At 61.9% G+C, this 98,974-nt stretch carries 86 protein-coding genes and 1 tRNA gene (1 of these 87 running past the window's edge); 42 read left to right on the top strand and 45 right to left on the bottom strand.

Features of this window, described 5'->3' with window-relative positions; translation table 11 throughout:
- The first annotated feature begins 277 nt into the window (after window positions 1–277).
- A complete protein-coding gene (locus tag B9A12_RS06765; RefSeq protein WP_342752485.1) occupies window positions 278–1,699 on the top strand; it encodes a sigma-54 interaction domain-containing protein in 1,422 nt (473 codons plus the stop codon).
- Window positions 1,700–1,922: 223 nt separating this feature from the next.
- Here the strand turns inward: B9A12_RS06765 and B9A12_RS06760 are convergent, their stop codons facing one another.
- From B9A12_RS06760 to B9A12_RS06735, 6 genes are all read right to left on the bottom strand, one after another.
- Window positions 1,923–2,849, bottom strand: coding sequence for an amidohydrolase family protein (locus tag B9A12_RS06760; RefSeq protein WP_084057135.1), 927 nt, complete (start codon window positions 2,847–2,849; stop codon window positions 1,923–1,925).
- 326 nt (window positions 2,850–3,175) lie between these two features.
- Window positions 3,176–4,135, bottom strand: a complete 960-nt coding sequence (hpsH, locus tag B9A12_RS06755; protein WP_084057119.1) for a (2S)-3-sulfopropanediol dehydratase activating enzyme — start codon at window positions 4,133–4,135, stop codon at window positions 3,176–3,178.
- 77 nt (window positions 4,136–4,212) lie between these two features.
- Window positions 4,213–6,702 (bottom strand): (2S)-3-sulfopropanediol dehydratase, encoded by a 2,490-nt coding sequence (hpsG, locus tag B9A12_RS06750; protein ID WP_084057118.1) that lies wholly within the window; start codon window positions 6,700–6,702, stop codon window positions 4,213–4,215.
- A gap of 286 nt (window positions 6,703–6,988) precedes the next feature.
- A complete protein-coding gene (locus B9A12_RS06745; protein WP_084057117.1) occupies window positions 6,989–8,314 on the bottom strand; it encodes a TRAP transporter large permease in 1,326 nt (441 codons plus the stop codon).
- A 12-nt stretch (window positions 8,315–8,326) separates the two neighbouring features.
- A complete protein-coding gene (locus B9A12_RS06740) occupies window positions 8,327–8,941 on the bottom strand; it encodes a TRAP transporter small permease subunit (RefSeq protein ID WP_084057116.1) in 615 nt (204 codons plus the stop codon).
- 92 nt (window positions 8,942–9,033) lie between these two features.
- A complete protein-coding gene (locus B9A12_RS06735; protein ID WP_084057115.1) occupies window positions 9,034–10,140 on the bottom strand; it encodes a TRAP transporter substrate-binding protein in 1,107 nt (368 codons plus the stop codon).
- A gap of 967 nt (window positions 10,141–11,107) precedes the next feature.
- Between B9A12_RS06735 and B9A12_RS06730 the strand changes: the two genes are divergently transcribed.
- The 10 genes from B9A12_RS06730 to eutJ all read left to right on the top strand — a co-directional run bounded on the left by B9A12_RS06730 (window position 11,108) and on the right by eutJ (window position 18,664).
- The gene (locus B9A12_RS06730; protein WP_170920404.1) at window positions 11,108–11,815 is read left to right on the top strand and encodes a cupin domain-containing protein; all 708 of its coding nucleotides are present in this window, start codon (window positions 11,108–11,110) and stop codon (window positions 11,813–11,815) included.
- A gap of 19 nt (window positions 11,816–11,834) precedes the next feature.
- On the top strand, window positions 11,835–12,884 hold the full coding sequence (locus tag B9A12_RS06725; RefSeq protein WP_084057134.1) for a phosphate acetyltransferase: 1,050 nt from the start codon (window positions 11,835–11,837) through the stop codon (window positions 12,882–12,884).
- A 52-nt stretch (window positions 12,885–12,936) separates the two neighbouring features.
- Entirely contained in the window at window positions 12,937–13,218 is a 282-nt protein-coding gene (gene eutM / locus B9A12_RS06720) for an ethanolamine utilization microcompartment protein EutM (RefSeq protein ID WP_084057113.1), read from the top strand.
- 205 nt (window positions 13,219–13,423) lie between these two features.
- A complete protein-coding gene (locus tag B9A12_RS06715; protein WP_084057112.1) occupies window positions 13,424–14,770 on the top strand; it encodes a 4Fe-4S dicluster domain-containing protein in 1,347 nt (448 codons plus the stop codon).
- The gene (locus B9A12_RS06710) at window positions 14,767–15,327 is read left to right on the top strand and encodes a BMC domain-containing protein (protein ID WP_084057111.1); all 561 of its coding nucleotides are present in this window, start codon (window positions 14,767–14,769) and stop codon (window positions 15,325–15,327) included. Before B9A12_RS06715 ends, B9A12_RS06710 begins: the two co-directional genes overlap by 4 nt.
- Before the next feature lie 38 nt (window positions 15,328–15,365).
- A complete protein-coding gene (locus tag B9A12_RS06705) occupies window positions 15,366–15,716 on the top strand; it encodes a BMC domain-containing protein (RefSeq protein WP_084057110.1) in 351 nt (116 codons plus the stop codon).
- A gap of 26 nt (window positions 15,717–15,742) precedes the next feature.
- Window positions 15,743–16,018, top strand: a complete 276-nt coding sequence (gene eutM, locus B9A12_RS06700; RefSeq protein WP_084057109.1) for an ethanolamine utilization microcompartment protein EutM — start codon at window positions 15,743–15,745, stop codon at window positions 16,016–16,018.
- 83 nt (window positions 16,019–16,101) lie between these two features.
- Complete coding sequence (locus B9A12_RS06695; RefSeq protein WP_084057108.1) at window positions 16,102–16,386, top strand: EutN/CcmL family microcompartment protein; 285 nt, start codon at window positions 16,102–16,104, stop codon at window positions 16,384–16,386.
- A gap of 27 nt (window positions 16,387–16,413) precedes the next feature.
- Window positions 16,414–17,844 carry an aldehyde dehydrogenase family protein gene (locus B9A12_RS06690; RefSeq protein WP_084057133.1) on the top strand — a complete coding sequence of 477 codons (1,431 nt, stop codon included), beginning with the start codon at window positions 16,414–16,416 and terminating at the stop codon, window positions 17,842–17,844.
- Between the two features lie 4 nt (window positions 17,845–17,848).
- Window positions 17,849–18,664 carry an ethanolamine utilization protein EutJ gene (gene eutJ / locus B9A12_RS06685; protein WP_084057107.1) on the top strand — a complete coding sequence of 272 codons (816 nt, stop codon included), beginning with the start codon at window positions 17,849–17,851 and terminating at the stop codon, window positions 18,662–18,664.
- 258 nt (window positions 18,665–18,922) lie between these two features.
- Here eutJ and B9A12_RS06680 read toward each other — a convergent pair whose 3' ends face one another.
- From B9A12_RS06680 to B9A12_RS06670, 3 genes are all read right to left on the bottom strand, one after another.
- A complete protein-coding gene (locus B9A12_RS06680; RefSeq protein ID WP_084057106.1) occupies window positions 18,923–19,963 on the bottom strand; it encodes an energy-coupling factor ABC transporter ATP-binding protein in 1,041 nt (346 codons plus the stop codon).
- 4 nt (window positions 19,964–19,967) lie between these two features.
- Window positions 19,968–20,657: an ABC transporter permease gene (locus B9A12_RS06675; RefSeq protein ID WP_084057105.1), complete on the bottom strand. Its 690-nt coding sequence runs from the start codon at window positions 20,655–20,657 to the stop codon at window positions 19,968–19,970.
- A gap of 105 nt (window positions 20,658–20,762) precedes the next feature.
- Window positions 20,763–21,602 carry an ABC transporter substrate-binding protein gene (locus tag B9A12_RS06670; RefSeq protein ID WP_084057104.1) on the bottom strand — a complete coding sequence of 280 codons (840 nt, stop codon included), beginning with the start codon at window positions 21,600–21,602 and terminating at the stop codon, window positions 20,763–20,765.
- A gap of 659 nt (window positions 21,603–22,261) precedes the next feature.
- Here B9A12_RS06670 and B9A12_RS06665 point away from each other — a divergent pair.
- Window positions 22,262–23,422: an aminotransferase class V-fold PLP-dependent enzyme gene (locus tag B9A12_RS06665; RefSeq protein ID WP_084057103.1), complete on the top strand. Its 1,161-nt coding sequence runs from the start codon at window positions 22,262–22,264 to the stop codon at window positions 23,420–23,422.
- 40 nt (window positions 23,423–23,462) lie between these two features.
- Here B9A12_RS06665 and B9A12_RS06660 read toward each other — a convergent pair whose 3' ends face one another.
- Window positions 23,463–23,834, bottom strand: a complete 372-nt coding sequence (locus B9A12_RS06660; RefSeq protein WP_084057102.1) for a PilZ domain-containing protein — start codon at window positions 23,832–23,834, stop codon at window positions 23,463–23,465.
- A gap of 331 nt (window positions 23,835–24,165) precedes the next feature.
- Here B9A12_RS06660 and glnH point away from each other — a divergent pair, with 331 nt between their 5' ends.
- The 3 genes from glnH to B9A12_RS06645 all read left to right on the top strand — a co-directional run bounded on the left by glnH (window position 24,166) and on the right by B9A12_RS06645 (window position 26,508).
- On the top strand, window positions 24,166–24,912 hold the full coding sequence (gene glnH / locus B9A12_RS06655; protein WP_084057101.1) for a glutamine ABC transporter substrate-binding protein GlnH: 747 nt from the start codon (window positions 24,166–24,168) through the stop codon (window positions 24,910–24,912).
- Window positions 24,913–25,103: 191 nt separating this feature from the next.
- Entirely contained in the window at window positions 25,104–25,775 is a 672-nt protein-coding gene (locus B9A12_RS06650) for an amino acid ABC transporter permease (RefSeq protein ID WP_084057100.1), read from the top strand.
- A gap of 4 nt (window positions 25,776–25,779) precedes the next feature.
- Window positions 25,780–26,508, top strand: a complete 729-nt coding sequence (locus B9A12_RS06645; RefSeq protein ID WP_084057099.1) for an amino acid ABC transporter ATP-binding protein — start codon at window positions 25,780–25,782, stop codon at window positions 26,506–26,508.
- Between the two features lie 153 nt (window positions 26,509–26,661).
- On the opposite strand, the gene B9A12_RS06640 is transcribed toward B9A12_RS06645, so the two are convergent.
- The 9 genes from B9A12_RS06640 to B9A12_RS06600 all read right to left on the bottom strand — a co-directional run bounded on the left by B9A12_RS06640 (window position 26,662) and on the right by B9A12_RS06600 (window position 37,675).
- Window positions 26,662–27,999, bottom strand: a complete 1,338-nt coding sequence (locus B9A12_RS06640; protein WP_084057098.1) for a M48 family metalloprotease — start codon at window positions 27,997–27,999, stop codon at window positions 26,662–26,664.
- Window positions 28,000–28,287: 288 nt separating this feature from the next.
- Window positions 28,288–29,370, bottom strand: a complete 1,083-nt coding sequence (locus B9A12_RS06635; RefSeq protein ID WP_084057097.1) for a formylglycine-generating enzyme family protein — start codon at window positions 29,368–29,370, stop codon at window positions 28,288–28,290.
- A 119-nt stretch (window positions 29,371–29,489) separates the two neighbouring features.
- A complete protein-coding gene (locus B9A12_RS06630) occupies window positions 29,490–30,719 on the bottom strand; it encodes an ABC transporter permease (RefSeq protein ID WP_084057096.1) in 1,230 nt (409 codons plus the stop codon).
- Window positions 30,720–30,742: 23 nt separating this feature from the next.
- Window positions 30,743–31,960 (bottom strand): ABC transporter permease, encoded by a 1,218-nt coding sequence (locus B9A12_RS06625; RefSeq protein ID WP_084057095.1) that lies wholly within the window; start codon window positions 31,958–31,960, stop codon window positions 30,743–30,745.
- The gene (locus B9A12_RS06620; RefSeq protein ID WP_084057094.1) at window positions 31,957–32,679 is read right to left on the bottom strand and encodes an ABC transporter ATP-binding protein; all 723 of its coding nucleotides are present in this window, start codon (window positions 32,677–32,679) and stop codon (window positions 31,957–31,959) included. Before B9A12_RS06620 ends, B9A12_RS06625 begins: the two co-directional genes overlap by 4 nt.
- A gap of 75 nt (window positions 32,680–32,754) precedes the next feature.
- Window positions 32,755–33,942, bottom strand: a complete 1,188-nt coding sequence (locus tag B9A12_RS06615; RefSeq protein ID WP_084057093.1) for an efflux RND transporter periplasmic adaptor subunit — start codon at window positions 33,940–33,942, stop codon at window positions 32,755–32,757.
- Window positions 33,939–35,246 carry a TolC family protein gene (locus B9A12_RS06610; RefSeq protein ID WP_084057092.1) on the bottom strand — a complete coding sequence of 436 codons (1,308 nt, stop codon included), beginning with the start codon at window positions 35,244–35,246 and terminating at the stop codon, window positions 33,939–33,941. The genes B9A12_RS06615 and B9A12_RS06610 overlap by 4 nt, the downstream gene beginning before the upstream one ends.
- 13 nt (window positions 35,247–35,259) lie before the next feature.
- Entirely contained in the window at window positions 35,260–36,564 is a 1,305-nt protein-coding gene (locus tag B9A12_RS06605; RefSeq protein ID WP_170920403.1) for a thiamine pyrophosphate-dependent enzyme, read from the bottom strand.
- Window positions 36,557–37,675, bottom strand: coding sequence for a pyruvate flavodoxin/ferredoxin oxidoreductase (locus tag B9A12_RS06600; RefSeq protein ID WP_084057090.1), 1,119 nt, complete (start codon window positions 37,673–37,675; stop codon window positions 36,557–36,559). Before B9A12_RS06600 ends, B9A12_RS06605 begins: the two co-directional genes overlap by 8 nt.
- Window positions 37,676–38,038: 363 nt before the next feature.
- Between B9A12_RS06600 and B9A12_RS06595 the strand changes: the two genes are divergently transcribed.
- From B9A12_RS06595 to B9A12_RS06560, 8 genes are all read left to right on the top strand, one after another.
- On the top strand, window positions 38,039–39,052 hold the full coding sequence (locus B9A12_RS06595; RefSeq protein WP_084057089.1) for an amino acid ABC transporter substrate-binding protein: 1,014 nt from the start codon (window positions 38,039–38,041) through the stop codon (window positions 39,050–39,052).
- A 461-nt stretch (window positions 39,053–39,513) separates the two neighbouring features.
- On the top strand, window positions 39,514–40,707 hold the full coding sequence (locus tag B9A12_RS06590; protein ID WP_425430179.1) for an amino acid ABC transporter permease: 1,194 nt from the start codon (window positions 39,514–39,516) through the stop codon (window positions 40,705–40,707).
- Window positions 40,708–40,738: 31 nt separating this feature from the next.
- Window positions 40,739–41,821, top strand: a complete 1,083-nt coding sequence (locus B9A12_RS06585; protein ID WP_084057087.1) for an amino acid ABC transporter permease — start codon at window positions 40,739–40,741, stop codon at window positions 41,819–41,821.
- Window positions 41,822–42,280: 459 nt separating this feature from the next.
- Window positions 42,281–43,051: an amino acid ABC transporter ATP-binding protein gene (locus B9A12_RS06580; protein WP_084057086.1), complete on the top strand. Its 771-nt coding sequence runs from the start codon at window positions 42,281–42,283 to the stop codon at window positions 43,049–43,051.
- 99 nt (window positions 43,052–43,150) lie between these two features.
- Window positions 43,151–44,074 (top strand): PfkB family carbohydrate kinase, encoded by a 924-nt coding sequence (locus B9A12_RS06575; protein ID WP_084057085.1) that lies wholly within the window; start codon window positions 43,151–43,153, stop codon window positions 44,072–44,074.
- A gap of 175 nt (window positions 44,075–44,249) precedes the next feature.
- Window positions 44,250–44,654, top strand: coding sequence for a hypothetical protein (locus tag B9A12_RS06570; protein WP_084057132.1), 405 nt, complete (start codon window positions 44,250–44,252; stop codon window positions 44,652–44,654).
- A gap of 25 nt (window positions 44,655–44,679) precedes the next feature.
- Window positions 44,680–45,720, top strand: a complete 1,041-nt coding sequence (locus tag B9A12_RS06565; protein ID WP_084057084.1) for a threonine aldolase family protein — start codon at window positions 44,680–44,682, stop codon at window positions 45,718–45,720.
- A gap of 187 nt (window positions 45,721–45,907) precedes the next feature.
- On the top strand, window positions 45,908–47,911 hold the full coding sequence (locus B9A12_RS06560) for an oxidoreductase (protein WP_084057131.1): 2,004 nt from the start codon (window positions 45,908–45,910) through the stop codon (window positions 47,909–47,911).
- A 99-nt stretch (window positions 47,912–48,010) separates the two neighbouring features.
- Here the strand turns inward: B9A12_RS06560 and B9A12_RS06555 are convergent, their stop codons facing one another.
- Entirely contained in the window at window positions 48,011–48,463 is a 453-nt protein-coding gene (locus B9A12_RS06555; protein WP_212636848.1) for a pyridoxamine 5'-phosphate oxidase family protein, read from the bottom strand.
- Window positions 48,464–48,503: 40 nt separating this feature from the next.
- A complete protein-coding gene (locus B9A12_RS06550; RefSeq protein WP_084057082.1) occupies window positions 48,504–50,333 on the bottom strand; it encodes an aldehyde ferredoxin oxidoreductase family protein in 1,830 nt (609 codons plus the stop codon).
- A gap of 129 nt (window positions 50,334–50,462) precedes the next feature.
- Between B9A12_RS06550 and B9A12_RS06545 the strand changes: the two genes are divergently transcribed.
- Together B9A12_RS06545 and B9A12_RS06540 are read left to right on the top strand one after the other, a co-directional pair.
- Window positions 50,463–50,696 carry a MoaD/ThiS family protein gene (locus tag B9A12_RS06545; protein WP_084057081.1) on the top strand — a complete coding sequence of 78 codons (234 nt, stop codon included), beginning with the start codon at window positions 50,463–50,465 and terminating at the stop codon, window positions 50,694–50,696.
- A gap of 628 nt (window positions 50,697–51,324) precedes the next feature.
- Window positions 51,325–52,236, top strand: a complete 912-nt coding sequence (locus B9A12_RS06540; RefSeq protein WP_170920402.1) for a uroporphyrinogen decarboxylase family protein — start codon at window positions 51,325–51,327, stop codon at window positions 52,234–52,236.
- A gap of 279 nt (window positions 52,237–52,515) precedes the next feature.
- On the opposite strand, the gene B9A12_RS06535 is transcribed toward B9A12_RS06540, so the two are convergent.
- Window positions 52,516–53,139, bottom strand: coding sequence for an HAD family hydrolase (locus B9A12_RS06535; RefSeq protein WP_170920401.1), 624 nt, complete (start codon window positions 53,137–53,139; stop codon window positions 52,516–52,518).
- A gap of 85 nt (window positions 53,140–53,224) precedes the next feature.
- On the opposite strand from B9A12_RS06535, the gene B9A12_RS06530 reads away from it, so the two are divergent.
- The 4 genes from B9A12_RS06530 (at window position 53,225) to B9A12_RS06515 (ending at window position 57,775) form a co-directional block, all read left to right on the top strand.
- Window positions 53,225–54,550 carry a CysS/YqeB C-terminal domain-containing protein gene (locus B9A12_RS06530; protein ID WP_170920400.1) on the top strand — a complete coding sequence of 442 codons (1,326 nt, stop codon included), beginning with the start codon at window positions 53,225–53,227 and terminating at the stop codon, window positions 54,548–54,550.
- A 111-nt stretch (window positions 54,551–54,661) separates the two neighbouring features.
- The gene (locus B9A12_RS06525) at window positions 54,662–55,690 is read left to right on the top strand and encodes a GNAT family N-acetyltransferase (protein WP_084057077.1); all 1,029 of its coding nucleotides are present in this window, start codon (window positions 54,662–54,664) and stop codon (window positions 55,688–55,690) included.
- A 26-nt stretch (window positions 55,691–55,716) separates the two neighbouring features.
- A complete protein-coding gene (locus tag B9A12_RS06520; RefSeq protein ID WP_170920399.1) occupies window positions 55,717–57,063 on the top strand; it encodes a glycosyltransferase in 1,347 nt (448 codons plus the stop codon).
- A 16-nt stretch (window positions 57,064–57,079) separates the two neighbouring features.
- The gene (locus B9A12_RS06515) at window positions 57,080–57,775 is read left to right on the top strand and encodes a PIG-L deacetylase family protein (protein ID WP_084057075.1); all 696 of its coding nucleotides are present in this window, start codon (window positions 57,080–57,082) and stop codon (window positions 57,773–57,775) included.
- Between the two features lie 34 nt (window positions 57,776–57,809).
- Here B9A12_RS06515 and B9A12_RS06510 read toward each other — a convergent pair whose 3' ends face one another.
- Together B9A12_RS06510 and B9A12_RS06505 are read right to left on the bottom strand one after the other, a co-directional pair.
- Window positions 57,810–58,451, bottom strand: coding sequence for an MBL fold metallo-hydrolase (locus B9A12_RS06510; RefSeq protein WP_084057074.1), 642 nt, complete (start codon window positions 58,449–58,451; stop codon window positions 57,810–57,812).
- 228 nt (window positions 58,452–58,679) lie between these two features.
- A complete protein-coding gene (locus B9A12_RS06505) occupies window positions 58,680–60,437 on the bottom strand; it encodes a proline--tRNA ligase (RefSeq protein ID WP_084057073.1) in 1,758 nt (585 codons plus the stop codon).
- A 197-nt stretch (window positions 60,438–60,634) separates the two neighbouring features.
- On the opposite strand from B9A12_RS06505, the gene B9A12_RS06500 reads away from it, so the two are divergent.
- Window positions 60,635–61,588, top strand: a complete 954-nt coding sequence (locus B9A12_RS06500; RefSeq protein ID WP_170920398.1) for a YkgJ family cysteine cluster protein — start codon at window positions 60,635–60,637, stop codon at window positions 61,586–61,588.
- Window positions 61,589–61,595: 7 nt separating this feature from the next.
- On the opposite strand, the gene B9A12_RS06495 is transcribed toward B9A12_RS06500, so the two are convergent.
- On the bottom strand, window positions 61,596–61,952 hold the full coding sequence (locus tag B9A12_RS06495) for a hypothetical protein (protein WP_084057071.1): 357 nt from the start codon (window positions 61,950–61,952) through the stop codon (window positions 61,596–61,598).
- Window positions 61,953–62,525: 573 nt separating this feature from the next.
- Between B9A12_RS06495 and B9A12_RS06490 the strand changes: the two genes are divergently transcribed.
- A complete protein-coding gene (locus tag B9A12_RS06490; RefSeq protein ID WP_170920397.1) occupies window positions 62,526–65,093 on the top strand; it encodes a CHASE4 domain-containing protein in 2,568 nt (855 codons plus the stop codon).
- A 53-nt stretch (window positions 65,094–65,146) separates the two neighbouring features.
- Here the strand turns inward: B9A12_RS06490 and B9A12_RS16655 are convergent, their stop codons facing one another.
- The 3 genes from B9A12_RS16655 to B9A12_RS06475 form a co-directional block, all read right to left on the bottom strand.
- On the bottom strand, window positions 65,147–66,097 hold the full coding sequence (locus tag B9A12_RS16655) for a hypothetical protein (protein ID WP_139796524.1): 951 nt from the start codon (window positions 66,095–66,097) through the stop codon (window positions 65,147–65,149).
- A 733-nt stretch (window positions 66,098–66,830) separates the two neighbouring features.
- On the bottom strand, window positions 66,831–67,328 hold the full coding sequence (locus tag B9A12_RS06480) for a Spy/CpxP family protein refolding chaperone (protein ID WP_170920396.1): 498 nt from the start codon (window positions 67,326–67,328) through the stop codon (window positions 66,831–66,833).
- A 39-nt stretch (window positions 67,329–67,367) separates the two neighbouring features.
- Window positions 67,368–67,811 carry a periplasmic heavy metal sensor gene (locus tag B9A12_RS06475; protein WP_084057067.1) on the bottom strand — a complete coding sequence of 148 codons (444 nt, stop codon included), beginning with the start codon at window positions 67,809–67,811 and terminating at the stop codon, window positions 67,368–67,370.
- 253 nt (window positions 67,812–68,064) lie between these two features.
- On the opposite strand from B9A12_RS06475, the gene B9A12_RS06470 reads away from it, so the two are divergent.
- The 10 genes from B9A12_RS06470 to B9A12_RS06425 all read left to right on the top strand — a co-directional run bounded on the left by B9A12_RS06470 (window position 68,065) and on the right by B9A12_RS06425 (window position 81,503).
- The gene (locus B9A12_RS06470; protein WP_084057066.1) at window positions 68,065–68,835 is read left to right on the top strand and encodes a response regulator; all 771 of its coding nucleotides are present in this window, start codon (window positions 68,065–68,067) and stop codon (window positions 68,833–68,835) included.
- The gene (locus B9A12_RS06465) at window positions 68,832–70,232 is read left to right on the top strand and encodes a sensor histidine kinase (RefSeq protein WP_084057065.1); all 1,401 of its coding nucleotides are present in this window, start codon (window positions 68,832–68,834) and stop codon (window positions 70,230–70,232) included. Before B9A12_RS06470 ends, B9A12_RS06465 begins: the two co-directional genes overlap by 4 nt.
- Before the next feature lie 134 nt (window positions 70,233–70,366).
- On the top strand, window positions 70,367–71,509 hold the full coding sequence (locus B9A12_RS06460) for an MFS transporter (RefSeq protein WP_084057064.1): 1,143 nt from the start codon (window positions 70,367–70,369) through the stop codon (window positions 71,507–71,509).
- Between the two features lie 246 nt (window positions 71,510–71,755).
- Window positions 71,756–72,571 carry a M55 family metallopeptidase gene (locus tag B9A12_RS06455; protein ID WP_170920395.1) on the top strand — a complete coding sequence of 272 codons (816 nt, stop codon included), beginning with the start codon at window positions 71,756–71,758 and terminating at the stop codon, window positions 72,569–72,571.
- A gap of 204 nt (window positions 72,572–72,775) precedes the next feature.
- Complete coding sequence (locus B9A12_RS06450; protein ID WP_084057062.1) at window positions 72,776–74,377, top strand: ATP-binding protein; 1,602 nt, start codon at window positions 72,776–72,778, stop codon at window positions 74,375–74,377.
- Entirely contained in the window at window positions 74,361–75,317 is a 957-nt protein-coding gene (locus tag B9A12_RS06445; RefSeq protein WP_084057061.1) for a metallophosphoesterase, read from the top strand. The genes B9A12_RS06450 and B9A12_RS06445 overlap by 17 nt, the downstream gene beginning before the upstream one ends.
- Entirely contained in the window at window positions 75,301–75,633 is a 333-nt protein-coding gene (locus tag B9A12_RS06440; RefSeq protein ID WP_084057060.1) for a hypothetical protein, read from the top strand. The genes B9A12_RS06445 and B9A12_RS06440 overlap by 17 nt, the downstream gene beginning before the upstream one ends.
- The gene (locus B9A12_RS06435) at window positions 75,633–76,340 is read left to right on the top strand and encodes a hypothetical protein (protein WP_139796522.1); all 708 of its coding nucleotides are present in this window, start codon (window positions 75,633–75,635) and stop codon (window positions 76,338–76,340) included. The genes B9A12_RS06440 and B9A12_RS06435 overlap by 1 nt, the downstream gene beginning before the upstream one ends.
- A gap of 102 nt (window positions 76,341–76,442) precedes the next feature.
- Window positions 76,443–79,208 carry a hybrid sensor histidine kinase/response regulator gene (locus B9A12_RS06430; RefSeq protein WP_084057059.1) on the top strand — a complete coding sequence of 922 codons (2,766 nt, stop codon included), beginning with the start codon at window positions 76,443–76,445 and terminating at the stop codon, window positions 79,206–79,208.
- Between the two features lie 327 nt (window positions 79,209–79,535).
- The gene (locus B9A12_RS06425) at window positions 79,536–81,503 is read left to right on the top strand and encodes a chemotaxis protein CheW (protein WP_084057058.1); all 1,968 of its coding nucleotides are present in this window, start codon (window positions 79,536–79,538) and stop codon (window positions 81,501–81,503) included.
- A gap of 60 nt (window positions 81,504–81,563) precedes the next feature.
- On the opposite strand, the gene B9A12_RS06420 is transcribed toward B9A12_RS06425, so the two are convergent.
- From B9A12_RS06420 to B9A12_RS06400, 5 genes are all read right to left on the bottom strand, one after another.
- Entirely contained in the window at window positions 81,564–82,343 is a 780-nt protein-coding gene (locus B9A12_RS06420) for an ABC transporter permease (protein ID WP_084057057.1), read from the bottom strand.
- A 1-nt stretch (window position 82,344) separates the two neighbouring features.
- On the bottom strand, window positions 82,345–83,019 hold the full coding sequence (locus B9A12_RS06415; protein ID WP_170920394.1) for an ABC transporter ATP-binding protein: 675 nt from the start codon (window positions 83,017–83,019) through the stop codon (window positions 82,345–82,347).
- A 497-nt stretch (window positions 83,020–83,516) separates the two neighbouring features.
- Window positions 83,517–83,750 (bottom strand): DsrE family protein, encoded by a 234-nt coding sequence (locus B9A12_RS06410; RefSeq protein ID WP_212636846.1) that lies wholly within the window; start codon window positions 83,748–83,750, stop codon window positions 83,517–83,519.
- A gap of 146 nt (window positions 83,751–83,896) precedes the next feature.
- Window positions 83,897–84,439: a hypothetical protein gene (locus B9A12_RS06405; protein WP_084057054.1), complete on the bottom strand. Its 543-nt coding sequence runs from the start codon at window positions 84,437–84,439 to the stop codon at window positions 83,897–83,899.
- Window positions 84,440–84,664: a transcriptional coactivator p15/PC4 family protein gene (locus B9A12_RS06400; RefSeq protein ID WP_084057053.1), complete on the bottom strand. Its 225-nt coding sequence runs from the start codon at window positions 84,662–84,664 to the stop codon at window positions 84,440–84,442.
- Between the two features lie 248 nt (window positions 84,665–84,912).
- Here B9A12_RS06400 and recJ point away from each other — a divergent pair, with 248 nt between their 5' ends.
- Window positions 84,913–86,598, top strand: coding sequence for a single-stranded-DNA-specific exonuclease RecJ (recJ, locus tag B9A12_RS06395; RefSeq protein WP_139796521.1), 1,686 nt, complete (start codon window positions 84,913–84,915; stop codon window positions 86,596–86,598).
- Window positions 86,599–86,648: 50 nt separating this feature from the next.
- Here recJ and B9A12_RS06390 read toward each other — a convergent pair whose 3' ends face one another.
- From B9A12_RS06390 to B9A12_RS06335, 12 genes are all read right to left on the bottom strand, one after another.
- The gene (locus tag B9A12_RS06390; RefSeq protein ID WP_084057051.1) at window positions 86,649–87,623 is read right to left on the bottom strand and encodes an RluA family pseudouridine synthase; all 975 of its coding nucleotides are present in this window, start codon (window positions 87,621–87,623) and stop codon (window positions 86,649–86,651) included.
- 330 nt (window positions 87,624–87,953) lie between these two features.
- On the bottom strand, window positions 87,954–88,988 hold the full coding sequence (locus B9A12_RS06385; RefSeq protein ID WP_084057050.1) for a PIN/TRAM domain-containing protein: 1,035 nt from the start codon (window positions 88,986–88,988) through the stop codon (window positions 87,954–87,956).
- A 149-nt stretch (window positions 88,989–89,137) separates the two neighbouring features.
- On the bottom strand, window positions 89,138–89,617 hold the full coding sequence (locus tag B9A12_RS06380) for a CarD family transcriptional regulator (protein ID WP_084057049.1): 480 nt from the start codon (window positions 89,615–89,617) through the stop codon (window positions 89,138–89,140).
- A gap of 256 nt (window positions 89,618–89,873) precedes the next feature.
- On the bottom strand, window positions 89,874–91,868 hold the full coding sequence (locus B9A12_RS06375; protein WP_212636845.1) for a sodium-translocating pyrophosphatase: 1,995 nt from the start codon (window positions 91,866–91,868) through the stop codon (window positions 89,874–89,876).
- A gap of 55 nt (window positions 91,869–91,923) precedes the next feature.
- Window positions 91,924–92,562 carry an aminoacyl-tRNA hydrolase gene (gene pth / locus B9A12_RS06370; protein ID WP_245802372.1) on the bottom strand — a complete coding sequence of 213 codons (639 nt, stop codon included), beginning with the start codon at window positions 92,560–92,562 and terminating at the stop codon, window positions 91,924–91,926.
- A gap of 11 nt (window positions 92,563–92,573) precedes the next feature.
- Window positions 92,574–93,215 (bottom strand): 50S ribosomal protein L25/general stress protein Ctc, encoded by a 642-nt coding sequence (locus B9A12_RS06365; protein ID WP_084057046.1) that lies wholly within the window; start codon window positions 93,213–93,215, stop codon window positions 92,574–92,576.
- Between the two features lie 44 nt (window positions 93,216–93,259).
- Complete coding sequence (locus tag B9A12_RS06360; protein WP_084057045.1) at window positions 93,260–94,195, bottom strand: ribose-phosphate diphosphokinase; 936 nt, start codon at window positions 94,193–94,195, stop codon at window positions 93,260–93,262.
- A 56-nt stretch (window positions 94,196–94,251) separates the two neighbouring features.
- Window positions 94,252–94,326 (bottom strand) — tRNA-Gln (locus B9A12_RS06355).
- Window positions 94,306–95,241, bottom strand: coding sequence for a 4-(cytidine 5'-diphospho)-2-C-methyl-D-erythritol kinase (gene ispE / locus B9A12_RS06350; RefSeq protein WP_084057044.1), 936 nt, complete (start codon window positions 95,239–95,241; stop codon window positions 94,306–94,308). Before ispE ends, B9A12_RS06355 begins: the two co-directional genes overlap by 21 nt.
- A gap of 72 nt (window positions 95,242–95,313) precedes the next feature.
- Complete coding sequence (locus B9A12_RS06345) at window positions 95,314–95,748, bottom strand: DUF1844 domain-containing protein (protein WP_084057043.1); 435 nt, start codon at window positions 95,746–95,748, stop codon at window positions 95,314–95,316.
- A 15-nt stretch (window positions 95,749–95,763) separates the two neighbouring features.
- The gene (gene serA, locus B9A12_RS06340) at window positions 95,764–97,347 is read right to left on the bottom strand and encodes a phosphoglycerate dehydrogenase (RefSeq protein ID WP_084057042.1); all 1,584 of its coding nucleotides are present in this window, start codon (window positions 97,345–97,347) and stop codon (window positions 95,764–95,766) included.
- A 443-nt stretch (window positions 97,348–97,790) separates the two neighbouring features.
- On the bottom strand, window positions 97,791–98,974 hold the 3' portion of the coding sequence (locus B9A12_RS06335) for a M48 family metallopeptidase (protein ID WP_084057041.1). 220 nt of this gene lie beyond the right edge of the window; 1,184 of the gene's 1,404 nt are visible here — the last part of the coding sequence; its start codon lies off the right edge, out of view — the gene reads right to left on this strand; the stop codon is at window positions 97,791–97,793.

The following is a 98,974-nucleotide window of genomic DNA, read 5'->3' as shown; positions in this document are numbered from 1 at the left end:
AACGCCCGCAGCGGCTTCAAAGTCACTCTTACCCAGGCACAGAAGCCCCAAGTAGGTCTTGACCACATCTGCGTGCGAGATCATTGGTCGCCCTGGAACTTGCTTTTCCAACTGCTCGCACAGGCTCGTGTACCCGTTGATCAGATTCCCCACAAGGGCCAAGCCTGCGTGTCCGCTTTAGAAGGCCTTCGAAGATTGTTCGATCTCAATTTTCTTCATGAGTGCACCTGCCGGGTGAAAATGTGACAGGAGGTCCTATAGCATAAATGAGATGTAAATTCAATGGGATATCCGCCACAAGATAGTCTTATGCATAGGTGCAATTTCACGGATTAAGGCTATTCTCAACCTCTTAAAAGATGGTGTCTACATCTCCACCTGCGAAGGGATCACCCTCTATGTCAACGATTCGTGGCGGCGCCTGACCGGCGTGTCTTCGGAGCGGGTACTGGGGCGCCGGGTTACGGACCTACTGGAGATGGGCGTCTTCGATGCCATCGTGAACCCGGATGTGGTGCGCACCGGCAAAAAGGTCACCCGGGTCCAGAATATCAACGGGCGAAGCGTTGTCCTGCAGGGGCATCCGGTCTTCGACGACAACGGGCAAGTGGAATTGGTGGTCACCTTCGTTCGAGACATCACCACCTTCCACAGGATGAAGGAGGAGATCGCCGCCCAGAAAAGCCTCATCCAGCAATATCAGAGGCAGGTTTCCAGTCTGAATCCCGAGGAGGTTTTTCTGGATGAGGGCATGGTAGCGGTCAGCCGGGAGTCCCTGGAAATGCTCCACCAGCTGGACAGCATCGCGCCCACCGAGGCCTCGGTGCTCATCCTGGGAGAGACTGGCGTGGGCAAGGACATCGTTGCGCGCAGGCTCCACCGGAAAAGCCATCGATCGACAAAGCCCTTCATCAAGGTGGACTGTACCACCATCCCTGAATCCCTGGTGGAATCGGAGCTGTTCGGCTACGAATCGGGAGCCTTCTCCGGAGCCAAGGCCAAGGGCAAGCGGGGTCTTTTCGAGGACGCCAACGGAGGCACCATCTTCTTGGACGAGATTGGGGAACTGAGTCCCCATCTGCAGAGCAAGTTGCTCCGGGTCCTCCAGGATCAGGAGATCATGCGCGTCGGCTCCACCAAGGCCATTCCCATCGATGTGCGCATCTTGGCCGCAACCAATCGGGACTTGGAAAAGAGCGTGGCCGAGGGTACCTTTCGGAGCGACCTCTATTACCGGTTGAAGGTGGTCGTGTTGCATGTGTTGCCGCTGCGAGAAAGAAAGGACGACATTCTGTCCCTGGTCAAAGTTTTTCTCCATCGGTTCAACGCCAAGTACGGCAAGCAGCTCCGGCTGACCGGCAAGGCTGAAAACGCTCTGTTCAAATACAGCTGGCCGGGAAACATCCGGGAGCTGGAAAACATGATCCACGGGCTGGTGCTCGCATCAAAAAAGCCCTTGATTTGCTGTGCCGATCTGCCGACCGAGGTGGGAGGCGACCAGGGATGCGTCGCCTTCTCCTCCGGTGACTTCCTTTCGGAAATCGGCTCCAGGCCCCTCAAGGAGATCATGCGGCGGCTGGAGCGGGCCGTCATCGAGGAAGCCCTGACGCTTTACGGGTCGGTTTCCAAGGCCGCCGAGGCGCTTCAGATCAACCGCACGACCATTTTTCGAAAGACCCGGAGAAACCACGACGGGTAGACGCTGTCCCCAGGCGGGTGACGGGCCCTTTCGGCCTGCTGCCACAGCTAGGGGCCTGCTCCACATGGTATCTCCTAGTCCCTAAGGGCATGGGCCGAGCCTTCCTTTGGGTTCATCCTAAAGAACAGTACTTTTGGTTCCAGTAGGAGCGGCCTTGGCCTCGATCCGCATCGTGCCGCTCAATCAGCTCCATGGGAAAGACATTTCCGGGCTGCCAAAATGCTTAGAACCGACCCAGGCGATGCATGACCTCTTTGACGATCTCACCGACCATGTCCTGGACCTGCGACGGATCTACGCCCGCTGAGGAACGTTCCGTGCTGAGTCCCAACAGCTTGGCGGCGTTTTCATACATGATCTTCCGGCGAACCTCTGGGGTGAACTGCAAAGACTCGTAGGTCTTGAGGGCTTGCCGAAAATCCACGAAGGGGTGCGCACTGGCGTACAGGATCTTGTCCCCGATCATGGTGTTGGCCGCCTGCACGTAGGCCTCCGCCTGGGGGGATCGTTCGTATTCGGATAGGTCGATATAGACATTGCGGTGCCTTTCGGCCACGATAATGGCCTCATTGACCCATGGATAACCCCCATGGCTGATGATGATCTTCAGTTCCGGGAAGTCGCGTGCCACGATGTCGATGTAGCGAGGCGCCACGTGGTCGATGATAGCGTTGGGGACCAAGGTCGCCGGTCCTGTGGTCAGGATGATGGGGACGTCCAGTTCGCAGCATTTGCTGTAGATGGGGTAATACTTGGCATCGTGCGGATAGATCTTGGCCAGATAGGGATCGATGGCGGCGCCGCGAAGCCCCAGGCGCTCCACCGCGTGAGACAGTTCGCGCACGGCTGCCATCCCTTTGTGGGGATCCAGCCCCACAAACCCGATAAACTTGTTTGGAAATTGGCGAACGAATTCCACCACGCTATCATTGTTGGACTTTCCCCCGTAGGTGGTCTCGCAGTCCCTGCCGGTGATCACCGCCCATTCCACATCGTGGGCATCCAGATCAGCCACCGCTTCCGGCACGGACTGGGGCTTCATTTGAGGGAAGTTAATGTATTGGCACAGCTCCTTGAACATGGCGCTGTTCTGAATGCCCGTCAGGGTTTCGGGCGTGTTGGGGCGAAATCGAAAATCGATGACCTTCATCTTGCGTCCTTTGTTGCCGATTTGTTTCAATGTCTCGGGGAGCGGTTTCCCCCGTCCCATGCCTTCACAAAGATTTCCATAAACCTGCCTTCTCTCCCGCATCAGGGAGATTGTCCGAGAGCGCCCAGGTGGCTCCTTTCTTACGCAGGCGGAAGGTTGAGACCACCAAGCGGACTTGCGCCGGCGGCCTAGCCGTGCCGCAGTAGGGGCGACTTCCGAACCCGCCCCTACTGGCTGTCTGAGAATTCAAAGAGCTTTACGGGGCCGGTGAAACTGCAACTGGTCAGAAAGCCACAATAAGGCGAACAGCCCTTGTGGGGCAGGCCCTAGGCCCCGGCGCACACTCCTTGGGCCGTCTCTTCAGCCCCGGTCAAGACCTGTCTGGCCAAGGCCCGCAATTGTCCCAGGCGTTCTTCGGGCAGGTTCTGTTCTGTCACGCCATAGGAACGTCCCAGGTACACATATTTGGGTGTTCCCATGCGGTGGTAGCCCAGGAGTTCGTAGCGCGTCCCGCCAAGGTCCTTGACGATTTGAGCGATGGATCGGATATCTTCCGGGGTATCGTTGATACCCGGGATGACGGGAGTGCGCACGGTGATGGGGAGATTGGGATACTCTCTTTTCAATCGCCTCAGGTTGTCCAGGATCACCTCGTTGCCTGCTCCGGTTGCCGCGCGGTGCTTTTCCGAATCGGCAAGTTTCACGTCGTAAAGGACATGATCCAGGTGTTGGGCAGCCTCCCGAATCACGTGCCAGGGAACCATCCCGCATGTTTCGATACAGGTATGGATGCGTCGGCGCTTGGACTCCCGGAGCAGCGCCAACGCGAAGTCCGACTGCACCAAAGGTTCTCCGCCACTCAGGGTCACTCCCCCGCCGGATCGCGAATAGAAGGCCTCGTCCTCTTCAACCCATCGGAGTGCCTGCTCGACGGTCGCTTTGTATCCGTATACGATCAGGGCCTTGTTGGGGCAGACTTGGGCGCAGGCATGACATTGTCTACAATTGTCTGCAATCCAATGCATCTTTCCGTCCTGGGCCACGCCCAGGGCCTGATTGGGGCACACAGAGTGACACCGCTGGCAGTGGTCTTCACCCAGGCATTTGTCCCGATTGAAAGCCAGTTCCGGCTCGAGTCGTTGGGATTCCGGGTTGCTGCACCACCGACACCTCAGGCTGCAGCCTTTCAGAAACAGGATGGTGCGGATTCCCGGACCATCGTGGACCGAGTATTTCTGGACGTTGAAAAGGATGCCCTGGGTCTTTCGATCCGTTTGCACACTCACCTTCTTTCCCTTCGTCGCATCGAGCTCGTGGAAGGCCCGGGGCCCCTTGGCGGGCCCCGGGCCTCGGGAGACGCCTCTTAGACCTGCGAATGACCTGTTCGGGCGATGAGATCGTCCTGAAGATCCTTGGAAAGATCGCAGAAGTAGGCACTGTAGCCGGCGATCCGAACGATCAGGTTTCGATAGCGTTCCGGATTCTTCTGGGCTGCCAGCAGGGTTTCCTTGTTGATGATGTTGAACTGGATGTGCCACAGGCGCAGGTCACACCAGGTCTTAATGAAGGAGACGAGCTTCTCGGTCCCCTCGTCATCCGCCACACAGCCGGGAGTGAACTTGATGTTGAGGAGGCGAGCCGCCCTTTCCCGGTAGTCGTAGTTCTTGGACATGAAGTTGGACATGAGAATGGCCGTAGGACCGTTCACGTCCGCTCCCTGGGAGGCGGAGGAGCCGTCGCTCAGCGGCGTGTAGGCCAACCGGCCATTGGGCGTGGCGCTCACGACCTTGCCGAAGGGAACGTGGCTGGTGAACGGCACATAGCGAAGGTCCAGATGCACGCCCACTTCCTTGGCGTACTTCTTGGTAAACTCCACCGACTGCCGGTCAATCTCCTTGGCGATTTCATCAGCGTAGGGGTCGTTATTTCCGTAGCTGGGACAATTGCGAAGCATGGCCCGCAGGTCTTCGCGCCCCTGGAAATTGGTGCGAAGGGCTTCCAGAAGCTCCGACATGCCCACCTTCTTTTCTTCAAAGACCAGCTTCTTGATGGTCGCCAGCGAATCGACCACCGTGCCGTACCCGATGCATTCGAAATAGCCCAGGTCGATCCCGCCTTCGATCTTGGGCTGATGCAGGTCGGTGCAATGTTCCATGCACAGGTCGTGCAAGGCGGATCCCAGCGGGGTGGCGAAATGGCGGGACCGCAGATCAATGATGATCTTTTGCTGAACGAAGGCGTGCTTAATCAGGTTGATCTGCTGGGCCAGATAGGCCTCCCAGAACTCATCCCAGGTGGCGAATCGTGTGGGTTCGGCAGTGGGCAGCCCGATCACTTCGTCGCCGTACTTAAGCATGCGTCCGCCGTAGAGGGCCATTTCCAAGGCGGCGGCATAGTTGATGTAGGCGCAGCCGCTGGTGTACGTGTCGCGGTTGGGCATACGAATCTCGGCGCAGCCGCTCACGGCGTAATCGTAGATCTCGTCGAAGGTAGCCCCTTTGGACAGGTGAAGGGGGATCACTTCTTCGTCGTTGATGAGCTTGGGGAATCCGGATCCTTGTTTGATGGTTTCCGCCACTTCCCAGAGGTACCTCTTGGGGGATCGGGCGTGAATCCGGGCCGCCAGATCCGGGTAGTGCAGTGGGAACTCCCTCTTGGAGCGGAGGAGCAGGTAGGTCAGGTCGTTGGTGGCGTCCCGACCGTCCGGTGTTTGGCCGCCGATGGTGACCGCTTCCCAGTGCGCATAGCCTTCGTTGAAGGCGCCGCCGGTGGGCGAAAGGTAAAGGTCGATAAACTGGGCCATGCCAACCCACATGCATTCGAATAGTTCAATGGCCTGTTCTTCGTCCAACACCCCGGCTTCCACGTCGGCCTTGTAGTAGGGGTACAGGTATTGATCCATGCGGCCGTTGGAGATGATGGTGCCGGTCTTTTGTTCCAAGCGGCTGAACATCTGGGTGAACCACTGGGACTGCATGGCTTCCCGGAAATTGCGAGCTGGATGCTCGGGGACGTGGCGGCAGATCTGGGCGATCTGTTCCAACTCGCTTTTCCTCGTGGGGTCGGTTTCACTCAGGGCCATCCGGGCCGCCTCCTCAGCGTGGCGATTGGCCCACAGGATGATAGCGTCGCACACCAGGATTATGGCTTCCAGGAAAGGCTTCTTTTGAACGTTGTCGTTGGGGCTGAACGGATCCAGAGCCGCCAGCTTTTCCTGTGCCTCTTTCTTAATCCCTCCAAAGCCGCGCTTAAGCACCTTCTCGTAATCGTGGACCCACTGAAGGGAAGAACGAAACGAGGATGTTTCATTGACGATGTAGCGTGATTCCAGGACGTTTTCCGGCTTGTAGGTCAGAGGAAGCGTCTCTTCGGGAAGTGCCTTGGCCAGGGCTTCGTGGTAGGTCTTGCCTTTCCAATACGGGGCGATCTCCTCCACGATGATCCGGGCATCTTCGGGATCCACGATGAACGGGGATACTTCCCGCTGGGACAACTGCTCAATGGCCACATCCAGGAAATCCCCGTCCAGCTCTGGATAGAGGATTCCATAGCGCCCTTGGGCGCCCGCCCGGCCAGCCAGCAGCTGATCCTCATCGATGTAGACCTCAATGTTCTTGGCGACGTGCATCAGGGCTTTGGCCCAGCGCAGCACCAGGGGCTGTCCTTCGGTTTCGCGCATGGACTCCGTGAAGAGTCGACCGCGCTGCACGTCCACCTTGGGGGTCAGGCCGCTGATGCGGTCCAGAATTCGATAGGCCCGGGCATGGGCGCTCTGATTGCGAAGATGGTTTTCCTTGCCGTCCAATTGGTCCTGAATGAACTGTTCTTGGGGCGATAGGCAACATTCGAACATGGTAGGCTCCTTTCGTGGATCAGGTTCAATGCGATCTCATGGCTTTTGGGACACCCAGTCGGCGGAGATGACTCACAGGGTTGCTTTGCTCCCATCTGTGCGGTCTTTTCCTGTCATGTCCCCTTCGGCGTGTAGTTTGGGCGCACCAGGAGTGTTGGGACTCCAAGTTCTCGCCTTTGGCGTTTGGGTCCCTGCCGGGCAGGTCCGCCTCACCTGTTCTTTCGATTTAGTGATGCAGCATCAGGCGTTGTGTCTAAACGGTTCCAGAGCGTGGTCCGCCGTGGTCCTACTTGCCGATGATGCTGGGAAGCCAGGTGACGATGCTCGGGAACATGAGGATCAGAGCGATCCCCACCGCCTGACAGGCAATGTATTGGAACATGCCGCGATAGATATCCGATAGCTGCCATTGGGGCAGACAGCCCTTGATGAAATAGCAGCTGAGCGCCACCGGAGGGGTTAGCCACGACGTCTGCAGGGTCACGGCATAAACGATGGCAAACCAGAGGGGGTCGATGCCCAGGGCCTTCACGGTGGGCATCATGATGGGCAAAACGATGAGCACGATGGGCACCCATTCCATGGCCCACCCCAGCAGGAAGACCAAACACATAATCAGGATAACCATTCCCATGGGCGGCAGGCTCATGCTGACCAGTTGGTTGGAGAGCCAACCCGCCCCTCCGAGCCGGGAAAAGACCGAACCGTAGAAGTTGGAGGCGGCGATCATGATCAGGATCATGGCCGACAGTTTGGCCGTGGAATACATGGCCTTTTTCAGGTTTTGCCAGCGGAATTTGCCGTAGCAGACCACCAGCAGAAGAGCGCCCAACGCGCCACAAGCCGATGCTTCAGTGGGGGTGGCCAGGCCAGCCAGAATGCTTCCCAGAGTGGCTCCGATAAGTAGAATGAGCGGTACCACGCCCTTCAACAGGTCCACGATCAGGGCGGGGATAGATTCCGCCCGCAGCTCCTTGTCCAGCGGCGGGCCGTATTCGGGCCAGAAAAAACACCGGATGAGGGAGTAGAGCACATAGATGCCCGACAGCAAGATCCCCGGGATGACGGCACCGGCAAAGAGGTCCGTAACAGGGACGCCCATCAGCGGCCCCATGACCACCAGCATAATGGACGGGGGAATGAGAATGCCCAGGGTGCCCCCCGCCGCCATGGCCCCCGCTCCCATGCGGATGTCATAGCGGCTTCGAGCAATGGCCGGTCCGGCCATCATGCACAGCAACGTGATGGAAGAGCCCACGATGCCGGTGGCCGCAGCGAAGATAGTGGCCGTGGTGATGATGGCCAAGTAGAGGGACCCCGGCACAGGGGCCAGCAGCTTTTGAATGGAATAAAAGAGGTTGTCCATCAGGCCGGCGCTCTCCAGGATGTAGCCCATGAAGAGAAAGAAGGGGATGGCGCCCAGCACCGGGTCGCTCATGACCTGATAGAACTGAATATTCATGAGATAAAACACCAGCTTGCCGATTCCCAGATATCCGAAGGCCAAGCCGATGAACATCATGGTAAAGGAGATGGGAAATCCGCTGACAAACGCGAGCAAAAGTCCCACCAGGGATAGCATCCCCAGCATTTCGTTGAAGGTCATTTCCATGGGTGATTCTCCCTAAATCTGCGCTTCACAGGTGGCGCCTTCATCAGACGGTGTTTCGCCGTGCGGGTCATTTTCCCAGTAGAAGACGCCGTGACGCCATGCGTAGTAGCTCTTGATGGTTTCCGACAGGCCCTGCAGGATCATCAGGAAGACGCTCAAAGGAATGGCGAACTTCAGGGGCCAGATGATGGGCATCCAAGGGCTGGAGACGATGGATTCGTTCTGCCTGAAAGATTTGTAAAAGTACTTCCAGCCGATCTCCAGGAACAACACGTGGGTGGGCAGATAGAGGAAGACATAGATGACGGTGTCCACCAGGCCCTTGGTCTTCGTGGACCAGCGGTTGTAGAGAAAATCGGTCCGGATGTGCATGCCGTCCTTGAGGCAGTAGGGAGAGGCAACCATGAAGTAGATCCCGTAGAGGATGAGTGCCAGGTCACCCGCCCAAATGGTAGGCGCATTGAAAAAGTACCTGGAAATCACCTCGTAGACCAAGATGCACATCATGGGCACTACAAGGGTTGAGGCTGCCTTGCCAGAGGCCACGCTGATGCGGTCCAGGATGTCCACCAGGCGCTGGGCCGCAGGGGCGGGGCCCCTCAGGGTTGTGGTCGATGTGTGAGACACGTGATCACCTTCTTGCTGTTAATGTTTTGCGGTCCCGGGGGTGGGGGCATGCCCCACCCCGTTTCCACTTCATCCGACGCCCGTGGTGCGCCCTACTTGACGGCACCGGCCTCCATGGCTGTCTTGCCCATCTTGTAGTAGGCTCCGTTCACCTGTACCTGGTAGGGCACTGTCAACTCGGCCCAATCTTCCAGGGAGGCGCGAACCTTTTGGAAGAAAGGATATTTTGCGGAGTACTTGTCCAAAATCTTGGTGGTGGCCTTCATATAAGCCTTGTAGTAGTCCTCCGGCGTTTCATGGAGTTGTACGCCCTTCTCATCCACCAGCTTTTTGATGGCCGCACTGTTCACGCTCACGTTCATATTGATCTGATCCGCCACAGCAGCCTTGATGGATTCCTGGATGACTACCTGGAGGCGCTCGGGAAGGCTCTCGTACCATTCCTTGTTGATGTATACATCGCCGATGGAATCCACCTGGTGCAGACCCTGGATGTAGTAGTGCTTCCATACGTCCGCCAAGCCGAGATAAAGGTCGTCGCCGGGGCTGATCCACTCGGCTGCATCGATCACCCCGCGCTGGGCGGCGGGCACGATCTCGCTACCGGGCATGGACACGACGGGCATGCCGATCTCGCGGAAAGTCTCGGAGGGAATTCCCGGAGGGGAGCGGAACTTCATCTTGGTCAGTTCTTCCATGGATTGGAACTTCTTGGGAAACCAGCCGAAGGGCTCCGGTCCCATGGGCATGCACAACCAAGCCACGATGTCGGCACCCAGGACTTTCTGGTAATACTCGTTCAACAGCTTATGGCCGTCACCTTCCCAGGCCCAGGAAAGGAGAGCCGTCTGGTCCAGGCCCTTGCCCAACCCGGCCGTGGGGGCGGCAAAAAGAAGACCTGCGGGGTTTTTGCCAGACCAGTAGTGGGTCCAGGCCTGGCCGCCATTGACAATGCCGTCACTCACCGCATCCAGGATTTCGAAGGCCTTCACGATGGCGCCGTCGGCGAAGACCTCCACCTTGATCTCTCCGCCGGAAAGTCGCTCAATACGCTGGCCCAGGCGCTCCATGGTCTTGAAGTACATGCTGGAGCTGGGGACTGCGGTCTGGATCTTGAGCTCGTATTGAGCCGCAGTCGCTACGCTGCATCCAATGAGAATCAAAAGACAGCTTGCCAAAGTCACTGCACGCCTAAACATTAGACATCCTCCTCTCAACCTTTTCACAGATTCCAAATTTTGAAACTCACTTCGGCCAACTTTTCTATCCAGCTGGCTGGGTGGACCCTTCAAATTGGCGCCATTTCAGCCAGCATCCTGCACGCGTCTTCGCCGCACAGGGCTTTTGGGAAGAGCAATACCCGTGCCAGTATGTCCGGGACGTCCGAACAAGAGGGCGGGACCATAGCAGATCTGAGGGGGAGAAGGGGCCTTTTTTTAAGGGCGTGGGAGGCATCCAGGGGGTTGGAGATGGCAGGCAAGCTCCTTTCGGATTTTGCAGGATGTGGAAATGTTTTTTCTCAGGCTGCAGGCCGACACCGGACTCTTCCTCAAATGGGGGAGTCCGAGGATGGGAGCCTTTGCCAAGATCTCCTGTTCGGCCCTGGGAGGGTGGCTTGCCGCCGTGGGACACTGCACCGGGTGCGGGGCTGCAACGGGACTGGCGATGAAGGATGCGAAAATGCAACGTCCTCCTGCCACGACACAGCTCCGGAAATGGCTTCTGCGATATGTGTCTGTGTGCACAAGCACAAACCAGCGATTCTGTTGGCGATTGCATGCCTGCAACGGCCAATCAAACGCACATGGTCAGCCCTTGCCTGTCCGTGTGCCCCAACGGGCCCGCCATCCCCGGTGAGCCTTCCTGGAAGAGCCGTTCCCACCACAAATCGGACCTGGCTTGGCGGCTCCGCGCGGCCCTTGCCTTGCGTTGGGCACCTTCCCATTCCGTGCGCCCATGCCAGCGGGCCAAGGCCGATGCGTCCTTGAAAGACGCCGTCTAGTCGAGTTTTGGCCCGCCATTTGCTTAGGCCAGGTGCGCCTAAGGCGCCGGTTGGATGTCTCGAGCAGGGATGCCTACCGGAGTCATGCCTACTGGAGGAATAGAAAAGCGCGCGGGTCTCAGGTGACCCGTTTCGGAACTGGTATCAGTGTGGGGAGGACATGGATGGGCAAGGAGCTGGTGACCGCCTCGGACGTCCAGGCGGCTTGGGATGCCGGAAAGACGCAGATTGTCGCACCGCGGGATCGATTCATTGTCACACCCGCCGCCCTGGAACTGGCGGAAATGCTTGAAATCGTCATCCTGGAAGAAGACTCCTCCGAAATGAAGCCCCCGGCTTGCCCACACGTTGTGGCCGAAAACGCTCCCCCGCCCGACGGCCCTTGGGAAGAACGTCAGGTAGTGGAAGAGGTGATCCGAAGGGTGTGTGGACGCATGGAAGGGGTTGTGGACCCGGAACGACTCAAAGAGGTGGTGACTCGACTTGTCATCTCGCAGAGAGAGGGTGCCGATTCATCCCCATCGCCCCAACAGGATGCCCGAACCGACAGTGTGGTCTTTGTGGAAGCATCCCAGGTCTTGGCCCATGAGGCCGAGGCCCCGGCCATCGGGGAAAAGGTCCTGGTCACAGGCGCCTTGGGCGGTGGGGAGCAAAAGCTGGCGGGTGCCTACATGGCCTGGGAACAGGCCTCCTTTCGCCGAACGGTGGAGGCCCCGGAAATCCAGGTGGTTCTGGAAGGAGAACTTCACCTCACCGTGGGAGGGCGGACTTACACGGGCAGGCCGGGGGACATGCTCTATCTTGCGGAAGGCGTGAAGGTCCTCTACAGCACACCATCCCGCGTCCGGCTGGCCTGCATCAACGCACTCTAAGAAGGGAATGCCGGACGCCATGACATCTTCCTCCGGACTTTCCAGCGTGTTTCGCTCCGCTATCGTCGACGAATACCGCCAACAGTGCATGCGTAATCCCGGCTTGGTGGCCTTGGCGGACTCTTTGGATCCCCGGGTCTGGGAAGCCGCTTCAAGACTTCAAGCGGAGGGACTGGCGCGCCCGGTGCTGGTTCAGTCTCCTTTTGCCCTGCGTGCCAAGATGCGTGCGGAAGGCTTTTTCCGAACGGCCTTCGCCGTAGTGGACCCTACCAGCCCGGCCTTATTTGCCCGAAACGTGGAAGACTTCCTGAAGATACGTCAGGCCAAGGGAAAAGACGTCACGGAAGAGCAGGCCGTCAAGGCCATGCGGTGTCCCTTGGCCGCCGCCGCCATGTTGGTGCGGCGACGGGAGGTGCACGTGGGCTTGGCGGGCAATCTGTCTGCCACTGCCGATGTGCTGCGGGCCGGATTGGCTGTCCTGGAAAGGAAACCGGGCATCCAGGCGGTGTCGAGCTTCTTTCTCATGATCTCGCCCGACGGTGAGCGCCGGTTCATTTTCTCGGACTGTGCGGTGGTTCCGGAACCCACGGCTCCTGTCCTGGCCGACATCGCCATGACCTCAGCCGAGCAGGCCAGACGGCTGCTCAAAGAAGAACCGCGCGTCGCGCTTCTGTCCTTTTCCACCAAGGGAAGCGCCAACCACTCCCGGGCCCAATTGGTCGCCGACGCCACCCGGCTTCTTCAGCAGCGGGCTCCGGACCTTCTAGCGGACGGAGAACTTCAGTTCGATGCGGCGTTGGTTCCCGACGTTGCCGCCCTTAAGGCTCCGGGCAGCCCACTTCAAGGGCGCGCCAACGTGCTCATCTTCCCTTCCTTGGAAGCGGGTAACATCGGCTACAAATTGGTACAGCGCCTGGGGGGGTACCGGGCTTTAGGTCCCTTTCTGCAAGGCTTTCAAGGCGGCTGGCATGACCTTTCCCGGGGTTGCAGCGCGGAAGACATTTACCAATTGGCCCTCATCGCCCTTTGTTTAGAACGGGGGGCGATGGTGACCAAGCACGCCGCGTAGGCGTGTACACCCATGAGTGAACATCCCATAACCTATCTTAAGGAGGCGGATCATGGATGCTTTGGGCATGATCGAAACCAAGGGGCTCACCGCCCTAATTGAGGCCGCGGATGCAATGGTCAAGGCGGCTCGAGTGAAACTGGTGGGCTACAAGGCCATTGGAGCCGGACTCGTGACGGCCATCGTACGCGGCGACGTGGCAGCCTGCAAGGCCGCCACGGACGCGGGAGCAGCCGCGGCTCAGCGTGTTGGGGAGGTGGTGGCGGTCCATGTCATTCCGCGGCCCCACGGTGATCTGGGCGAAGTGTTTCCCATCCAACTTCCCAAGAAATGAGAGCATCGTAAACGCCGGCGAAGGGACTGCCAGGCGGATTGAAAATCCATGGCACCTCACTATCGTGCGGATGGGAACGCGCCCAGGAGCGGGATGGGGCCCTTGCTTGGGCAAGGACGCTCCAAGAGGGGTTGGCGTAGCATTTCAATCCGGCCGGAGGCACTTCCGACCCGGCGTCTTGGAAGAGCTGAAATCGAGAGGCGGCATGAACAAGTCGCAACTACTGGAGTGGGTGCGCACGGCTGGTATTGTCGGTCAAGGCGGTGCTGGCTTTCCGGCTCATGTGAAGTACGACGTCGAAGTGGAAACGGTGATCGCCAATGGGTGCGAGTGCGAGCCACTGCTTCATTCGGACAAGCATCTGATGGAGGCTCGGGCCCAAGACTTGGTGCGCGGCCTGAGTGTTCTCAAAGCGGCCACCGGAGCCCGCCGTGCCGTGATCGCCATCAAAGGAAAATACGTGCGCGTTGCGGCGTGCCTCCAGCAGGCCGTGGCGGGCACGGACCTGGAATTGGCCTTTCTGGATGACTTCTACCCGGCCGGGGATGAACAGATCCTCATCTACGAGGTGACCGGTCGATCCGTTCCTCCGCTGGGTCTTCCCAAGGATGTGGGTGCCTTGGTCGCCAATGTGGGGACTTTGGTTTCCGTGGCCGACGCCCTGAATGGTAAGCCCGTGACTCATCGCCTGGTTACCGTCACCGGTGAGGTGGCTCGTCCGGCCATCTGGAACGTGCCATTGGGAACGTCCCTGGCGGATCTGGTCCAGGCCTGCGGTGGAGCCTCGGTGGAAGATCCCGTCTATATCCTGGGCGGGCCCATGATGGGACGGGTCGTGGACGACCCTCGGCAAGCGGCATCTACGGTCATCACCAAGACCATTGGAGGAGTGATCCTCATTCCTCGCGGCCATTATCTCCACCAAAGGGCCAGTTTGTCATTGGAGGTCATGGTCCGACGTGCTGCCACCGCGTGCATCCAGTGCCGCTATTGCACGGATTTATGCCCGCGGTTTCTCATCGGCCACGACTTTCAGACCCACAAAGTGATGCGGGCTTTGGGCGGGGGAGGTCCCGAGGCCATGCCGGGATCGCTTCAGGCCCTTCTATGCAGCGAATGCGGGCTGTGCGAACTCTTCAGCTGCCCCATGCATTTATCCCCGCGGCGTTTGAACGCAGCCCTCAAAGCGCGTTTTCGGGAAAACCGTGTGGGCTTCCCCGAGCCGAGGCAGGTAAAGCGATCCCAAGCGTCCCTGAGGGGCTACCGCAAGATCCCGGTGTCCCGACTGGCCATCAAATTGGATATCGCTCGGTACATGGACCTGCATCCCAAATTCCTGGGCGACGTGAAGCCTGCCCAGGTGCGGGTGCTCCTGCATCAGCACATCGGGGCTCCGGCCGTGGCGATGGTGAAGCCGGGCGATCGAGTCACCGCCGGGCAGCCCGTGGGAGCCGTGCCGCAAGGGGCTTTGGGTGCCTGTGTACACGCCCCCATATCGGGGGTGGTGGCCGCCGTGGACGACGCCGTTACCATCACGGGAGAAGCATCATGACGAAGGAACTGCAAGCCGTGGGCATGGTGGAATTCAACAGCATTGCCACCGGTATTGACGCATCCGACCACATGGTCAAAGCCGCTTCGGTCCAGATCCTGTTCATGAAGACAATCTGCCCCGGCAAATTCGTCGCCGCGATCCACGGCGATGTGGCGGCCGTTCAGGCCTCTGTGGAAGCCGGTATTCAGGCGGGAGCGGATACTGTGGTGGACCATTTCCTCATCCCCCGAATTCACCCGGCGGTGGTGGCCGCTCTCTCCTGCGCCGTGGAACTCCAAGACGGTCGAGGCGCCTTGGGGGTTCTGGAGACCTTCTCTGCAGCCTCCGCCGTGGCGGCTGCGGATCAGGCCGTCAAGGCCGCCGACGTTGATCTTTTGGAAGTGCGCATGGCCATGGGGCTGGGAGGCAAAGCCTACGTGCTGGTTCACGGGGAGGTGGCCGCTGTGGAGGCGTCGGTGGATGCGGGGGCTGCGGAAGTGGCTCGGAACGGTCTTCTGGTGCGCCGCACGGTGATCCCCAGCCTGGACCCGCAGGTCTTTCAGCATATCCTATGAGCCCTGGACGTAAAGACTTAGTGCCACAGGAGAAGAAGATGGCTGGTAAGGATTCACTGGGATTCGTGGAAACCATCGGTCTGGTGACAGCGGTGGAAGTGGCGGACGCCATGAGCAAGGCCGCTTCCGTTAGCATCCGGATGGTGGCCAACGCGGACGCGGGTTTGATCTCCGTCGTCTGCGAGGGAGATCTGGCCTCGTGCATGGCGGCCGTGGACGCGGGCAAAGCCGCAGGGGGCGCACTGGGTCAGGTGGTGGCCACCAATCTGATCGCACGCCCGGACAATAGCCTGGACGGTTATCTGTCCCAACAGGTGCCATGTATCGTGGAAAGGCGTTCGACGGCTCCTTCCAAAACGGGGAAGGAAAAATCAAAGAAAAACGAATAGGTGTTCCACGGAAAGGGAGTCGACATATGGATGCATTGGGAATGATCGAAACCAAGGGAATGACAGCGCTCATTGAGGCGGCCGATGCGATGACCAAGGCCGCTCGAGTGGACTTGGTGGGGTTCGAACGGGTCGGGGCCGGTTTGGTGACCGCCCTGGTTCGCGGCGACGTGGCCGCCTGCAAAGCTGCCGTGGATGCCGGCGTGGCTGCAGGCAAGCGCGTGGGTGAGGTGGTGGCGGCCCATGTGATCCCTCGTCCCCACGCCGACCTGGAAACCGTCTTTCCGATCCAGCGCCCTTAGCTCCACTGTCTTCTGTGGAGGTCGAAAGACCCGGTGTGCCCCCGATTGGGGAGTGCGGGACCCGAATGTGTGGAGATTGACAAATGGAATTGGGGAAGGTGGTGGGACAGGTGGTGTCCACGGTACGTGATGCCTCCATGCCGCACTTGACGCTTCTTTTGGTGGATGTGGTGGATGGACGGGGGCGCGTCCTGTACTCCGGCCAAGTGGCGGCGGACACTCTGGGGGCTGGAGAAGGCGAACTGGTCCTGCTGGCCCGGGGCTCCTCGGCCCGGAAGATCCTGGAAAAGCCGGTTCCGGTGGACTTGAGTGTGGTAGGCATTGTGGACCAGGTATCTTCCGAAGGCCGTTCGCTTTACCAAAAATAGTATGCGAGCATGTGAAGGAATATGATCATGGCGCTCCGACAGGAAGACATCGAGAACATTGTACAACAGGTGATCCAACAACTGACCGGGGAGGCCTCCTCCGCCCAGGCCCAATGCCCCAATGGGGTTCAAGGTGACTGGGGGGTATTCGAAAAGGTGGAAGACGCCGTGGCGGCTGCCCGGGACGCCTACCCGCGTATTGGCACGGTGGCCATGCGAGAACGGGTGGTGGCGGTCATTCGCCGGGCGGCGCGGGCCAACGCCCGTCGGTTGGCGGAGTTGGCCGTGGAAGAAACGGGCATGGGCCGCGTGGAGGACAAGGTCAAAAAGAATCTGCTGGTGGCCCAGCGGACCCCGGGGCCGGAAATCCTCCAGCCTAATGCTATCACGGGAGACGCCGGCCTCACCCTCATCGAAAACGCTCCGTGGGGAGTGATCGCTTCCGTGACGCCGTCCACCAACCCGGCGGCCACGGTCATCAACAACGCTATCAGCATGCTTTCGGGGGGCAACGCCGTGGTTTTCGCTCCGCATCCCTCGGCCAAGAGGGTGAGTCAAGAGACCATCCGCATGCTCAATCAGGCCATCCATGAGGAAACCGGGATCGAGAACCTCCTCACCTGTGTGCGGGAACCCAGCATCCAGTCGGCCCAGCAGCTCTTTACCTTTCCCGGTATCCACTTGCTGGTGGTTACAGGCGGCGAGGCCGTGGTGGAAGCGGCGCGGAAAACCACCAACAAGCGCCTCATTGCGGCCGGAGCGGGTAACCCCCCGGTGGTGGTGGACGAAACGGCCGACTTGGCGCGGGCGGCGCAAAGCATCTATGACGGCGCCTCTTTCGACAACAACATTATCTGCTGCGACGAGAAGGAAATCATCGCCGTGGATGCCATCGCCGATTCGCTCAAAGACGAACTGAAGGGATGCGGGGCGGTGGAGATTTCCCTGGATCAGGCCGAAGCCATCGCGCGGGCCGTTTTATTGGACTATCCCGGACCTAAGGCCCGCCCCAATCCCAAATGGGTCGGAAGAGATGCCCACAATCTGGCCGAGGCCGGCGGCTTTTCCGTGCCTCCGCAAACTCGGCTTCTCTTTGTGGATGTGGGCCGGGACCTGGACCACGTCTTTGCCCGCACGGAACAGATGATGCCCCTGCTGCCCCTTCTCCGGGCAAGAGACTTCGAGGAAGCCCTGGAATGGGCCATGATCCTGGAACGCGGCTTGAGCCACACGGTAGGGCTCCATTCACGCAACATCGATCGCATGGACGCCATGGCCACCCGAGTCAACACCAGTCTGTTCGTCAAGAACGGTCCGCACCTGGCGGGCCTGGGGGCCGGGGGGGAAGGCTGGACGTCCATGACCATCAGCACCCCAACCGGGGAAGGGGTTACCAATGCACGCACTTTTGTGCGGTTGCGCAGATGCACCCTGGTGGGCAGCTTCCGGATCGTGTGATGCCATGGGCAGAAGCTGGCAGGAGGTCAACACACTTCTGGTGGAGGCCGACCGGATCCTCAACTGTGAGGAGCCGATCCGATACGAAGGGCCCTTCCACGTGGGAGTGGACCTGGGAACGGCCGACGTGGTCCTGATGGTGGTGGATGACCACGCGCGGCCGCTGGCGGCATTTCTAGAGTGGGCTCAGGTGGTTCGTGACGGTGTGGTAGTGGATTTTGTGGGAGCGGTCGACATCGTACGGCGCCTGGTGGCCAAGGCCCAAGCCCGCCTTGGCGTGGAGATCACGCAAGCGTCCACGTCTTTTCCTCCGGGAACCGATCCCAGACTCTCCACCAACATCCTGGAAACGGCGGGCCTGGACGTGGTTCAAGTGGTGGACGAACCCAGCTGCGTGGGCGCCCTTCTGGACCTGGATCGGGCCGCGGTGGTGGACATCGGGGGAGGAACCACCGGCACGGCCATCCTAGGCCGCGGCGAAGTGGTCTTCAGCGATGACGAGCCCACCGGGGGCACCCACATCACTTTGGTGATCGCCGGTCGAACCGGATTGTCCTTTCAAGAGGCGGAAGAAAAGAAGCGGTCGCCGGACGATTGGAACATCCTGGATATGGCCCGGCCCACCCTCCAGCGCATCTGTGACATCGTGGGGGGACATATCGGGGGCCATGATGTGGAGGAGATCATCCTCTCGGGAGGCACCTGCTGTCTGGAAGGGATCGAGGCGGTTTTTACCAGCGAATTGGGCCTACCGGTCAAAGTGCCGAGTCGGCCTCTGCTGCTCACTCCTCTAGCCATCGCTTCTCTGCCTATGAATTGAATCAAACATCTATTGCGGTCGTGGGGCGATGAGCCCTTCTGGGGCAGTCGGCTCGAAGCGCGCCCGAAAAGGTCCAGGTTGCTCCCTGCTTGCGCGGTCGGCAGGGTGGGGCGGGCCCGTGGGGCCGGCCTGGCCAAGCGGCTGTCGGGGCGGATTCCGAACCCGCCCCTGCAAAGCTCAAGAAACATCACATGGCACAGTTGCATTGCATTTGTCAGAAAGGCCCAAAAGGCCAAGAGCTCATTGTCAGACAGCCTCCTAAACAAGCCATTGCACGTTTTCGGTCGGGAAGGTGATGGTGACCCGCTGACCGGGATAGAAGCGTTCCCGGTGGGACCCGCCGCAGGGGATCTTGGCGGTGAAAAGGCTGCGGCCCACAGCCACGGTGGCCAGAATGCGGCCGCTGGCCCGCTCCAGGGTGAGCCGGAGCAGGGTCCCCGCAACCCGGCAGGGCACATCCAATGGCGCCACCGGGGACGGCGCGCCTTCCGGTGCCAGGTTCAATTGGAGCTGGTCCGGCGCAATGAGGGCGATGGCATCGGGGCCGGGCGCCCCGGGCAGGACCAGCTCCTGGCCGTCTTCCAGAAGCTTGGCCCACAGATCGTCCGTGCGCCGTCTCCAGGGGCCCAGGAGGATGTTTTCCGCTCCTGATCCCACCAGGCGCCCTTTGAAAAGATGCAACATGGCGTCGCAGACCTCAAAGAGCCAGTGGCGATCGTGGCTGCTCACCACCACGGTGGTGCCCCATTGGCGCTGGGCCCGCAAGGCCGCTTCCCGGATCCTTTGCGCGCTTTCCATGTCGACACTGGCCGTGGGCTCGTCCAGAAGAAGCACCTTGGGCCGAAGGACCAGACGGGCCGCCAGGGCCACCCGCTGCGCTTCGCCTCCCGAAAGCTCGAACCAGCGGCGTTTGAGAAAGGCCCGTGGCGGAAGGCCCACCCATTGCAACGCCTCGGCGGCCCGCTTTTCCAGATTTTCGGATTCGCCTCGGACCTTGAGGCCGTAGACCACGTTGGCAAGAACGGTGCGTTTGAGCAGATAGGGCTCCTGGCCCATAAGGGTCACCTGTAAACGGGCGGCTTCGCTGCTTTGTCGGCCGTCCGCCGGAAAGTAGGCGATCCGGCCCCGGCTGGGCGATTCCACGAAGGCCAGCAGTCGAAGCAGCGTGCTCTTGCCGCTTCCGTTGGGGCCCATGAGGCCCACGATCTTGTGGCGCTCGATGCTCAGATGGTCCAGTTGCAAGACCGTCTGGGTGCCGTAGCGATGCTGCAGGTTTTCCGCCTGGTAGATCCAGCCCACGGGGTCACGTTCTCCTTTTCAGGAAGGCCAGAGATACGTTGACCACAAAGGCGATGGCCAAGAGCACCAGGCCCAGGGCCACTCCCATGGCGAATTCGCCCTTGCCCGTCTCCAGCGCAATGGCGGTGGTCATGGTGCGGGTATGCCATTTGATGTTTCCCCCCACCATCATGGAAATACCCACTTCCGTCAGAACCCGGCCGTAGGCGGTCAGCGCCGCCGCGACCACCCCGTGACGCGCTTCCCAGATGCTGGTCATGAGCACCTGGTGGCCTCGGGCTCCCAGGCTGAGCAGGCTGATGCGAAGCTGGCGATCCAAGCCTTCAATGGCCGTGGCCACCAGCGCCACCACGATGGGAAGGGCCAGGATGGTCTGGCCGCAGGCGATGGCCACCGGCGTAAACAAAAGCCCCCACGTTCCCAGGGGGCCGCGGCGGGAAATGAAGGCATAGACCAGAAGGCCGATCAAGACGGTGGGAAGGGCCAGGCACGTGTCCACCAGGGTGCGCACGGCCCGCTTGCCCCGGAACTCGTGATATCCCAGTAAAAAGCCCCCGGGGATGCCCAGAACCAGGCTGGCGGCCATGGAGTAGCTCGTCACCTGGAGCGTGGTTTCGATGGCGGAAAAGGTCTCCGGGTGTCCCGTAAGCAAGAGGTGCAGGGCCTTGACGAAGCCTTCGATCAAGTAGTTCATGGACGGTTCCTTAGTGCATCGTTCGTCCCACGGCAAACAGCCCCCGGCCTTTGCGGCAGGACGCGGCCTTGAAGGATCGAGGGCGCCAGGGGGCCTTACCGGCTTCTACCTTGCGGCGTTGGGGGTGAAAAGAGCCTTTCCCAGCAACTTGTAGTCTGCGATGGTGTTTTGGGTTTCGGGCGAAGCCAGCCAATGGATGAAAGTTCTGGCCAGATCCGCTTTCGCCTGGGGACAGCGCTGGGGGTTCACCATCAGTGCGCTGTACTGGTTCAACAACTTTTCGTCTCCTTCCACCAGAATCACCAGGGGGGGATCGCCCTTCATGGTGTGCTCATACTTGATGTAGGTCCCCCGGTCGGTGAGGGTGTATCCGCGGCGCTCGGCGGCCACACGGATGGTGGCCAGCATCCCCTGGCCGGTCTGGAGGTACCAATCGGCCTTGTCCTGAACGGGAATCCCGGCCGCCTTCCAAAGAGACAGCTCCTTTTTGTGGGTGCCCGAGTTGTCGCCGCGGCTTACGAACAAGGCCTTTCCCCGGGCCAGGGTCTGGAACGCCGACGTCACCTGCATTTTCCGGATGCCCGCCGGATCCTCCTTGGGCCCGATGAGGACGAAATCATTGTACATGATCCGGGTCCTTTCCACCCCGTAGCCTTCGGCCACATACCTTTCTTCCGCTGCCGGTGCGTGGACCAAGAGCGCATCCACGTCGCAGTTCTTGCCCAGCTCCAATGCCTTGCCGGTTCCCACGGCCACCCAGCGCAACTCGATACCGGTCGCTTCTTGGAACTTGGGCGCCAGGTAGTCCAAAAGGCCCGTATTGTCCGTGCTGGTGGTGGTCGCGAGCAGGATCCGGTCCGCCGCCAGCGCCGTGGCTCCCGCGTACGCAAAAAAAGCCAAGGCCAAAGCCGCCCCAATAAGCCCTTTTCGCCATGCTGCTTTCATCGCCTTTCTCCTTGTGTCGTCCCGTCCATCCAACATCGCGCGCTCATCCAGACGCTGGTCGATGCCCCCGTTTTCGAGGGGCTCTCTGAACGGCATGGGGCCCGGCGCAAGACAGGGGTTCGCCCTCCTATTCCATGCTTTGCTGAAGCCAGGATCCACCGGCCCGCGCTGCCTGCCTGTGGGGGCGGATTTGGAACCCGCCCCGGCAGGGGGCTGTCTGAGAACTCCCAAAGAGCCACATGGCACAGCGGAATTGCAACCCGTCCGCCATCGCCCAAAAGAGCAGAAAGACCATTGTCGGACTGGGAACGCAAAATCAGCCTCGGGGGCAAGGCCATTTCGCCAACTTATCGTGCCCCAAACCGCCAAAATCGGTTCTTTCGGACAGGTGCAGATAGGCGGGAGTGTAAGTAAGGGCGAGCGCTATGTCAATAGAGGCATAGCGATCGGAATCTTCTCCCTTTCCCGGGCCCCATGGCCGGGCATGGCCGTCTGGCGGGGGGCGCCCCCATTTCGGCCTGGACGAAAACGGTGGGCCGTGGCATGAACCTAAATGGAGCGAACAAGGGAAGTGCAGATCGTTCAAGGAAAGATAAGGGGGCACGCAAGAGGCGGTTTTTCGGGGTGATCGTCCAACCTTTTCGTGTGGAGTGGAAGGCATGTTTCAAAAGACGAGGGAACTTTTTCCCGTAAAGGAAAAAGGGGCTTTCCTGGCCCACTGCGCCATTTCCCCTCTTCCCCGGCCGGCCTGCCGGGCCCTGGCCGAGGCCGCCGAGGCCCAGATGCGCGGAGGCGGACCGGGCTTGGTCCCGTACTTTGGTGTGGTGGAGGCCTTGCGAGAAGCCGCCGCACGGCTTTTGGCCACCCGTTCCGGCAACGTGGCCTTCGTGAAGAACACCTCCGAGGCCATGGGGATGATCGCCAACGGGTATCCCTTCCAGCCCGGGGATCAGATCTTGAGCTACGTGCATGAATATCCGGCCAATCACTACCCCTGGAAACTTCAGGAAAAACGGGGAGTGGAGCTGGTGCTGCTGCCCGATCGTCCCATGGGGGACGGGGACACGGGCCGGCGGCCCTGCGGGTGGTCCATGGAAGATGTGAGGCGGCTGACCACGGAGCGAACGCGGATCATCGCCGTGAGTCACGTGCAGTTCACCAGCGGATTTGCGGCGGATCTGAAGGAATTGGGCGCATTTTGCAAAGAACGGGGTATCGACCTGGTGGTGGATGCGGCCCAGAGCCTGGGGGCCCTGCCCGTGCGTCCGGAAGAGTGGAACATCGCGGCGGTGGCTGCATCGGGTTGGAAGTGGCTTTTTGGGCCCACCGGCACGGGGCTTTTCTACACGGCTCCCGAATTCCGCCGGAAGCTTGCCCACGTCCTGGTGGGCGCCGAATCCATGGTGCAGGGAGACGACTACCTGAATCACACCTGGCAGCCCCACACCTCGGCCCGACGCTTCGAATACAGCACCACCCCCACGTTCCTGGCCGCCGCTCTGGAGGCCTGCCTGAAGGCGGCGGTCCTTCCCTATCCGGCGGATGCCGTCGCCGCCGAGATCTTTCGGCTCCAGGATCGGATCCTTGCCACCATCGATCGGGATCGGTATCGTCCGCTCCTCTTTTCGGGCCCCCATCGGTCCGGCATCCTTTCCTTCATCACCCGCGAAGATCCGGACCGGATCATGAAAGAGGCGGCACAGGAAGGCGTCTTTGTCTCCGCCCGATGCGGTTACCTGCGCCTGGCGCCCCACTGGTGCACCACCGATGAGGAAGTGGATCGGGCCGTTGGCGTTCTCAACGCCCTGGATCCGGCTTGAGCAAATGAGCAAAGGCGTGCGGGAAGAGAGGGGCGTTCTTTCAGGACGCCCGGGCGACGGCGCTCAGTTCCTCCTTGAGCACGGCCAGGCTCGATCCGGGCAGATCCTCAAAGGACACTCCCACGTGGAACTTTCGAAGATCCTCCAGGTACCGGGTCCAGCGAATCTGGACGGGGGCGGTGAATAGGCCGGCCGGAAGGAGGATCTCCAGTTCCAGCCGCTCAGGGTGGTCCGCCATCACATGACGGGGTCCCATCTGGAGCGACGGCGTCTCCAGCCGCGCTCCTCCCAGGCTCACATCCACCACGGCCACCTCCAGGGTGGCTTTTTCCCCCTGAAAAGCGGCTTGCAAAACCGCCTGCCAGGAAACCGGGTATCGTTTCGATTTGCGTCGATCCACCAAGGGCCACATGGGCTGATTGCTTCCTTTCCTCCGACCCTTCAATCGGCCCGGGCAGGCTACCCATGGGAAATGCCGGTGGGATCATCCCCACCGCTTCCAAGGCTGGGAAGGGTGCCGGGCCACGGCAACCCAACTTCTCATCAGGATGCCACGTCCGATCTAGGCCAGCAAGGCCCAAGATCCGTTAGGGATCTTGCAAGTCTCTTTAATCTCTTGAAACATTTTCCGTTTTGAGGCACAAGGAAGCGGCCTTAGGTGTGCGAGCAGTGGCTGCCGACGCGTCTGGTCGGCGCCGGCAGGCCCAGGCAAGACCCAAACAAGAAAAGCAAGGAGGAAGCTCATGAAAAGAATCATCGCCCTGTTCATGATCGTGGCGGCAGGTCTTTTCCTGATGGGAACGGCCCATGCCGGAAAGCTCACGGTGGCCACGGACACCAACTTTCCCCCGTTTGAGTTCAAGGACCCCAAGACGGGCGTTCACACCGGTTTCGATGTGGAACTGTGGGCGGCGATCGCCAAGGAGATCGGTGTGGAATACGACCTGCAACCCATGGACTTCAACGGCATCATCCCGGGTCTGCAGTCGGGTCAGCTGGACGTGGGCATCGCCGGGATCACCATCAAGCCGGAACGGGCCAAAGTGGTGGACTTTTCCGATCCCTACTACAATGCGGGGCTTCTCATTCTGGTGCGCGCCGACAACAAGGACATCCAGAAGGTGGAGGACCTGAAGGGCAAGATCGTGGCCACCAAGCTGGGAACCACCTCCGAGGATTTCGTGAAGAAAAACGCCCAGGCCAAGGAGGTGAAGCTCTATCCCAACAACGACGCCATGTTCATGGAGCTTTTGAGCGGCGGTGCCGATGCCGTGGTCTTCGATTCTCCGGTGATCGCCGACTTCATGAACAAGCGCGGCAAGGGCCTGGTCAAGGTGGTGGGTCCGCTCTACATGGGCCAGTCCTACGGCATCGCCTTTCCCAAGGGAAGCCCGCTGGTTCCCAAGGTGAACGAGGCCCTGAAGAAGCTAAAAGAAAACGGCACGTACCGCGATCTTTATCTGAAGTGGTTCAAGACCGAACCCAAATAAGGTTCCAGCCCCGGCCGAGCGGTTCCCGAAAGCGGTTGGGGCGTATTGCGCCCCGTGATGTGCGACGGGGCGAGGGGGAAAGCCCGACGCCCGCCTGAGATGTGGGTGCCGCGCTCCGCGGTTCGAGCCGGGGAGCGCGGCTTTCTTTGCCCATCTTGGGATCGCCGGGTGGACGGGGGGACAGGACAGACATGGCTTTTCAGTTTGAACCCAGCGTTGTTGTGGAAACCTTCCCCATGCTGATGCGGGGGTTGAAGCTCACCGTGGTCATCACCATCGGGGGGCTCTTTTTCGGCTTCATTCTGGGCTCGATCGCCGGGCTCATGAAGATTTCGCGAAACATCCTCCTTCGCAAGCTGGCGGGAGTCTACATCGAGAGCATCCGGGGAACGCCCATGCTGGTGCAGGCCATGTTCCTCTACTACGGTGTGCCCATGGCATTAGGGGTGCGCATTCCACCCATTATGGCCGGCATCATTGTCATCGCGGTCAATTCCGGCGCCTACATTGCCGAGATCGTTCGGGGCGCCATTCAATCCATCGACCCGGGCCAGATGGAAGCGGGGCGCTCCATCGGCCTGACCCGTTCCCAGACCATGCGCTACATCATCTGGCCCCAGGCGTTCCGGCGCATGATTCCCCCGCTGGGCAACCAGTTCATCATCAGCCTCAAGGACACCTCGCTGCTCATGGTGATCGGCGTGGGCGAGCTGCTTCGCACCGGTCAGGAGATCGTGGCGGTCAACTTCCGAGCCTTCGAAGTCTACATGGCGGTGGGGATCGTCTATCTGGTCATGACCTTGGGAATCGCCAAGGCGTTGCGAGCGCTGGAACAACACCTTCGGGTCCTTCCGGAAAAATAGGCCTATGATACGCATTGAGAACCTACACAAATCCTTCGGCTCCCTGGAAGTGCTCAAGGGGATCGATCTGCACGTGCGTCCCGGAGAGGTGGTGTGCATCATCGGACCGTCCGGGTCGGGAAAGTCCACGGTCCTGCGCTGCATCAACCGACTGGAAGAGCCCACGGCCGGGCGGATCATCGTGGACGGAAAGGACATCACCGATCCCAAGACCAACATGAACCTGGTGCGGGCCGAGGCCACCATGGTCTTCCAGCAGTTCAACCTCTTTCCGCACATGACGGTCCTCCACAACGTGACCCTCGGGCCGGTGAAGGTGAGGGGGTTGAGTTCGGCGGAAGCGGAAGAGCGGGGCCGTGAGCTCTTGGCCAAGGTGGGATTGGCCGACAAAGCGGAAAACTACCCGGACCAGCTTTCCGGGGGGCAGAAGCAGCGCGTGGCCATTGCACGGGCACTGGCCTTGCAGCCCAAGGTGATTCTCTTTGACGAGCCCACGTCCGCGCTGGATCCCGAGTTGGTGGGGGAAGTGCTGGAGGTCATGAAGCAGCTGGCTCGGGAAGGCATGACCATGGTGGTGGTAACCCATGAGATGGGCTTCGCCAAGGAAGTGGCGGACCGGGTGATCTTCATCGACGGCGGGCGCATCCAGGAAGAGGGGCCGCCGGAGGCCTTCTTCTCCAATCCTGAAAATCCCCGCCTGCGCGATTTCCTGGGCAAGGTGATTGCCCACTGATCCCATCGGCGGCCAGGGCGCCCGGGCACAAGCCAAAGGATGACGGCCGGCCCTCCCGGCCTGTGATCCGCGACCCGGGGTGATGCCTGCGGACGCTGTTGGGGGCTGGAGCGGCCCCGGTCGCGGTTGGAAGCGTCGGGCCGCCGTTCCTTCCTATCTTCGAATGTATCCCCACTGGACCAGGCGACGATAGCAATACTGGGCCATGGGTCCCTTTTGGACCTTCTTCAGCACCGCGTAGTAGGCGCGAGCCGCCCGATCCCTTTGTCCCATGGCTTCCCAGTTGCGGCCCTGGTAGAAGGTGACGGAAGGCTGGTCGGGAACGAGCCGGTCCGCCGCTTGCAAATGCTCCAGGCTTTCCCGGTGGGCTTCGGCCTTGAAGGTGATCACCCCGGCCACATAGCGGGCGTGGTAGAGGTCCGGATAGAGCCGCACGGCCTTGCGGGCGGCGGAAAGGGCTTGTCCCTCGTGGTCCTCCAGGTCTTCGGCAACCGCCCGATAGACCCACAGGAGCGCCTCGCGGGGCGCTCGGGACGTGGCCTGGCGAAGGAGATGCAGCGCTTCGCCGGTGCGTTTATTCCCCAGGGCTTCCTTGGCCTGGTCCATGAGCTCGTAGGCCGGTTCCACTTGCCTCAGGTAGGCTGTCTTGCGACGAAAGGTTTCTCTCCGGAGGGCCTGCGGGGTGCGCAGTTGCGTTCCGTAGCGTTCCAGGCGCCTGTTGGCCGCCGCCACGCGCTCCGTGGTGAGCGGGTGGCTGGAAAAGAAGCTTTCCAGCTGGGACGGTTCCCGGTCCCTTTCGTCCATAAGGATGGCCATGGATTGCACGAAACCGGCCGGGTTGTAGCCCGCGCGCACCATGTATTCCATGCCCAGTTCGTCCGCCTCCCGTTCCTGGTCGCGGCTGTATTTCATGAGGGTGAGGTTGGTGGCCAGGAGTCCCGCCTGGGAGATCAGGTCCCCGCCCGGCACCCCTGCCGTCTGCAGCACCAGGGACCCCACGGACGTGAAGAGCCCTCCCAGCACCTGCCGGGTGTAGCTGCTGGTGGGATGGAGCGCTGCCACGTGGCCGATCTCGTGGCCCAAGACGGCCGCCAGCTGCGCTTCGTTTTGCATCTTGGCCACCAGCCCCCGCGTGATGGAGATTTTGCCTCCCGGGAGAGCGTAGGCGTTCAGGTCCGAACTGTTCACCACATTGAAATCGTAAGGCACCTGGGGCCGGTGGCTCACGGCGGCCAAGCGTTGTCCGATCCTTTTCACATAGGCCTGCAGGTCGGGATCCTGAAAGAGCCCGTAGGACATCTGGGTATAGAGGGGGTAGAGCTTTTGACCCGTGGCGATTTCCTGCTGTTCGCTCATGAGCGAAAGCTGGCTTTGGTGCGTCACCGGATTCACGGCGCAGGCCGCCGTGACCATCAATACGGCCAATACGGCCAACACAGCCGGAAGGTGCCGTCGGCCCTTGCGGTTCCCTCTCTTGTGTGCGCCTCCCATGATCCGTCACCTCGTTTCCCCTGGACGTGGCATCCGACGATCCCCTGACCTTTCCGGCCATCCAGGCTACCACAGGGATCCGCCCGGGAGAAGATGGGTTCGCAATCCGCCCCTACTCCCGCAAGGCCGGGCCGGCAGCGCGTGCCCGCCTGGGAGCCCCAGCCTTTCGTCCGCACAAGAAGGGGACCCCCTGGGCGTTCTGGCACAAGCTCCCACCTGTGGATGGTGCAAGGATGGTGCCCAGGGCGCCATGGCCTTTCGAACGCACGTGATCCCCGGGGCGGCCACTTACCGGCGGATGAGACGAAAGCCCTGGTCCTGGCTGCGTCGATCGGGTCGGCTCAGTTGATCCCGCCCGGCCGAGCGCACGTATTGCGGCTGGCTGTACCAACTGCCGCCACGCACCACCCGGGCCGTTCCGCCCTTTTCCACCACGGGGTTCTTTTCCGAATGGTTCCGGTACGCCTGGGGATCGTAGACGTCGGCGCACCATTCCCACACATTTCCCAGCATGTCGTACAGGCCGAAGCCGTTGGGCCGAAACGTTGCCACCGGGGCTGTGAAGACGAACCCGTCCGAACAGGGGTGGATCCGCCAGGCCGGAAATTTCTTTCGGGCGGTTTTGTCCGCCACGTTGGCAAAGTCACAGGCCGCGGCGGGATCTTCCCCCCAGAAGCGGGCACCCAGGGTGCCCGCCCGGCAGGCGTATTCCCATTCCGCTTCGGTGGGCAGCCGAAAGGTGCCCTTGGAATGCTGGGTCAGCCAGTGGGCCATGGCTTGGGCATCGTTGAGGGACACGTGGACCACAGGGTGATCGTCGGTTTGGGCGAAACCAGGCCGGCGCCAGGAATAGCCCGGCTTCTTTTCCCATTTGCCGTCGTAGACCCAGGAATAGCCTTGTCGTTCCGCGTCGGTCACATAACCCGTCTTCTCCACGAAGGTTCGAAATTGCCCCCGGGTGACTTCGGAGCGTCCCATCCAGAATCCATCCACGCAGACCTGGTGCTTGGGGCCTTCGTCCCGATCGCGCCCGTCTTCTCCCGGGTCACTGCCCATGGGAAAACAGCCGCCGGGGATCCACACGAAGCGCATGCCCGTGATCGGCTCCTTCCAAACCTGCGCCGAGGCGGTTTCCGTACCGCGGGACGGAGGGGAGGTGGGCCGGCCCGGGGTCTTTTGGGGAGTCTTCCGGGGCGAGGCGGCCAGGAATTTGTCCAGGGCCCCCCGGGCCGCCTCTTTGGTCTGTGAAAAGCGTTCCATGAGGAGTGCACCCTGGTTTTCCCATTCCTTCACGGGGTGTGTGTCCAGGAAGAGAAGGGTTCCTGCCGCCACGAGCGCGGCGACAAAGATCCAAAGCAGCCAGCGTTTCATAAAATAACGTCCCCTTGCCGCTGAGGTGGAGTGGACACCACAGCGTATTTTCCTATGGAGGCGATTCGCCCGGCTGGAATATCAAATGGCCTGGCGCAAGACAACCGCTGGGACCTATCTCAGGTCCGCATCACATCCACGGGCTGGATGGCCAGGGCCCGCTGAGAGGGGTAGATCCCCGCCAGGATGCCCACGGAAATGGAGGCGCCGAAGCCCAAGATCAGTCCGGGCCAGGAAGCCACCAGGGGATAGCCCAGAAGATGGAAGAGCGCAAGGCTTGCAGCCAGGCCCAAGACCGCTCCCAGGATGCCTCCGGCCAGGGCGATCACGGACGATTCCAGCAGAAACTGGGTGACCACATCCCGGCGTCGGGAGCCCACGGCCCGGCGCAGGCCGATTTCCAAGCGGCGTTCGTTGACCATGAGGATCATGATGGAAAGGATCCCCAGGCCCCCGATGGCGAAGGAGACGGCCGCGGCGATGCGTCCCAGCAGGGAGATCATGTCCATGGCCTGGTTCTTGAGCGACATCACGTCCCGAAGATCCACCACCGTGAAGTCGTCCCGCTCTCCCGGCTCGATCCCGTGTCGGGTCCGCAACAAGTCTTCCAGGTTTCGTTTGGTCGCCGCCAGCGCCTCCTCCCGGATCACCTTCACATAGACGGTGGACACATAGGTCTGGTGGGTGAAGCGTTTGAGAAAGGTGGACAGGGGCACGAAGATTTGATTGTCCTGATCGAAGCCCGACACGTCGGATCCCTTGGGCTCCATCACGCCCACCACCCGGCAGGGCACGCGCCAAAGGAGAACGATCTTTCCCAGGGGGTCCGTTCCCGGAAAGATCGTGTCGGCGATCTTGCGGCCCAGAACCGCCACGCGCCGAAGGTTCCTTTCATCGTCCGGTGTCAGAAAGCGCCCCCGTTCCGGGTGGAAGTTCCGCACCAGGGGATAATTGGGCGTGGCTCCGGTGACCATCACATCCTTCAGCAGGAGGGATCCGTAGCGCACGGGAAAGGTCTTGCCGGACGACGGGGAGACGTGGGTGACGGACGGGGTGCTTTCCAGGATGGCCCGGGCGTCTTCCAAGGTCAAGGTGGTGGCCTGGTTCATAAGACGCGCCCGGTTCCCGAAGGTGCGGACGATGCCGCTTTGGACGATCAGCAGGTTCTCCCCCAGGGCGGCCACTTCCTGCTGGGTCTTCAGGGCCATGGATCGGGTCAGGCCCGAGACCACCACCAGGGAAAAGGTTCCCAGAAAGACGCCCAGAATGGCCAGGGCCGTTCGCAGCTTGAAGGTGGCCAGGGAACGCTGGGCGATCCGAAGGTTCAAGAGGATCCGTAACAAGTTCATGGTAACCGTGCTTTCCTCCGCGCCTACCCGCTTCGGATGGCCTGGATGGGATGGACGGCGGCGGCCCGCCGGGCCGGCTGAAGCCCGAAGATCAGGCCCACCAGCATGGAAAGGATCAGACCCGCGGCGAAGGCCTTCCAGGAAAAGTAGATGGGAAAGTCCGCCGCGAGCTTGAGCAACGGGCCCGCCGCCACTCCCAGGACGAATCCCAGCAGGCCGCCCACCAGGGTGAGCGCGATGGCCTCCAGGAGAAACTGGAACAGGATGTCCCTGCGTCGCGCTCCCACGGCTCGGCGGATGCCGATCTCGCCACTCCTTTCGCTGACCGACAGCAGGAAGAGATTGGCCAGCACGAAGCCGGCCACCACCAGGGCCATGACGCCCGTGATCCCGATAAAGATCACCAGCGAGCCCGTGAGCGCCACCAAAAAGCGGATGATTTCCTCCGATGAGAGAAGGCGGAAATCATCGGGCTGGCCCGGTTTGAGGCCATGGCGTTGCCGGAGAAAGGCCCGCACTTCTTGCCGGTACCGACCCATGTTCCTGGCGTCCAGAAAGCGGATGCGCACCGCGTTCACGTATGTCTTCTCATTCATAAGTTTTTTCATGGCCGTGGTGATGGGCATGACGATCCGGTCGTCCAGGTTGTGGCCGGCCCCGGTCGTCCCCCGCTCTTCCAGCACCCCGACCACGCGCACGGCCACGTTGCGGACAAAGAAGAATTTGCCGATGGGGTCCGTGTTTGCAAAGAGTTCTCGTGCCACCTGGGCGCCGATCAGAGCCACATTGCGCATTCCCTTCACGTCCGCTTCGCTCAGATCCCGACCGTCCACCACGGGCCAGGACCAGCTGCGGCTGTAGCCTTCGGTGGTGCCGGTCACCCGGGTCTGGTGCCTGCGGTTGCCGTAGGAGATGTTCACCTCCCGAACCGAACTCATGGGCACGAGCAGGTAGGCCGTGGGGAAGGCCTGGCGGAGAGCCTCCACGTCCTGCACGGTGATCGTCTTGTCCCGGCGGCCGATGGCCCGGGCTTCCGCACTGCCGCCCAGAACCAGCATGGCGTCCGGACCGAACCGATCCACCATCTCGTAGGCCCTTCGGTAAGCGCCTTCGGTGGCCGCCACGATCACCGTGATGGCACTGATACCCAAAGCCACGCTGGCGATGCAGAAAACAGCGCGGAGCTTGAAAGCTCGCACCGCCTTGAGGGCCTGATGAAGGCTGGAGATAAACCGTCTCATGGCGTCACGGGGGGGTGGGCGGTGAGGGGACGGGGCGTCCGGCCGGAGGGTTGTTCCGTGGGCACGCCGTCTCGCATGCGGATCACCCTGCGTGCGTAGGCGGCCACTTCCGGATCGTGGGTCACCACCACGATGGTCTTGCCCCGTTCGTTGAGCGACGACAGCAGGCGCATGATTCCGGCGGCCGTGGTGGTGTCCAGGGCTCCCGTGGGCTCGTCGGCCAGGACCAGTTCCGGATCGTTCATAAGGGCCCGTGCGATGGCCACCCGCTGCTGCTGCCCCCCGGAAAGTTGGTTCGGCCGGAAGTGCGCCCGGTCTTCCAGTCCCACCAGGCTCAGCAATTCCAAGGCCCGGCTTTTGCCTCCGTCCACGGGGCGCTCCAGGTACAGGGTGGGAAGCAAGACGTTTTCGAGCGCCGTGGCGTAAGGGAGCAGGTGGAAGCTCTGGAAGATGAACCCGATGTGCTCGCTTCGCATCCGGGAGAGCTCATCGTCGTCCATGGCCGTCACGTCCTTACCGGCCAGGGCGTAGCGACCGGAGGAAGGTACATCCAGGCAGCCCAAGATGTTCATGAGGGTCGTCTTGCCGGACCCGGAGGGTCCCATGACCGCCACAAACTCCCCCGGGTCGATGGTCAGGTCCACCTGGCGCAGGGCATAGACCACCAGGTCTCCCGTGGTGTAGGTCTTGCTCACCTTTTCCAGCACACAGAGGCTCATGACCTCGCCTTTCCAAAACAGGGCACCCAAAGGCCGTCGCGGCGGCGGCCCCGTTTTTCTCTCAGGCCCTTTCGTTCAGGGCCGCCCGCGTCTTCCGGCCGGTGGGACGAACTTGGTGGCCACCACCTGTCCTTCCTCAAGCCCGGAAAGGATCTCCGTTCGATCTTCACCCCGGATGCCCACCTGCACCTGCCTTTTGGAGACACCGCCCTCTTCTGTCACCACATAGACCACCTGTTTGCCCGCTTCGAATTTCACGGCGGAGTTGGGAACGCTCAGAACCCCGTCCTTGCGGGTGAGCACCACGCGGCAATAGGTGGTCATCTCGGGGCGCAGGAGCAGGGCATCCTTTTCGGGGATCTTGACGATGGCCAGATAGTAGACGATGTTGTCGCGCACCACCGGCTGGGGATAGATCTTTTCAATCGTGCCGTAAAAGGTGCGCTCGGGGTAGGTGTCCACGGAGTATTCCACGGAAAGTCCCGGCGAGATGCGCCCCACGTCCGTTTCATCCACGTAGATCTGCATTTCCAGCTTGCTGGGGTCCATGACGGTGACCAGGTTGGCCACCTGGAGCCCGGTGACCACCGTTTCGCCTTCCTGTCCCGTCACGTCCATGACCACCCCGTCGATGGGGGTCGTGATCCGGGTATAGCTCCAGCGGATTTCGTCTTGCTTCAGGCGGGCTTCGGCCTCTTGGACCCGGGCCTGGGCGATGGCCCTTTGGGTTTCAAATTCCCTGCGCAGTCGTTTCAGCACGGCCTCCGCCGCGTCCAGTTCCGACCGGGCCCGGTCCAGGGCCTCCCGGGTGGTGTAGTCTTCCTTGATGAGAGCGTTCTCCCTTTGCCAGGTGATACGGGCCAGCCGCCGGCGTGCTTCGGCTTCCCGGATCCTTTGCGGATAGGTCCGTTGGACCTCTTCCAGGGTCTTTCGTGCGGCCTCCAAGGCGGCCCGATCGCTGGCCAGGGCCTTTCGAATCTCCCGGTCATCGATGATGGCGATGAGATCGCCCTTTCGCACCCGGTCTCCCACCCGGACCCGCATGTCCAGGATCGTGCCGGTGGCCCGGGCTCCGATCTTGATCTGGGCGCCCACCTGGGGCTTGATCATGCCCGTGGCCACCAGCACATCCCGGATGGAGGTCCTTTGGGCCTGGGCCGTCTCCAGGATCTCCAATCCCTTGGGCGCGTTCCAGCGGCGGTAGGCCCAGGTGCCTGCCACAGCCACACAGATCAGCAGAACAAGAAGGACAGCTCGTTTCAACGCACCTCTCCACGTTGGGGGCTCACCTTGAGCGGTAAAGCCACGATCCGCTCCGATCCCGCCGCCCGTTCCAATTCGATGCGGGCGATCCAATAGTTTTCCAGCGACTGGACGCGCCGTATCCGAGCGGCGGCCAGGGCGCTTTCCGCCTGCACCAGGGCAAGGATGCTCCCCTTGCCCACCCGGTATTCTCCCAAAGCCTGGCGGTAGTTGTGAAGGGATTGGCGCAGGGCCTCTTGCGCCGCGGCCACGCTGCGTTGGGCCGTCACCACGTCTTCGTAGCGGTTGTGGCATTCCAGGCGGACTTGGCGAATCCGGTCGGCCAGGCGCGCTCGAGAGGCGTGCAGCTGGTAGGACGCCGCTCGGCGATCGTAGAACTTGTCCAGGCGAAAGAGGTTCCACGTGGCGGTGAGTCCCACCTGGTGCTCATCGTCCACGCTTTCGTAGATTCCACTTCCGTGGGTGGCCGCATAGGAGGCTTGGGCACTCACGGTGGGAAGAAAGGGCGCCGTGGTTCCCTGCTTGCGGGATTGGGCCGCCTTCACCTCCTGCTCGGCGTTGAGGACCACCGGCCTCTTTTCCGACAGGGCGAGGAAATGGTCCCGGTCCGCGAGAGGCGGCAGGGGTTCCAGCGAGCCTGCCAGTTCGGACCGGCCCTTCAGGGGCCGACCCAAGAGCGACCACAGCTCGGCGGCCGCCTTGTTCCAATCGCCTTCCGCTCGGACTTTCTCGAAGCGCGCCTCTTCCAGGCGAACGGAGGCTTGCAGCACGTCCGACTTGAGGGCCACTCCCAGGCGGTAGCGGCCTTGGGCCACCTTTAGATCCGTGGCGGCGTCCTCAACCTGGAGGATCCGTTCTTTCAAGATTTGCTGAGCGGCCAGGGTCTGGACGAACGCCGCGGAGATGTCCCGGACCACGTCCAATCGGGTTCGACGCAGGGTGAGCCGGGCCTGATCCAGCTGGGCCATGGCCACGTCCCTTTCCGTTCGCCTGCGGCCACCGTCGAAGATCGTATAGGACATGGAAAGGGAGGATCGCTCCACGTGGTCCCTTTCTCCGCCCGTGTTTTGTTCCTCGGCGGATGCCGTCCAATCCAGGGACGGCAGATAGGGGGAGAGGGTGGCCTGCCACTGGGCCTTGGCCGCTTCCCAATCCCGGCGGGCGGCGGCCACGGCCGGATGGACTTGCAGTCCCTCCCGCACGGCCTCTTGCAGGGTGAGGGCCGAACCGGACGCCGTCGGCCATCCGATCAAGATCAAAAAGGCTGGGGCGAAAAGAATCGTTCGGATTGTTTTGAGGGTCATGGTTCCTCCCGCCCTACGTTGCCTCCAGGGCGGCGGCCTTGCGAAACACTTCCTCCATCGCCGGATGAAGCTTTTCCGGCACCGTTTGCCTCAAAGTCTGCCCAAGCTGTTCCACGGAAAAGATTCCCGTCGCTTGGCCGATGAGCACAAGGGAGGCCAGGGCCCGATCCTTCCTCCCGATGCCGGCTCCCTTGAAGTCCACGTCCCGGCGGCGGGCTCGGCTTTCGGGAACGGCCACGTCGGCCGCTCGAAGAAGAAGGGTCCCTTCCGTGGCCGCTTCGAACAGATCCTTTCTCCGGGCGACGCCCTCCGGGGCCAGCGCGGCGATGACACCGGGATGCTCGATTCCCGTAAAGTCGATGGGTCGGGGCGATAAGAGCACCTCCGTAATGGAAGGACCGCGCATGACCGTGATGTTGTATTCGTTTTTCTGGGTGGCGTGAAGCCCTCCCCGCAGGGCCGTTTCCGCCAGCAGGGCCCCCGCCGAGATGACCCGCTCTCCGGCGGCTCCCAGAAGCACCACGCCGCACGGTTCCACCAGGGAAGCCTCGTAAAAGGGTTCGATTCCCTGCCAGTCCAGGGGCGGTTCCCCGTGACCCAGGCGCGCGGCGTAGGAGGTTCGAAACTCCTCCCGCACGTTTTCTTCCACGGGACCGTCCCAAAGCCCGGCCTCCGCCACCTGTCGTTCCAGGTCCTTGGGAGACAGGGGATTCTTTTTCATGTATCGGCCCGGGCAGCCGCCCCACACGTCCACCAGGGCGAATCCCGGGTAGAGGAGGGCTTCGCGCAGCTTTTCCTTCAGGTCGGTACTGAACACAGAACGGCGCACCACGAAAGGGGCGCCGGCTGCGGCCGCCACCCGGCACACGTCCATGGGATGTTCCAGCTCGTTGAGAAAGGCCGATCCCACGCGGGCGGTGGGGGGCGTGGTGCAGGAAAACTGCCCGCCGGTCATGCCGAAGTTGAAGTTGTTGAGAACCAGAAGGGTCAGGTCCATGTTCCGACGGCAGGCGGCCAGAAGATGGGCCCCGCCGATCCCCAACCCCCCGTCGCCCATGGTGACCACCACCTTGAGGTGCGGCCGGGCCATCTTGATGCCGGCGGCATAGGTGAGCGCCCGCCCGTGCAGGCCGTGAAAGGCATGGGTTCGGAAAAAGACGTCGAAAAGGCCCGAACAGCCGATGTCGCTCACGATCACCACGTCTTCGGCGCCGAGTTCCAGATCCTGGAAAGCCCGGTCCAGGACGTGCAAGCTCCTTTCATGGGAACAGCCCGGGCAGAAGACCGGGGGCCGGGAAGGGTTGAGCAGGCTAGTCACGGCACACCTCCTGGACGATCTCGCTGGGTCGGATGAGTCTCCCGCACATGAGGCCGAAGAAATCCACCTGCTGGGCGCAGAGGACCCGGCGGATTTCATGAACCAACTGGCCCAGATTCATCTCCACCACCAGGATCCGGTCCGCGTGCCGGGCGGCCCGGCGGATCACCCGTTCCGGCACGGGCCAGAGGGTCTTGAGCACCAGGAGAGACACGGGGGTGCCTTGAGCTCGAAGGCGCGAGACGGCCGTGCGGGCGGCGCGGGCTGTCACCCCGTAGGTCACCAGAAGGGTGCGGGCGTCCGCCTGGGCGTCCAGGTCGTAAAAGCTGAATTCGTCCACGTGGGCTTCCACCTTGTTGGTGAGCCGTTCCACCAGGGCTTGAATCTGGTGGGGGTCGGTGGTGATGTATCCGTCCGGGCCGTGCATGGACGATGTTTGCCGCACGGGGACGGATCCGCCCAGGGGCAGAAAGGGCGGCACACCGTCGGGGCCCTGGGCGGCGAAGGGCAGAAAGGCCCCTTCCCGGTGGATCGCTCGATCGATCACCGGGGGGCGTTCCAGACGGTCCAGGTCCACCGTCTCCCGGGTCATGCCGATTTCCTTGTTGCTGACCACGAACACGGGGCAGCGGAACCTTTCCGCCAGATTGAACGCATGAACCGTGAGGGTGAAGCAGTCGGGGGCACTGGTGGGCGCCAGCACGATCACGGGAAGTCCGCCGGAATTGCCCCAGCGCATGAAGTGCACGTCCCCGTCGGCCCCGCGGGTGGCCGCCCCGGTGGAAGGGCCCTGGCGCATGACATTGACGATCATGAGGGGGATTTCACTGCCGATGGCAAAAGAGATGTTTTCGCTGTACAGGCTGATGCCCGGCCCGGAGGTGGCTGTCATGGCCTTCAGACCGGCCATGGAAGCGCCCAGGCAGTAGCCGATGGAGGCGATCTCGTCTTCTCCCTGCATAACCATGCCCCCGGCCGGTGGCAACGCCTCCAGCATGCCCGACAGGATGGAGCTGGCCGGGGTGATGGGATACCCTGCGAAGAAACGGCATCCGGCGTAGAGAGCGCCCCGGACCACCGCCTCGTTTCCGTCTATCAAGATGCGTCCCATGATCTAGGCATCCTCCATCGCCTGGGGGTGGAGCCTTGGCTGCGGACTGTTTCGACCCTTCCATATAGCACAGCGGCCGCCGCTTGTCCCCGGGGAACCGCGCCCGGGTGCCGGCAATCCGCGGCCCGACCCCCGCCCGTTGAAACCCGAAGCCCCCCGCCGGGCCCGCCCTTTTTGCGCTTGATTAAATCCTAGGAAATTCATATGATTGCGCATTCTATTTCAGAATGTCATAAAATCTTTGGCAAAGTTGGGACGATCTGGGCCGGAAAGGAGGTGGTAGGCCGAAAGCGCTTCGGTGTGGCGGCTCTTGGATTTCCAGGGCTGTGTCCGCTAACAAGCATCTCAAGGGAGGGAATATCCATGAAAGGCTTGCGTATTGTCGTCGTCCTTTTGGCCGTTTTGGCTTTGGCATTGCCTGCGAGCGCCGGCACGCTCGATGAAGTGAGAGCCCGCGGATACCTCATCGCCGGGGTCAACGGCAGCGTGTTCGGTTTCAGCATGCCCGACGAAAAGGGCGTGTGGAAGGGTCTGGACGTGGACACGGCCCGGGCGATTGCCGCCGCCGTCTTCGGGGATGCCAGCAAGGTCAAGTTCGTTCCCCTCACCGCCGTCCAGCGTCTGCCGGCCCTTCAGTCCAAGGAAATCGACGTCCTGTGCCGCAACACCACCCAGACGCTCACCCGGGAAACCACCAACGGTCTCAACTTCGTCCATGTGAACTTCTACGACGGCCAGGGCTTCCTGGTACCCAAGAAGCTGGGGATCAAGAGTGCCAAGGAACTGGATGGGGCCACCGTGTGCGTCCTTCCGGGGACCACCACCGAATTGAACGCGGCGGACTTTTTCCGCAAGAACAACATGCAGTGGAAACCGGTGGTTATCGAGCAGGCCGCCGAGCTCAACAAGGCCTTCTTTGCCGGTCGATGCGATGTGCTCACCTCCGATTCGTCCCAGCTGGCAGGCCATCGTGCCGTGGCGCCCAACCCGGACGATTACGTTCTCCTACCTGAAATCATCTCCAAGGAACCCTTGGCGCCCGTGGTTCGTCACGGCGACGATCAGTGGTACGACATCGTCAACTGGACCGTCATGGCTCTCATCCAGGCGGAAGAGTTCGGCATCACGTCCAAGAACGTGGACGAGATGCTCAAGAGCAAGGATCCGGCCATCCAACGCTTCTTGGGTGTGACCCCGGGAATGGGCAAAGCCTTGGGCCTGGATGACAAGTGGACCTACAACATCATCAAGCAGGTGGGCAACTACGGCGAAATCTATGAGAGGAACGTGGGTCCCAATACGCCGCTGGGCATGCCCCGGGGCCTGAACGCCCTGTGGACCCAGGGTGGTCTTATGTACGCTGCGCCCTTCCGTTGATACTTGGAATTATGGATTGACAGTGCCCCCTACGTGGGGCACTTTTTTTGTCCCTTGCCCCCGGGCGTCGCCCCCGTTCCCGCTGAGTCGCCTCCTCCTCGCGCCGCCTGGTTAAGCCCATTCATCCGCTGATACACTTGCGTACGGAAAGGAGGCAGGGGTGGGAGGCCGCGCCGGGTTGCAGCCGGCGGCCGAGACCGCGGGGACAATCTTCCGTGCAGGCCCGAATCCAGGTGGGAGATCGCCGCGGCCCGGTGCTCTTCTTCGAAAGCGGCCGGGGGCCGTGAGAGGCAGTGGGTAAGGGATCTTCGGCTTCCCTGGCGGACTCCCTTTGGGAATGGATGGGGCCTGCGCCATGCCCGCCGCGGGGTCCGCACTCTTGCGGGAGGGACCAACGGAAAAAGAGACGGGGACTGTTTTCCAACTCCCCCATCCCGGAAACATGAGAGGTTAGGATGGCTTTGGACACAACTCAAACCCATGACGGGGTTTTGCGCGAAAAGCCCGAACCGTTCTGGCTCGATCCCAAAAAGCGTGCCATCTTCTTCCAGATCCTCGTTGTGGGGGCGGTGGCCCTCTTGGCCTGGTATCTCATCTCCAACACCGTGGCCAACCTGCAGCGCCAGAAGATCGCCACCGGATTCGGCTTTTTGGGCAAGGAGGCGTCCTTTGAAATCGGAGAGTCTGTCATTGCCTACGACGCTTCCAACACCTACGCCCGGGCCCTTGTGGTGGGCGCTCTCAACACCATCAAGGTCTCTTTCATCGGCATCGTCATCACCGTCTTCCTGGGCACCTTCATCGGTATCGCCCGCCTTTCCAGCAACTGGCTTATCTCCCGACTGGCGGCGATCTACATCGAAGGGATGCAGGACGTTCCCGTCCTGCTCCAGCTCTTTTTCTGGTACGCCATCTTCTATGAAACCCTTCCGAGCCCGCGGCAGGCCCTCAAGCCCATGCACGGCGTCTTTTTGTGCAACCGTGGCCTCGTCATGCCGGTGCCGGAATGGCATCCGGCCTATGGCTACGTCTTTTTGGCCTTCGCGGCGGCTTGCCTCATGGTGTGGGGACTGCGGCGCTGGGCGCGGAAGCGCCAGGACGAAACCGGAAAGACCTTTCCGGTCTTTCGCGTCTCATTGGCGCTGGTGTTGGGATTGCCTTTGGGCGTGTGGGCGGCCTTGGGGGCTCCGTTTGCCATGAGCGTTCCGGAACTGCGCGGGTTCAACTTCCGGGGCGGGACCACCTGGAGTCCCGAATTCATGGCCCTCCTGTTGGGCCTCATCCTCTACACGGCGGCCTTCGTGGCGGAGGCGGTTCGAGCGGGTATCCAGTCGGTGAGCAAGGGGCAGCGGGAGGCGGCCATGGCCCTGGGGCTTCGCCCCGCCCAGGTGCTCCGGTTGGTCATCCTGCCCCAGGCGCTTCGGGTCATCATCCCGCCGCTCACCAGCCAGATGCTCAACCTGACCAAGAACAGCTCTCTGGCCGTGGCCATTGGGTATCCGGACTTCGTGTCGGTGGCCAATACCACCATCAACCAAACGGGCCAGTCCATCGAAGGCGTGGCGCTCATCATGCTCGTCTATCTCATCTTCAGCCTGTCCACGTCCGCCTTCATGAACTGGTACAACAAGAAGGTCAAACTGGTGGAGCGCTAGTCAACAAGCGCCGAACGAGGAGAAGGTTTTCATGTCCGAACAGGTGCATGTGGTCAAGCCGCCCGTCACCTCGGTGGGAGTGGTGGGCTGGCTTCGCCAGAATCTTTTCAATACGCCGTTCAATTCCCTGCTGAGCCTGGTCACCCTCTATTTTCTCTGGTCCGTTCTGCCGCCCTTTGTGCGCTGGGCGTTCATCGACGCGTCCTGGTTTTCCCCGTCCCAGGTGTGCCGCGACGGAGCGGGGGCCTGCTGGTCCGTCATCACCCAAAACATACGCTTCATCCTCTTCGGGTTCTATCCCTACGACCAGCAATGGCGGCCCGCCGTGGCCGTGGTGCTGCTGCTGGGGCTCCTTTTCTTTTCCCGGGATCGCAAGTACTGGTCCAAGCGGCTGGGCTACGCCTGGATCGTGGGCCTGGTGGCCATGGGCGTGCTCATGGCGGGCGGGGTGCCGGGCCTTCCCGCCGTGGAAACCACCAAGTGGGGCGGGCTTCCGCTGACGCTGCTTCTGTCCGTCTTCGGCCTCACGGCGGCCTATCCCCTGGGAGTGATCCTGGCCTTGGGACGCCAGTCCAAGATGCCGGCCATCAAGGTTCTGAGCGTGGTCTATATTGAAATGATTCGGGGCGTTCCCTTGATCAGTCTCCTCTTCATGGCCTCCATCATCTTCCCGCTCTTTCTTCCCGAAGGCATCACCATCAACAAGATCCTTCGAGCCCAGGTGGCCATCATCCTCTTTACGGGGGCCTACATCGCCGAGGTGGTGCGCGGTGGTCTGCAGGCCATTCCCAAGGGGCAGTACGAAGCGGCCGAATCTCTGGGCCTCAACTACTATCTGACCATGCGGTTGGTGATCCTCCCGCAGGCCTTGAAGATTGTCATCCCGCCCACGGTGGGTATCCTGGTCTCGGCCTTCAAGGACACCTCCCTGGTGGTGATCATCGCCCTCTACGATGTGTTGAAGACCACCCAGACGGTGCTTTCCAACCCGGAATGGATGGGCTTCAGCCGGGAGGCCTACATCTTTTTGGCCATCCTCTACTTCCTGGGATGTTTTTCCATGTCCCACTACAGCCGGAAGCTGGAAATGGAGCTGTCCACGGAGAACCATTAGGAGGCTGTTCGAGAGTGCTTCGGTTGTCCCTTCTTGAACGAACGGAAGTTTGGGGCTGGCAGAGGGGCCCGGCAGCAGTCGGGGCGCATTCCGAACCCGCCCCAACAAGGCTTTCTGAAGGCTCAAAAAAGACCCCATGGCACAGTGGATGGATTTGAGCTGGTCAGAAATCTCCCGAAAGCCCGTTGTGGGACAAACTGCCAAGATGGGGGCACCGGGTCGCTGCGGGGGGAAAGAAAAAGGAAGGCGCCATGGCGGCGCAGACAACGCGGGGGAAATCGTCCGAGGGCGCAGGGCGATCCCGGGAACGACGTGCTACCGCGGCGGGCCGTTCAGCGCCGTGGGCCGCGCCGGAGCGTAGCGTTGAGAACCGGGGGGCCTTGGCCGCGGAGTGGACGAAACTTTGAATGGATGGGCTGGCCGGACGTCAGCCCGGTCATCTGAGAGGAACAAGGATCCATGAACGAAAAAGCCGAAACCCGTTCCAGGCCCGATTCCGAGGTGATGGTGGAAATCGTCGATCTGCACAAGTGGTTCGGCGAATTCCACGTTCTCAAGGGGATCAACCTGAAGGTGCACAAGCAGGAGCGGATCGTCATCTGCGGTCCGTCGGGATCGGGAAAGTCTACCCTCATTCGGTGCATCAACCGCTTGGAAGAACACCAGAAGGGCCGGATCGTCGTGGACGGCATCGAACTGACCAACAACGTGAAGAACATCGAAAAGATCCGCTCCGAGGTGGGCATGGTCTTCCAGCACTTCAACCTCTTTCCCCACCTGACGGTCCTGGAAAACCTCACGCTGGGGCCCATCTGGGTCCGTAAGGTGCCGCGCAAGGAGGCGGAAGAAACGGCCCTGTACTACCTGGAAAAGGTGCACATCGCCGAACAGGCTCACAAGTACCCGGGCCAGCTTTCGGGCGGACAGCAGCAGCGGGTGGCCATCGCGCGAAGCCTGTGCATGTCGCCCAAGGTGATGCTTTTCGATGAGCCCACCTCGGCTCTGGACCCCGAGATGATCAAGGAGGTCCTGGACGCCATGATCGAGCTGGCCCAGGAAGGCATGACCATGATCGTGGTGACCCATGAGATGGGGTTCGCCCGCAGCGTGGCCCACCGGGTGCTCTTCATGGACGGGGGACAGGTGGTGGAAGAAAACACGCCGGAAGAGTTCTTCAACAACCCGCGGCACGAACGCACCAAGCTCTTTTTGAGCCAGATCCTCCACTGAGGTGGTGCCGGCCCCGATGGGGCGCGGTCCCAAAATTGCGGACGCCCCTCGGGGGCGAGTCCGGAGACGCCCTTGAAAAACCCCGGGGAAGGATGCGGCATGGTCGGGACTTCAGGCCAGTCCGAGGCGTGCTGGGACGTGGTCGGCGTGGGGCAATGTGCCCTGGACTATCTGGGCCGCGTGGATGCTTACCCCCCGCCGGATACCAAGTGCGAATTCCAGGACCTGACCATCCAGGGCGGAGGGCCTGCGGCCACAGCCCTGGTGGCCTTGGCCCGATGGGGATGGCGGACGGCCCTCTGTTCCGTGGTGGGAGACGATCCGTTCGGGCGGGAGATCCGGGCGTCCCTTGACCGCGAAGGGGTGGACGGCAGGTATGTGCGGGTGCGTTCCAAGGCGCGTTCCCAGTTCGCCTTCATCGCGGTGGAACCCGGCTCGGGCCGACGCACCATCTTCTGGCGGCGACCCACGGGCGATCCCCTGCGACCCGAAGAGGTCCCGGTCCGGGCGGTGGGAGCGGCCCGGGTGCTCTTGACGGACGGCCTCTTTGTGGAAGCGGCGCTTGGGGCCGCCCGGGCGGCCCGACAGCAATCCGTTCCCGTGGTGGTGGACGCGGGAACGCTTCGAGACGGCATGCTGGAATTGGCCCGCCTGAGCGATCACTTCATCACCTCCGAAGCCTTCGCCCGTTCTCTCATGGGAGGGCCGGACCCGGAAGGTGCCTGCCGCAAGCTGGCGGAGTTGGGCCCGGAGGTGGTGGGGGTGACCCTGGGCCCCCGAGGTTCGCTCTTCTTTTGCCGGGGCGCTTTCCTCCGTCAGCCGGCCGATTCCATAGAGGCCGTGGATACCACCGGATGCGGGGATGTGTTCCATGGGGCCTACGTCCATGGTTTGCTTTCCGGCTGGGACCTGAAACGACGGGTGCGTTTCGCTTCCTGGGCCGCGGCCCAGGCGGCCACTCGGCTGGGAGGCCGCGCGGGCATCCCCTCACCTTCCCAATCCCCCGATGCGTTCCGCCCATGATCCCTCATTGGAAGAACCTGCCGCCACGAGACGCTCCTCCCTACCCCCTGGACCCCCGGCGGTTTGCTGCCTGCCCCCGGAATCCGGATCGGCGCTCCCCGTGGAATCGCCCCTGGCCGGCCGTGGTGCACTGTCCGATTTACGGATGGGCTTTCCCAAAGCCCTTGGAGGTTTCATGCCCTGGGAATATTTGATTGTCTGGCTGGTGCTGGCCGTGGTGGCCGTGGGAAACGGCCTGATCCGCGAACTCACCTACGGAAGGCGCCTGGGTGAGCTTCGAGCCCACCAGATCTCTTCGGTTCTCGCCATCGTCTTCTTTTCTCTGGTCATCGCCGCCGCCCACCACGTGCGGCCGCTGGCCTCGTTTTCCCAGGCCGTCCGAGTCGGAATCGTGTGGGTTGTCATGACGGTGGCCTTTGAACTGGGATTCGGGCATTATGTGGCCGGCCATTCTTGGAGGCGCCTTCTGGCGGATTACCATGTGTTGCGGGGGCGCCTGTGGCCGTTGGTGCTGCTCTGGATCGGGGCGGCTCCTGCCTTCATCTACCTGTGGCACGGCATAGGAAAATCGATCTATTGAGGTACGAAAGAAACGGAGAAAATGGATGATTCCCTTGGCGAGCGACACGGAAACCAAGCCTACCGAGGCCATGCGCCGGGCCATGGCGACGGCACCAGTGGGCGACGAGCAGAAGGGCGAAGACCCCACGGTCAACCGCTTGCTGGAACGCGTATGTGATTTGCTGGGCAAAGAAGCCGCGCTCTTTCTTCCCGGGGGCACCATGTGCAACCTGGTGGCCCTCAAAACCCACACCCAACCCGGCGATGCGGTGCTGGCCGACCACATGGCCCACATCATCCGAGCCGAGTCGGGGGGCTCGCCCTTTGCCTCCGGGGTTCTGATCGAGCCCATCGGAAGCGAGCGGGGTATCTTCTCTCCCCGGGCCCTGGAAGAAGCGTACGGCAAGGTGCGCACGGCGCCCTGGCCCTATGCGCCCACACCGCGGCTGGTTTGCGTGGAACAGACGCACAACTTCGGGGGCGGCACAGTGTGGACGCTGGAGGAGCTGCGTTCGGTCCACGACAAGAGCCGCGAACTGGGCCTGGCACTGCACATGGACGGAGCCCGGCTGCTCAACGCCGTGGTGGCCACCGGTACGGCGGCCCGCCAATTCGCCGCCTGTGTCGATTCGGTCTGGATCGATTTCACCAAGGGGCTGGGGGCCCCCGTGGGGGCGGTGCTGGCCGGGTCCAAGGACTTCATCGCCCGGGCTCGCCTCTACAAGCACATGTTCGGAGGGGCCATGCGCCAGGCGGGCATTGTGGCCGCCGGATGCCTGCACGCCCTGGATCATCACGTGGAGCGTCTGGCCGAGGACCACGAGAACGCCCGGCGATTGGCCCGCGGTCTTTCACGCATTTCCGGCATTCGAGTCCTCACGCCCGAACCGGAAACGAACATGGTCTTTTTCGAGATCCCGGGTCTGCCCATGGATGTGCCCACCTTTACGGCGGAGGCCCGAAGACGGGGGGTGTCCCTGGTGGGAATCGGCTCTGGCATCCGGGCGGTGACCCATCTGGATGTGTCCCGGGAGGACATCGACCGGGCCGTGGCCATCATGGAAGAGATGGCATCGGGAAAGTGACAAGACAGTCCGTCTTTTGAAGCAAGGCAGGGCGCTCCCTTGCGGGCGGAAGAGATCTTGTGATACCGAGCCCACACCATGTGGGGGGTTGCCTGGACGGCTGCCGGGAGGGGCGGCAGGCCCAATGGTCCAGGTGCCTTATGGAAGCGAAACAGACAACGTGCAACCGTTCAAGGAGGGGAAAACCATGAAAGATCCACTCTTCCAACCCATCCGCATCAACAAGCTGGAAGTCCCCAACCGGATCGTCATGCCGGCCATGCACCTCAACATGGCCAAAAACTTTCAGGTGACCGACCGTCTTGTGGATTTTTACGCCGAACGAGCGCGGGGCGGCGCCGGTCTTATTTGCGTGGGCTATGCCACGGTGGACGAACAGTCGGGAAGCCCGGGAAACATCGGCGCCCATGACGACGCCTTCGTGGAAGGGCTCGCCAAGCTGGCCACGGCAATCCGGGAAAATGGATCCCTTGGCGCCGTGCAGCTCAATCACGCCGGCCGCTACAACCCCAGCATTTTCATGGGGGGCAAGCCGCCCGTGGCTCCCTCACCGGTACCGTCCCGGCTCACCGGCGAGACCCCGCGGGAACTGACGGTGGAGGAGATCCAGGCCATCGTGGACCGGTTCGCCCAGGCCGCCCGCCGGGTGAAGCAGGCCGGATTCGACGCCGTGGAGATTCTGTGCGGCACGGGCTATCTCATCAGCGAGTTCCTGTCTCCCCTGACCAATCAGCGCACCGATGAATACGGCGGAAGCCTCAACGGCCGCATGCGGTTCGGCCTGGAAGTGATCTGCGCGGTGCGGGACGCCGTGGGCCCGGATTTTCCCATCCTGGTGCGCACCAACGGAAACGATTTCATGCCCGGCGGGGTGGGCCGCAAGGATCTGGCGGCCTTTGCCGAGGCCCTGGTGGGCCACGGGGCCGACGCCCTCAACATCAACGTGGGCTGGCATGAAGCCCGGGTGCCCCAGATCGTGGCGGACGTGCCCCGGGGGGCCTTCGCCTACCTGGCCCGGAGCATCAAGGAGCGGGTCTCCGTTCCCGTCATCGCCGGACACCGGATCAACGATCCCCAGGTGGCCCGGGAACTCATTGCCGACGATCTGTGCGACATGGTGGCCATGGGCCGAAGCCTCATCGCCGATCCCCGCCTGCCCGAAAAGGCGCGAACGGGCCGGGAGCGGGAGATCGTCCATTGCATCGCCTGCGCTCAGGGATGCTTCGACAACCTGTTCCAGATGAAGTCCGTGGAGTGCCTGTGCAATCCACGGGCGGGACACGAAAGGGACCGCCGTGTGGAAAGGGCGCCGGAACGCAAGAAGGTGCTGGTGGTGGGAGGCGGCCCGGGAGGCATGAGCGCCGCGGTGGCGGCCCACGACCGCGGCCACGACGTGGTGCTCTACGAGAGGTCGGACCGGCTGGGCGGCCAGCTTTGGCTGGCGGCGGCACCGCCGGGACGTTCCGAATTTTCGGAACTGGCCAAAGACCTGGCCTCCCAATTGGCGGTTCGGGGTGTGCGGGTGGTGCTCCATACGGAAGTGACGGAGTCCGTCATCCAGGAGGAAGCTCCGGATGAGGTGGTCCTGGCCACCGGCGCGGAGCCCTTGGCCCCGCCCATTGCCGGAAGCGATCTGCCGCACGTGGTCCAGGCCTGGGACGTGCTTTCCGGAAGGGCTTACGCGGGGCGGCGCGTGGTGGTGGTGGGGGGCGGCGCCGTGGGCGTGGAGACGGCCCTTTACCTGGCCCAGCGGGGAACCCTTTCCGGGGAAGCCCTCAAGTTTCTGGCCCTGGCCCGGGCCGAAGATCCCCAGGAGCTTTTCCAACTGGCCATTCGTGGCACCAAGGAAATCGCGGTGGTGGAGATGCTCAATTCCGTGGGCAAGGACATCGGTCGGAGCACCCGGTGGGCCATGCTGCAAAACATCGCCCTGCACGGGGTGAAGGTCCACAAATCCACCAAGGCCCTGGAGATCACACCGGAAGGAATCCGCATCCAGACCCCGGACGGAGAAACCCAGGACCTGTCCTGTGACACCGTGGTGTTGGCGGCCGGGTCCCGCCCCTACAACCCGCTGGAAGAACAGCTCCGTAAAATGGGCCTTTCGGTGCATGTGGTGGGTGATGCCGGCAAGGTGGGAAAGGCCTTCGACGCCGTTCACCAGGGCTTTGAGGTGAGCCGAAGCCTGTAGCTGGTGGTGCGGGTCAAAATTGAGCGCATGAATTGAAATGGACAAAAGACGTGTGCCGGGGCGACGAGACGCCGCCTCGGCACGCGCGCTTTTGCTTCCCTACTTCCGGGCCTTTCCCTTTAGATGGCGGATATGGATCCGGATGACCTTGGTGGCGGCCCCCTGCCGGGCCAGGTAGGCACGGCCTTCGTCCAGGTGATCCGGAGAATACTTTTCCAGAAGCCACACAAGGGCCTGTTCTTTCTCAACGCCTTCCACTTCCCGGGCTTCCCCAAAGGCCACCACGCTTTCGTAGTCGGTGGAAAACCGATGGGGAAGGACTCGGGCCCTTCCCACCACGCAAAAGGAGACCCGGGGGTTGGCCGCCAGGTTGTCCAGCTTGTGACCCGTGCGGGCGCAGTGAAAGTAGATGGCGCTGTTGCAATAGACGTAGTTCAGAGGAATTCCGTACGGCTGACCGTTTCCGTCCGCCGTGGAAAGGACGCCGTAGACGCCTTCCGCGAGCAGCCGCTCCGCTTCCGTCCGCTCCATCTCCCGGTCTTTTCTTCGCATGGGTAGCATCGTCAGGTCCTGTGCCTGAGAGATTCATCGTTCATGGCTCCAGCCCCAGACGCTCCAGGAGCTTTTGGGTGGGGCGGCCGTTTTCGTCCCATTCGCGCAGCCGATAGTAAACGGGAAGCATCTTGTCCAGCTCGCACACGTGGCCCTTGGCGGGGCCTCCGGGCATGGGCTCGCGGGTCATGCGCGGCGGCAGGGTATCGTCCTTGGCGTCCAGTCCCGCCTTGTTGAGGAAGATCCTTTCCGCGTTGATGATCCGTTCCGCGGCCGTCATGAGCGATTCCATGGTGTAATCGGCCCCGGTGGCGGTGTTGAGCAGTTCCAGGATCCGCACCGGCCGGATATCCTTGGTCTTGGTCACCAGGTTGCGCACGGAAAAGAAGACGCACAGGCCCGCCGAGTCGATGAGCGCGAACACGTCCTGCCAGTCCTTGACGATCTGGGGCTTGTCTTCCCAGCTCAAGGGATCCACCAGCATGGGAACGCCGATGATTTCGATGTAGGCCGGATCGCCCCGCATGTGGCTGGCCCCGATGGGAGACGTGGCATAGGCCAGCCCCATGCCCTTCTCCGCCCGCGGCTCGTAGCCGGCGAATTCCTGGCCCTTGGAGACCATGGCCAATTCCGGGCATCCGTACTTGGCGGCGAGGCGCAGGCTTCCCATGGCCAGATCGTTACCGAAGCCTTCGCGGGCGGCGGTCTTTCGCACCATCTCCACCAGGCCGTCCGCATCGCCGAAGGGAAGGGGCCGGCCGATGGTCTTTTCATCCAGGATGCCTTTTTCGAACATCTCCATGGCGCAGGCGATGGTGGCCCCCATGGTGATGGTGTCCATGCCCATTTCGTTGCAGATGTAGCTGGCCTTGATCACGGCGGGCAGATCCCGCACCCCGCAGTTGCTCCCGAGCGCATACACCGTTTCGTATTCGGGTCCTTCGCCTTCGCCCTGGAAGGGCCCTTCCGTCACCCGGGTCACCCGCCCGCAGGCGATGGGGCAGCTGAAACAGGCCTTGGCACGCACCAAATACTTTTCCGTCAAGACCTCGCCTCCGATGTCCTGCCAGTGTTCGAAGGTTCCCTGTTGGAAGTTTCGCGTGGGATAAGCGCCCACGTTCTGGGTGCCCGTGGACGTGATGGGCGTTCCGTAGATCCGAAGGGGCGGCGGTCCGTCCTTGGTCTGCTCCTTGAAACCGGCCATGATCTCTTTGACCACCTTCTTGAAGCCTGCCGGATCGTGGATGGGGATCTTTTGGGTCCCGAAAACGGCCACTCCCTTGAGATTCTTGGAACCCATGACGGCCCCCACTCCGGAGCGGCCCGCCGCCCGATCCTTGTCGTTCATGACGGAGGCAAAAAGCACGCCCCTTTCCCCGGCCGGACCGATCACGGCCGTTCGGGCTTCCTTGCGGGTTTCATCCCGGAGCAGGCGGTCCGTCTCGTGGGTGTCCCGGCCCCACAAGTGCTCCGCGCTGCGCAGTTCGGCTCGGCCCTCCTCCACCCACAGATAGACCGGCTTTTCGGCGCGTCCGTCAAAGATGATGCCGTCGAAACCGGCCCGCTTGACCATGGTGGGAAATTGTCCGCCGGAGTTGGAACAGGTGAGGGCTCCGGTGAGCGGGGACTTGGTGATCACCATGTAGCGTGCCCCTGTGGGCGTGCCGGTTCCCGTCAGAGGACCGGTGAGAAAGATGAGCTTGTTTTCGGGAGAGAGCGGATCGCAGGTGGGATCCACTTCATCCAGCAGGAACCGGGTGCCCAAACCCCGGCCGCCCACATAGTCCAGGGCCTTTTGTCGATCCAAATCCTCCACCCACGTGGTGCCTCGGCTCAGGTCGACCCGAAGGATCCTTCCCATCCATCCCATAGGTGCCCTCCTTGTCTGTGATCCATGGTCCCTGGTTTGTGATGCGTCGTCCGCCCTTGACCATTTACGAAGGCCGTTGGAGCGTTTACGATGAACGGCGGCAAGGGATTTCAGACCAAGGGTTAAGAGATGAAGATCCGCGTGGAAAGCTTCGCCACTTATCGAGACTACACGGAACGGCTGCCTCAAGACAAGCAGATGGACGTTCCGGACGGCGCCGTCATCCAAGACGTGCTGGCGGCCTTGGGGGTCCCCACCGACAAACCCATCATCTTGCTGGTGAACGGGAGAGCCCGCCCCGCCCACGCCCCCCTGCGCGAAGGCGATCACCTGGTCTTTTTCCCGCCCCTGGAAGGGGGATGACGGACCGCGGATCCTAAATCCAAGCCCATGGCCGAGGGGCGTTCTAGATCGCCCCACTGCCCCGCAAGGATCCCCTGTCGAACAAGGCCGTTGCGCTTAGGGTTGCTGGAACGCATAGGGCGCAGGCTCGCTGGGGTGTGTCATCACGTCTTGCAATAAATGGCGATACCATGCGGGATCTCGCCTCGAAGCGTGTGAAGAGAAATGTCTTTGGAAAAGCCTTGAACTGCCGATTCGATCGTGTGCCCATGAGGCTGTCTGACAATGGCCCCTTGGCCTTTCCGACAAATGCAATTCAATTGTGTCATGCGAGGTTTATGAGCTTTGCAAGGGCGGGTTCCGACCCCGCCGCTACGGCGGCATGGCCAGGCCGGCAGAACGGGACCGCAGGGAGCAACCTGGGCGTTCTCGGACAAGTTCCTGTGGCCGGGGCGTCACCCCGTGGGAAAGCCAATGCGATCCGCTCCGCCCGCTTGGATCCTCTTCTTCGCCCTTGCCGTAAACGGATGGGGAGGGAAATGGCACACTGGTGGGGAGTCTCGAAAGGGGGTTCATGAAACGTTCTGTTCCCATGAGAGGCGAAACGGATCGAGAGGCAGGCAAGCCGTTTGGGATAGGGGGCGGGGGCATGATTCCTCGCGAACGAGTGAAGCGGGCCGTGCGGCGTAAGACCGTGGATCGCCTGCCTCTGGGAGAAATATGCGTCGATGAGGCCCTGGCCCATGCCTTTGCGCCGTCTCTTACGCCCGGGTTCGAAAGACAGCACGCCCTGCTGACCCATCTGGGTCTGGACCTGGTGTGCCTGCCGCCACCCGAAGCTCCCACGAACGTCGGTGCGGTCGTCGCCCGCCCGGAGCAGCTTCCCTGGCCGGACCTTGCCCGCTGGGTTCGAGAGACGGAGCTCTTTGTCTTCGTCACTTTGGACGGTCCCTTTGGGTTCGGCTGCCGAGCGTTGGGGTGGATGCCGTTCCTCATGGCCCTGGAAAGGGAAACGGAAAAGGTGGAGGAGATGTTTCAAAACTGGCTGGCACAGGCCTTGGCCTGGATACGGCATGCGGCCGACCGGGGAGCCCACGGCCTCGTGGTGGCCGACGACATCGCCTATGGGAAAGGTCCATTCGTTTCTCCCGCGCGGCTTCAAAAGACCTACTTTCCATGGATCGCCCGCCTGGTGGCCGCCGCAAAGGAAGTGGGCCTTCCGGTCTTCTTTCATTCGGACGGCAATCTCAACCCATTGCTTCTCCCTTTGGCGGACACAGGCGTCCACGGTCTGCACTGCCTGGATCCCCGATCGGGCATGGATTTTGCCCCAGTTAAGAAAGAATACGGCGACCGTCTGTGTCTGTGGGGCAATCTGGACCCCGCCCTGCTGACGGGGGAAGCCTGCCGGGAAAAGGTGGAACGGCACGTGGCTGCTCTGCTGGAATCGGTTTCCGACCGGATCGGCTGGATCTTTGGGACCACCAGCGGCCTCTTTTCCGGCATGAATCTGGAGGCTGTCTCCTGGGCCTACCAGGCCGTCCGCTCCATCGCTCGATAAGCGGATAATCCGCATCCGGAGTTCGGCTTGCGATGAAGCAACGCCATGAGTGTGGAGGCGAAGGCTCATTCGTTTCTCCATGAAAGTTTTCTGGAAGCACAGCAACAGGTTTGATCTTTTAGGAGAACGAGCCGCCATGGCTGCGAGTTGATTCGGGAACGACAAAACGAGCGGCTTATGGGTAAGGCATCCTTCGTGCCGGCGAAAACAGGGCCCTGCACCGGACGTTCAGTGGAATTTCAGCTGGTCAGAAAGCCACAAAAGAGTGAGAGACCATTTTCAGACAATGTCCTTGCCAAGGACCCCCCGTTTGCGAAGGTCTTTTCTCAAGAGATCGGCGTTTCGGAAGTGGTGGACCTGGAGGCCCAATTGGCGGGCGGCTGCCACGTTTTCCCAGGCGTCGTCCACAAAGAGCGTTTCCTCGGCGCCGACTCCCAGCCGTTCCAGTGTGCGCAGGTAGGCCTCCGCAAAGGGCTTTCGCACGCCTTCGTTGGCGGAGCAGAAAATCGCATCAAAAAGGTGCAAGAGTCCCCATCGTTCCAACCATTTTTCAAGGCCCCGGGGTGCGTTGGAAAGGACTGCCAGGGGCAGCCGGCCGTGGAGAGATCGAACAATGGCGGCCACCTCCTCGTTGAGCCGTTCATCGGCGTCGTAGCGGCGGCGAAAGGCTCTCACGGCTTCCACCGTCTTCAGGCCCAGAGCGGGACCGATCCGCTCCCAGTACTCATCCAGAGTGATGCGCCCCAGCAGGGCCTCTTCCCAGGCGGGATGTTCGAACATAACCCTGTTGAGGGTATCCGGTGGAATCCCCAAGAACTCTTCGTAACTTCGAAAGAGGGATGGGGGCTTCTGGGCGGAGATCACCCTGCCGAAGTCGAAAACGACCGCTTTCAGATCCTGCATGGGCTGGCGTCCTTTTGAAAAAGCCTTAGTTTTGCTATTGTTTTGATTTTGCGTTGCCGTTGTCGATGGAAAAGGAACGAAGCGCATGACCGCGACCATCCGGTCTGAGCCGGCCCCTGCGAAGGCCAAAGGAATACTGGCCCTCATGGGATCCGGGGAGTTGACCGCCACCATGGTGGAGGTGCACAAGGCCCTGCTGCGCCGCTGCGGGACCCGGCCCCTGGCTGTCTTTCTGGATACCCCCGCCGGATTTCAGCTCAATGTGGACGAAATCTCCCGGCGCGCCCAGGATTACTTTTCCCAGCGGGTAGGATACCCGCTCCAGGTGGCGTCCATCAAATCCCGCGATGCCCTGGAGACCCCCGAAGGAAGGCGGGCGCTGGATCTGTTGCAGGCGGCGGATGTCATCCTGGTGGGGCCTGGAAGCCCCAGTTACGCCGTGCGCCACTGGGTCGGAACACCGGTTCCGGAAATCTTCAAGAATCACCTTCTCAAGGGAGGGGTGCTCACGGCCGCCAGTGCCGCCGCTCTCACCCTGGGCCTGCGGACCTTGCCCGTCTATGAGATCTACAAGGTGGGAGCCGATCTCCATTGGGCGCCGGGCCTGGATGTTTTGGGATTCCTGGGGATCCGTGCCGTGGTGGTACCCCACTGGAACAATGCGGAAGGGGGCACCCACGACACGCGCTTTTGCTACATGGGCCGGGAACGTTTCCAACGACTGCAGGCCATGCTTCCGGACGAGACGGCGGTGCTGGGAATCGACGAGCACACGGCGGTGCTGCTCGACTGGGAGGCGGGCCGCGGGACCGTGAAGGGCCTGGGAAAATGCACCCTTCGGCGCCCGACCGGCGGGCTGGCTCCAAGACGTGTGGAGCGGGTGTTCGCTTCAGACGCCACCTTTCGCTTGGAAGTTCTGTGCGCCGGGGCGGAAGACGACGAAGCAGAAACGTGTGCCGCTCCCGAGACGGAAAAGGCAACCGGGGACCAAGGGGACCGAGAGTTTCCTGAATCCCTGGGAGAAGTGGACTTTTGGAGCCGGGTTCGACAGCTTGAATCGACCTTCCGCGAAAGCATGGCCGGCCGCAATTCCCACGGTGCAGCCGCCGCGCTTCTGGGCCTGGACATGCTTCTTTGGCAGGCTCAGGAGATGGGACTGGCACCGGAAGAGATCGCTCAGGCCCGGGAGATCTTTCGCGAGTGGCTGGTGGCCGTGGCCCAGAGATTGGCGCTGTCGAAAGAGGACAAGGCCGGCATCCTGGCTCCGGTGGTGGACCGGCTGCTGGAATGGCGCCGGGAGCGAAGAGAAGAACACGACTGGGGGACTGCGGACGGGATCCGAAACGCCCTGGCCGAAGGGGGTGTGCTGGTAGAAGACACCCCGGACGGGCCCCGATGGCGGGTGCGCTGAGGCATGACGGGGGACTCATCCTTCGTCCATGGGTCTTCGCGGTGTCTGCAGACAAACAACGCTACAAGCCGTGATGGGTGCTGGCGCCGTATGTGAGGCGACGGGAGACGGATGTGCCCTTTGGAACCTTCGCCCGCCGCCGATCACGGCTTATGGATCATCACAGGGAGAGCGGAACCATTGGACGAGCTGCGGCGGTTGTGGAATGAGCGAAACATTCTGGGGCTTCGCTGGCCCAATCCTTTCGTTTCGCCGGCCTGGATCGACGCCTGGAAGGAAACACTGGGAGCAGACGCGGATATCTTCGCCCTTTCGGCCTGGGAGGGACAGGCCGTCCTGGGCGCCCTTCCACTCATGATCCACGGGGACGCGGCCCGGTTCGCCGGAGACCCGGACATCTTCGACTACTTTGATGCGGTGGTGATCCCCGGTGCCGAGGAAAAGGCCGCCTCTCTGCTCCTGGAGGCAGCCCACCGACAGGGCCTTCCATCCCTGGATCTGGGGCCCGTTCGCCCGGATTCCTTCGTGCATACCCATTTGACCGAAACGGCGCGCAGCCAAGGACTGGAGGTTTTCGTCCAGCCCGAGGCCGTCACGGTGGAGATGGAGCTTCCGGACACTTGGGATGGCTATCTGCAGAGGCTTTCCGGAAAGCAGCGCCATGAGGTGCGGCGAAAGATGCGCCGTTTGGAGGAGGCCGGCGCCGTGAGCTTCCGCATCCATACCGATCCGCACGACGTGGAACGGGCGCTTCCCGTTTTCTTTGAGCTCTTCAAGAGCAACCGGCGGGACAAGGCCGGATTCCTCACCCAGTCCATGCGGTCCTACTTCCAATCCCTGTGCCGGGCCATGAGCCGGGAGGGCATGGTGCGTCTTTCCCTGTTGGAGCTGGACGGCCGTTCCATAGCCGGCACCCTGTGTCTTGATGACGGCAAGGTCATCTACCTGTATAACAACGGCTATGATGCCGCCTACGGTGCTGTGAGTGCGGGTTGGGTGAGCAAGGTCTTCACAATCCGAGACGCCGTGGAACTGGGGCGCGAACGCTACGAATTCCTGCGCGGCGACGAAGTCTACAAGTTCCGACTGGGAGGTGGGGAGGTCCAGCTGTTTCGGGTTCGTATCCACATGCGCGGCTGATGATTGGGAACTGTCACGAGGCGAAGATGCGCGGGGAGATGAGGGAACCGGAGATGGAAAGCGGTGGTGTGCGGCGGCATATCGCTCTGATCTGTGCCCATTCCAATCCCAGCGGGCCCTTGGGGCGACGGGATACGGGAGGGATGAGTGTCTATATCCGGGAGGTTTCCCGGGCCTTGGCCTGCCTGGGACACGATGTGGACATCTTCACCGGGGTTGGGGGAACGGACGAGCCGTCCGTCAATACCCCTTCCACGCGCCTGCCCGGCCGGCTTCGTCCAAGGGGCGGTCGGATTCGCACTATCCCAGTGCCGGCTCTACCCCCCCATGGAAAGGCCCCGGACCGGTTCCAAGGGATTGCCGATCGCTTTGCCGAGGCCGTCTGCCGCCACAATCGCCTGCGAGTCCGTCCGTACGATGTGATCTTCAGCCATTACTGGATTTCCGGCATGGCGGGGGTGCAGGCAGCCGAGCGTCTTCAAACGCCCCATGCGGTCATGTTTCACACCTTGAGCGAGCTGAAACGACGGGCGTTGGGAAAGAGGGTGGATTCTCCCTGCCGGCTGTGCGCGGAAAGGCGCGTGGCCCGCAAGAGCCGGTGCGTGATCGCCGCCACGCACCAGGAGCGGGCGGCTCTGCAGGACCATTACGGTGTGTCCAACGACCGGACGGTGATCATCCCCTGCGGCGTGGATGATCACATCTTTCGACCCCTGGACCGGTCGGCCTGCCGCCGCCGATTGAACCTGGCACCCGAGGAGGCGGTTCTTCTCTTCGTCGGCCGGTTCGATCCGGTGAAAGGCTTGGAGCGGCTCATCAGGGCCGTGGCCCTCGTGGAGCCTTCCCGACCGATTCGGCTGCTGGTGGTGGGAGGAGATCCCGCGGAAGACGATCTTGTGTGGAAGGAGATGACGCAACTGGCCGAAAACCTGGTCCCCGACGGCCGGATCTCTTTTCTCGGCCGCGTGGAACACGGGGAGCTTTCCGTCTATTACAATGCCGCGGATCTCTATGTGGTTTCATCCTTTTACGAAAGCTTCGGACTGGCCATCCTGGAAGCCATGGCCTGCGGCACTCCCGTGGTGGGCCCGCCCGTGGGCGTCCTTCAGGATATCCCCAAGGGAAGCGTTGCCGCCGTGCTCACACCGGACAACGCCCCGGAAACCCTGGCCCAGGGAATCCTGAAAGGCTTGTCCCGTGGGATCGGCCCTTCGGATCGGGAGACCATCCGCGCCGTGGTCAGTCGATACCGTTGGCGGGAAACCGCTCGAAAGCTGGAAGCGGTCTTTGCTGATATGAAGGCGGACGTCTCGATCCCTTGGAAGGGCGAGGCATCGGATCAACGCATGAGCCTTCCCCACGTGGGATTTTGAGCTAGAGGAAATGAAGATGAAAGAACCTGTTGACGTGCTGGTCATTGCCGCCCATCCCGACGATCCCGACTTCGGGGCGGCGGGAACCATCGCCCGCATGGCCGGAGAAGGCCAAAAGATCGCCTACGTGATCTGCACGGACGGGGAAAAGGGAACCGGAGATCGGAACATGGACCCCGCCGAGCTGGCGCGGATTCGACAAAAGGAGCAACGGGCCGCTGCGGATACGGTGGGGGTGGGCCCCGTGGTCTTCCTCCATTACCCGGACCAGGGCCTGGAAGACACCCCGGAGTTCCGAAAGGAACTGGTGCGCTGGATCCGCACCTTCCGCCCTCGCCTGGTACTCTCTTCCGATCCCTACCGTCGCTATCTCTGGCATCGGGACCATCGGATTGTGGGCCAGGTGGTGATGGATGCGCTCTTTCCCTACGCCCGGGATCATCTGGCCTATCCCGATCTTCTGGCCGAGGGGCTGGAACCCCACAAGGTGCGGGAGGCCTGGTTCTGGGCGGCGGAAGACATCAATCACCGGGTGGACATCACCGATCTGTTTGAAACCAAGATCGCTGCCCTCCAGTGCCACGCCAGCCAATGGAACCAGCATCCCGTGGCGGACATCCGAAAGTGGGTGGAGGACCGGTGCCGGAAGCTGGCGGAAGGCACGTCCTACACGTATGCGGAAGGATTTCATCGCGTGGTGCTTCCGGAATAGAAGGCCTTGGGGCGGGCCGATTCCTTAGACGATTTCAGCGGCCCCAGTCCACGTCTCCGAAGAGATCATCCGGAACGCCCCGTTCCAGGAAGGCCCGGGCGGCGTCCCGTTCCACGCCCACGTTGGTGGGCGGGCCGTGGCCGGGCAGTACCAGGGTGCTCACGGGAAGGGAAAAGATCCTCTTCTCTAGGGAGGTGAGGATCTGCCGAAAAGCGGCCGGGCTGTCGGTGCGGCCGGGGCCTCGGGGAAAGAGGGTGTCGCCGGAAAAGAGCACGTTTGCCCAGTGCAAGCAGATGCTTCCCGGCGTATGGCCCGGCGTGTGGAGCACCCGCACGGTGAGGGATCCCACCGAAAGGGTGTCGCCGTCTTGGAGCGGCTTCAGGCCGGAGACGGGAATGCGCGCGGCGTCTTCGTCGTGGCAGAAGATTGGAACGCGCAGTTCCTTCGCCACTTCCTCCAAGCCCTCTGTGTGGTCCCGGTGACCGTGGGTGAGCACCACCGCCTTGGGCGCCACCTCCCCAAGGGCGGCCAGGATCCCCCGGGGAGCGTCGATGAGAAGTGTTTCCCCGCTATCGCGGCAGACCAGGCCGTAAGCGTTCACCTGGTAGGGGCCCAGCACGAAGCGCAAAATCTCCATCTCTCCCATGGTCAGCAAGACCGGGTCCGAGGCTGTCACGCCGTCACCTCCCGAGGGATTCTTGTGTTCTGTTGCTGGTGAAAAGCGGCTTTAGAGGCACTCGTCCGGGCGGGAATCCGTGCCGTTGGTCTTGTCTTGCGGGAGTCGGGGCGGGTTCGGAACCCGCCCCGACTGTCTGCGAACTTCCAAAGAGCCGTCTAGCACAGTGGAATTTCAACCGGTTAGAAATCTTCCGAAAAGGCTGAAAGGCCATTGTCGGGCAATCGCCTAAACGTTCTCATCCATCCAGGGCAGGCCTTCCAGGACGGGGGCCAGATCCCCCAGGATCCGCTCCACCGCCCCACAAAGTTCCTGGCGGCGGAAGAAATGGACCTCACCCGTTTGGCGCACCTTCACCTCGAAGGTTCCCTGCTTCAGTCCCCGCTGGCTCACCACCACCCGCACGGGAATGCCCAGAAGGTCGGCGTCCTTGAGTTTGACACCCGGTGATTCGTCCCGGTCGTCGTAGAGCACGTCCCAGCGCTCGCCCAGCTCCCGGTAAAGTTCTTCGGCCGTGGCGTCCACCTCGGCCTTCTTGCCCAGCGTGGTGATCACCACCTGGAACGGGGCGATGGTCACCGGCCAGACGATGCCCGCTTCGTCATGCCAGCTTTCCACGACGGAGGCCATAAGGCGCTCCACGCCGATGCCGTAGCAGCCCATGACCAGCCGGCGGTTTTGTCCCTCCGCGTCCAGAAAGGTCACGTCCATGGTGTCGGGTGCCGTGTACTTGGTGCCCAGCTTGAACGTGTGACCCAGTTCGATGCCGCGCCGTATTTCCAGGGTTCCGCTTCCGCACTGGGCGCACCCGTCCCCGTGGCGCACCTCGGCGATGTCGGCCGGGTCCGAGATGTGGAAATTCCGGCCCGCCAACACGTTCTTGAGGTGCAGGTCCACGTCGTTTCCGCCCGCCACGTAGAGGGTGTTCTCGTTTACGGAGGTGTCCACCACCACGCGGATCTTCTTGCCGTCCAGGCCCACGGGCGAGAGGAAGCCCCCGTGCAGGCCTTCCTTTTCCAGGGCTTCCTCGGAAGCCATGTCCAGATGGACCGCCTTCAGGTGGTTGGCCAGCTTGGTGGAAGAGACGTTGAAATCCCCCCGGACCACGGCCAGCACCAGCTCGCCGTCCGCCTCATAGGCCACCGTCTTCAGGAAGTGGTCTTCCGAGGTCTGGAAAAAGTCCATGAGCTGGGCGATGGTCTTCACCCCCGGCGTGGTCACGCGTTCCATGGGCGGAGGATCCGCGGGCAGGTCGTTCAGGGCGGGCTTGACACCCACGGCCTTTTCCGTGTTGGCCCGGTAGTCGCACTGGGTGCACACCACGAACTGGTCTTCGCCGTGGGGCGATTCCAACATGAATTCATGGGACCCGGTTCCGCCCATGATGCCCGTGTCCGCTTCGATGGGCACGGCCTGGAGGCCGCAGCGGGCGAAGACGCGCAGGTACGCGTTGTAGATGCGGGGATAGTAGCGGTCCAGATCCTCAAAATCCGGATGGAAACTGTAGGCGTCCTTCATCTGGAATTCCCGCACCCGAAGGAGCCCTGCCCGGGGGCGGGCTTCGTCACGGATCTTGGTCTGGATCTGGTAGAGCATGACCGGAAGATCCCGGTAGGACCTGAGGAATTTCTTGGCGATGTCGGTGATGATCTCCTCGTGGGTCATGGCCAGGACGAATTCCCGGTTGCGCCGATCCCGAATGCGAAAGAGCTCCGGTCCGATGTCGTAGTAGCGCTTGGTGGCCTTCCACAATTCCGCCGGGTTGAGCACCGGCATGGTCACTTCCAGCCCGTCGATGCCGTCCATCTCTTCTCGGATGATCTGTTTGACCTTTTCCGCCACCCGGTGCCCCAGGGGCAGCAGCGAATAGATGCCCGCCGCCGCCGGATAGATGTAGGAACCCCGAAGCAGCAGGATGTGGGACGGGGTTTCCGCTTCCTTGGGGACCTCGAAGAGCGTGTGCACAAAATACCTGCTGAAGCGCATGGACCGGACCTCCTCGTTGGCATTCCATAGACTTTTCGTTAGTTATTAGGGCGTTAGACCTTACCACGGGAGCCGCCCCGCCACAACCGCAAATCTCGGATGCGGAAAAGCCCTTGGCCCCTTGGAACCGTCCTGCTATGAAGAAGGCATTCGGCCCCAGGGCCGGAAAATCCCCTTCGAAGGAGACCAGTGTTACTATGGACGATCGACAATCCATGCCCCATCCAGGGAGCGAACCGGGGATGACCCCCGCTTTGTGGAATATCGAGCAGTTCCGGGAAAATGTCTTCCGTTACGCCGAAGAGCTCACGGACGACCCGGACAATCCCGTGCCCAAGGAACGGGTGATCCTCCAGTTGGACCGGGATCCCGAATTCCAGACGATCCTGCAGAAGTGGCACAAGCTGTGCGGAGCGGAGAAGGTGCGGGACTGGAAGCGGGTGCTGGCGCTGGCGGAAACCCACGCCCGGGAAATCCTGCCCAGCTGCCTCATGTGCGGGGAGTGCTGCCGCCACGGAAGCCCCACCCTGCACGTGGAGGATTTGGAACTCCTCCGGCAGGGCAAGATCCCCTGGGGTGCCCTCTACACCCTGCGGCGCGGTGAGCCCGTGCATTCGCCGTTCAAGGACGAACTGGTCTTTTTGGTGGACGAAAGGATCAAACTGCGGGAAAAGCCCGGCGGGCGCCAATGCCTCTTTTTTGACGGGGACACCCAGGAATGCACCATCTACGCGGACCGCCCCCTCCAGTGCCGGGCCCAGGCCTGCTGGGATCCCAAGCCGGGGGAAGAACTGACGGCCCAGCCCTACCTGACCCGAAAGGACATCTTCGGAGAGGTGGACGTCCTGTGGGACCTTCTGGAAGAACACGACCGCCGATGCGCCTTTGAAAAGCTCACGGCGGCCTTCAAGGCCTTGGAGGAGACCCGGGGTGAAGCCGTGGACCAGGTGTTGGACCTCCTGGCCTATGAAGACCATTTTCGCAACTTCGTGGCGGAAAAGCTGAACATCCCCCGATCCCAGCTGGAACTGGTCTTCGGAAGGAGTTTTGCCGATCTGGTGCAGGTCTTCGGCTTCCGGGTGGACGTGGGACCGGACGGCACCCGGGTGCTGGTGCCCGATGCGCCGTCCGAAGAAGCCAAAGAAGAGTAGCTTCCACTCACGAAAACACCGTATAACACACCTTGTCGCCCACCTTGGTGGCCTTGGCCAGCTCCAGGTGGCGCAAGGTGGCGAAGTTGGACCGGAATTCGCCTTCGTCGATTCCCAGTTCCGCCTTGATTTCTTCCAGCGGCACCGGGCCCCGTTCCTTGAGAAGGTCCAGGATCTTTTGCTGGAGTTCGGTCAGGCCGGCTTGGCCCTCCCCCGTCTTTTTGGCGCTGTAGACCGCCCACGGGTCGCACACCTTGGGGGTGGCCATCCGGTCCAAATAACAGTCCTCGCAAAGCGTCTGACCGGCATGTTCGTAGATCTCGTCTCCGGCCACCTTCACTCCGCACGCTTCACATTGGCTCATTTCTCCGTACCTCCCTTTTCTTGGAAAAGTCGTCGTGCGTGGTGACTTGTGGGAGCTTATCCGAAACCAGGCTGCTGGGAATGAGGCACCTGTACGGCCGCGTCCTTGGAAATTCCAGCACGGCCGGTTCCCGTTCCTTGCTCCACGGCCTGCATAGGAAATAATAAGTCCGCTTACCTCTTTGGCAAGAAGTTGTCCAGGGGCACTGGGGTTCCTGTCGAGCCCGGGAAGCTTGTCCATGAAAGAACGCGTGGCTCTCTTTTGGGGTGGTTTGGCACGGCCGTGTCAAACGTTCCGCCGGCCTGAGGGCAAAGAGGCGTACATGGGGACAATCGGGCGGGTTGCCCTTCCAGGCGATGACCGCAGGACGTTCTCGCGTGTGGGACCCTCTTTCAGGAAGCTTCCTGGTCAGCCTGTGGGCAGGAGCCGGAGCGGTTTTGGAAACACCGCACCGGAATCCCGGCGGACCCTTGATCTGCGTCGCTTGACGGCCGGTCAGGGGTTTTCTAAAGTATCGACCCGTTCCTTCTGATTATCTAAACAATCAGTTGATTCGCAATGTGTGGAGGCGCCATGCTGCGATATCGAGTCCTCATCTTCCTCATGGGACTGATTCTGGTCGTGGTCGCCGGCGCCTTTTTCCTTTCGCGTCTCACCTTCGTGGCCCAACTGGACGCTTTGGAACACGGGTATGCGCGCAGGAGCGTCGAGAGCATCGAAAAAGCAGTGGAGATGCAGCTGGAAAGCTTGAGCCGGCTTACGGGCGACTGGGCCATGTGGGACGATACGTACCGGTTCATCGTGGATCTCAATTCAGACTATGTGGAATCCAATCTGAATCCCCAAACGATGGCAACCACTCGGTTGATGGCCATCCTCTATTTCGATCGGGACGGATCTCTGCGCTACTATTACGCCGGTGACCCGGATCGGGCCATTCGAATCATGCTTTCCCATGCTTTCCTGGAACGCGTCCAATCCCATGGGGAACTGATCCACCATGAGAGCACGACCAGCGATGTGCGGGGCCTTTTGGCCTTTCAGGGCAAGGCCTACCTGGTGTGCGCCCGGCCCATTCTGAACAGCGAAGAAAAGGGCCCCATCCGGGGATCCCTTGTGGTGATCCGTCCTTTGGACGATCACCTGTTGGAGCGGCTCCGGGAAATAGCCGGCCAGCATGTTCGGCTTTCGGTTCTCCCATCCTCGCCGGAAGCGGCCTCAAAAGCCTCCTTCGCCGAGACTTCGCTCTCCTTTGACGATAGCCATTACACCGGTCGGGTCGTCTTGTCCGATCTTTCGGGAAGACCCGCCTGCGTTCTCAGCGCCCGTTTTCCCAGGCTCATCCACCAACGGGCTATCAAGGCGCTGTCCGTCTACACGGTGTGTCTGGCGGGCGGGGTGATCGCGGTCTGCCTCCTTTTCTGGTTCGTCTTGGATCGCCGTCTTTTCAAACGGCTGAGCGCCGCAGTGGAAAAGACGCGCCGTTTCCGCTCGCTCCATGCCGGCCCGGGAAAGACGCCCTCAGCCGACGAGATCGACACCCTCAGCAATTCCTTGAACGACCTGATCGAGACCCTGGAACGAGCGCTGGAGGAGCGGGACGCGAGCCAGGCCGAATTGCAAGACATCTTGGAAGGCTATCCGGGGGCCATGTTTTTGATCGATAGGGAGGCTCGCACCGTCACATGGGCCAACTCCAAGGCCCAGGAACTGACGGGCCGAAGCTTGCAAGACCTGCAGGGCACAGACTGCAAAAAGACCGTGTGCCCGTCGCCGGATCCCAAATGCCCCGTGTTGGATCGCGGCCGACGGGTCCGGGAGGAGGAATGCAGCATACCCACCGCCTCCGGACAACGGGTGCCGGTACTGCGCAGTGTGGTGGAGGTGACCTTCCTCGGCAGGCCCCACCTTCTGGAAACGGCTTCGGATCTAAGCGAGCTGAAGAAGGTGCAGGCGGAGCTGGAACGGGCTCGCAAGATGGAAACCGTGGGGCTGCTGGCGGGCGGCGTAGCTCACGATCTCAACAATCTCCTCACACCCCTGGTGGGGTATCCGGACTTTCTGTTGCACGGCCTGGATCCCCAGCACCCCTTCCATGCTCCCCTCCAAAAGATCCGCGACTCGGCCCAAAAGGCCGCCGCCTTGGTCCAAGACCTTTTGACCCTGGCCCGCCGTGGCGTCAAGACCGAGGAAACCATCGGGCTGAATAGCTTTATTGAGTCCTACCTGACTTCGCCCGAATTCGAAGCGCTTCGAAGCACCCATCCCCAGGTGCGTTTCCAGCGGAAGATGGGCTCCAGCGAGATCCATGTGCGCGGCTCGGCCGCTCACCTGCACAAGGCCCTCAGTAACCTGGTGCGAAACGCCGCCGAGGCCGTAACCGACACGGGCTTGGTGACCATCCACGGCGGGAGCGTTCGCTTGAACGAACCGCTCTCGGCCTACGAAACCGTGCCTCCGGGCCACTATGCGATCCTGAGCGTCTCCGACACCGGTTTGGGGATCGATCCCAAGGACTTGGAGAGGATTTTCGAGCCCTTTTACACCAAGAAGAAGATGGGCCGGAGTGGTTCGGGCCTGGGCATGACCATCTTGTGGCACACGGTGAAGGACATGGGCGGCTTCGTGGACATCCGGAGCGAACTGGGAAAAGGCACCACCGTGACGCTCTACCTGCCCGTGGCCGATCCCCCGGAAGCGTTGGAGCAGGAGGCGGCCGGGTCCTCGGCCCTTGTCCGAGGACAAGGTCAGACGATCTTGCTGGTGGAAGATCAGGAAGAACAAAGACTGTTGGTGGAAACCGGCTTGTCGGATCTGGGCTACCGGGTGATTTCCGCCCCGGACGGCCCTGCGGCGATTCAATTGGCCCGAGAGGAATCCCCGGATCTCATCCTGCTCGATATGGTGTTGGACGAGGACATGGACGGAGCGGATGTGTATCGGGAGGTGCTTTCGTTCCGACCGCACCAGAAGGCTGTGGTGGTCAGCGGCTACACGGACAACAACCGCCTGAAGGAGGTGCTCCGCCTGGGTGCATGGGGCTTCCTGGCCAAACCCTATACCATGGATCAGCTGGCCCGCACCGTCCATCAGGCCCTTAACGATGACGGCGGCAATGCCTGCCGAAAGGGGAACGCCTGAAACAGGCCCGGGGAAAAGGGGCTTTTGCCTGCCCAGACCCTTTCTTGCCTGGTTTATCTGAGAGGGTCATGCTCTTGATGTGGGACAGCGGCCTTGGCCGCGATCGCGCTTGCCGACAAGCCGCCTCCTTTCTCGTGCAAAGCGAAGCCCAAGCGACCAGAACCGTCGGATGGATCGGATCCCATGCCCCATGCCGGATAGAGAGCAAATCCTGGTTGCCCCACCTCACGCATCCGGATATATCTTTTACCATCTAAGGTGAAATGCTCGGATGCCCGTGAACTTGTCCATTCGCCTCTTGAAGCACACAACGGTTTCCAATCCAGCTCATCTCTTGTGGCCGTCGGATGGCACTGCTTGACTCCTGGAAGCTCGTTGAGAAAGGCGGCGTAAGGCCCCGGTTGTGAGGCGTCGGCACCCTGCCGTTTATCGCTCACGGCGGGTTTCATCTTTCGTGGCTTCAGACCTTGAAATGTGGGCGCATCGGCTGCACCGGATATTCTCGGAAGATGGGGCGCGATGGCGCCCGAAAAGAAGAGGGCGGTGAGGCCATGAGGAGAGAAAACAGGGTTCATTCGGCCTCCAAAAGGGCTTGGTTGTTGGGCCTCGCCGTGCTCTTGTGCTTCCTTTGTCCTGTGGAGATGGAGGCGCAGGATGTGGATCCCGCCATGTTTCCCGTCCTTTCCTACCGACCTCTCGATCTTGGAGCAATCCATGCCTTGGTGGGGGATTCCGGAAAAAGTGAAGAAGGATGGGCAGCGGATCCCCTGCGGATTGCCTTGAGGATTCACCCCGTGGCCGACGTGAAGTTTTTGAATATCCGCCAGAAGCGCGACCGGAGCGAATGCGCGTTGCATGCGGTGGTGACCATTGTGGAAGAGGGCTTTCTCGACGACCAGATGCGGGGCAGGTGGACGCAGTATCGCTTTCAAAGGAAAGGGTGCAAGGCGATTTGGAAGATCACGGAAGCGAGAGAGGCCTTTTTGTGCGGCATGGAAGGCCATCAAAATGTTTTCTTGAAAGAACTGTGTCCTTCGGAATCCCGGTCGGTTTCCGGGGAAGGCCGCCCATAATCCTTATGGGCCGTTCACGGTGTGGGATAAGAAAGGAGGTGTGAGATGACCACAAGAAGAATTCATTGGATCGTATGTATTATGGTCTTGAGCTTTCTGTCCATCTTGTTGTTAAACCCAATAACGCCCCTTGCCAAAACCACATTGAGTTGTAAACTGATCAAAACAAAACATAATGGGCAAGTCGCTTGGAAATGCATTGGAGAGGATTGCGATCAATGTATCAACAGCCAAATGCGCGTGGCTGGGAAAACGTGCTGCAGGTGTGAATACACCGGAGATTTTTATATCTGCAGGGGATCTTGTTGTTGTGCTGTTATGGATTGCTTGTCCGTTGGTGTCAAGCCCATATCGCCCTTGAAACCCTTGCGCCGCTAGATCTCCATTCCCGTGGGATTTTTCTGTGGTGTCGCCCAGGCGCGATGGGGGTCGGTGGGGCTTGGCGAAAGTGGGTCCCAGCCCGTCCTGTTCAGTTGGCGTGTTGAACGAGATGCAGCCAATGAGAGATTGGTTTCTCGTTTGCTGATGTGCAGCCGGGCTCGGGTATGGCAAGGGCAGATGGGATCGTTACACAAGGACGTTGAGGCCGGGCGGCCTAAGAGGCCGCCCGGTTGACGGAGGGAATCGCCCGGCAGGGGGGGCCGGGCGGTGGGAAGCAGGCGCCTCAGTCCGCCATGGGACCTTCGTCGCCCGCAGGAGCCGGCCGGGGCGGGGCAACCCCGTGCCGACGCTTGGGATGCCATTGGGATAGGAGGGCGCGCTGCTTTGGGGTCAGGATGGAGGCGATTTCCCGGCGCAGCTTATGGCGCAGCACGATCCAATCTTCCTCTGCAGAGGCCGCGGCCTGAAAGGCCTTGCGCACAGCGGCTTCGTCGGTCCCTTCATTATCCATCACGGTCATGAGGTTTCTTCGGGCTTCCCTTTTAACCCTGAAAGCATCGTGGAGTTCGTCCCGATACTTTTCCAACACGGCCTGGATCCGTTCCTGCTGATCCGGCGTGAGCCGAAGTTCCAAAAACCGCTCCATTCCTTGAAAGAAACCAGGGCCGCCGTGAGGGGGCGGACCTTGGAACGGGGAGCGGCCGGCCGCATGGGCCTGGACCACCGTTCCGGCCAGAAGAGTGAGCACCAAGGCCGCGATCACCATTCTTTGTCTACGCATACTGTCTTCTCCTTTCATACCTGTGTCCGAAAAATGCCGTCAGTCCCGTCTTCCCGGGCGGGGGCCGCGGCGTGTCTCCCTTTCCTTGCGCATCTCTTGCCACTTTTCGTACTGGTCGGCTCGGAGCACTTCCTTGATCCGCGCCTCTGTCTCGTCTCGCAGCTGATCCATCTGCGCCTTCACGGCCTCGAAACCGGATCCGTCGGCTTGTGAGCGCTCCCTCAGCTCCTGTGCCTTTTGTTGAGCCTCTTCAAAAATAGCGCGCAGCTTTTCCTTCTGGTCCGCCGTCAGATTCAGTTCCCGGTCCATGTGGCGGATCATCGTGTCCACATCCGGTGGGGGCGGCGGGGGGTGCCCCAGGGCCTTTCCGGCTCCTGCGTGGAGCGCGCCCACGGCCAAAAGCCACACCAGTGCCGCCCCAAGCCAAGCCCTGATCGATGGGTCCCGTCCTTGAGACGTCGTTTCCATCTCTTTTGTCTCCATGTGCATCTCCTTTCAGTTCCCTTTTTCCGTCTTGAGGGGCCCGGGCCGCCCCGGTTCGTTGGGAAGAGATGTAGCCCGAAGGCGGGTTAATGTGTGTCAAATGATTGTGAAGTTATGTAAAAGTTTGCGAAGGCCCATGGTTCCGGCGCGGCCGCTCCCGCGGCCTTCACAAATCTTTACATGCGGGCTCGCGTCCTTTTCGCTATGCTTTGCCCCGATGGGAAACCACACGATCGGAGGGGGAACGGGAGGTATGCGTGAGGGATTGCGGTTGCTGGTGGTCGATGACGATGTGGAACTGTGCGAGCTGCTCACCGAATACCTGGAACCCCATGGCTTTCAGGTCACCAGCGTTCATGACGGGGAAGCGGGTCTCCAGGCCGTGGGCCACAAGCACTTCGATCTGGTGGTCCTGGATGTGATGCTTCCGGGCTTGGACGGCTTGGAGGTCTTGCGGCGCCTTCGCGCCTTGTCCCCGATCCCCGTGGTGATGCTCACGGCCCGAGGTGATGACGTGGACCGCATCGTGGGGTTGGAGCTGGGCGCCGACGACTACCTGCCCAAGCCGTTCAATCCCCGGGAACTGCTGGCGCGGCTGCGGGCTGTTCTGAGAAGGGCGCGGCAGCCGGAATCAAAGGCCCAGGAACAAGATGCCGCTTCAGCCCGCCCGGAAGTCCTGCGGGTGGGCGACGTGGAGCTCCATCCGGGGACAAGGACGGTCTCCTGTGGCGGACGTCCGGTTCGACTCACCACGGTGGAGTTCAATCTGCTGGAGGTGCTGTTGCGGGGCGCCGGCCGGGTGCTCAGCCGCGAAGAACTGAGCTTGCAGGTCCTGGGTCGAAAGCTTCAACCCTTCGATCGAAGCCTGGATGTGCATGTGAGTAACCTTCGAAAAAAGCTGGGGGAAGGACCGCGGGGCGTCGAGCGGATCAAGACGGTGCGGGGTGTGGGCTATCTGTACGGCCTGCCGGAAGGCGACGGTCCCAACGACCTCCCAGACCGGGGAGGAAAGGACGCCCCATGAGAACCCTTTTTGCCAAGCTCTTTTTGGCCTTTTGCGCCACCATCATCGCCGGTGCCTTGCTGTCTTTTTTTATCATGGGCTGGCTCTTTCCCAAACACGTCTGGACGGAGGCCTGGCGAAGCGCCGCCCGCCAGAACCTGCGCATGGCGGGAGTCGTCGGCGTTCGCATCTATGAGACGGAAGGAAGGAGGGCTCTTCGACGCTATGTGCGGCGCCTGGAAGGGGAGGGCCCGGCCCGTTACTACTTTTTGGACGCCGGGGGAAGGGAACTGACCGGCCGGCCTGTGCCCCGTGAGGTCCTGAAACAGCGCCGGGTTCCCAAACCGGATCGACCGGTTCGAAGGCTCCTGCCGCCCCCTCCGTACCAGATCCTGCGCCTTGCCGGGCCTTCGGGATCGGCCTATTCCCTGATCCGGCATGCCCCCCCGCCGCCCCGGATGACTCCCAGGCCCAGCCCGTTCCTGATCACTCTGGCGAGCCTGCTCGCCGTGGGGATGGTTCTTTGCTTCTTTCTGGCCCGGCATCTGACGGCACCCCTTCGAATCCTCCAAGGCACAGCGCGGGATCTGGCGTCCGGCCATCTGTCCGCGCGGGTGGGCGCCGGTTTGAAGGAAAGAAAGGATGAGTTCGGGGCCCTGGCTCGGGATTTCGATCACATGGCCGAACGCCTCCAGGAGCTTCTGGAGGCACAACGGCGACTCCTGCGGGATGTTTCCCACGAACTTCGATCGCCCTTGACGCGACTGGGCGTGGCCCTGGAACTGGCCAAGGACAAGGCCCCGGAGGAGATCCACGCCCTGTTGGAACGGATCGGCAAGGAATCCGAACGGCTGAACCGCCTGATCGGTCAGGTGCTCACGCTGGCTCGGCTGGAACAGCTGCGCGAACCGGAAACGGCGGAGGAATTGGATCTGGACGGGCTGGTCCACGGCGTGGTGCAGGACGCCGCCTTCGAGGCGACGAAAAGGGACTGCACCGTGGCCCTGGTGCGCTCCGAGCCTGTACGGGTGCGGGGTTCCGCCGAGCTGCTTCAAAGTGCCGTGGACAATGTGGTGAGAAATGCGCTGCGCCACGCTCCGGCCGGTACCGCAGTGGAGGTCTCCCTGGGTGTGGACACCGCCGGAGCGGTACCCATGGGGGTGATTGCCGTTCGGGACCGGGGTCCCGGCGTCCCGGAAGAGGCCATCGGCCGCCTCTTCCATCCCTTTTACCGTGTGGATTCGTCCCGGGACCGCCGAAGCGGCGGTGTGGGTCTGGGCCTTGCCATCGCCCATCGTGCGGTGCGGTTGCACGGGGGCACCCTCCGGGCGGCCAACGTTTCCGACGGCGGCCTTCGCGTCGAAATCCGAGTCCCGGTGCTCTGTGGTGAGCGGTCAGCGGCAAGCGGTGATGAATGAACTCGCATCACCTGGCATTCATGGCGGCCTTCCACGACGACCGTTTACATGGGGGTCTGGAGCGAGTAGAGGTTAGCTTTCATCTTGACGTTCGAGGGGGAGAGGCCGTGGATCGTGCCGTTGACAACCGCCGCATGTACGTCTACCTGCTGGTCCTCACGGTTCTATCGGCCGCCGGTTTCCAGTCGTGGCGTACCCTGATCAACAATTTTGCCGTGGAGGCGGCCCGCCTGGAAGGCGACCAGATGGGATGGGTGCAGTCGCTTCGGGAAGTTCCCGGCTTTTTGTCCCTGCTGGTGGTTTACCTGCTGCTGGTGATTTCCGAGCACCGGCTGGCCGCCCTTTCCATCCTGGTCTTGGGAGTCGGGGTGGGACTCACCGGTCTATTCCCCACCTTCTGGGGCATCGTGGGCACGACCCTGCTCATGTCCTTCGGCTTTCACTACTACGAAACCCTGAACCAGTCTCTCACCCTGCAATACTTCGACAAGGCCCGGGCGCCCGTGGTCTTCGGAAGGCTCCGGGCGGCGGCCGCCGCCACCAACATCGCGGTGGGAGTCGCCATCTTCGCGGCGGCCTCCTTTGTTTCCTATAGGACCCAGTTCCTCGCCTGGGGAGGGCTTCTGGTGGTGGGATCGTTGTGGGCCCTGGTCCAGGACCCGTCGGATCGGAACCTGGCCCCCCAGCGCAAGCAGATGGTCTTTCGCAAACGTTACCTGCTCTTTTATGCCCTCACCTTCCTTGCGGGGGCCCGCCGCCAGATCTTTGTGGCCTTCGCCGTGTTCTTGTTGGTGAAGGAATTTCACTACACCGTTCAGGCGGTGACGGTTCTTTTCGTGATCAACAACTTGATCAATACGGTCCTCAGCCCCGCCATCGGCCGGGCCATCGCCCGCTACGGCGAACGCAAGGTACTGAGCTTGGAATATGCCGCCATGGCGCTGGTCTTTACCGCCTATGCCTGGACGCGAAATCCCCTGATGGCCGGTGCTCTCTATGTGATCGACTTCGTTTTTTTCAACTTTTCCATCGCCATTCGAACCTATTTCCAAAAGATTGCGGATCCCCAGGACATCGCGCCCAGCATGGCCGTGGGATTCACCGTCAACCATGTGGCTGCGGTGGTGATTCCGGCCTTGGGCGGGATGTTGTGGATGGTGGACTATCGGATTCCCTTTGTGGGTGGAGCGGTCCTGAGCCTGGTGTCGCTGGTGCTGACCCAAAGGATCCGAACGGACCGGGAGGTCCCTGGGCAGGCGATGAGGGAAAGCGGCTGAGAGTTGATGGAGGCCGAGCCACGGCGTCTGTGCGAAGGGAGCGGGCTTCGTTGCACAGTAAAATTTCAACTGCTCAGAAAGCCCCAAAAGGCTGAGAGGCCCTTGTCAGACAGCCTCCAAGGGTGCATCCGAATCGCGGCCGGAGCCGCTTCCGCCCCAGGCCCACTACCCCCGGGGTGCTCCCAACCACCCATCACAGATGACGGATCACGGACGACGGACAACCGGAAGGAGGGGAAGACGGTCGTGAAATCGGTGCTCATCATGGCGGATATCGAAGGCGGGATCGGAATCTGGAAAAAGGAGCAGTGCAAGCCGGGAACTCCCGCCTGGAAGGCGGCATGCCATGCCATCACGGCGGATGTGAGTGCGGCGGCCCGGGGGGCACTGCGTGCGGGGGCTCGTTCCGTGTGGGTGCGGGACATGCACGGCCCCGGCTACAACATACGGCCCGGATCGCTGCCTTCCGGGGTCCGCTGCATCCGAGGCCAGTACCTGAAGCCCATCCGACTCATCGGCCGGCTCCCCGCGGTGGAGGGCGCGGTCTTCGTCGGCTGGCATGCCGCGCCGGATCAGCAGGGGAGCTTCAGCCCCCATATCTTTCACAAGAAGATCCGGTGGGTTCACATCAACGGCCGCCCCGTCACGGAGGTGGAACTCTTTGCCGCGGTGTTGGGCGAACACGGCATCCCCGTGCTTTTCGTGTCCGCGCAGCAGTGCGTGCTGGAGCGGGTCCGGAAGACCCTCCCGTGGATCACGGCCTTTCCCGTTCCCAAGGAGCCCCTTTCCGACGACCGGGCCGCTGAACTTCGGCGCCGATTGACCCACGAGGTGGCGCAAGCCCTTAAGTCACATGGCCGCTTCGGCCGGCTCCTGTTCGGTCGCCATCGCCTGGAAGCCCTGGTGGATGGGCGGCGCATCGCATGGACGGCCGACCGGGCGACGGAGACCTACGAACGTCTGGCCGATCTGGCCTTCTTCGACGGTCTGGCTTGGCCGCTCCGACCCCTTCTCTTGGCGGCCTACGTGCAAGGATCCCGCCTGGGCTTGAGGCTCATGTAAGGGCCTTGGGACTCCCACCGGGACCGGCGGCGCTTATGCCCCCTTATCCATCAGGCATCACTGGGAACGGATCGCCGAGTTGGACCTTCAGGGGCTCCTTGCTCCCGGTGCCTTGTCCCTTGTATCCTACTGGCGGTGCCGCTTTTGCGGTGGTGTGTGGACAGCGAGCGTCCCAGGCCAGGACCCGCGCTCTGAGGCACGGAGATGATACGACGGATTGTCATTGAAAATTTCATGGCCCATGAGAGGACCGAACTGGAACTCCACCGGGGCGTCAATGTGATCACAGGTCCCAACAACACGGGAAAGAGCGCCGTGGTGGAGGCCCTCCGGTGCGTGGCGGAAAACCCTCCGTCCAGGGAAGTGATTCGCCACGGAGCATCCTGCGCGGTGGTTCGCTTGGAACTGGACGATGGGCGTTACGTTCAGTGGGAGCGCAAGGCCAACTCGGCCATCTACAAGATCGGGGCGGCCGACGGCGGCGAGGAGACCTACGCCAAGTTCGGGCGCACCGTTCCGAAAGATGTGCAGGCGATGCTTCGCATCCAGAGCCTGGAGACGGAAGCGGGAGCCATCGACATCCATATCGGCAACCAGAAGACCCCCATTTTCCTTTTGGATCAGAGCGGATCCCAGGCGGCCGCCTTCTTCGCCGCGTCCACCGAAGCCGAATACCTGCTGCAGATGCAGCAAGAACTGAAAACGCGAACCGGCGTGGCCCAGCGGCAGGTCAAGCGCCTGGAAGCGGATTTGGCCCGCACGGAAAAGGAACTGGAACGATTCCGGGACCTGCCCCGGCTGAACGGGTTGCTGGAGGAGGCGCAAGACCTCTACGGGGAGATCCAGAGATTGGAGAGGGCGATCCCCGCCCTGGAATCCTTTCTCCGCACTCTGGAGGAGTGCGTTACGCAGCGCAAACTCTTCCTGAAAAGGCACGACGAGCTGGGGATGTTACAGGCTCCCCCGGATCTCAACAAGGTGGAGCCGCTGCGCCTACTGGTCCAAGCCGTGGAAAAGAGGGTTCAACTCAAGACCCGCCTTCACAAGGGGCGGGACGTATTGCGGGATCTTCCGGCACCGCCTCCTTTGAAGGACACGGCGGCCCTCCGGCACATGGTGGCATCCCTTTTCCGCACCCGGGGCTTGATTGGCATCCACCGTGAGCAAGCCAAGGTCCTGGAAGGGATAGGGGAGCCCCCTGTCCTCAGGAAAACGCCCGGTCTGGAAAGTACCTGCCGCCGCATGAGGGCCCTGGAAAGAGATCTCCACCGCTTCCGTGAGCGCCGGGCCGCGCTGGATCGGCTCGTCACCCCGCCCAACCTCTACGGGACGGATACCCTGGCCGCAGCGCTAGGCGAAATGGAGCGTCTCACGCGCATCCGGCGGAAAGTGCGCGGTGCTTCCAACGCCCTTTCCCACCTGTCCGGTCCTCCGGCCCTGCATCCCTCCCAACGGCTGGCCCAGGCGCTGGCGGCACTCCACAAGGCCCGTGCGGCCCGGGACGCCGTCGCGCAAAAGGGGAAACACCTGGCCCGCCTCCAGGCTCCCCCCGAAAAAGCCCCGGTGGCGGCCTTGGCGTCGCTTTGCCGTCGCCTGGAGGCCCTGAAGGCGAAGAGTGACCGATGGGAGCGGGGGCGACGGCGGTTGGAAGAGGCGCTTTGCGAGAGACGCGATCAGGTGCGGGACTGGATCGACCGCGCGGGCCTATGCCCTTTCTGCCGCCAGCCCATGGATGTGGATCACTTTCTGGAGGAAGCGGCGGCAGACAAACCTGCGGAGAGGGAGCGCCATGACCACAGCCCATGAGAAGGACTATGCAGGATGCCTCTTCATCGGAGATCCCCACGTTGCGGCATCTCCCCCGGGCCATCGGCTGGACGACTACCGGGAAACCGTGTTGGAAAAACTCGCCTTTTGTCTGGACTTGGCCCGGGATCGGCGGCTGCTTCCCATCGTTCTGGGAGACCTCTTCCACGTGCCCCGGGACAATCCCAACGAGCTTCTGGTGGACCTGATGGATCTCTTCCGCCCCGTAAAGCCGTGGGTGCTGGTGGGAAACCACGACAAGTACCAGGCCCGCTACACCCGGGACGTGTCCCTGGCTGTGCTGGAAGCGGCCGGGGTGGTGCGGCTCTTGAGCGAGGCCGGACCGGCGGCGTCCCTTGCCATGGCAGGCAGACAGGTACTCCTGGGCGCGGCTCCCGATTGGACCCCACTGCCGAAGCGGGTGGACCGGCAGGGGCATGACTTCGTCATCTGGGTGGCGCACCATAACTTGCAATTTCCCGACTACGAGGCCGGTCGAATCGCGCTCACCGAAATCCCCGGCGTGGATCTGGTGGTGAACGGACATATCCACACACCCAAGCCGCCCCAGCAGCGAGGCGCCACCCTGTGGCTCAACCCGGGCAGCCTCACACGCATCTCCAGGAGCCCCGTCACCCGGTCGGTGCGCCCCGGCGTGACCATCTGGTGGGCGGGCTCCGGCCAGCTGGAACGTGTGGAAGTGCCCGCTCGCCCCTTCGAGGAAGTCTTTCCCCCGCTGGATGAAAGCGGCTTTTCGGGGGATGGAGAAATGGACGCATCGCGTTTCATCCGCGGTCTGGAAAACCTGGCCCTTCGAAAAACCACCGAAGGCGTGGGCCTCAAGGCCTTTCTGGAAGCCAATCTGGATTCGCACGATCCCGTGGACCGGATCATCTGGGACCTGTACCAGGAGGTGATGCACCATGATCGCAAAGAATAATCAGAGGGCCCCTCAAGACATTCCGGCCGAAGACCGCCAGGTCCAGGAGCGATTGGAAGGTCTTCGCAAGGAATATGAAAAGCTGCACAAGAAGAAGATCGAAACGGACACGACCCTGCAGAACCTGGAACAACAATTGAGAGAGCTGGAGCGGCAGGCGAAAGACGAATACGGTACAAGCGACCTGAACGAGCTGCGGGCCCTTTTGGAACGGTGGCGGGCGGAAAACGAGGAGAAGGTGGCAGAATATCAGGAGCATATTCGATCGATCCAAGGGGCGCTGGAAAGGATCGAAAACCCCGAAGAGGCCGAATAATGACCGAAAAAGGGGAAAAGAGTCCCAAGCTGCCGGCACCTCCTTCGCCCCAACCGCTGCGGGATCGGCTGACGGGCCTGCAATGGGAGGCGAAAGCGCTGGCGGACAAACGCCAACAACTGGAAGCCGAACTCCGGGAAGTGGAGGCGTTTTTGGAGATTCAGCCGCGGGTGGCGGAGCGTCTGGAGATGCTTTCCTCGGCGCTTTTCGGAGATATTCTGGACGAGGTGGAACGCAACCTCACCTACGCGCTCCAAGACATCCTGGGCCAGGAACTCCGGGTGGTGACATCCCGCCAGGTGCAGCGCGGTAAGGTTCAGATCCGCTTCGGGATCGAACGCGGGGGCCATCCCGAAGACATCCTCCGGGGACAGGGCGGATCCGTGTGCAACGTGTTGTCGGTGGGGCTTCGTTTCATCGCCCTTTCGCAGCTGGACGAACGGGAGCACCGGCGCTTCCTCGTCCTGGACGAACAGGACTGCTGGCTGCGTCCCGATCTGGTCCCCCGCCTCATGGGAATCGTTCACACCATCGCGCACAAGCTGGGCTTTCAGGTGCTGGTGATCAGCCACCACAGTGTGGATCTCTTCCGCGAGCATGCCGACCGGATCTTCGTCCTGCGCCCCTCGCCGGATCCCCACCGGGGAGTCCGCGTGGAGCAGCAGCGGGACCGGGACGGAGAAAGCCCTGCCGACCCCATGGTTTGAATGCGACAAAAATGTTTTGTGCCCTTTATCCCATAGCTTTTCCTTCCTGGAAAACTCCGGTACAAGGGGCTCAGTGATTCCAACGCCCGAGGAGGAACGGTTATGGGCCAAGAGAGCCATTGGGATGTGGCCTTCCATGCGATCCAGGATGCCGTCATGATTCTGGATCCGGAAGGGCGCATCGTTTCGTGCAACCGGGCCACCCAGGAGATGTTCGGTGTCCGGGAAGAGGAGATCCTGGGGCGGCCCTGCTGGCAGGTGATTCACAAGATTCAAGATCCCACAGGAAAGTGCCCCACCGTTCGCGCCAGGTCGTCCTTGAGGCGGGAACGCGCTGAGATCCAGGTGGGCGATCGGTGGTTCCTGGCCGATTCCCATCCTTTGTTGGATCGGCAAGGACGACTGACCGGCATTGTCCACATCGTTTCGGACATCACGGAAAAGAAGAAGACCGAGGATGCCCTTTCCCGCAGCGAAGAGCGCTTCCGATCGGCCATGGGGGCCGCCCGGGACGGCATCTGGGAGTGGGACGTGCCCACGGGCAAGGTCTATTACAGCCCCGCCTATGCCCGGATGCTGGGATACGACGTGGGGGAATTCGGTGACGTGGTGACCGCCTGGATCGATCATGTGCACCCGGAGGATCGGGAGCGTGCCCTGGAGGCCAATCGGCGGTGTATCGACAATGAAGTTCCGCATTTTTCCGTGGAATTCCGCATGCGCACCAAGCAGGGCGGCTGGAAATGGATCCTGGCACGCGGCAAGGCGGTCCGGCGCGATCCGAACGGCAAGGCCCTTCTCATGATCGGCACCCATACCGACATCACCCAGCTCAAACTGAGCCAGGAAAAGCTTCTCCTTCAAAGCTGGCTTGGGGCCGCCTTGGCCAACATCACCCGTGTGGACGATGTGCTCGGTTGGGTGGTGGAGGCCGTGGTTCGAGCCACCGGGATGGATTGTGGAGCGGCCTATCTTTGGGACGCCCAGAACGAGCGCCTGAGCCTCTTCCACCAGGTGGGCCTGCCCGAGGAATGGATTGCGTCCATGGGAACCTTGGACGAGGCGTCGGAGCTCTACCGTCTGGCCAGCCCGGGCACCCCCCATTACATAGACTGCGGGAAGCTGAATCTCCCGAGATCGGGGAATGGGGGGGCGGGCGGCCTGCAAGCCGTTGCCGTCGTTCCCCTGAGCTACGATCGCCAGTGGGTGGGCTGCCTCATCATGGGGTCCCGTTCCTGCGCGGAGATCCCGGAAGAAACCCGCCATTTTCTGGAAAGCGTGGCCGCGCAATTGGGCAACGCCTTGGGCCGGGTTGAGACCCGCCAGCGCCTGGCAGAGTCCCGCAGGCAGTACCGTACCCTGTTTGATGTGGCGGCAGACGCCCTTTTCGTGGTGGACCAGGACGAGGGTTCCATCATGGATGCCAATCAGGCGGCGTCCAAGCTCCTGGGAATCTCCAGGGGCGAATTGATCGGTGCGCCGTGGGAGCACGTGTGGGGAGGACATCTGGATTTTGCGCAATGGGCCCGAGACATGGAGGCGGGGACCACCGGGGATTCCATTTTTGCTCAGGTGACCCTCCTGAATCGGACCGGCGACCCCGTGCCCGTGGAGATCAGTGCCCGTTCCCTGGATTTGGACGGCCATCGCGTTCTCTACATCAGTGCCCGGGATATCCGCGAGCGGCTGCAGGCCGAACGGGAAAGGCGGGCCCTGGAAGAGCAGTTGCGCCAGGCCCAGAAGATGGAATCGGTGGGGCGGTTGGCGGGAGGTATTGCGCATGATTTCAATAACCTGCTCACTCCCATCCTGGGCTATGCCGAGATGATCCTTGCCTCCCTTGAAGGGGAAGGCCCCTGGAAGTCCTATGCGCGTTCCGTGCGGGATGCCGCTCTGAAGGCCAAATCGCTCACCGGGCAACTGCTCGCCTTCAGTCGGCGTCAGGTCCTGGAGATGCGCCCGGTGGACTTGAAGGCCTCCGTGCAGCATTTTCATGACCTGTTGCGGCGAGCGGTCCGCGAAGATATCCAGATTCGCCTGAGCCTGCCTGAGGAACCGGTGGTGGTCCAAGCCGATCTGGGACAGATGGAGCAGGTACTCATGAACCTGGCGGTCAACGCCCAGGACGCCATGCCTTCCGGGGGAACGTTGGCCATTGAGCTCAAATCCCGGAACTTTTTGGACGAAGCGGAAATCCCCGTGACTGGCCTGGCCCCGGGCCGTTATGCGGTGTTGACCGTGGCTGATACCGGTACGGGTATGGACAAAAGGACGCTGGAACGCATCTTCGAGCCCTTCTTCACCACCAAGGGCGAAGGCAAGGGAACCGGCTTGGGCCTTTCCACCGTGTACGGCATTGTGGAGCAGCACCAGGGGCGGATCCTGGCCACGTCCTTGCCCGGAATGGGAAGCGCCTTCGAGATCTACCTGCCGCAACTGGCGGGGAGCACAGCCTGCACAGGCCCGGAGGGGACCGACAGCTGCTCGATGGTGCACGGCAAGGGGGAGACGATCCTGTTGGTGGAAGACGACGACATGGTGCGTGAATTGGCCTTTTCCATGCTCCAGTCGTTGGGCTATCACGTTCTGGAGGCGGCGTCGCCGCCCCATGCCCTGCAAAGAAGCGAGGCCCTTCGCACGCCTCCCCTGCTGCTTCTTACCGACATGGTGCTTCCGGAAATGAACGGCAAAGACCTGTACAACGTCCTGAAAAAACGCTGGCCGGATCTCAAGGTCATCTACATGTCCGGATATCCGGAAGAGATCGAGGCGGCCAACGATCACGGACCCGGAGGTCCTGCCTTCCTTTCCAAGCCTTTCACCATCTCCCAATTGAGCCGTAAGCTGTCGGACGTACTGGGAAAATGAGGCAACACAGCCTTACCGGGCCGGGCCTTCGCGCCCGGTTTTTTTTCAAGTTTTTTCCCAAAGATTCCGATGGTCAGAAACGATCATGATGGCAGGCTGTGACAGGGAGGCATGGATGGGTGAGCGGTAAAAGTAGAAGGCGCAAGAGGTTGAAAATACAACCCGTTCGTGCTCGCCGCTTTCCACGCACCGCCACCCCCCGCCCTGTGTTCCTGACGGCTTGCCAGGGCTCTCGGAGCCCAATGGGTGGATCGGACGGGTCGCGGCGCGTTCGCCAGCGGGCCCGCGGGATGGACTGATCACACACGAAAAGTCAGGGAAGCGGCCATGACACAATCTCAGGAAATGGTGATCCTGCTGGTGGAAGATTCCGCCATCACGCGGAAGATGGAGATCAAGGTTCTCAACTCTCTTGGCTACCACCAGATCCTGGAGGCGGACGATGGGCAAAAGGCTATCCAGGTGCTGGAGCAAAACCCCCAGGTGAGCCTGGTGATCAGCGACTGGAACATGCCCGGCATGGGGGGGCTTGAGCTGGTGCGTTACCTGCGCTCTCAGGAGGCCTATCGAGACCTTCCCTTCATCATGGCCACGGGGCGGGCCCAGATGAAGGAGCGGATGGAAGCGGCGGAGGCCGGGGCCCAGAACGTGATCACCAAGCCCTTCGCTCCCCAGGAACTCCAGGCCGTTTTGGACGACACCCTTTCGGGAAAGACCCTGAAGGGCCAAGCCGCTTCTCAGATGCGCCAGCCGGAGATGGCCCCGTCCGGCAAATTGCACCTGAAGGTCGCCCATATCCAGATCACCGATCACCTCACCCTGGGTGTTCTCAAGCATTTCATGGAAAGCGGCAAGGAGACGCCCCGCCACTTCGAGTTACAGACCCTGTGTATGTCCAGCTGGAATCCCGTCCAAAAGGCCCTGGCCGACGGCGAAATCGACGCCGCCTTCATCTTGGGCCCCATCGCCATGGATCTTTTCAGCTACGGAGTGCCCCTTCGCATCGTGCTCCTGGCCCACAAGAACGGCAGCATCGCCGTTCACAAGAAGGTCCCGGGGCAGCCGGTCAAGGCCCTGCTCAAGGGAAAGACCTTCTATATCCCCCATGAACTGTCCATCCATCACATCCTGTCCCACATGTTCCTCACAGGCCTGGGACTCCGTCCCGGCACCGCCGACGACAAGGCCTGCGATGTGATCTACGAGGTGGCGCCCCCGGTGCGCATGCCGGAATTCTTGTCCAGCCAGGAGGGGGCCGGGGGATTCATGGTGGCCGAGCCCATCGGAACCAAGGCGATTGCCGGCGGCATCGCCGACGAGCTCTTCCTGTCGGGCGAGATCTGGGAAAACCACCCCTGTTGCGTGGTCGCCATGCGCGATGAGATCATCGAGCAGCATCCCGAGGCGGTGCAGGAGCTGGTGCGCTTGCTGGTCCAGGCGGGCAAGTTCATAAGCGCCAATCCGGAAACCGCTGCGGAGATCGGTGTGGAGTTCCTGGATCCCCAAGGCACATTGGGGCTCAAGAAGGCCATCGTCAAAAACGTGCTCACCGACCCCCTGGGGGTCAAGACCGACGACCTGATGCCGGTGCCCGAAGACTTCGCCAAGATTCAGGACTACATGGTGGATCGCATGGGTTTGGGTACGCGGGTGGACCTGAACCGGCTGCTCGATCTTCGCTTCGCCGAGAAGGCTTGTCGTGAGGCGGGAGGAACCGTTCGTCGCTCCATCCTCCGCGATGCGGCCGCCTTCGCCCGGGAAAAGGTGGAAGCCCTGGAAACCCAGGCGTCCCCTTCCAGTAAGGCGAACCTGGACCGGGAAGGACAGTACCTGATCTTTCGCCTCATGGATCAGGACTACGGAGTGGATGTGTTGTCGGTCAAGGAAATCGTGGGCATGATGCCCATCCGGTCGATGCCGGAAACACCCCCGTCGCTCAAGGGCGTTGTGAACCTGAGGGGGCAGGTCATCCCGGTGATTGATCTGCGTCTCAAGTTCGGCCTTCCGGAACTGGCCTACCATGATCGGACCTGCATCATCATCCTGGAAGTCCCCGAAAGGGACCGGGCCTTGCTCGTGGGGATCGTGGTGGACAGCGTTTCCCACGTGGAAAACATCAAGGCGGATCAGATCGAAGATGCGCCGGCCTACGGGCTGGGTGCCCCCCTGGAATACATCGCCGGCATGGCGAAAGAGGAAGACGCCGTGCGCATTTTGCTGAATGTGCACCGGCTCTTTTCCCAAGCGGAAGCCCAGGCTGCCGCCGGAACGGGGGGCCGGCGGGATGCGGCCTGACCGGCCAGACTCGGCGTCACAACGATCGGGAGCAGGGGATGGGCCCGGGAACCTCCCCGCTCAAAGAAGCAGTTCGTGCTTGGGGCCGAAGCACCGTCGGCGGACCAGCCAGACCACCAGCAGCGTGGCCAGGGTGGTGGAGCCCACCAGCATGAGCATCACGACGATCTGATAGCGGATGGCCACCAAGGGATCCGCTCCGGCCAGAATCTGTCCCGTCATCATCCCGGGGATAAAGACGATTCCCACTCCCATCATGGCGTTGATGGAAGGGATCATGCCCGCTTTTACGGCCATGCGGACCATGTCCCCACTGGCTTCCCGGCAATCGGCCCCAAGGCAGAGAAGCGCCTCCACCTGAGCCCGGCGGCTGCGCAACTCGCCGAACAGGCGTTCCAGCGCGATGGCCACGGCGTTCATGGAATTTCCGATCACCATGCCCCCCAAGGGAAGGAAGTACTGGGGGCGCCACCAGGGGTCCACCCCCACCACCACGGCCGTGACCACGTAGGCGATGATGAGATAACTCACCAGCATGGAACACAGCGTGGGCAGAAAGAAGGAGACGGCCCGCTCCGACACCCGGCTGCGGATGATCCAGGCGGCCGATGCAATCATGAAGACAAAGAAAGCCAGGACGGGCTCCGGGTGCTGAACCCGGAAGATCACAGTCAGCACGTAGCCCATGGCGAAAAGCTGGGCGAACGTGCGCACGGTGCCCCACAGGAGATCCTTTTCCAGACGCAGGCCGTGGACGAGCGAGGTTAGCCCGCCCAACAGCACAAATCCCAACGCGGCCGCCAGTTGCAGGTTGCTGATCTTCAAAAGGCCTGGGTCCATGTCATTTCCTCTGGCGGGGCTCCAGCCGACCGGCTTCCAGATGAAACACCGTGTCGGGGGCCTTGCGTACGGGTTCCTGATGACTCACCAACACCATGCTCGTCCCGTTTTCCCAGCGGACCTCCTCCAGGAGATCCTCCACCTTGGCCTGGCTTCCCCGGTCCAGGGGGGCCATGGGCTCGTCCAGTAAGAGCACCTGGGGGGTGAGGAGCAGGGCGCGCAGAAGGGCCAGGCGGTGGCGCTGACCGGCGGACAAGTCGTCCACGCCCCGATCCCAAGGCACGTCTTCCAGGCCCAGCTTATCCAACATAAGGCGCATTTGTTCCCGGGTCGGAGGCCGGCGATGGCGGTGCAGCCGGAAGTGGAAAGGACGGGTCAGATGGCGTTCCACCGATTCGGATACCGGGGACGGGCTTTGGGCCACATACACCACGCGGGATCGCAGGAGAGGGCCGGGCACCTGATCCAGGGGGGTGCCGTTCCAGAAGATGGCGCCCGACTGGGGGCGTTGGAGGGCCACCAGCATCCTCAGTAAGGTGGTTTTGCCGCACCCGGAAGGGCCTGCGATCTGGATCCAGGCACCCCGGTGGATTTCCAGGCACACATCCCGAAACAGGGAGCGCCCGTCAGGCAGGGTATGGGAAAGATGATCGCAGCGTAGAACGGGTTCTGACAAGATTCCCCCTCCCAGGGTTCGTTCCCGGTGCCAACCGGCGGGCCGAAAATCACACACCATCCAAAATAGCGCAAGGCCTTTGCCTAGCGCCACCCAGATGGAATGGCTCAACGAAGGGGGTCGGGGCGAAAAGGATGGACACCGCCGGTGCCGGCTCTCCTGGGAGCCTCCCCGAGGATGGACGGGTTGGCTCGTCTTCGTGCGCACCGGACGGTTTGGAACGGCCAGGCGGCGCCGTGCGGCTGGCCTGGGCTTTAAGCGATAGGGGCGGGTTTTGAACCCGCCCCTACAAAGCTGTCTAAGAATTCAATAAGCACAACGGGGCCAGTGGAATTTCAACTAGTTAGAAACCTCCCGAAAGGCCCTTTTCGGACAAGCTCCTAGAAGTTGAAGACCTTCGCCTCTGCGGCCAGGCTGATGAGCAGCGGGCCTCCCTCCAGGGCCATGTTGGGATGAAATTTGGCCTCGTCCACCTGACGGGCCTTGGCGCACGGAATTCACACGTAAATGGGGATTTCGTTTTCCACCAGATAGGGCAGGTAGTCGCTCACGGAGTCTCCGGTGGTGGTCTTGACGGTGGTGTCGCGCGTTTTGTCCGCCCAGAGCACCCCCGAATCAATGAGAAAAACATCCACCTTGTGGCCCTGGGAATGGGCGATCTTGGCGAACTGAAAGCAACGGGTGGCCGCGTCGTTCTCGTCGCGGCTCAAGACAAAGAGAAAATTGGCCATCGCTTGCCTCCTTGTTGGATGGGACAGATCATAAGGCATGACATGTGACCTGCCAAAATTCTACGACGGGTGTCCTGTCCAATCAAGTGAAAAGACCGATGGAGGGGGCTTTTGCCTATCGGCAAGGCCGATGAAGCGGCAGCGTATCAGAGCGCCTTGAGGACGAAGACCTGCTTGACCGGCCGGGTCACCACCACTTCCTTTACGGCCGCCAACCTTTCCGGCTCGGCCTCCAGTTCTTTCCAGTCGGAAAGGACCACTTCGTCGTTTTCCTTCAGGACCAGAAGGGGAACGGTCTTTTTCGGGGGCTTTTTGCCCTCGTAGAGAATGTTGTTCTTTTCTTCCGGTCGCACAAAACGCCGCTCCACGCCGTAGCTCCCAACGGCCTCATAGACCGTGGTGCGGCTGTATTGATCGTCCTGGAGTTCCCGAAGCGTACCGTTTTCCAGAAAGAAGAATCGGGGGGAGCTTTCCGCGGACTTTTCTTGGGATCGTGCTTTGGCCGTCATGACGAAATACTCCTTGATGCGTCCTGCTTCCACCAGGGCGTCCGCCGCTGCCCCCATATCCCCCCGCCGGCGTGTCTCGTCACATGGCGTTTTACACACCAGACAGCGCGATACGGGCAGAAAGCGTTCTTCCTTGGTGCACCAGGTGAACTGGGTTCTGGAGGAAGTGGTTTCGGGCATCTATTCCTCGAGGGCTTCCTCAAGCTTTTGGACGGCTTCCACCAGGTCGGGCAGGAGCTCCGGGGACATGGTCACGCCTTTCTTGGACGGGTGATACTCCCCATCGTCCCCTTTGTAGTAGGTGCGGATGTCGATGTATTCCTTGCCTCGAAAGATGTTGATGGATACGCGGATTTCTTCCAAAGCGTTTTTGGCAAACGCGTGAATCAGGCGATTGTCGGCCATGGGAACGTCATCTCCTTTGAGCAGATTTTTTATCCAACAAATAGTTTCAGTCCCTTGTTGTCAATCATTTTCATGAAAAAGGTGCTCCCCGGTTTCCCGCCCGCGAACCCGCCAAAGGGTGGCTGACAAGCGCACGGCGACCTGCTACAATCCATACTCTTTTGATCTGGAAGCAGCCGTCGGGTCGGGACCGGTCTTGCCCGCGGCCGTGGCGTCGGCGGCTGGAAGGATGCCATCAGGTGGGTTCCATGCGGAGACAGTGGACACTGGGTTGTTGGGAAAAGCCCCGCACGGTCCAGGATGTTCTGGAACTGGTGTTGCGGTCCCGGGGGCTGGAAGCGAACACCTTTCTGCGCTCCGACTTGTCCTTGCTGCAGGCTTACCTTTCGTTTCGCGGCATGGACCAGGCGGCTGAGCTCATGGCCCGGCACATCGTGGGGGGCAGCGGCATCCTGGTGGTGGGCGACTACGATTGCGACGGCATCACGTCGGCCGCGCAGCTGGATCTTTTCCTCCGTGACATCGGTCACGCCAACCGCCGGGTCATCCTTCCCACCCGGGCCGAAGGCTACGGCGTACCGGACCGCGCCATCCAAGAGGCTTCGGACTGCGGTTTGCTGGTGGCTGTGGACTGCGGCACCCTGGACCGTGATGCCGTGGCGGCGGCCCGTCAAAAGGGCATGGATGTCCTTATCATCGACCACCACGAAGTGGTGCCCGACCACCTGGCCCCGGCCACCGTCCTGGTCAATCCCAAGCATCCCGACTGTCCCTCGTCCTTCAAAGAATTCTGCTCGGCCGGACTGACCCTGCTCTTCCTGACCCGGCTGCGTCATGCCCTCAACGGGTCCCACGGACACGTACCTCTGGACGGGCGTTACCTGAGCCTGGCGGCGCTGGGAACCATCGCCGACATGGTTCCCTTGACCGAGGGCAACCGCATCCTGGTGGCGGCGGGACTGAAGGCTCTAAACGCAGAGGCCCACATGCCCTTAACACACCTTCAAAGGGTGGCCGGCTTGCAGGGCCGCGTCGTGAAGGCCGGGGATGTGGCCTATTCCATGGCCCCTCGGATCAACGCCGCCGGCCGCATGGGGGATCCTGTGCAGGCGTTCCAGCTGCTGACGGCGCAAGAGCCGACCACGGCCCAACTCCTGGCCGAACAACTGGACCGAATCAATTCCGAGCGTCAGAAGGGCGTGGCCCGGATTCTACAAGACGTTCGCACGCGCATTCAGACGGCGGACCGGCGCACTCTTGTTCTGGCCGACCCGTCCTGGAATCCGGGGCTGGTGGGGATCGTGGCCACCAAGGTGCAGCAGGAGATGCTCTACGGGCCCGTGGCGCTTTTGGGTGCGGATACGCCGGAAGCGAGGGTTTACAAGGGCTCCGTGCGCAGCGTTCCCGGCTACGACGTGCACCGTGCCTTGAGCCGGTGCAGGGACTTCCTGGTCCAGTGGGGCGGCCACAAGATGGCGGCCGGGGTGACCGTGGAAGCCCACCAGGTGGAGCGGTTCGCGCAGCGTTTTGAGGAGGTGGCGCGGGAGGCCGCCGCGGATCTTTTCGTGCCCAAGGGCCGGATCGATCTGGAGCTGGACCTGGATCTGGTGGGTGAAGAACTCTACGCGCAATTGAGTGCGCTGGAGCCCCACGGCATGGACAACCCTGCTCCCGTCTTCTGGGCGCGGGATGTGGTGCTGGAAGGCGTGCGTACCTTCGGGCGTAACCGCGCACACCTTTCGTTTCAAATCGCCGGCCACGGCGTTCCCGCCGTCTTTTGGAACGGGGCGGATTCTTGGGCCAGGCACCTGAAGGGCCATTCTGGACCCATGGATGCGGTCTTTCGAATCGACTGGGACGACTACCGAAATCGGCCCCGCCTCACCCTCATCGATCTCTTCCCCGAAGGCCTTTCGGTCGTTCCATCGCAGTAACGCCGAAAGACGCGTGTCCATCCCCTTTTCCTTTTCCCGGCATCCGGAGATCACGGATGACGGATCACGGCTTCCAAGGCCTGGCGCAGGGAGAGGAAATCTTCCGGTTCCGGCGCCTCCCAGGCCATGGGGATGCCGGAGATGGGGTGCTCCAGTTCCAGCCGATGGGCGTGAAGCAGGGTGCGCTGAACCTGTGTGAGCACAAGGTGTCGGATCCGTGGATGGGCCAAGGAGCGCGCCCTGCGCCGACCTCCGCCGTAGGTGGGATCACCCAGCAAGGGGTGGCCCAGGTAGTGGCAATGAACGCGGATCTGGTGGGTGCGGCCGGTCAGGATCCGCACCTCCAGCAGGCTCACCTGGTCGTGCCAAGACGTGACGACGCGCCATTGGGTGACCGCTTCCTTGCCGTTTCGATCCACCACGGCCATCCGTTTGCGGTCCTTGGGATGACGGCCGATCAGGGTGCGAATCTCTCCCTTTTCCGGCCGGGGCCGTCCATAGACCCAAGCCAGGTAGCGTTTGCGCACCCGGTGCTCCTTGAACAGCTCGATGAGCCGCAGGTAGGCCGGGTCCGATTTGGCCACCAACAGCACCCCGGATGTTTCCCGGTCCAACCGGTGCACGATGCCGGGCCGAAGCGGACTGCCTTGGCTGGCCAGCCGGGAGCAGTGGTTCAGGAGACCGTGAACCAGCGTGCCCGAAGCGTGGCCCGCCCCCGGATGGACCACCACGCCCGGCGCCTTGTTGACCACGAGGATGTGCTCGTCTTCGTAGAGTATGTCCAAGGGGATGGGCTCGGGAGTGATCTCCGGGCCTTGGGGCTGCGGCACGCGAAGGAGCACTTCGTCCCCGGCCTGGACCAGGTATCGGGGTTTGACCGTTCGGGCGTTCACCTGCACCCGGCCCGCCTCGATCCATTTCTTGAACTGGCTTCGGGACCTTTCCTCGTCCTTGGAGGCCAAAAAAAGGTCCAGGCGCTGTCCCGCTTCCTGCGCCTGGACCCGGTAGATTCTTTCCTGGTTCAACGTCCCGTTCCTTCCAAGCTCCCCCTTCCCAAGCACAGGCGCCTTTCATGCGGTTTCAAGGCGACGAGCGGAGATGAGAATGTCCATCTGACCGTCTGGAGACAGATTCCCCTGCCTGTGTCCGGGGAGGGGTGGCCGGCTTTTTCGCCGCCACGCCGCCCGCCTCCAAGCACGTGGAGAAAAAGGCGGGCTCGCTGTCACTGCCCACGGGCGCTTTTTTTGTTGTCAGAAAGCCTCGTCGGGGCGGATTCGTAACCTGCCCCGACTCCCTCAAGGCCAGCCTTCCGTCCGCACAAAAAGGGAGCAACCCGGGCGTTCTCGATCAGCGTCTCAGTGGCGGTGGTTCTGCTCCGGGGATTTGAGCGTGGTGAAGATCATCCGCCCTCCCGTGGTCTGGAGGATACTGGTAACCGACGCTTCCACCTCCTGGCCCAGGAGCTTGGCGGCGTTTTCCACCACCACCATGGTGCCGTCTTCCAGGTAGGCGATGCCCTGGCCGTGCTCTTTTCCTTCCTTGAGGATGTGGAGCCGCAGGACCTCCCCCGGAAGGACCACGGGGCGCAGAGCGTTGGCCAGTTGGTTGATGTTGAGCACTCGGATCCCTTGAACTTCCGCCACCTTGGACAGGTTGTAGTCGTTGGTGACAATGGATGCGTTCAACCGCAGAGCCAAGGCCACCAGCTTGGCGTCCACCTCCTGCAGGTTGCTGAAGTCCTGGCGCTCGATGCGCACCTCCGTCTGGTCGCTTTCCTGGAGTTTCTTGAGCATGTCCAGGCCGCGACGGCCGCGCACGCGGCGCGACGAATCGGCGCTGTCCGCGATGTGTTGCAGCTCCTGGAGCACGAATTCCGGCACCACCAGCACTCCCTCCAGGAAGCCGGCCTGGACGATGTCCACGATGCGTCCGTCGATGATGACGCTGGTGTCCAGGATCTTCAGGGACCCACCCTTGGTGCCCCCCCGCTGGAGCCAACTCCAGCTGGGCCAGCCCATCTCTTCGATCTTGATGCTGCCCAGGACCATGCCCACATAGCCGAAAATGCAAACCAGTACCACGTAGGTGGCCACCCGGATGGTGGTGTTTTCCACGCTGATTAAGCCATAGCTGATGAGCCGGGCGATCAGCAAACCCATGAGAAGCCCCAGGGTTCCACCGATCAAGACTTTGAGAGGAATCCGGCGGATGAATTTAACAAGCCAAATGGCGATGAGTGCAAAGGAAAAGCCGATGCCCACCCCGGCCCAGGGCGCCCAGGTCAGGGTGCTGAGTTGCTGGATTTGGCCGGCGATGAGATAGCCGCCCACGCTGCAAACGATGACGAGAAGAATCTTGGTTACAATTCCGGCCCAAGCCAAACGCTTCACCTCCTTTCTTCATGGAATACCCGGGCCTTGCGGGCAAGGACCGGCGCAGGAAAGCTCCCTGGGCCTCTTCCCATGATCCCAGGCGAGTACTTGAGGTCCCCTCATGGGGCGGCGGGACGTGCGTTGCATTCTTTTCGCCGCCGAGAGAACTATTGAAGGATGCTGTCGATTTCTTGGGAAACCTGGTCTTCGTCCATCCCCTTGGCGATCGCCACCTCGGTGATGAGCAGCGATCGAGCGGTTTCCAACATCTTACGTTCGCCGAAACTCAATTCCTTGTCCACCTGCAAGACGGTCAGATCCCTCAAGACTTCAGCCAATTCATAGATGGAGCCGGTCTTGATCTTTTCCATGTACTCGCGATAGCGGCGGTTCCACGTGGCCGAGTTGACCGAAATCTCCCGGCTTTGAAGGATCCCGTAGACCTTGGGCACGTCTTCGGACTGGATCAGCGGGCGCAGGCCCACAGTGTCCGCATTCTGGACCGGAATCATGATCTTCATGTCGTTTTCCAGGATCCGCATGATGTAAAAGTCTTGCGAATCCCCGCCGATGGTCTTGGATTCGATGGCTTCGATCTTGCCCACGCCGTGGGCGGGATAGACCGCCAGGTCCCCAACCTTGAACATCTTGACCTCCCTGTCCTCATACGGGAATCAGCCAGGACCCCGCCGGGACGTATGCATACGGACCGACGCGCCCATGAAACGTCGGCAGACACCCTGCCGCTGGAATCCCATAGGGCCTTAGAATGTCAATAATAATAACATTTCCCGGACTGGGTGCAAAGCGATAAAAGGACGAAAGACCCGGCAGGTTCTTAAAGGGAAAGGGGGCTCCCCCCGTGACGGGAGGGGCCCCCTGTTGGGAACGGCAGGGATCCGTTTAGCCGATGAGCAACGGGGCGATCACCAGCGAGATGACGGACACCAGCTTGATCAGGATGTTCATGGTCGGACCGGAGGTATCCTTGAACGGATCGCCCACGGTGTCGCCCACAACGGCCGCTTTGTGATTGTCGGAGCCCTTGCCGCCGAAGTGACCTTCCTCGATGTACTTCTTGGCGTTATCCCACGCGCCGCCACCGTTGGCCATGAAAAGGGCCAGCATAGCACCGGTGAGGGTGCAGCCCAGCAGCAGGCCGCCCAGGGCATGGGAACCCACCAGGAATCCCACCAGAACCGGAGCGGATACGCCCACAAGACCGGGGAGGATCATCTTGCGGATGGCGCCCTTGGTGGCGATGGACACGCAGCGGGCCGGATCGGGCTTGGCCTTGCCTTCCATGAGGCCCGGGATTTCGCGGAACTGACGGCGGATTTCTTCCACCATGTCGAAGGCCGCGTCACCCACGGCGGTCATGGTGAGGGCCGCCACCAGGAAGGGCACGATGGCGCCCACAAAAGCACCGATGATCACGTAGGGATCGGTGATATTGATGGTTTCCAGCTGAGCCGCCTGGGCGTAGGCCTGGAAGAGGGCCACGGCGGTCAGGGCGGCGGCGCCGATGGCGAAGCCCTTGCCGATGGCGGCCGTGGTGTTGCCCAGGGCGTCCAGGCTGTCGGTGATGGCGCGGGTTTCAGGACCCAGTTCGGCCATCTCGGAGATACCACCGGCGTTGTCGGCGATGGGACCGTAGGCGTCCACGGTCATGGTGGCGCCGACGGTGGCGAGCATACCCACGGCGGAGATACCGATGCCGTAGATGCCGGCCGTCACATAAGCGATGTAGGTGGCCACGCAGATGCCGAGCACCGGCAGGGCCACACTTTCCATACCCACGGCCAGACCGCTGATGATGACGGTCGCAGCACCGGTTTCAGATTGGGCGGCGATCTTGCGGATCGGTCCCATGGAGGTGTAGTACTCGGCCAGAAGACCGATCACGATGCCCACGACCAGACCGGAGAGCACGGCCCAGAAGACGCCCACGGGCAGGCCCAGCTGACTGGTCAGGTAGTAGGTCAGGGCCACGAAGGCGCCGGCGGCCACAAAGGTGGTGTAGCGCAGGGCCTTCTGGGGAGCCATTCCGGCCATGGCCTTCAGGCTGAACACACCCAAAAAGGAGGCGAGCAGGCCGACCATAACGGTCAAAAGCGGCATGGCCATGTAGGCCATCCGGTCGGCGCCGTGGAGCAGGTCCTTGGGCATGGTGGCCGCGATGGCGATGGTGGCGATGATGGAGCCCACATAGGATTCGAAGATGTCGGCGCCCATACCGGCGATGTCGCCCACATTGTCACCCACGTTGTCAGCGATGACGCCGGGGTTGCGCGGGTCGTCTTCCGGGATGCCCGCTTCCACCTTGCCCACCAGGTCGGCGCCCACGTCGGCCGCCTTGGTGTAGATGCCGCCGCCCATACGAGCAAAGAGAGCGATGGAGCTGGCGCCCATGGCGAAGCCGTTGATGTAATTGGCCGTTTCAACGTTACCGCCGAACAGGTAGTAGGCGATGCCCACGCCCAGCAGACCCAGGCTGGCCACGGCCAGGCCCATGACGGCGCCGCCGAAGTAGGAAACGGTCAGGGCTTTGGCCTGGCCCCACTGGTTGGCGGCCCAGGACGTGCGGGAATTGGCGCGGGTGGCGGAGCTCATGCCGGTGAAGCCGGCCAGGATGGAGCAGGCCGCGCCGCCCAGGAAGCAGTAAGCCGTTTGGGGATTGATTCCGACGAAAAGCAGACCGAAAACGATGGCGATGAAGATCAGAAGGACCGAATATTCGGTCTTCAAGAAGGCCATGGCCCCCGCGTGAATCATTTCTTCAAGTTCCTGAATCCTCTCGTTGCCGTTGGGCTGCTTCTTGACCCAGGAATAGATCAAGAACGCCAGGAAAAAGCCGGCAACACCAAAAATCGGTGCATAGGTCGTGTACTCGAGCATCGCTCCCATCCTCCTTCACCTTGTGCAAATTTTAACTTGACACCCCAAAAAAAAGTCAGCCCTCGGGTTGATCCGCCGGCTTTTGGCGCCGATTGAAACGGTTCATGGCCGCCTCCAGCCCTTCTTCCAGCACCGCCAAGGCCGCGATTGCCGCCCGATCCACCATCTCCTTCACTGCCGGGAGCTGGTCGGAATAGAACCCGTCGAGCACATAGGCTTCCACCGGCTCTCCGTAAAGGGGCCTTCCGATGCCGAGCTTCAGGCGGGCAAAATCGCCGCCGCCCACAGCCTGGATGATGGAAGCCACCCCCCTGTGTCCTCCGGCTCCTCCTCGGCGTGCGATCCGGATGCGCCCCAGGGGCAGGTCCAGGTCGTCGTGCACCACCAGGAGGGCCTGGGGGCGGAGCCGGTAGTACCGGAACAGGGCACCGACCGCATCGCCGCTGCGGTTCATGAAGGTCATGGGCTTGACCAGGACCACCTTGCGGCCCCCGATGCGGCCCTCCCCCCAGTGTGCCGGGAATTTCCGGTCCTGCATGGGGATGGAAAACCGCTCGGCCAGCTGATCGATCACACAGAATCCCACGTTGTGGCGGGTCTGTGCGTATCGGGGCCCCGGGTTTCCCAGCCCAGCAATCAGGAACGTGGTGGTCTGTGGAAGCGTCTCGTGACTCATGGCAGTTGGCGGGGACAACCCCCTACAACCTAAGCCTCTGTCACCTCCTCTCCACCTTCAGTTGACTCCAGTTCAGCACCTTCTTCGGCTGCTTCCTCGGCTGCTTCGCCGGCGGGAGCGGCCACTGTCACCACGGTGTAACGCCCTTCGTCCAGCAGCTCGAAGGGATACTTATCTTCCAGATCGGAGATGTGAATCGATTCTCCCACATCCAGCCCGCTCACGTCCAGCGTGAGTTTTTCCGGAATCTCGGTGGGCAGGCAGCGGATGGACAAGGTATGGCGGATTTGGTTCAGCATGCCGCCCTTTTCCACCCCCACGGGTTCACCCATGAGCTCCAGGGGCACATCCACGGCGATGGGTTCATCCAGGGGCACCTCGTGGAAGTCCAGGTGGATCACCTTGTGCTTGTAAGGATGCAGCTGCAGCTCGCGGATCATGACCTGCTTGCGTTCCGTCTTTCCGTCATGGTCCACCACGAGCGGGATCAGACGGGACTCTTCGCCCATTTCCCGAAGGCATTTGGCCAGAAGGTTCTCGGGGACGCTCAGAGCCAAGGGCTCCGCCTTGGGGCCGTAGCAGATGGCGGGGATCCAGTTTTGCTGGCGCAGGCGCCGCGCGGGGCCCTTACCGGTTTCGGTTCGCACTTTCGCTGTCAGTTCAACACTCATTTTGTTTTCGCCTCCCAATGAATAAAACACCTAAACCCGTGCGTTCAGGTGAAGAGCTCACTTACCGAGGCCCCCTCGTGGGCCTTTTCGATGACCCGTGCCAGAATGGGCGCCACCGTCACGGTTTCCATCTTGATGTCGCCGGTCCCACGGCTGCGGAGCGGGATGGTGTCTGTGACCACGACCCGCCGCAGCGGGGAGGCGCCGATGCGCTCCAAGGCCCCCTCCGACAGAACCGGGTGAACACAAAAACCCACCACCTCCACGGCCCCTTCTTCCCAAGCCGCCCGGGCGGCTCGGCACAGCTTGCGTCCGGTGACCACCATGTCATCGAAGATCACCACCGGACGCCCTCGCACCTCGCCCACCACCACCGGCCGGCTCCAACTCGTTTCGGCTTCCTGGTGGATGATGGCCAAAGGCAGTTGGAATCTTTCCGCCACAATCCGAGCCCGGGCCACCCCCGCGGCGTCAGGGGCCACAATCACTTCACGCCCGGTCAGCACCTTGGCCAGTTCGTCGGCGAAAATCCATTCGCCGGGGATATCGTCCACGGGCACCTTGAAAAAGCCCTGGATCTGGCCGGCGTGCAAGGAGCACGATATGATCCGGTCCACCCCGGCGGCCGTGAGCAGATTGGCCACCATCTTGGCCGTGATGGGCACGCGGGGCTTGTTCTTCTGGTCGCGCCGTGCATAGCCGTAGTAGGGAATGACGGCGGTCACCCGAGCCGCCGAAGCCCGTTTGAGCGCATCCACCAGAAGCAGGAGCTCCATGAGGTTTTCGTTCACGGGTCGACAGGTGGATTGAACCACATACGCGTCGGCTCCCCGAACGTTCTCATGGATCTCCACGCGAATCTCCCCATCGGAGAATCGCGACAGCAAGCATGAGCCCAGCGACAGACCCATGCAGCGGCAAATGTCTTGCGCCAGTGTCGGGTTGGACGAACCTGCGAATATCCTGATGCGATCAAGCATGCGCCGTCCCGACCCCGTCTTCCGTCGAAACCGCCCGGCCCCAAGGCCCCTGGCGTTGGCTGGGGTGGGAGGATTCGAACCTCCGAGTGCGGGTTCCAAAGACCCGTGCCTTACCCCTTGGCGACACCCCAACTCTCATGCGCGGATTCGACCCCTTCGCGGCCCGTCAGCGTAACGACCGCGGCACTCCACCACTCGGGCCGGTCTCTCTTTGCCAGACTTTCGACGGCCTGGGCCTGTTCCCACGCCTCAAAGACGCCAAAAACCGTAGGGCCGCTTCCACTCATGAGCGCCCCTACGGCCCCGTTTTGCAGCAGCCAGCGCTTGATACCCTCGATCACCGGGTGCCGGGAAACGACCTCCTTTTCCAGGTCATTTTCCAGGCATGGCGCCGGGTTGCGGGGACAAGCCAACAGCGTGGCGATTCTAATTCGGCTCCCCCCCCTTGTCAACTTTAATCTCCCATAGGCCCAGGCAGTGGAAACGTCCACCGGCGGCTTGATGAGCACCAACGGATAGGAGGGGAGATCGTCCACGGGTTCCAGTGTTTCCCCGATGCCGGTGGCCAGAGCCGGGCGTCTCAGAAGGAAGAAGGGCACGTCGGCGCCCACAGTGGCGGCCACCCCGAGCAGTTCTTCGGGCGACAGGGGATCGAGTGCGCACTGGTTGAGAACAGAAAGAATGGCGGCGGCGTCGGAACTGCCCCCGCCCAGGCCGGCAGCCCATGGGATCCGCTTGGTGAGCCGAACCCGAAGGCCCACCGGCCGGCTGGTTCTTTGGAAGTACGCTTGGGCCGCCCTCCAGACCAGGTTCCTCTCGTCCGTTGGGACCCCGGGCATATTCACTTCCAGGCGGGTTTGGGTATCGCCGGGATCGATCTGCACTTCCAGGGTGTCGTAGAGGGCCACGGGAAGCATGAGGCTGGACAGGTCGTGGTATCCGTCCGGCCGCTTGGCCAGGACCTCCAGCCAGAGGTTGATCTTGGCCGGTGTGTGGACGACCTGGAGCGCCGGCACGTCCCTTGCCCGTTCCGTCCGCATCTTCATCTGCCGGCTCGTTTCCTTGTGCCTCGGCCGGGCCGAGTCCTGAGTGGTCGACCCGGCCAAGGCGGGGATTTCTCAACTGGTGCTCTGTTTGACGAAACGGAGCCGCAGATCGTAGAGGACCGTCTGGAGAAGTTGTTGCTCGTCGCGTTCCAGGTTGCCCCGGGTCTTCTCCTCCAACATGGCCAGGGTGTCGATGATCTGTTTGGCCAGGCTCAAGTCCTTTTCCACCTTGTTGGTGGCAGGGTCGGGCACCTCTCCCAGGTGCACCAGAGCGGAAGAGCTGAGAGAAAAGACAAAGGTGGAAAAGGTCACTTCCGGATAGCGGTGCGCCTCGGAGGCGGCCTGGGAGGATCCCTCCCCGGCGGCGTCCCGGGGTGCCTGCTGTGCCGACGCCTGGGACGACTTTTCTTCCTGGGCCTCTTCTTTTTTGCCGTCGTCATCCAGGCCGTCCAAGGAAACCTTGCGACGATCGCGAACCACAAAGCCCTTCTTTTCCTGCTCTTCCATCTTGCTTCCTCGCCCTTAAAGCTCCAGTTTCTGAACGATGTTGACGTTTTCCAGCGCAAGCACTTCCTGGATCACGTTGTCGGTGACCGGGGTGTCCGTACGCAACAGGATGATGTTCTGGCCCCGTTCCAGGACCTGCCCCACGTCCATCATGGAGATGTTGATGTCGTGGCGTCCCAGGCAAGTGCCGATGGCCCCGATGGTTCCCGGGGTGTCGATGTTGTAGATGAGCACCAGGTGGCCTTCCAAGGCGGCCTCCAGACGAAAGTCGTTGATGCGGACCAGCCGCACATCCTTCTTGCCGAACAGGGTGCCGGCCACCAGGTTTTCGTCCTTGGAGGTCTTCATGTAGATGCTGATGAGGTTGGTGAAGTCCTCCGCCTCCTCGCGCGTGCTTTCCGTGACCCGAATGCCCCGCTCCTTGGCGTGCACCGGTGCGTTGACGAAGTTGACCTGGTCTCCCAGCATGGGGGTGAGGATGCCTTTGAGTACCGAGATGGTGAGGGGTTTCAGGTCCTTGGCGCTGCAGACCTCTCCCACGTATTCCACCGAGATCTCTTCCGGGGCCCCCGGAGTGATCTGCTGCACCAGGCTTCCCAGTTTCTCGGCCAACTGCAGATAGGGCCACAGAGTGGCCAGGACTTCGCCGTCGATGGCCGGCGCGTTCACCGCGTTTCGGATGGTTCCGTGGAGCAGGTAGTCGATCACCTGGTCCGCCACGGCCAGGGCCACATTCTCCTGGGCTTCGTCCGTGGAGGCGCCCAGGTGGGGGGTGGAGATGACCTTGTCCAGGGCCAGCAGCGGGTTGTCCTTGGGGGGTTCTTCCACGAAGACGTCCAGGGCGGCGCCCGCCACGATCCCTTCCTCGATGGCCTGGTAGAGGTCCTGCTCGTTGACGATGCCACCTCGGGCGCAATTGAGGACGAAGACCCCGCGTTTCATCTTTTGAAAGGCGTCCTTGTTGATCAGGTCGCGGGTCTCCTGGGTCATGGGGGTGTGCACGGTGATGTAATCGGCCCGGGCCAGCAGCTCGTCGAAGGTGACCGCCTCAACGCCCAGTTTGTTGATGGCCTCCGGCCCGATGTAGGGGTCGAAGGCGATCACGTTCATCTTGAGTCCCTTGGCGCGATCCGCCACCACACGGCCGATGCGACCGATGCCGATGATGCCCAGGGTCTTGTTGAAGACCTCCTTGCCCCGGAACTTCTTCTTTTCCCATTTGCCCGCTTTCATGGACTGGGTGGCCTGGGGGATGTTTCGACTCAGCGCCATGAGCATGGCGATGGTGTGTTCGGCGGTGGTGATCACGTTCCCCTCGGGGGTGTTCATCACCACGATGCCCCGCTTGGTGGCGGCGTCGATGTCCACGTTGTCTAGGCCGATCCCGGCGCGGGCCACTACCTTGAGCCGATCGGCATTTTCCAAGACTTCCCGGGTGACCTTGGTGGCGCTTCGGATCACCAGGGCGTCGTATTCCTTGATGGCCTGGCAGAGCTCTTCATGAGTGAGGCTGGTGTTGACCTCCACCTCCAAGTCGGGGATGGCCCGCAGCTTTTCTATCCCCGATTCGGCCAAGGTGTCGCTGACCAAAACCTTCATGGGTCCCTCCACTTCCCCCGGTTATTGAGGACGATTGTGGCAAAACACGTCTTTTCTCTTCACATTGGCAAGATCACTAGCACCGGGTTTTGGAAATCGTCAAGCGGTATCCGGACCATACCCCCTGGAAGTTGGTGAGACAGCGGGAGAAACGCCCCCTTTTTCGTGGCGTGGGCCTTCATGGCTGCGAAAAGACAAAGGCGGATCGCGTCCAAACGGGCCGGGCCATCCCGTGGTCTCCGAACCCCATGAAGGGCGGGCCGTCCGCGATGGCCCATGCCACGGCCGGGGGTCCTTGCCCAACCCCAACGGGCTGCGCCACGAGACATGCGTTCATCCCCCGTCTTTCGAGCAGGCCCCTGGAATCCGGGCCTTGCCGGGAATGCGGCGGACAAGGGTGGGCGTCGGCAGGGCCGGGGGCGTCCCTTTCCAGACGGCTGGGATCAGCCGGGACGCTCTTTCTTGTGGGGTCCTTTGAGGGCGTCGTCGATTTTCTTCTGCCGGGGGTCGGATTCCGGCAGGTGGGAGCGGGCCTTTTCGTAATGGAAGGCGGCGAGCTTGCGGTTGCCCGTTCGTTGATAGTAGCGGCCCAGGAAGTAGTGGGCGTCGCCCAGTTGGTCGATGCGCCCGTAAAGGATGCCCAGGTGGTAGTCCAGGAGGGGATTGTAAGGGGCCAGGCTTTCGGCCTTTTTCAGGTGCTGCAGGGCCTGCTGCCAGCGGCCTTGGTCCTGGAGGACCAGTCCCAGGCGAAGGTGCGCCACCGGCGAGTCGGGTTCCCGTTTGAGCGCCTCTTCCAGGGCTTTCGTGGCCTCGTCCAGGCGTCCCATCTTGTGGTACACGTCGCCCAGGGCGCTGAGGATAAGGACGCTGTCCGGCTTCCAGGCCGCCGCCCGGCGTAGATAGCCCAAGGCCTCTTTCACCTCGCCCTTGTCCAAGGCCAGGCGGCCCAGGCCATAGGCGGCCCCCACCCGGTGGGTGTCATCATGGAGCCACGCCCGGAAGCGGTCCCGGGCCACCGCCGGATCCGTATGGCGGCTCATGAGTACGGCCTGCACCAGTGGGAAATCCCCCATGGGATCCCGGACGGTGCAGGTCGCATGGGAGGTGGCGGCGTTCTGGGCCAGAAGCTCCAGGTACCCCAACCGTTCTCCCAGGGCGGGGTGGGTGCGCAGATAGGAGGGGATCCGGGAGTCGCTTTGCCAGCCCATCCGGTTCATCTTGCGCATGATGGAGACCATGGCGTACGGGTCGTAGCCTGCAGCGCACAGGTATCTGAATCCCAATCGGTCCGCCTCCTCTTCGTTTTCCCGGCTGAATTTGAGCGCCAGTGACTTGGCACCGGCCATGCTCCCCACGGCGATGGCCTGGGCGGCGTCGCCTTGCAGTCCCAAGAACGCTCCCGCAAGGGCTCCCGCCATGGCGGCGATGTTGAGTACACGCCCCTTTTCCAACATTTTTTTGACGTGGCGCGCCTGCACGTGGGCCACCTCGTGGCAGATGATACTGGCCAGTTCGGCTTCCGAATCCATGAGTTCGATGATCCCTCGAAACAGGAACACATAGCCCCCGGGAATGGCGAAGGCATTGGGGGTGCCGTCGTCGATGACGAAAAAGCGGTAGTCGTAAT

This window comes from Desulfacinum hydrothermale DSM 13146 (assembly GCF_900176285.1).
GTDB classification, from domain to species: domain Bacteria; phylum Desulfobacterota; class Syntrophobacteria; order Syntrophobacterales; family DSM-9756; genus Desulfacinum; species Desulfacinum hydrothermale.
The sequence above is the reverse complement of the archived record's forward strand: the minus strand, read 5'-3'. Positions and strand labels throughout refer to the sequence as shown.

Excerpts from the sequence above, each read along its gene's own strand:
- B9A12_RS06760 (WP_084057135.1), bottom strand. The coding sequence starts at position 2,849 with ATGAAGGTCATCGATTTTCGATTTCGCCCCAACACGCCCGAAACCCTG.
- hpsG (WP_084057118.1), bottom strand. The coding sequence starts at position 6,702 with ATGTTCGAATGTTGCCTATCGCCCCAAGAACAGTTCATTCAGGACCAA.
- B9A12_RS06745 (WP_084057117.1), bottom strand. The coding sequence starts at position 8,314 with ATGGAAATGACCTTCAACGAAATGCTGGGGATGCTATCCCTGGTGGGA.
- B9A12_RS06735 (WP_084057115.1), bottom strand. The coding sequence starts at position 10,140 with ATGTTTAGGCGTGCAGTGACTTTGGCAAGCTGTCTTTTGATTCTCATT.
- B9A12_RS06730 (WP_170920404.1), top strand. The coding sequence starts at position 11,108 with ATGGGCAAGGAGCTGGTGACCGCCTCGGACGTCCAGGCGGCTTGGGAT.
- B9A12_RS06725 (WP_084057134.1), top strand. The coding sequence starts at position 11,835 with ATGACATCTTCCTCCGGACTTTCCAGCGTGTTTCGCTCCGCTATCGTC.
- eutM (WP_084057113.1), top strand. The coding sequence starts at position 12,937 with ATGGATGCTTTGGGCATGATCGAAACCAAGGGGCTCACCGCCCTAATT.
- B9A12_RS06715 (WP_084057112.1), top strand. The coding sequence starts at position 13,424 with ATGAACAAGTCGCAACTACTGGAGTGGGTGCGCACGGCTGGTATTGTC.
- B9A12_RS06710 (WP_084057111.1), top strand. The coding sequence starts at position 14,767 with ATGACGAAGGAACTGCAAGCCGTGGGCATGGTGGAATTCAACAGCATT.
- B9A12_RS06705 (WP_084057110.1), top strand. The coding sequence starts at position 15,366 with ATGGCTGGTAAGGATTCACTGGGATTCGTGGAAACCATCGGTCTGGTG.
- eutM (WP_084057109.1), top strand. The coding sequence starts at position 15,743 with ATGGATGCATTGGGAATGATCGAAACCAAGGGAATGACAGCGCTCATT.
- B9A12_RS06695 (WP_084057108.1), top strand. The coding sequence starts at position 16,102 with ATGGAATTGGGGAAGGTGGTGGGACAGGTGGTGTCCACGGTACGTGAT.
- B9A12_RS06690 (WP_084057133.1), top strand. The coding sequence starts at position 16,414 with ATGGCGCTCCGACAGGAAGACATCGAGAACATTGTACAACAGGTGATC.
- eutJ (WP_084057107.1), top strand. The coding sequence starts at position 17,849 with ATGGGCAGAAGCTGGCAGGAGGTCAACACACTTCTGGTGGAGGCCGAC.
- B9A12_RS06675 (WP_084057105.1), bottom strand. The coding sequence starts at position 20,657 with ATGAACTACTTGATCGAAGGCTTCGTCAAGGCCCTGCACCTCTTGCTT.
- B9A12_RS06670 (WP_084057104.1), bottom strand. The coding sequence starts at position 21,602 with ATGAAAGCAGCATGGCGAAAAGGGCTTATTGGGGCGGCTTTGGCCTTG.
- B9A12_RS06665 (WP_084057103.1), top strand. The coding sequence starts at position 22,262 with ATGTTTCAAAAGACGAGGGAACTTTTTCCCGTAAAGGAAAAAGGGGCT.
- B9A12_RS06660 (WP_084057102.1), bottom strand. The coding sequence starts at position 23,834 with ATGTGGCCCTTGGTGGATCGACGCAAATCGAAACGATACCCGGTTTCC.
- glnH (WP_084057101.1), top strand. The coding sequence starts at position 24,166 with ATGAAAAGAATCATCGCCCTGTTCATGATCGTGGCGGCAGGTCTTTTC.
- B9A12_RS06650 (WP_084057100.1), top strand. The coding sequence starts at position 25,104 with ATGGCTTTTCAGTTTGAACCCAGCGTTGTTGTGGAAACCTTCCCCATG.
- B9A12_RS06645 (WP_084057099.1), top strand. The coding sequence starts at position 25,780 with ATGATACGCATTGAGAACCTACACAAATCCTTCGGCTCCCTGGAAGTG.
- B9A12_RS06640 (WP_084057098.1), bottom strand. The coding sequence starts at position 27,999 with ATGGGAGGCGCACACAAGAGAGGGAACCGCAAGGGCCGACGGCACCTT.
- B9A12_RS06635 (WP_084057097.1), bottom strand. The coding sequence starts at position 29,370 with ATGAAACGCTGGCTGCTTTGGATCTTTGTCGCCGCGCTCGTGGCGGCA.
- B9A12_RS06630 (WP_084057096.1), bottom strand. The coding sequence starts at position 30,719 with ATGAACTTGTTACGGATCCTCTTGAACCTTCGGATCGCCCAGCGTTCC.
- B9A12_RS06625 (WP_084057095.1), bottom strand. The coding sequence starts at position 31,960 with ATGAGACGGTTTATCTCCAGCCTTCATCAGGCCCTCAAGGCGGTGCGA.
- B9A12_RS06620 (WP_084057094.1), bottom strand. The coding sequence starts at position 32,679 with ATGAGCCTCTGTGTGCTGGAAAAGGTGAGCAAGACCTACACCACGGGA.
- B9A12_RS06610 (WP_084057092.1), bottom strand. The coding sequence starts at position 35,246 with ATGACCCTCAAAACAATCCGAACGATTCTTTTCGCCCCAGCCTTTTTG.
- B9A12_RS06600 (WP_084057090.1), bottom strand. The coding sequence starts at position 37,675 with ATGGGACGCATCTTGATAGACGGAAACGAGGCGGTGGTCCGGGGCGCT.
- B9A12_RS06595 (WP_084057089.1), top strand. The coding sequence starts at position 38,039 with ATGAAAGGCTTGCGTATTGTCGTCGTCCTTTTGGCCGTTTTGGCTTTG.
- B9A12_RS06585 (WP_084057087.1), top strand. The coding sequence starts at position 40,739 with ATGTCCGAACAGGTGCATGTGGTCAAGCCGCCCGTCACCTCGGTGGGA.
- B9A12_RS06580 (WP_084057086.1), top strand. The coding sequence starts at position 42,281 with ATGAACGAAAAAGCCGAAACCCGTTCCAGGCCCGATTCCGAGGTGATG.
- B9A12_RS06575 (WP_084057085.1), top strand. The coding sequence starts at position 43,151 with ATGGTCGGGACTTCAGGCCAGTCCGAGGCGTGCTGGGACGTGGTCGGC.
- B9A12_RS06570 (WP_084057132.1), top strand. The coding sequence starts at position 44,250 with ATGCCCTGGGAATATTTGATTGTCTGGCTGGTGCTGGCCGTGGTGGCC.
- B9A12_RS06565 (WP_084057084.1), top strand. The coding sequence starts at position 44,680 with ATGATTCCCTTGGCGAGCGACACGGAAACCAAGCCTACCGAGGCCATG.
- B9A12_RS06560 (WP_084057131.1), top strand. The coding sequence starts at position 45,908 with ATGAAAGATCCACTCTTCCAACCCATCCGCATCAACAAGCTGGAAGTC.
- B9A12_RS06555 (WP_212636848.1), bottom strand. The coding sequence starts at position 48,463 with ATGCGAAGAAAAGACCGGGAGATGGAGCGGACGGAAGCGGAGCGGCTG.
- B9A12_RS06550 (WP_084057082.1), bottom strand. The coding sequence starts at position 50,333 with ATGGGATGGATGGGAAGGATCCTTCGGGTCGACCTGAGCCGAGGCACC.
- B9A12_RS06545 (WP_084057081.1), top strand. The coding sequence starts at position 50,463 with ATGAAGATCCGCGTGGAAAGCTTCGCCACTTATCGAGACTACACGGAA.
- B9A12_RS06540 (WP_170920402.1), top strand. The coding sequence starts at position 51,325 with ATGATTCCTCGCGAACGAGTGAAGCGGGCCGTGCGGCGTAAGACCGTG.
- B9A12_RS06535 (WP_170920401.1), bottom strand. The coding sequence starts at position 53,139 with ATGCAGGATCTGAAAGCGGTCGTTTTCGACTTCGGCAGGGTGATCTCC.
- B9A12_RS06530 (WP_170920400.1), top strand. The coding sequence starts at position 53,225 with ATGACCGCGACCATCCGGTCTGAGCCGGCCCCTGCGAAGGCCAAAGGA.
- B9A12_RS06525 (WP_084057077.1), top strand. The coding sequence starts at position 54,662 with ATGTGCCCTTTGGAACCTTCGCCCGCCGCCGATCACGGCTTATGGATC.
- B9A12_RS06520 (WP_170920399.1), top strand. The coding sequence starts at position 55,717 with ATGCGCGGGGAGATGAGGGAACCGGAGATGGAAAGCGGTGGTGTGCGG.
- B9A12_RS06515 (WP_084057075.1), top strand. The coding sequence starts at position 57,080 with ATGAAAGAACCTGTTGACGTGCTGGTCATTGCCGCCCATCCCGACGAT.
- B9A12_RS06505 (WP_084057073.1), bottom strand. The coding sequence starts at position 60,437 with ATGCGCTTCAGCAGGTATTTTGTGCACACGCTCTTCGAGGTCCCCAAG.
- B9A12_RS06500 (WP_170920398.1), top strand. The coding sequence starts at position 60,635 with ATGGACGATCGACAATCCATGCCCCATCCAGGGAGCGAACCGGGGATG.
- B9A12_RS06495 (WP_084057071.1), bottom strand. The coding sequence starts at position 61,952 with ATGAGCCAATGTGAAGCGTGCGGAGTGAAGGTGGCCGGAGACGAGATC.
- B9A12_RS06490 (WP_170920397.1), top strand. The coding sequence starts at position 62,526 with ATGCTGCGATATCGAGTCCTCATCTTCCTCATGGGACTGATTCTGGTC.
- B9A12_RS16655 (WP_139796524.1), bottom strand. The coding sequence starts at position 66,097 with ATGGCCTTCCATGCCGCACAAAAAGGCCTCTCTCGCTTCCGTGATCTT.
- B9A12_RS06480 (WP_170920396.1), bottom strand. The coding sequence starts at position 67,328 with ATGCGTAGACAAAGAATGGTGATCGCGGCCTTGGTGCTCACTCTTCTG.
- B9A12_RS06475 (WP_084057067.1), bottom strand. The coding sequence starts at position 67,811 with ATGGAGACAAAAGAGATGGAAACGACGTCTCAAGGACGGGACCCATCG.
- B9A12_RS06470 (WP_084057066.1), top strand. The coding sequence starts at position 68,065 with ATGCGTGAGGGATTGCGGTTGCTGGTGGTCGATGACGATGTGGAACTG.
- B9A12_RS06465 (WP_084057065.1), top strand. The coding sequence starts at position 68,832 with ATGAGAACCCTTTTTGCCAAGCTCTTTTTGGCCTTTTGCGCCACCATC.
- B9A12_RS06460 (WP_084057064.1), top strand. The coding sequence starts at position 70,367 with ATGTACGTCTACCTGCTGGTCCTCACGGTTCTATCGGCCGCCGGTTTC.
- B9A12_RS06450 (WP_084057062.1), top strand. The coding sequence starts at position 72,776 with ATGATACGACGGATTGTCATTGAAAATTTCATGGCCCATGAGAGGACC.
- B9A12_RS06445 (WP_084057061.1), top strand. The coding sequence starts at position 74,361 with ATGACCACAGCCCATGAGAAGGACTATGCAGGATGCCTCTTCATCGGA.
- B9A12_RS06440 (WP_084057060.1), top strand. The coding sequence starts at position 75,301 with ATGATCGCAAAGAATAATCAGAGGGCCCCTCAAGACATTCCGGCCGAA.
- B9A12_RS06435 (WP_139796522.1), top strand. The coding sequence starts at position 75,633 with ATGACCGAAAAAGGGGAAAAGAGTCCCAAGCTGCCGGCACCTCCTTCG.
- B9A12_RS06430 (WP_084057059.1), top strand. The coding sequence starts at position 76,443 with ATGGGCCAAGAGAGCCATTGGGATGTGGCCTTCCATGCGATCCAGGAT.
- B9A12_RS06425 (WP_084057058.1), top strand. The coding sequence starts at position 79,536 with ATGACACAATCTCAGGAAATGGTGATCCTGCTGGTGGAAGATTCCGCC.
- B9A12_RS06420 (WP_084057057.1), bottom strand. The coding sequence starts at position 82,343 with ATGGACCCAGGCCTTTTGAAGATCAGCAACCTGCAACTGGCGGCCGCG.
- B9A12_RS06410 (WP_212636846.1), bottom strand. The coding sequence starts at position 83,750 with ATGGCCAATTTTCTCTTTGTCTTGAGCCGCGACGAGAACGACGCGGCC.
- B9A12_RS06405 (WP_084057054.1), bottom strand. The coding sequence starts at position 84,439 with ATGCCCGAAACCACTTCCTCCAGAACCCAGTTCACCTGGTGCACCAAG.
- B9A12_RS06400 (WP_084057053.1), bottom strand. The coding sequence starts at position 84,664 with ATGGCCGACAATCGCCTGATTCACGCGTTTGCCAAAAACGCTTTGGAA.
- recJ (WP_139796521.1), top strand. The coding sequence starts at position 84,913 with ATGCGGAGACAGTGGACACTGGGTTGTTGGGAAAAGCCCCGCACGGTC.
- B9A12_RS06380 (WP_084057049.1), bottom strand. The coding sequence starts at position 89,617 with ATGTTCAAGGTTGGGGACCTGGCGGTCTATCCCGCCCACGGCGTGGGC.
- B9A12_RS06375 (WP_212636845.1), bottom strand. The coding sequence starts at position 91,868 with ATGCTCGAGTACACGACCTATGCACCGATTTTTGGTGTTGCCGGCTTT.
- B9A12_RS06365 (WP_084057046.1), bottom strand. The coding sequence starts at position 93,215 with ATGAGTGTTGAACTGACAGCGAAAGTGCGAACCGAAACCGGTAAGGGC.
- B9A12_RS06360 (WP_084057045.1), bottom strand. The coding sequence starts at position 94,195 with ATGCTTGATCGCATCAGGATATTCGCAGGTTCGTCCAACCCGACACTG.
- ispE (WP_084057044.1), bottom strand. The coding sequence starts at position 95,241 with ATGAAGATGCGGACGGAACGGGCAAGGGACGTGCCGGCGCTCCAGGTC.
- B9A12_RS06345 (WP_084057043.1), bottom strand. The coding sequence starts at position 95,748 with ATGGAAGAGCAGGAAAAGAAGGGCTTTGTGGTTCGCGATCGTCGCAAG.
- serA (WP_084057042.1), bottom strand. The coding sequence starts at position 97,347 with ATGAAGGTTTTGGTCAGCGACACCTTGGCCGAATCGGGGATAGAAAAG.